The following is a 115,343-nucleotide window of genomic DNA, read 5'->3' on the forward strand; positions in this document are numbered from 1 at the left end:
GAAGCCATAAGAAAGTAGCGAGGCTTCCTTGGTCGGAAGCACATACAAGTTTGGCTTGATCACTTTCTGCTCGTGGGTAGGCTTTGCTTGTTCTCTAGCCAGTCTTTTTTGATAGGCCGCAAGTTGCACCTGATTGATTTGCTCGATGTTCTCATGCAGAAGATCGAGAACTTCTTTTTGCAAAGGTTGAAGCTCACCCGTCTGTTGCATCGCCGTGAACACTTGACGAATAAAGAAATTCGTTGTGTTATGGAGGTTTTTCGCTTGTAGACAAGCATGCTGGAAATACGGAAACAAGCGATGTCCAGGCTTGATCCAAATTTGAAAGGTTTGGTACGCTTTTTCCTCTGTTGACAATTCATTCACCTCCTTTTATAAGCGACCACAAAGAACGTATGTTCCCTGCTATTTTATACAATAAAGAAGAAAAATACCAAGAAAAAAGCAGCGATTCACCTCTCCACTTATAGAAGTGGGAGTCCTCTCGCTAAAAATGATAGATAGAAAGTCACGAGATGCACAACCAGTCCTTTTCAATTCAACGAATATTTGGAAAAACCTGCTTGCTGCTTTTCTCCTCCATCCCCCGTTTTTGTCCCGATGATTTATTTTTCCGTCTCCTATCGCCGGTGTACGATATAATAGTGGAATAATAATTGACAGGAGACAGCAAATCCATGATGGTTTTCATCTTGTTTACCATATGGGCATTAGGTCTGTTCGTGCTGTTCACAGACCCGAAGAGAACGTCGATCCGCTGGGCTTGTGCGACTGCCTTTGTTGGGGCGGGGGGCTTTATCTCAGGAGTGATTGACGAAACGATCATGCCCTATTTTGCAGATTACCTGGCCGCAAAGCCCGGGGCCACGAACACCCTGATATTGATAAGCCGCATCTCTTCTTTTATTTGCCAAGCGGGCCTGCCCTACACGTTTCTTATGTTTGCCGTCCACTCGGCTGAATTTTTTTCTCGCAGAGTAAAGCTGACGATCCAATATGCCGCTCTCATCCTGCCTCTTGGGATGATTTGGATAACACCCATTTATCCCGAGCTACTCTTCAATTACTGGATTATGGTGGCATGGGTGATTCCGTTTTTTCTGTTCTCCTGTACGCTGCTTGTCGTGCAGTACATGCGAGAGAAAGATCCACTCGTGAAAAAGAACAGCTTCTTCACGAACGTACTCATCATCGTTCCGTTATTTTTCGTCTTTATTTTCATCTACATCATGCGTACCCAGAACGATTACGAAGCCTGGCGCTACAACATGCTCGTGGTCACGATCCAATTTATCCTGATCGTTGCCATCAGTTTGAAATACGGCTTCCTTGGTGTCCGTCTTCGTGTAGAAAAAAGACGTCTGGACAGTACCTTGCGTGCCTTGACTTCCGGTGCGCAAATCATTAACCACACGATCAAAAATGAAGTGGGCAAAATCTCGCTGTATGCCGACCGCATCGAAACATACGCAGATGAAACCAACCAGCCGTCGCTAAAAGAAGACGCGCTTGTCCTGATGCAATCCTCGCAGCATATGCTGGACATGATGAATCGGATTCAAAACCAGCTGCGGGACGTCGAGCTGCGCGAAGAAATATGTGACCCCGGTCAAATCATCGGGCAAGTCACACAAAATCTGACGCCCTATATCCTGAAACAACAGGTAGAAGTCGTGAGTGAATTGGACGAAACACTTCGCTTGTATGGCGATGGCGTACAACTGCGCGAAGTCATCACCAACTTGTGCATGAATGCGCTAGAAGCCATGAAATCGGGCGGCAAGCTCCATCTTCAGCTATTTTTGTCCCACAAGCATCTCATCATCACTGTCGCGGACACAGGCACAGGCATTACAAAAGAGAACCTGCCTCACGTGCTCGATCCTTTTTTCTCGACAAAAAGAACGGGACAAAACTTTGGTCTTGGGCTCTCCTACTGCTACAATGTCATGCAAAAGCATCAAGGACAGCTGGAAATCTACAGTGAGCAAGGCAAAGGAACCACCGTCTTCCTGTTTTTCCCGAAAAAGCGTGTAATGATAAACGACTCTGAATAGCGAAAGGACGCTTACACATGAATGCAATCAGGGTGTTTTTAGTAGAGGATGACCCCGTCTGGCGAAAAGGTCTCATTGATTTCTTGAACAAGGAACCCGATCTCACAGTAGTGGGTGAAGCCGGGTCCAAAGCAGAAGCGATCGAGCGATTCCTGCCTGCTCAAGCGGATGTCGTCCTGATGGATATTAACTTGACCGAGAACAATCTTGACGGGATCGAGACCGCAATCGAATTCATGGCACTCCAAGCCGACAGCAAAATCATCATGCTCACCTCTCTCACAGACGAGGCCGTGATTGTGGAGTCCTTTTCAGCGGGTGCCGTCAATTACATCAGCAAATCGAGCTTCAAGGAAATTCCCGACGCCATCCGTGCTGCTCACAACCGTCAGTCGGCCATTCACCCTACAGCAGCTGCGGCACTGCGCAACGAATTTTTACGTTTGAAAAACGATGAAAATCAAAAGCTGTTATCTCCCGCAGAAAGGGACATCCTACAATTAATCCACCAAGGTCATACGCAGACGCAGATCGAACAATCTCTCCACATCACGAAGCGTACGATCAAAAATCACATCAACCGAATCCTCAAAAAAATGGGCGTCAAAACAAGTAAGGAAGCGGCCGCAAAAGCCAGCCAAAAAAAGCTATTCTAGGTCTTATTACCAGGTACCAATGAATGTTGGTACTTTTTTTACATGCTCCACTCCTTACAATAAAAGCTATAGAGCAACAAAATTATCCTTTGTAAAGGTGTGGTCCACATGGCCCTTATTTATTCTTTCTTGAAAACGATACTGATGCTGTGGTTTCGTCCCCGTGTTCTCGGACTTTCAAAACTCGACTTGTCGATGCCATCGCTAATAACTCCCAATCATGTTTCCTTGCTAGATGCAGTACTCTTATCCTTTTGCTTGCCAAAAGAAGCAACATTTGTCGTAAACACAGATATCGCCAAGCGGTTTGCGTTTTTCCTACGCTTCCGCAAGCATATCGCAATCGATCCACTCAACCCGTACTCCATCCGTCACATGCTCCGCGTCCTTCGAAACGGACAAACGCTGGTGATTTTTCCAGAAGGTCGGATCACAACGACGGGCGGCATCATGAAAATCTACAGCGGTGTTGGGTATCTCGCTCTTCGAACTGGCGTAACGGTTTACCCAATCATCATTAATGGTCTGGAACGTTCGATCTTCTCGTACTTGAAAGGAAAGCTGAAGCTCTCCTGGTTCCCGGATGTAACCATGACCGTCGGAAATCCCTTCACCATCGAGCGTGATCAGAACCTGTCGATGCGCGAACAAAAAGCGGCAGCCAATGATCGTATCCTGCGAATCTTCCAGGAAGGCTTGTTCGAGAGCCGAATGAAGCAAAACGTGAATTTGTTTGATGAAGTACTAGAAGCAGCTCGCCTGAACGGTGCGAAAATGGAAATCGCCAAGGACCTCTCGTCCACGATCGACTACAAGACCTTGTTAATCGGCAGCTACTTACTCGGCAACAAATTGCAGCCTATGCTTTTGGGAAAACCGGTTGTCGGTGTATTCCTCCCCAATTCGGTGGGCCATCTCGTAACGTTACTGTCTTTGTTCCGCATCGGAACCACTCCAGCCATCCTGAACTTTTCGCTCGGTATTCGTTCCCTTCTGGATTGCTGCGAGACCGCACATATTGATACGATCCTGACTTCACGCGTATTCATCGAAAAAGGAAAGCTGGAGCACATCATCGCAGGTCTTTCTCCCAGCATGAAGATCATTTATCTCGAGGATTTGAAAGCATCGGCTACGGCTTTTGACAAAGTGTCTGCACTCTTCTCTTATTTGCGGAAGAAAAAAGCTTCTGCAACTAATAACGAGCTGATTCTATTCACTTCCGGTAGTGAGAGCAAGCCAAAAGGTGTTGTACTGACGCACACGAATCTGTACGCGAATATCCAACAGGTGACCAGCGCAATCGACATTACGAGCCGAGACAAATTTTTCAATGCTCTTCCGATGTTCCACAGCTTCGGACTAACCGTAGGAACACTCGTGCCCGTCGTAAAAGGGATTCCGGTTTATCTGTATCCAAGTCCGTTGCATTACAAGGCGATTTCGGAATTGGTTTATGATCAAAACGCAACGATCCTTTTCGGAACCTCGACCTTTATGGCTGGTTATGGCCGAATGGCTCACCCTTACAACTTCTACTCCTTGCGCTACGTGTTTGCAGGAGCAGAAAAGCTGAAGGACGATGTACGCAAGCTGTGGATGGAAAAGTTCGGTGTGCGGATCTTCGAAGGCTATGGGGCAACCGAAACAGCTCCAATCCTGTCACTCAACACGCCACTCGCTAACAAGCCAGGAACCGTCGGTCGTTTGATGCCAGGAATGTCCGCCAAGCTGGAAGCCGTAGCAGGGATTGATACAGGCGGAGAGCTTTTGGTGAAGGGTCCAAACGTCATGAAGGGTTATATGATTCACGGAAAAGGCTTTGTTCCCGCTGAGGAGTGGTACCACACAGGTGATTTGGTCACAGCTGACAAGGACGGCTTTCTCAGCATCCAATCCCGACTGAAGCGCTTCGCCAAAATCGGCGGCGAGATGGTTTCGCTCAATCTGGTTGAAGAACTGGCAATGCAATGCTTCGGACACTCCGGTTTTGCTGCGATCACAGTGAATGATCCGCGAAAAGGTGAGCGTGTCCTGCTCTATACAACAGATGAAACCGTGCAGCTAAGCCAGCTACGTGCGTACTTGACTGAAAAGCAATATTCACCACTACTCATTCCAGGTGCTATGCAAGTGATCAAGGCTCTGCCACTGCTCGGTAGCGGCAAAACGGATTACGTCAGCTTGAAACAACTGGCGGAGACTGGAGGAAAATGATGTGAACATACGATTAAAACCATTACAAGCACTGTACTTCACTCAATTTCTATCGGCCTTTGCCGACAACATGATTTTGTTCGTGATCGCGAATCTGCTGCGGGAGAACGGTTTTTCTCCCGCCATGCTTGCACTTGTATCCATTTCATTCTTTCTCCCTTACATTTTTCTTGCGCCATTGGTTGGACCTTTTGCCGACAAGCACGCCAAATCAATTGTGCTGGTGATTGGCAACCTGATTAAAGCCCTCGGTGTCGTCCTGCTGTTTTTCATTGACCAGTCCAGCATCATCATGCTGATGCTGTGTTACTTCACCGTAGGAGTCGGAGCAGTCGTCTACTCTCCGGCCAAGTACGGAATTTTGCCAGAGCTGACCCGCAATGAAGATGAACTGTTTCATGCCAATGCTCGCATCGAAGCCTATACGATCTTTGCGATTTTGACGGGGATCGGCGGAGGTGGAGCGATCGCGAACATGACAGCGCCGCTTATCTCGTCAGGAATTTGTCTGCTGATCTATCTACTGTCGCTTGGTATGACTTTCTTCATTCCGCGTATGAGAGGGAACTCATCGATTCGCTATGGAGCAGAAGCACGACGCTTTTTCATCGACTTCCAGCACTTGATGAATCGCCCGGAAACGAGCTTTGCCCTGATTGGAACGGGAGCGTTCTGGATGTCCTCTGCTGTACTTCGAGTGGCCGTTCTGGCGTGGATTCCACTCGCGCTAGGGATTAACCCGGAGAGCTTCTCTGTATCGCTGATTCTCGCTACGACTTCTATCGGAATTATTGCTGGAGCTTTTCTCGCTCCAAAGCTCATTCCTTTGTCTCATTTCACGCGATCGCTGACATACGGATTCGGAATGTTTCTGATCATCGTGCTATTTCCTTGGATCAACATTACTTTTATTGCCATCTGTTTATTGCTTCTCGTCGGATTCATGGGTGGGGTGTTCATTATCCCGATGAATACCGTCTTGCAGGACGAAGGAAAGCGGATGGTCGGTTCCGGGAAAACGATTGCGATTCAAAACTTCGTGGAGAATCTGCTGATGGCAATAGGCTCCGGCATTTACTACCTGATTACCTATATCGGAATCTCCATTTCTGGTGCGATCGTTGGTCAAGGGCTGTTGCTTCTCGGCTTCCTGTTGTACTTGCTGAAATATCGCAGACGTATCATTCGTTGACAGATTACCGTCAAAGAAAGCCGTGACTACTAGCGTCACGGCTTTCTTGCTTTTATCTATGCTATTTCTTTTGCTGTGTATTGGTTGTCGGTGTACCCGATTTCTCCGCAGCCTTTCTCGCTTCGTTCAGTTGATGATAAAATTCACCTTTTGTTTTGACCGTCGCGAACTTCGCTGCATCGACTATTACTTTTGCAGACAGCTCGTTGATTTCTTCTTTGGTTACTGCATCCTTGATGTTGATGGAAGCGATATTGGTGTATTTGCCATCTGCCGTTATCGGAACGCTCAAGATGCCTGCATTGATCAGCTCTACTACATCTTTGCGTTCAGGTGCAGTGGTATCGACACCCGTAATCTTCCAGTTGTTTTGTACTTTTGGCTCGTAAACGCCTTTTTTCACTTCTTTCAGGTACGCAATAGCGCGATTGCGGATCGTTCCACCTGTTTCACCAAACGCCGCATTGTCTTTGGAAGACCATAGTTGTTCGAATTTGCGTCCTTCCAACGCGCCACCTTTTGCCTGCAAAGCTTCCATTCGGTATGCGTTCATTCCGAGCTTCAAGGGTATCTTCAGCCTTGATCGGTGTCTCATCGAGCTTGCGCAGGTTTGTTATGCGGCTGCCGTACGGCTTGGTCAGGTCGATTTCGTACTTCACGCCACCGAAGAAATCGTTGGTGCTGTATTTGGAAGCGCGGCGTTTAGGATCAAAGCTCACAGTCACATCACCAGGACGCGTGGAATTGAAATAGCCCACTGCCCATTCCATGTAGTCCTTCAAGTCTTTTCCGGTCACTTTGTAAACGGTGATCTCGCCACCTGCGTATTGGTAGTTGTAGGCGATATCCTTTTTCTTGATCGGCCCTACATCCAGCTTGGCTTTGTCGTTGTCGATCTGGTGAGCTACCACATCTGCCTTGCTGTAGTAGAGCATCACTTCATGGAAAAAGTCGGATAGCGGCGTCTCCTGAATTTGTACCGTCGGGATGCCCTCGATCTCGTTTTTCGGTACCAGGTTCATACCTTTAAGCTCTGCTACGACGATGTTGGCATCTGCACGTGCGAATTCATGGAAAGGCTTGAGCTTGGTCTCCAGCTCAGCATCGGATACTGCTGGTGTGCCATCTGCGCCTTTTACAGGGAGCGCAGTCGCTTCCTTGTCAGTCAGAACGAGCTTGCCATCTTTCTTTTCGAAGGTCAGGTCAATGCGGGAGATATGCGTACCGTACTTGTCCGGCTCAGTGATCAGGACACCGTTGATCTCTTCCTTTTTCACGAGCTTGTGCATGTGCCCGGCAAAAATCGCGGTTAGCTCTGGAACGGCGTTCGCGATATCTGCTACGCCCGTACCTGGAATGCCGTTTTCATTCTCGATGCCCATGTGCATGAGGCCGATCATGACGTCTACTTTGCCTTCCAGCTCTTTTACAGCTTTCTTGGTTTCTTCTACCGGATTTTTGATCACGAGGCCATCCAGATGATCGGTTCCTTTTTCGAAATCGGTAATCATCGGCGTGTTCATCCCAATGACGCCGATTTTTACACCTGCGCGTTCAATGATCGTGTATGCAGGCAAGAAACGCTCGCCATTTTCCTTGTAGATATTCCCTGCCAGAACAGCGCCTTTGTATTGGCTGCTGACCTTGTCCAAAACATCGAGTCCAAAATTAAATTCATGATTGCCAAAAGCCCATGCATCATAGTTCATTTCGTTCATCGCGACCATAATCGGAGACTGCGGTTGGTCGTTGAACAGCTCTGCCGAGTTGTCTTGGATCGAATCGCCTGCGTCCAGCAGCACGGTGTTCGGGTTTTCTTTTCGAATCTCTTTAATCATCGTGAACAGCTGCGTCATGCTGCCATTTGGATTCGGGCCATCCAAGGCATAATCCCATGGCATGAATCGTCCGTGAATGTCAGATGTGCCAAGCAACGTGATTTTGGTAGGTGTTTCTGCGGCCTTTGCTGGTGCGGCGATCCCCAACATTCCACTGCCTAGTAGCATAGATGTGAGTGCAACACTTAATAAGCCCTTCGCTAGTTTTTTCATGTTTTCCCCTCTGTCTCTCTTAATCTGTCAGTGCCCTTCGATGGTGTTGCTCTTATTGTCCTCCTATTCATTTATGTATGAAAATTCTGGTTTGCTATCTTACTATAGCAGGCACGTGAAAAGAAAAATAGAAAAAAAGCCATGACATGACTGTCACGACTTAATCGCTGTATAGTTTTGCAAGCATTCGAGGAAAAGCTCCCCGTACTTCTCGAATTTCGCCTCGCCGACTCCTTTGATCTTGAGCATGGCTTGTTTGTCGGTCGGGCAGAGGCTGCTCATTTCTTTTAACGTACTGTCCGGGAAAATCACGTATGGGGGTACCTTTTGTCGCGTCGAGATTTCCTTGCGCAACGCACGTAGCTGCTCGAACAGCTCATCATCCTCTGTCAGTTGAACTGGGCGAATCGAGATTTTTTGGACGACGCGCTCCTCACCACGCAGAACTGGTAAAGCCCGCTCCCCTAGCTTTACGATTGGATATTGACTCTCCGTCACTTGCAAATACCCTTCGGCAATGAGGAGCTGGATCAAGTCTGCGATCTCTTTTTCCTTGTATTCCTTCATCAGACCGTACGTAGGCAACTGATCGAAGGAAAACTGGGTGACCTTCTTGTTTTTGGAGCCTTTGAGTACCTGCGCGACGAGTGCGGCACCGAAGCGCTCTCTCATACGTTTGACGCAGGAGAAAATCTTCTGCGCTTCGAGTGTAATATCGGACAGCTCGGTCTCATCCGTGCAGTTCCCGCAACGGCCACATACGGCTGCATCTGTTTCACCGAAGTATTGCACGATGTTTTGCTGTAAGCAGCGCGGTGTCCGGCAATAGTCGATCATCGCGTACAGCTTTTTGTACTCGTGCTCCTTGCGCTCATCCAGCAGTTGATTCTGCTCGATGAAAAACGTTTGCGTCTGGATATCCTGTGGCTGAAACAATAGGATACACTCGCTAGGCTCCCCATCGCGTCCGGCACGACCTGCTTCCTGATAATACGCCTCCAAATTTTTCGGCATGTTGTAATGAATGACGTAGCGTACGTTAGACTTGTCGATGCCCATTCCAAATGCATTGGTCGCGACCATCGTACGGACGTCATCGAACAGGAATGCTTCCTGATTGGCTGCTCGCTCTTCCTCCGTCAGTCCTGCATGGTATTTGGTCACCGCGAAGCCGCGCTTGTCCAAATCGGCATGCAAGGCGTCCACATCTTTTCTCGTTGCCGCATAAATAATACCTGCCTGCTGCTTATTCGCCCGCAAGTACGCCTGGATGAATTCTCGACGGTTCTCCCCCTTGCGTACAGACAAGATGAGATTGTCTCTGCCGAATCCCGTGATGAAGAGGCGCTCGTCCTTTAATTCCAGCTGTCGCTTGATGTCCTCCGTTACCTCCGGTGTCGCTGTCGCCGTCAAGGCTGCGACGATCGGTCTCTGTGGCAGCGATTGCAGAAAACGAGCGATCGCCAAATAGCTCGGACGGAAATCGTGCCCCCACTGCGAGACGCAATGCGCTTCGTCCACTGCCACAAACGAGATCGGTACATCCTGAATCAAGTTTTGGAATGCTTCTGATTCCAACCGCTCCGGTGCGATATACAACAGCTTGTACTCTCCACGTGCTGCCATACGCAGTCGATCGCGTACCTCGCTGTAATCCAGTGAGCTGTTAATTTGGGTGGCTGGAATGCCCATGCTGACCAGCACGTCGACCTGATCCTTCATCAGCGAGATGAGTGGGGAGATCACGATGGTTACTCCTTCTTGGAGCATCGCTGGGACTTGATAACAGATCGATTTCCCGCCTCCGGTTGGCATAATGCCTACGGTGTCATGTCCAGCTAACAGGCTCGTGATGATTTTCTTCTGGCCTTCGCGAAATGATTCGTAGCCAAAGTACTTTCGTAAAATCTCTTGCGCTTTATGTAACAAAGAGAATCACCTTCTCTTTCGACAGGAATTTTCGATGGTTTTCTACTAGTGTAAACATAGGTATTGGGACAAAACAAGGGGGATTGGTTTGTTTGGGTCAACATAGTGGAGGAGAAGAAAAAGCACAGTTCTCTTCGACTCTGACACGCCAGCATGGGGGATTCACTGGCCGTCTCCACTAAAAAAGGGGACCGTCGAGCCAAAGCCACCCTACGGGCGGCAGTTTCTCAAGGAAGAAGTGATCGACAAGCGTTGCCCCCTTTTTTAAGTTCCGACTGGGCAGGCGTTGTCAAGGTCTGCGAGCCCTGTGCTTTTTCTTCTCACCGGCTTTTTGTTCATCAATACTTTTTTAATTGTAATAAAAAAAGCACCACAGGGGTGCCTAAAAAGTAGCCTTCGAAGTTACGGTAAAGATGAACCGTTTTTTCTGTAGAAGCCAAATGAACAAGTAGACCACATACCCAATTATACCTCCCGATGTATTCAAGAGCAGGTCATCGACATCAAATGTTCCGACGTTCATTACGAGCTGGGTCAGCTCCACACCGAGGCTCAGCATCAGAGACAGCGTGATTACCCTGAACAGGGAACCGGCTATTTTCGGAAACAGAAGCGGCAACAAAAAGCCTAACGGCATAAAGGCGATCACGTTGCCTACGAAGTTCACTGCACTGTGCCAGCTTTGGTTATCACGAATGCTTTTGACATAGTTTTCGATTTCATGAAATGGTACCAAATTACTCCGGTATCGCAACCGCTCCACAATCACAGACGGATCGCTCCAAATGATTTTCCACTGATCCAATAGCAAGCTACTATCGAAACTGCCGAATTTAAACAGCAATACCTTCACAACGAGAAACAAGTACAGGGCAAACACTGCGTACCCAGCAATGGCAAACAGCGCAACAGGTCTACCCATTTTTTGTACGTTATCCAACGTCCAACCCTCTCTCCAACCAGTCATTTTGCCTTCATGCTGTCAGGATAGACTTTCCGATTAAAATTAACGGAAACGAAAGGTAAAGAAAAAGTAAAGCTTTTCTCAAATGCCAGAGATTGTACGTGGTAGCCACACGGTGAAGGTCGTCCATTCCGGTGTGCTTTCGACAGAAATATTTCCCTGATGCAGGTCGATGATGCTCTTGGCGATAGCCAGTCCGAGTCCGGAGCCTCCTGTCTCTGTTGAACGTGAGCCTTCCACCCGAAAAAAGCGTTCAAACAGGCTCGGCAAAAATTCAGCCGGGATCGGCGCTCCATTATTGGCAACAGAAATGGCGATACCTTCCCCTTGTTGAAAGACGCGTATGATTATCTCTGTTCCATCCCGTCCGTACTTTGCTGCGTTAGAAATGAGGTTTTCCAGGACGCGAACGAGCTTGTCTGTATCCCCTACCATCTCGATTTTTTGATCGGGGGTATCGACGACGAGCCGCAGTCCCGCCTCATTCGCAACGAGTCGAAAGCCCACGGATACTTGTTCAACCAGCTCTACCAAGTCGAACTGTGTTCGTTTCAAATGTGCTCCGCGATTGCGAACCTTCGTGTATTCAAACAGATCGTTGACGAGTACGTTCATCTGCTTCGCTTTTTCATAGGCGATATGTGCGTAGTGCTTGAGCTTCTCTTCATCCTTGTACTTGTTCTGCTCAATCAGTCCGAGGTAGCCAATAATCGAGGTCAGCGGCGTTCGCAGATCATGGGAGACGTTTGTGATGAGCTCATCCTTCGATTGTTCTAGCCTTCGCTCCTCCTCCATCGCATCCAAAGCGCTTTTGACCAAAGCATGGATGCTATCGACCACTTGGCCCAAGCTGCCGTTCGGACGAATAGAAATCTGGTGATGATAATTGCCTTTTGCAATGAAATGCAGCTCGTTTATGATTTGCTCCATCTGCTTTTGTTCCAGGTACTTGCGGATACGAACGACGGACCACGCTACAAACATACCCGTCGCGATCAAGATAATCGGGATTTTAAAGGAATTGATATCAAAATTGACCCGCAGCTTCCAAATGTACTCTTTGACTTGCGGGATATTGTAGAAATAGTTGTTGGCGAGAAAAGCAGCCATTTGAAAAACAGCGTAGATAATCAAGAGGCCAAGCAGCAAATCGAAAAGGATTCGAATAAAATCCTTGGCACTAAGCTTCAATTTTGTAGCCGACCCCCCAGACCGTCTGTATCACCTTTTCGCCATTGGTCGCCTTCTCCAGCTTTTCCCGCAAGTTGCTGATGTGAACCATCACCGTCTTGTAGGAAACGAAATTTTCCATTTTCCAGCAGCGGTCAAAAATTTCCTCTGAGCTGAATACCCGATTCGGATGACTTGCCAATAGATGCAGGACGGAAAATTCCAGTGCCGTTAGCTTGATCGGGATGCCTTCTTTCGTCTGAACGAAGTGACTTTGCTTATGAATAATTAATGGCCCGACTTCAATCACATGCTCCTGCTTGTTTTCCTGCGAGTAGTTTGCCCTTCGTAAGAGTGACTTGACCCGCGCAATCACTTCCAGCGGATTAAAAGGCTTCGCTACGTAATCATCCGCACCGGTCATCAAGCCCATGATTTTATCCATATCATTCGTTTTGGCACTCGCCATCAGGATAGGGACGGTAGAGTTTTTTCGTATTCGCTTGGTGACTTCAAGCCCATCCAGATTGGGCATCATGACATCCAGAATGACAAGATCGATAGACTTCTGCTCCAGCTTCTCCATCGCTTCCAAACCGTCAAAAGCTTTTTCGATCTCATAGCCTTCGTTGCTCAAATAAATCGCCATGAGCTCTACAATCTCTTTGTCGTCATCTACAATCAAAATCCTCACGTACAAACACCTCCGCACTCATCCAAGTAAGATAGAACCACTATAACAAGAATTTTTAAAGAAAAGGTAAAGGAAGAGAGCAATTCTATTCCATTATCGCCATGAGCATGTCCCTGTGAACCTCGAATGAGAGAGCAATATTTCAAACATCACCTTGTGATATAACTAACATGAATTTTCGAATAAGGAGATGAGGGTGTGAGCAAGCTGAACGGTAAAATAGCTTTGGTAACCGGTGCAAGCCGGGGAATCGGTCGTGGCATTGCATTACGTCTGGCACAGGATGGCGCATTAGTGGCTGTACACTATGGGAAAAGGCAGAGCGAAGCAGAAGGAGTGGTACGTGAGATCGAGCAAAGTGGAGGTCAAGCATTCTCGATCGGTGCTGACTTGCGTACCCTTGGCGGCATTCGTGATTTATTTGGGACACTGGATGACGAGCTACAGAAGCGTACCGGAGGCAATCGGTTTGATATTCTCGTGAATAACGCTGGGATCGGGCAAATTTTAACGTTGGAGGAAGCTACAGAAGAGTCTTTTGACGAGGTCATGAACATAAATGTCAAAGCGCCGCTTTTTGTTACCCAACAAGCTTTGCCCCGCTTGAAAGACGGTGGTCGTATCATCAATATCTCATCGTTTGTTACACGTGCGGCCTCCCCAAGTGTTTTCACCTACAGCGTATCAAAGGGCGCTGTAAACACACTTACACAAGCCTTGGCTAAACAACTGGGCAGCCGTCATATTACGGTGAACGCGATCCTGCCCGGCATTATTAACACCGAAATGAATGCGGGCACGTTGCAAAATAATCCGGATGGGCAAAAGTATGCTGCTGGGCTCTCAACCTTTAACAGATGGGGAGAACCTGAAGATGTGGCGGATATTGCCGCTTTTCTTGCCTCACCCGACAGTCGTTGGGTAACTGGTCAATTGATTGATGCAAGCGGCGGATCTCATCTGTAATTTTTCTCAAAAAAATAACCGATGGCCCTACTACGGGACCATCGGTTATTTCTATGAAGATGCTACTCTTTTGGATGAATCATTTGCTCAGGGCGCACAACTTGATCGAATTGCTCTTCGGTCAGCAAATTGCTCTTGATCGCTGCTTCCTTGAGTGTAATGCCTTCTTTGTGAGCCAGCTTCGCTACAGCTGCCGCATTTTCGTACCCGATATGCGGGTTCAGGGCCGTCACCAGCATCAGTGAGTTGTTCAGGTTTTCTTTTATGACTGTCAGATCAGGCTCGATGCCTACTGCGCAATTGTCGTTGAAGGACTTCATCGCATCTGCCAACAGTCTTGCGGATTGCAGGAAATTGTAGATGATGACCGGCTTGAATACGTTCAGTTCAAAATTCCCTTGGCTCGCGGCAAATCCGATCGCTGCATCGTTGCCCATCACTTGGCAAACGACCATGGTCATTGCTTCACTCTGGGTCGGATTCACCTTCCCTGGCATGATGGAGCTGCCTGGTTCGTTGGCAGGAATGATGATTTCACCGATTCCGCAACGCGGGCCGCTCGCCAGCCATCTCACATCATTGGCGATTTTCATCAGGTCTGCTGCGAGTGCTTTCAGGGCACCGTGCACATGAACGAGCTCGTCATGGCTGGTCAGTGCGTGGAACTTGTTTTCCGCCGTCACAAATTGGTGGTTGGTTTCCTTGCTGATTTCGGCCGCGACCATTTCACCGAAGCGTGGATGCGCATTGATGCCCGTTCCGACAGCTGTTCCGCCAATTGCCAGCTCACGCAAGTACTCGTTGCTTTCCTTGATCATCTTTTCGGCCTTTTCCAGCATACGCACCCAGCCGCTGAATTCTTGGCCCAGCGTCAACGGAGTCGCGTCCTGCAAATGGGTACGACCGATTTTGATAATTTCCATGTAGGCTTCGCTTTTTTCTTTCAACGTCGCTTTTAACAGCTGGAGCGCAGGCAATACTTGCTCCTCGACTGCTACCAGACCAGCCATGTGCATTGCTGTCGGGAATGTATCATTGGAGCTCTGTGATTTATTCACATCATCGTTGGCGTGGATTCGAGCTGAACTGCCCTTTTCTTGCAGCAGCTGGTTCGCACGATGGGCAATTACTTCGTTGACGTTCATGTTCGATTGCGTACCGCTACCTGTTTGCCAGACAACCAGCGGGAAATGCTCATCCCATTTTCCTTGGATGACTTCATCTGCAGCCGCCACAATCGCTTCTGCCTTTTCATTGTCGAGCTTGCCCAGCTTTTGATTCGCCAGAGCAGCGCTTTTTTTCAGGATGGCAAACATGCGAATCAGTGGAAGCGGCATTTTTTCTTCGCCGATCTCAAAGTTTTGGAAGCTGCGTTGTGTTTGGGCTCCCCACAGCTTATCCGCAGGAACCTTGATTTCCCCAATCGTGTCCTTTTCAATTCTGAATTCCATCTCGCATCCTCCTCATATCAAACGTTTTTATCATAGTAAAAGGAAATGAAACAGTTTTTCTCTACTAAAATGATAATGATTTTCATTCTTGTTAGCAAGAGATGAAGTGCTTTTTCGGGAAAAATGAAAAATAATGTTGTCCTCTAACGGTTGTGGTCGGGGGAAGACATGTGACAGTGCTTTCGTACAGCTTTTGTGTAGTAGGAGCCTTTACATCGTTTTGTAAGTGAATCAAGTAAGCTTCATGAGTTCACTTTCAAAAATGGAAAGCTACGTAGAAGAAGCGCATTTCCAGTCCAAGCGCCTCTGGAGCCCGACCCAGCGTAGGAAAAAATGGCGGGGAATTTCAGGTTCACTTATGGAAAACTTCTTCGAAACATCTACGTTTGAACCGCTCCCGCCATTTTTTCCGAAGCGAACAGTCTTCACCCTCAGCAGGGCGGAGGCCGAAGCGTAGACTGGAAATGCGCTTCTTCCCTCACGACAGCCACTTGTAATCGAAAATGAAAAAGACGAAAGCCACCTATGGCCTCCGTCTTCTATTATTCCTTTTTATCTACTTTCTACTTCTACGGAAACGACATGATCTACCGCTTTCAGGAGACTGTATATATCCGTTGTATACGTACTTTCCGATGCCGTAATCATCATTTCCAGCTTTTGCAGCTTATTGTCCACGTCTTTTACCTTAACCCGCTTCACTTGAAGATCGAGATGCTTAATCTGCTTGAACACCAGATCAAGATCGCCCCCGCCTTCTACCACAATCTTGATTGACAAATCTCTTTGTCTGAGCGATTCCGGACCAATCAAGCGAAGAATGATCGGGAACAAATTAATCGCCAAAATAATGAGGATCGTCGCGGTCACTGCCTCAAAATAAAATCCTGCTCCTACTGCAATCCCTAGTCCAGAAGCTGCCCAGACCATAGATGCTGTGGTCAAACCCGAAATAACATCATTACTCCGGCGTAAAATAACACCAGCCCCAAGGAAACCGACACCGCTCACAATTTGAGCAGCCAAGCGAAGGGGGTCCATATTGGTGTGTCCAGGCACGGAGAACCGATGGACGGATTCAATAGAGACAATCGTAATGAGACAGCTCGCTACCGAAATGACCATGCTCGTTTTTACACCAAGCGGTTTATGCTTGAGCTGTCGATCCATACCAATCATCAAGCCTAGAAATAGTGCGACTCCTAGTTTTAGCAAAAAATCATACGTCATGAATACCGATAGTGACATGAGTTTCTCCCCCCATCTGCCTTGATGTCAGGTTATCTTCCATTACCTATGATAGAAAGTATATATCGTCTTGCTCTTAGTGTAAACGAGCCCTTGTCTATTCATGCAAAAAGCGGAAAACCCTCTTATCAGGGATTTTCCGCTTATCTGTTTCCTTATGAATGACTGCGAATCATGCGTTTCTGTAACGACAGCAGACGTCCAAAAAGGAAGATAGCACCAGCAGCCAATCCCGTGATCAGACCAATCCAGTATCCCGTCGCTGCAAGCGAAGTGAACTTCGCCAGTATATATCCCAGAGGCAAGCCAATCACCCAATAGGATATCAGCGCAACGATAAAGGTAATGGTCACATCCTTGTACCCGCGCAATACCCCTTGGATAGGGGCCGCGACTGCATCAGAGATCAGGAAGAGGATCGAGTACATCAAGAAATGCTGGGCAAGCTCCAACACCTCTATGTCAGTCGTGTAGAAACCAGCCACTTGCTCGCTAAACATCAGCAAGATGACTCCGAACAAAAGGGCGATGCCAAGGGCAATACCTATGCCCAAATAACTGTACTGCTTGGCGTCCCGGAACCTTTTGGCTCCGACCTCAAAGCCGACGACAATCGTCAATGCCATAGATATGCTCAGTGGCACCATGTACAAGAATGAAGCGAAGTTCATCGCTGCCTGATGCGCGGCAATCGTAATCGTGCTGTATTCACTCATAAACAACGTAACGGCCGCAAAAATGCTAACCTCGCAAAAGATTGAAAAACCGATGGGAAGCCCCAGCTTCAGCAGCTCTTTCCATGCTTTCATCGAGATACGGTGAAACTTGGAAAACAAGCCGAACTCGACAAATGGTTCCACGCGATTCACGACAAACAGCGTAATCAGCAAAATACACCAGTACGTAATGCCAGATGCAAGCCCGGCACCGATTCCACCCAGTCGTGGCAAGCCAAAATGACCAAAGATAAGAGCGTAGTTCAATAATACGTTAATCGGCAACGACAGCAGGGTAATGAACATCGTTACCCGCGTCTGTCCCAATGCGTCGATAAAGCAACGGAGCACCGTATAGAGAAACATAGGAATAATACCGATACCAATCGCATGCAGGAAGCCACGCGCAATCGTACGCACCTGAGGCTCCAGTTGCATCCAGTTCAAAATTGGATCAAGCAGCAAGCCACCGACAATCATGACTCCGCCAGCAATGCCGACACTCAAATACAAGGCTTGCATAACGGTATAAGGCACCTGATCTCTTTTCCCTGCGCCAACCATCTGCGCAACCATCGGCATGACTGCCATTAAAATTCCCGTTAAACCCGCTTGAACAGGTACCCACAGGCTGGACCCAATCGCTACACCGGCCAAATCTGTCGGACTGGCATGCCCAGACATAATGGTATCGGCGAACGTCATGGAAAACAGCGCTAGTTGCGATATCAAAATAGGAAGTAATACAGTTAAAAACTGCCGCCATTTTTCATTTAGCGAATAGGTTTCATTCATTTTCTTTTCCTTCTTACCTTATAAGTTGTGGGTGCATAGTTCAAATTATAAGTATAACAAAACAAGTAGGAATCGGCAAAATATTGGCAGGATATAACGAAACAAAGCCCAGGCAGATTCCCCGGGCTTTGCAACATTATTCAACCAGCTTCCATACATCGGCTTTCCCTGGCACTTCGCCTTTGGTCCACCATTTTGCCTCGTATACCTTGTCTTCGTAGCTTACTTGAGCTCCGCCATCATAGGCTTTGCCTGAATCCCATGACAGCACGACATCGCTCACCAGCTTCCACGCATCGGAACGATCTGGCTGTTCACCAGTCACCCACCATTTGGCTACGTATTCCAATCCATCGTACATGACACGGTTGCCCTGTACGTATACGGCAGAGGAATCCCACTCTGCGATTTCACCTGGTACTTCTGGCTTTTTCTCCTTCGTGCTCACAGTAAATGGTGCGCTCTCTTCGGAGATATTTCCTGCTGCATCGATTGCCTTGATCGTATACGTATAAGAGGTTCCTGCCGTTAATTCTTTATCGACAAAAGAAGGCTGCTCAACTGTCCCCACTCGGGAACCATCACGATACACTTCGTATTTCACCACGCCAACATTGTCTCTGGAAGGACTCCACATGAGATCAATTGCCGTCTCTGTTTGATCGTGAGACATGATTCCTGCTGGTGCCGTCGGTACTTCTGTGTCCACGATATCTTCTGCTTTTGTGCGAACGGTAAGAGCTTTGCTAGCTTTAGACTCTTTCCCTTTGCCATCGACTGCCACAATGGTGTAGCTGTAAGCCGTAGCAGGCGTCAAATCTTTGTCCGTGTAAGCTGTTTCTTTCGTAGATGTGATTAATTTGCCATCTCGATACACATCGTACTGCTTGATTCCATCAGATGCCACCGATTTCGTCCAGCTAAGCTCAATGCTTGTAGCTGTTTGCGATACGGAAGTCACATTGCCCGGAACAGTTGGCTGTTCTACGACGCCTGTTCCATTGTTAATCAAATTCACGTCAATCGCCTGATAAAACGCCATTCCGGTATCTGCGATCTCCCAGACAGCCAAAATGATGTGATAGCCGCTGCGATCTGTTGGTACATTGATCGAATGCGTTACCGTAAATGGCGGCCTTTTCCCTCCGTCCTGGAACGAGGAGAACAGTTCTAGATCAGCGCGGGAAAGTGGCTGGTTTGGATTCCAATCTTTTTTCGTGATGTAATATTTCCACTCCGCTGTACTATGCGGGGCTGTCAGATTCCAAGTAAATGCATTTTGTCCACCCTGCAAGGTAACCTTGGTCCAGCGATCTGCTGTTTGTGCGTAAAGCTCAGGATAGCGGCCTGCACCGGTAAATTCACCATCGGCAGGACCGGATTGCGGGAACGAGCCGATACCCTCCACGCTTTGCGGCTCATACTGAATTTGACCGCAGCCAGTGTTTTGCCCCGTCTTACACAAGTAAGAGCGACTCGCTGGCGATTCGATATACCCGTGAGCTGATGCTTTCTCAGCAAACACGAGAGTAGCTGCGCCCGCTACCAGCATCATTGCCAGCATAAACAAAAGCGACAGCCCTTTACTAAACAGTTTGTTTCTCAACCCTACGTTATCCATTTATTTATCTCCTCTTTTCTGGATTAGGATCGAATACCATGTTACAGAAAATTTTTCCAATATCCCAGATTCTGAATACCTAAACCAAAACCTACCAAATACCCGAATTCCAGTCAGAAAATAGGGAGATGAATCGGGAGTGTATTCCTATGCATGAGAATTCGATCACTTCATTAGGGACTTTTTGATCAAAAAAAATTGCCTGCCGAAGAGTTTCTTCTCAGCAAGCAACTTTTTTTACATCAACAGCAACGGAACTACTTTTCCTGCGTTTACATCAATCAAGCCGAGATCCGTCAGCTTCAAGGCTGGACTGACCGGCAAGGAATGCGTACTGATCGACATGATCGGATTGTAGTGATCATAACCGAGTGACTCCATGGCACGGCGCAGTTGCTCTACTTCCTTTGCCGTTTTATCCAATGGTTCCTCTGTCAAAATACCTCCGACCGGCAAATGCAGGCTCGCGATTACTTTGCCATCCTCGACAACGTAGAATCCGCCTTGGTTGCGAATCACTTCATTGGCCGCGACCATCATATCGTGCGGATTGTGTCCGACGACCAAGAGGTTGTGATTATCATGGGAATAGCTGGTAGCCACCGCACCACGCTTGATCGTATCGCCACTGATCAAACCGTAGCCGCGATTGCCGTTTTTGCCATAGCGTTCGAAAACTGCGATCAAGCCGTACGGGCTTTCCTCCCAGCAGAGCTGCCCTTCCCGCACTTCTGCGATACCGCGATGATCCTCCGTAAAAGTCGAACCGTTCTGCACGAGCATGACCCGACATGGATAGCGATTGTCAGGCACATCTACCGTGACGAGGAAATCTTTTTCCGTAAGCGGCGCCAGCTTGATACTCTCGTAAAAATGCGCAGGGAATTGCTTTTCCTTGACCACTTGTCGATACTCTTCCCTGGCATCAAATGCTTTCTTCCCATTTTTATAGACGTGTTCGATCTTCAGTTCGTGCAGATCGGACAACAGCAGGAAGTCCGCGATCTTCCCTGGCGCAATCGCACCTCGATCTGTCATGTTCATGCGTCTGGCTGGAGTAAATGTACTCGCGTAGATCGCTCGCTCCGGCTTCATGCCCATTTGAATCGCTTTTTTCACGATATGGTTCAAATGTCCGCGATTCACCAAAGAATCGGTCATCACGTCATCCGTCACAAAGCAGAAATGCTCGGAAACATCTTCCTTGATCAAATAATCCATCACTTCATCTGTCATCGATTTCTCTTGAATCTCCAAGAACATGCCTGCTGCGATTCTCGCTTCCATGCCTTCTCGCGTCTGATGGGTATGGTCGGAGTCCACACCGGCATAAATGACGCGGTGCAGGTCCAAATCAAGCAGTTTCGGAACATGCCCTTCAATAACGAGCTTCGGATACGTTTTGCGGATATGCTCCAGAATGCGGTTCGTCTTGCAATCAGGGTCCTTGATGATGTCTACGTAATTCATGATTTCGCCTAAGCAAATGATCTCCTCGGAACGCAAGAGCTCGTCCATATCGGCAATCTCGACAGATCCACCTGTCGTCTCCATCGATGTAGCTGGTACGGAGCTGGGGATCGCGTACAGCATATCAACGACGCAATCGCGGCTTGCGCGAATCATCTCTTTGATACCTTCAATCCCGAACACATTGGCCATCTCATGCGGCTCCGGCACGATCGTCGTCACGCCATTTTGAATCAAGCCATAGGAAAATGTCTCTGGCGTCACCATCGTGCTCTCAATATGCAAATGGATGTCAACGAGACCCGGAATCATGAAGCGGCCTTGTCCGTCCACGATCTCGCCCGCTTCAAATGTTTCGGTATCGCGCTCACCGATATAGAGGAAACGCCCATCCAAGACAGCGACATTTCCTTTGATGAACTTTTTGAAATAGCTGTTGAAAACTTGAACGTCTTGAATCAGCAAATCGACCTTCACGTATATAACCTCCTGTCTTTAGTCCACGAGTACCACTTTGTCTTTTGGAAACAGCAGATTGACGTTTAGGCCCGTTTTGTATGGCGTCTCCATCTCCTGATTGACAGTGAAATCGCCCAACTCTGTTTCCACAACATATTGATAGCTGCGTCCCAAAAACGTGCTGACCTTAACCGTTCCACGCAGACGGTTCATACCCGACTCGATCGACTCTTCGGTGGTAACCAAGAGATCATCTGGACGCATGGCGCATTTTTTGCCCGATGGATTAGCCGTACCCGGGTGCTTGGATGCTGTAAACTGATGATCACCAACACGCAGGGCGATCTCTCCGTTTTGCTCCGTGCGCTCTGCGAAGTCGATGAAGTTGGTAAAGCCGATAAAACGCGCGATGAACTCCGTCTTCGGATATTTGAAAATGGTAGCCGGATCGTCGAGCTGCTCAATAACACCCTTGTTCATGATCGCGACCTGATCCGAGATGGAGAAGCATTCCTCTTGGTCATGTGATACGTACACAGTCGTAATCCCCAGCTCCTGCTGAATGCGACGGATTTCTACGCGCATGTTGATCCGCAGATTGGCATCGAGGTTACTGAGCGGCTCATCGAACAGGAGCAGGTCAGGCTGAATCACCAATGCACGGGCAATTGCCACGCGCTGTCTTTGTCCACCGGACAGCTCCTTGGGGAAACGTTTTTCGAAGCCACCGAGGCTAACCACATCTAAAATCTGATGCACGCGTGTTTTCACTTCTGACTCACTTACCTTGCGCAGACGAAGACCAAACGCCACGTTATCAAATACAGAAAGGTGCGGAAACAACGCATAGCTCTGGAATACAAACCCGAAATTGCGCTTGTTCACCGGAACGCGCGTATAATCCTTTCCTTCAAACATGAACCGACCATCCTTGGCTTCGAGAAAACCGGCAATCAGACGCAGTGTCGTCGTTTTTCCGCATCCACTTGGACCCAGAAGGGAGATCAGCTGTCCCTTTTCGATATTCAAATTGAAGTTTTGCAAAATATATTGATTGTCATAGGCAACCGATACGTTATCAAGCGTGAGCAATGCCATGAGTTGATGCCTCCGTTATCGTTTTGTAAAGTAGGAAAGCCCCATCAATCGTTCAATGATGAACATGAGAATAGCCGTAAGAATCATGAGCAGCACGGAAATCGCGGCGATCGTCGGATCGAAGTTGTTTTCTACGTACGTCAGCATCTGGATCGGCAGCGTGCTCACCCCTGGTCCTGTCATAAAAACAGAGATATCTACGTTGTTGAACGACTCAAGAAAGGCGATCAGGATCGCAGCAATGATTCCGGAGCGAATATTCGGCAAGACGACTTTGAAAAAGGTTTCGAGACGACCTGCCCCAAGGCTCAGCGCCGCTTCTTCAATGGCGAAGTCAAAGTTGGACAGGGATGATGCAATGACGCGAATGATAAATGGAAGCATCAGCACTGTATGACCGACGAGAAGTCCCGCATAAATCGGCAAGTTATACACGACGATGACGTATTTCAGCATGGCAAAACCCATCACGATCCCCGGAATCAGGACAGGCGAGATGAAAATGCCATTCAAGATGCCCTTGCCGCGAAAATCAAAGCGACTGAGCGCATAGGCTGCCGGAATCCCCAACAAGAGCGCCAAGAGATTCCCCAGCAAGGAAACGAACATCGACGTCTTGAACGTCGTCATGAACATTTCTACATTGAAAATGTTTTCATACCATCGTAAGGAAAAGCCCTCCGGCGGAAACTTCAAGACGCTCCCCGGCTCAAAAGACGTAAAAGAAATGATAATGAGCGGCCCTAGCAAAAACAGAAAGACGAGAGAGGTAAACAGGGCCAACCCGCGATTTTTCTCCTGCATAGCTTCTACCCCTTCGGATTTAATTTCGTCGCCAGCTTGTTCATGAAGTAAATGACGACAAATGTAATGACAATCATGATCGTGGCAATGACAGAAGCCAAATGCCAGTCATTGAGCGTAATCGCATTTTGATAAAGGAACGTGGAGATTACCCGTTGTTTTCCGCCTAGTAGAGCAGGCGTGGTATACGCGGTCAAGCTGCCGACAAACACCAGAATGCTACCAATGATGAGTCCAGGCACGCTAAGCGGGACAATAACCTTCCAGAAGGCAGTCAACTTGGAAGCACCCAGGCTTTCTGCCGCCTTCAGCAAATCCGGGTCGATGTTTTCCATTACGCCTACCAGCGTAATAATGATCAACGGCAGGAACAGGTGAATCAAACCAATCATCATCGCAGTCGGCGTATACAATATTTCCAACGGCTTGTCGATGAGCCCGATTGCAAGCAGCGAGCTGTTCAACAAGCCCTTTTTTCCGAGAATAATCATCCAAGAGAACGACCGCACGACAGAGCTCGTCAGCAAAGGAAAGATCGCCAATGCCAGCAAGATGCCCTTTTTGCGAGGCCCAAGCTTGGAAATGTAGTACGCGGCAGGAAAACCGATCAGGACACATGCAATCGTCGTGACCAGACTAACCTGCAGCGTCGTCAGCATAATTTTCAGGAAGTACGCATCGGTAAGAAATTGGAGATAGCCTTGGATCGTAAAGCTACCATCTTGATAAAAGGTGGACGCAATCGTCATCACGATCGGAATGACCATGAACAGCGTCAAAAACAGCACACCCGGCAACAGCAATAAATAAAGACCCGTTTTTCTCATCTGATTAACTCCTGTTCACGGTATCGTCAGGCTTTCAATGCGCCGATAAAACGCGCAAAGAACGCATCTGCATCTACGTCCAGACAGACGTTTATGTTCGGTTCTTTTCTCAGGCGGTTTTGAAAGTCGCAAACCGTTTGCCCATCACACAGCTCACTTCTTGTTTCGATATCCACATACAGCTTTTGCGTTTTCACCAGCTTCGGGTCAAGTGCAACCGCGACTGCCAATGGATCATGCATGGCGCACGCATAGACGCCGTTTCTTTGAAAATAACGATGGAGGTAATCAGACGTACTCTGTCTCACGTACTCGCCCATCGGTGTATCCCCTAGCTCGCGAATGTGCTCCTCGTTCAGCAGCACTCTGCGTGTCACATCCAGTCCAACCAGCGTCAATTGCGGAAAGCCCGCATGAAATACAACCTTGGCTGCTTCGGGATCGACGTACATGTTATACTCCGCAACCGGTGTCACATTGCCGTGCTCGCGGACCACTCCACCCATGAAGATAACTTCCTTAACGTGTTGGACAAGCTCTGGACATTTTTTCACAGCCAGCGCCAAATTGGTCAGCGGCCCTGTCATGATGAGTGTGATCTCTCCGGAATGAGCGAGTACGTTTTCTACGATGAAATCAGGAGCAAAGCCAGCAGTCGGCTTCGTATAAATCGGAACGCCTGCCAGAGCACCGCCCAAGCCATCCTCGCCATGTACGGCATGTTCGAAAAACAACGGTCGCATCAGCGGTTCGGACGCTCCAGGCACGACAGGGATTCGCTCGCCGACTTGTAAGAAATCGAGAATTTTGCACGTGTTTTCTGTGGCTTTTCTCAGAGATACATTGCCATTCACGGTGGTGATCCCAACCAGATCGAATTGTCCGCTTTTCACAGCGAGAATAATGCCAAGCGCATCATCAATGCCCGTATCCACATCAAGAATGATCTTTTGCACGAGTGGTCCTCCTCACGTTCATTCATGAAAACGAGGGTATATCCACAAATGTCTATACCCTCGCCTTTGTTTTTCTATCGTTCGTTATTGCGTGATTTCACGATTCCAACGGTCAATCCATGCTTTGGAGTGCTCGTTTACGAATTTCATGTCCAGCATTTGCAGCTTGCTCACGGTTTCTTCGCCGTACGTTACACCTTTTGCTTCCTCTTCCGTCAATTGCACGGTCTTGTTTACAGGGGAATCAATTTTTGCTTTTGCTGACTTCTCTTGAACTTCCTTGCTCAGCTGGTAGTTGATGAAGTCTTCTGCCAGCGCTTTGTTTTTCGAGCCTTTTACGATGTTAACCGTATTCATGACCGCATATCCGCCACTTGCAGGTTGTACGAAAACGGCTTCTGGAACAGCAGCCTTGATATCTTTGAAGTACATTTCCATAATTGGGCCTACGCCGATTTCTTCTTGCCCGAACATGTTCACGTATTCGGAGGTCTTGTCGTAGAACTTCACGATGCCTTGGTTGACTTCCTTCATTTTGGCGAAGGCTTGATCCTCGTTAAACTCTTTGCTGCCCGCTACTTTAGAAGCACTGTCGAGGACCATCGGGCCTGTCGTAGACGTAATGCTTGGCAGTGTCAGCTTGCCTGCCAGCTCAGGGTTCCACAGGTCTTTCCAATCCTTGATCTCGGTTTGGACGAGCTTTGGATTGTAGGCAATACCGAATTGTCCGATCGTATAAGCTGGACCGTACTCCTCGCCCAGTGGTGCTTTGGCGATATCGTAGATTTGATCCAGATTCGGGATACGGCTGCGATCGATTTTTTCAAACGCGCCACTCTCGATCCCTTGTTGTGCGTAGTAGTCGGAGAGGTAGATCAAGTCTACATCGGAGCTGCCTTGGCGAATTTTGTTCAAGCGCTCGGCGTTGTTCCCGATTTCCAACACAATTTTTACGTTGTGCTCTTTTTCAAATGGCTCATATACTTCTTTGCGGAAAAAGTCTTCAGAGAAGCCCCATGTGGAGATGACCAGCTTTTGTGGCTCGCCCTTGGCTTCGCCACCAGCCCCTCCTGCTTGTTGTTGATCATTGCTGCCACAGCCAGCGAGAGCCAGTGACATCATAGAAAAAGACAGGATTCCAGCAAGTAATTTTTTCATCGTAATTCTCCTCCAGTTGGGTTCAATTGATGACAAAATATGGTGATTACATAAAAAGAAAAGTACCCTTGATTAGAACGTATCATTCTAAACAAGAGCACTTTTCTTCGTAAACAAAGAGAAGTGACACCCGTTATACGCGCTGTCTACGGTCTCCCCTTAAGATAGATCAAAAGAGAAAATCCGAACGATTGCGTCAGGTATTCAGTTCTGATTCAGCTAAAATAACATTCGTAATCGCCCACTGCGTAGGCGCGTCGTAGTCCCGCAGCACAGCTTCCAGCGGCAACCCCATCTCTTCTTCCAGTCGCTCTCTCAGTTTCTTCTTATAAAGAATAGACATCCGAAAATCGACTTCGAGCTTGAGTGCTGGTGCTTCTCCTTCCAACGCTTGTGAGCGCGGAGAGCGGCGATGCTTGGCTTGGAACGTAATCATCTGATTCTCAATCGTGACTCGGAGCAATGTCGTTCCAAATCCGAACAACTCTTTTGCTATCTCATTATAGATGGCAGACAGCTTTTTTCTGGTTTCATTGGAGTCCACTAGAGTCATGTCATCACCTGCGATAGCTGTTATCAGGTTCATTCGCTCTCATTATACATATGATTTTTCAATTCTTCAAGGTAATATTCGTATTTAGATCAATTTCACATTTTTCCACCAAGTCATTCGTTTGCAAAAACAGTTGACACTCAAAAAATCAGCCGTTATAATCCAACTATCCAAATAAGAATTAACAACAATGTTTGGAATGATAATTTCATAGCACATTCTCTTATGAAGAGAGGTTGAGGGACTGGCCCTATGACACCTCGGCAACCTATCGTATACGATTCGGTGCCAAATCCAGCGGATTTATTCCGACAGATAAGAGAGGTATTGTTGCAGTGTGGTTTACATACTCGCAGTTCCAGCCTCTTTCAGTCGGAAGAGGCTTTTTCTATTTCCATCATACATCCAGAGAAAAGGGGTATTTACAATGAAAAAGACAGGTCTATTACTCACTACACTACTGCTCGCTGCATCTCTCGTAACGGCTTGCGGCGGCAAACAAGAAGCCGCACCTGCAAACGGTGCTGCTGCTGAACAAACCTCGCTCAAAGTAGGCGTCACTGGCGGCCCGCATGAAGAGATTCTGAACAAAGTAAAAGAAGTTGCAAAAGGCAAAGGTCTCGAAGTCGAAGTGGTCGTTTTCAACGATTATGTGCAGCCGAACCAAGCTCTCGATAAAGGCAACCTCGATGTGAACAGCTTCCAAACCATTCCGTTCCTGGCGAAGTTCAATCAAGATCACAAAACAAAAATCGTCGAGGTAGGAAAGACCGTAACGTACCCGATGGGCCTGTACTCCACCAAGCATAAAAAAGTGGAAGACATTCCAGCAGGTGGCGTTGTCGGCATTCAAAACGACCCAACCAACCGCGCGCGTGCCCTTCAGCTCTATCAGGCAGCTGGCTTGATTAAGCTCAAGGACGGTGTGGGAGACAACGCAACACCACTGGACATCGTAGAAAACCCGAAAAATTTGCAATTCAAAGAGCTGGAGGCTGCTTTCCTCGCACGCTCGCTGAACAACGTAGAGGTCGCTTCGATCAATACGAACTTTGCGATGGAAGCTGGCTACTCCCCGAAAAAAGATGCGATCTTCGCTGAGACCGCCGACTCACCATACGTGAACATCTTGGCAGTCAATGAAACCAACAAAGACAACCCAGCAGTCAAAAAGCTGGTGGACATCTACCGTTCGGAAGAAGTGAAAAAATTCATCGACGAACGTTTTGAAGGAGCTGTACTGCCGTCCTGGTAAGATCGACACCAGGAACATCAGGAACAACAAGGAGAACTCGTTATGATACAGCTAACCGATATTCATAAGTCGTATCAAGTAGGAAACAAGCAGGTAGAGGCATTGAAAGGCGTATCCCTGCAGGTGGAAAAAGGGCAAATCTACGGAGTTATCGGCTTTAGCGGAGCGGGGAAAAGCACCCTGCTCCGTACCATCAACCTGTTGGAGAAGCCGACCAGCGGTTCTGTAATTGTCAATGGCCAGAACATGCTGACCCTCAAGGAAAAAGAGCTGCGGCAAGCCCGCAAAAAGATCGGGATTATTTTTCAACACTTCAACCTGCTCTCTTCCTATAATGTCTTTGACAATGTGGCGGAAATCTTGCGGATGAATCGCGTCCCCAAAGATGTCATTAAGCGCAAGGTAGAAGACCTTCTCGGCTTGGTTGGCTTGTCTGATAAAGCAAACGCTTATCCTTCTCAGCTATCGGGGGGACAAAAGCAACGGGTGGGCATCGCTCGTGCGCTTGCGACCGATCCGGAAATCCTGCTCTGTGATGAAGCGACTTCTGCTCTCGATCCACAGACGACTGAGTCGATTCTGGAGCTGTTGCTCGACATTAACCAAAAGTTTAACCTGACTATCGTGCTGATTACGCATGAAATGCAGGTCATCAAAAAAATCTGCGACCAGGTAGCCATCATGGAAAACGGTGTCGTCATCGAGCAAGGCTCCGTTCTCGATGTTTTCAGCAATCCGCAAGAGCAAACGACCCGTAATTTTATCAAAACGATTTTTGACGATCAGGTACCACACGAAATTCTGTCCAGAATCAAGGAAACAGGACCCGTCTCCAAAATTGTTCGTGTCGCCTTTCGCGGGGACGCTGCTCTCGATCCTGTACTCGGCACACTGTCTGCGCGATTCCCGCTCAGCACCAACCTGCTGTACGGCTCGATTACGACCATCAAAGGAACGGCACTCGGCATTTTACTTTTGCACATATCCGGTGAAGACCAGGCGATTCAAGACGGCATTCGCTTCTTGCGCGAATCGGTTTATCGCGTCGATATCGTGTCCGGAGAGGAGGTACGCAGCTAATGGAGCGTCTAATTGAAATGATTCCCGTATTCGGGCAATCGCTGCAAGAGACCGTCATCATGGTGGGAATCTCGCTGTTTATTGCGACACTGATCGGTATTCCACTTGGGATTTTGCTCGTCATCACACAGGCGAATCACCTATTTCCGAACAAATTCATTTACCACACGCTTAACACCATCATCAACATCGTGCGCTCGTTGCCTTTTATCATCTTGATGGTCGCTATCATTCCTTTTACGGAGCTGATCGTCGGTACTTCGATCGGGATTGAAGGAGCGATTGTACCGCTCATCGTCTATACGTCGCCTTATATCTCGCGCCTGATGGAAACGGCCCTGCATGACGTAGATCGCGGCGTTATCGAAGCGTACCAGGCGATGGGCGCATCCCGGACGCAAATTATCTTTCGCATCATGCTGCGTGAAGCGCGGCCTGGCATCGTCCTCTGCCTGACAATCGCTACCATCGGTTTGATTGGTGCTACAGCTATGGCGGGCGCAGTCGGTGCCGGCGGCTTGGGCGATCTGGCATTGCGCTACGGCTACCAGCAATGGGATATCGAAGTAATGATCATTACCGTCATTATTCTCGTCGTTTTGGTCCAGCTCATTCAGTCGTTGGGTAACTGGGCAGCTCGAAAACTGAAAAAGAGTGCGTAAATCGAAGAACCCCTGACATGATCGCTTGTCAGGGGCTTTTTTGTAGGTATTTAGACCGATCGTCACTGAAAGTTCGTTGGAATTTCGCCCAATATTCATGTAGACTTATATATACAAGTCATTTAACTGAGAGGGGCTACTCAAATAACATGAAAAAACTCATCATGATGTTGGTTGCCGTAATGCTCGTACTCGCTCCAAGCGCTGGATTCATTGATCACGCTGATGCGAAAGGCTATAAGTCCGGAAAAAAATCTTTCAACTCGAATACGTCTCCTACGAACACGCAAACGCCTAACAAGGCCGATACAAATGTAAATGCAACAACCAATAAAGGTACGACTACTCCAGCTGCTACTGCAAGCAAAAGCGGCGGATTCATGAAAGGTCTCATGATTGGTGGTCTGGCTGGTTTGCTATTCGGTACCCTGTTCGCAGATATGGGTATTCTGGGCTCTATCCTTGGATTCATGATCAACCTGATGGCGATTCTCGCTGTGGTCATCCTGATCCGCAAAGTGATCGTCTACTTCAAAACCAAGCGTGAGAAGGAACAGGAACTGAACGCATGGAAAAGATAAGATTTTCCGAACAAGATATCATTAACGCGATCTGCATTCACGCTGCCTACAAAAAGCAGCTGAAGCCACAAGACATCTCCGTCGAGCTGATGTGGGACGAAGAGTATGGCTTTTCTGCTGAAGTACACTGGATGGAGCGCCAACAAATCTTCATCGAAAGTAATATGGTTGAAGCGATTCGCTACTATCTGGAGACACAGATGCAGCGCAACCCTTATTCCGCCGGTATCGAGCTGGTATTGGACGACGAAGAAGGTATTATCGCTCATATCACCTATTAACGCTTGATTATCGTATATTAACCCAAGGCCAATTTGTTCACGCATGTGAGCAGGTTGGCTTTTTCCTTATTGAATTTGACCTCATTCCGTTATATACTTTACTTTAGTGAAAATGATTATCATTACTACGATTAATAATAATCCGTGTTCAAAAAGTCGTCTTTTCAGCACCGAGAAAGTGGCGAGAACCTGAAGAAGGAGGAGCGGAGTGTAGGGAACCTACATGAGCACCGGACTTCGAAGGTGAACGCCCATTTCGATGTCGAATACGCTCTCAGGACTACTGCGTGATCAAAAGACGACTTTTTGAACAACCTCTTTACAGGTACATACTTTTTAAAAAGGAGTTGGCCCATTGTGGAGCGCTTATACACGCAAAAGCTGGACATCGGTTACGGTGAGCTTTCCATTGTCAAAGACCTGAATATCAGCATTCCTTCCGGCAAAATCACCGCTCTGGTCGGTGCAAACGGTTCTGGTAAATCGACGATCCTCAAAACCCTCGCCCGGATTATGAAACCAACAGGCGGACAAGTATTTTTGGATGGCAAATCGATTCATCAGCAATCGACCAAGGAAGTCGCCAAGCAGTTGGCGATTTTGCCGCAAAACCCAACCGCACCCGATGGCTTGACCGTGTCTGAGCTCGTAACCTATGGCCGCTTCCCCCATCAAAAAGGCTTCGGCTCTATGACCAAAGAAGACAAGGAAATCGTAAACTGGGCCATCTCCATGACCGGTATGGCAGATTTTCATGATCGTCCTGTTGATCAGCTATCCGGCGGTCAGCGCCAACGCGCCTGGATTGCCATGGCTCTTGCGCAAGGAACAGACATCCTGTTCCTGGATGAGCCTACAACCTTCCTGGATATGGCTCACCAGCTAGAGGTTCTCAAGCTTCTGCAAAAGCTGAATGAAGAAGAAAACCGTACGATCGTCATGGTCGTGCACGACTTGAACCACGCTACCCGTTATGCGCAGCACATGGTCGCGATTTCTCGCGGTACCGTTGTCGCTGAGGGAAGCCCTGCTGAAGTCATGACGCCAGATATGCTGCGCAAGGTATTCAACATTGAAGCAGATATCCTGACCGATCCACGTACAGGTGTACCGCTTTGCCTTCCGTATGAACTGACTCATGCTGTGGAGCAAAAGCAATCAAGTGAACACACGACCGAGTCCACACACATCGAAGAGCGCAAGCTGGTTGGAGCAAGGTAATCTTATATGACGGTTAAAGACCATTCCTTTGAGCAATCAATGAGAATGGTCTTTTCGCATCATGCACCCTTCTGCGCCCAGCTCCTTGACTTACATGAGCGGTCATTGCTATACATAATGATAGTAGATAATAGAGCAGGTGAATGACATGAAATCGAATGATAATCAGGACCTGATTCATGGTTGGCGAGCGTTATCCCGTATACATTTGAGCATCATGAGTAGCTTGGAGGGAGTTCTTCAGACAAAGCATCAGCTTTCTGTCAGTGAGTTTACCGTTCTGCTCGCATTAGCAGAAACCCCTGAAAAGAAAATGCGCATCCAACAATTAGCAGATGAAGTCGGTCTAAGTCAGAGTGCAATGTCCAGATTAGTCGCTCGTTTAGAAGCGGACAATTGCGGTGTGCTTCAACGTTATGTATGTGAAGCAGATCGTAGGGGCGTATGGATTCGGATGACCGAAAAAGGATTGCAACGTTATGAAGATGTCAGCTCTACTTTTCAAGAAACGATCATTCAGGCTTTTCGTAAAGAAGAAATTGAAAAAGATCTGGCAATCATGTCGAATACGTTGCAAAAAGATAGCTAATAAACCGAGGCTTACCAATGACAAAAGAGTATCTATGGATTTCCCCAGAGGGATCCACAGGTACTCTTTATATTTATTACACTAAAATATTCTCAATTATATTTAATTCGTTATCTGTTAATACGATATCACAAGCATTAGAGTTTTCACTTACTTGTTCTGGTTTTTTTCCACCAGGGATCACCGTATCAATTCCATTCTGCGCAAGTAGCCACGCTAAAGCTAAATTAGACAGGCTTGTTTTCTTTTCAGCAGCCAGTTGCTTTAACTGTTCCACCTTGAACATAGCGCTATGGAATTCTTCTCCTTGGAACAATGGAATATCTTTGCGCCAATCCTTTTCATGCAGCTTCAATTCTTTTGTATATTTCCCGCCTAACATACCAAATGCAAGCGGACCATACGGAATAAAGGAAATGTCGTTTTGGATACAGTAAGGAAGCAAATCGTTTTCTGCACTTCTATCGAACATATGATAAGGAGATTGAAGAACAGCAATGTCGTTATGTTGGTTCGCTTCTTTTAACTGATCTATATTGACGTTCGAAATACCGATTGCTCGTATTTTACCTTCCTGCTTCAAACGAGTTAATTCGCCGACTGCTTCTACGAGCGGTATGCCTGGGTCTGGAAAGTGTATGTAGTACAAATCAACATAATCCGTCTCGAGGCGCTGCAAGCTTTTTTCCAAGGCACTCCTCAGATAGCCCGGCTCATTATTCATGCGAATTGTTCCGTCACTTCGTTTTTCTATTCCACCCTTTGTAGCGATCACTACTTCTGAACGTTTCTTTTTCAACATCTCACCTACTAACTCTTCTGAACGCCCAAACCCGTATGCATCCGCTGTATCAAAAAATGTAATTCCTTGATGCAATGCTTCCGCGATCATCAGCTTTCCTTGTTCTTCATCAAGATGAGGAAAATTGTTATGGCCACCAACCGCATTTGTTCCTAAACCGATTTTTGATACTTGCATGCCTGCTTTCTTTAGCGATACATATTTCATAACGGAAAACACTCCTTTTCAGTGCGTCGATCTAACATCTAGTCAAATTAAATGCATGCACATGCATTTAATTTATAACATGATTAAATTTATGTCGTCAAGTCTAGCAGCTCCGAAAAATAAAAACGACAGCCGAGGGAATACTGTTCTCCCTTGGGCTGCCGTCGCTATCATTATTTGCTTCTTACCACTTAACTTCTTTCAAAACTTCTTCAGCCATGCCAGCGGTGGAAACCAATCCGCCGCCTGCCAGGTACCAGTTAGCAGAATCGAGGTAAATAATGTTGCCTGTTTTGAATGCTTTCGTATTCTTAATCAGGTCATTTTCTACCGTTTGCTGTGTAGAGGTAGACACTTCTTTATTCTTGGAAATCGCGTTGCCACGATCAATTACGAACAGATAGTCTGGATTTTTCTCTGCGATATATTCAAAGGAAACGCTTTGACCATGGTTTTCTACGGAAATGTTTGTGTCTACAGGCGTAAATCCGAATTCACCGTGCAGGATACCAAAACGGGAACCAGCGCCATAAGCGTTCAGCTTGCCTTCGTTAACCATAACGATCAGCGCATTCTTGCCGCTTGCCGTTGCTTTTGTATTCAATTCCTTGATAGCTGCATCGATTTTGCCCAGCTCTTCTTCTACTTGTGCTTCTTTACCGAAGATGGTACCCAATTTGTTCATGTTCTCTTTGAAGGATTCCATGTACTTCGCATTGTCTACACCCATGAAGATGGTTGGAGCAATTTTGTTCAGTTCTTCATAAGCATCTTGTTGACGACCAGAGATGAAGATCACATCCGGTTTCATTGCATTGATTTTTTCAAAGTCTGGTTCTTTCAAACCACCCACGTTTGTGTACTTCGCATCTTTGAACTTTTCCAGGTACGGAGGAATGTTGGAAGACTGTGCAACACCCGCTACTTCGATACCCAATTTGTCCAAGGAATCCAGTACGCCGTAGTCAAATGCTACAACAGTTTTTGGATTCTTTTTCAGCTTCGCTTCACCCAATTTATGCTTGATCGTAACTTCTTCAGATGTTTGTGCAGCTTCAGGTGCTTTTGTCGCATCTGCTGCAGGTGTTGCAGGAGCGGCGTTATTGGAGCCGCATGCAGCTGTGAATACAGCCAACAGTACTGCCATAAACAGCATGAGTAATTTCTTGTTCACTTCTCTCACCTCTATATAGAATGTAAAAGTATATAAAATTATTGATAGCTTGCTGATGAAACCCCCGGCAGGCCATCAAAATTTTAACGATAGGAAGATGGAGCTTATGCGAAATATACGCAAATTTTATTCTCATCAATGTCTTCGATATGGATATCCATGTCATAGACATCTTTCAAGATCGGTCGTGTGATGATCTCGTCTGTGGTGCCTTCCTTCACGACCTTTCCATCCTTGAGAGCGACGATATAATCCGAATAGACAGAAGCGAAGTTGATGTCGTGAATGACAATGACAACCGTTTTGCCCATTTCGTCTACCAGACGTCGCAGTACTTTCATGATCTGGACGGAATGCTTCATATCCAAATTGTTGAGCGGCTCATCCAAGAGGACGTATTCCGTATTTTGAGCGACAACCATCGCGATGTAAGCGCGTTGACGCTGACCTCCACTCAACTGGTCGAGGTACTTGTGTTGAATGTCCGTAAGCTCCAAATATTGGATCGCTTCGTCTACATACTTCCAATCCTCTTTTGTCAAATTCCCTTGTGAATACGGGAAGCGACCAAAGCTGACCAGCTCGCGAATCGTCAACCGCACCGTAATGTGGTTCGATTGCTTGAGAATCGAGATTTTCTTTGCCAGCTCACTGCTCTTTGACTGCCCAATCTCTTGACCCTCAATGAATACCTCGCCTTGATCCTTGGTCAACAGGCGACTAATCATCGACAGCAGGGTACTCTTTCCTGCCCCATTGGGTCCGATAAAGGACGTGATTTTTCCCTTGGCAATCTTCACAGAGACATTTTCCACGACATTTTTGCTACCATACTGTTTTGTGACATTCCGGACTTCTATCACTCTTTATTCTCCTTTAACAGAAGATAGATGAAGTAAACCCCACCAATAAAGTTGACAATGACACTGAGCGTTGTGGAGAACGCAAGTACACGCTCCACAATCAACAAACCGCCAACCAGTGCAATCACACTGATTAAAGCCGATCCCACCAGCAAGTATTTATGCTGATAGGTTTTCATAAACTGATGGGCGAGATTCGCTACCAGCAGTCCAAGGAAGGTAATCGGCCCAACGAGTGCTGTCGCGATCGATACGAGAATAGCAATAACGACGAGGAAGCGCTTGATGACAAAATCATACGGAATCCCCAAATTGATCGCCTGATCCCGACCGAGTGATAGCACATCCAGATACTTGATGTATCGCCAGAAGTAAATCATGATTCCGATGACCAGAACGAAGCTCGTGATCAATAGGTCTGTTTTGACATTGTTGAAGCTGGCGAACATTCGGTCTAGCACAACCAGAAACTCATTCGGATCAATCAACACCTGCATGAACGTGGACAAACTGCTGAACAATGTGCCCAAGATCAATCCGACAAGGAGCAGGAAGTAAATGTTTTGTCCTTCCCTCTTAAACAGGAATTTGTAGAGCAAGCCCGCGAAAAGCACCATCCCACCTGTCGAGATCAGAAAGTTCACGTTGTTGTTCATCAAGGTGAAATGGGTGGAGCCAAAAACAAAGATCACAAATGTTTGGATGAACATATAGAGCGAATCAAGGCCGATGATGCTAGGTGTCAGGATTCGGTTGTTCGTTATGGTCTGGAAGATCATCGTAGAGAAGGCGATGATGCAACCGGTTAAGATGATGGCAAGAATTTTCTTAGCCCGCCGAGGAAGGACGTAATCCCAGTTGCCACCGGCGTCAATCATCATAAATATGGCTATCAAAGCAATGGCCACAATCGACAGGGCGCCTATCTTCGCTTTCATTGTTCATATGCCTTTCTTCTCATGAGTAAGTACACGAATATCCCGCTGCCTATGACCCCAACCATCAAGCCGATGGAAATCTCGTATGGGAAGATGATGAGGCGTCCCAGGATATCACAAGCAAGTACAAACACCGCGCCAAGCAATGCGGTATGAGATAAGCTTTTTTTCAGGTTATCTCCCAGGTAGATGGTAACCAGGTTAGGAATGATCAGCCCCAAAAACGGGATCGTCCCTACCGTGAGAATAACTACCGAAGTCACACAAGCGACAATGACCAATCCAATGTTGACGACATGCTTGTAGTTCAACCCGAGGTTGATGGCGAACTCTTCACCCATTCCAGCAATAGTGAACTTGTTCGCATACAAGTAAGCGATAATCACCAGCGGAATGCTTATGTACAAAAGCTCGTAGCTGCCTTTCATAATGGTAGAGAAATCTCCATGCAACCAAGCAGACATGTTTTGCATCAGGTCATGCTTATAAGCGAAAAACGTCGTGATAGATCCGACGATGTTTCCAAACATCAGTCCCACTAACGGAATGAAAATGGAGTCTTTAAATTTGATTCTTTCGAGAATCTTCATAAAGACAAAGGTGCCAAGGAGAGCAAACGCAAAAGCAACGAGCAGCCTCACCCAAGAGCTCGCATCCGCGAACACCAAGAGTGACACCAATATCCCGAATCGAACGGAATCCTCTGTCCCTGCTGTCGTCGGAGAAACGAACTTGTTTCGGGTCAGCTGTTGCATGATCAATCCTGCGATACTCATGCTGATCCCTGCGATGATAATGCTGATCAAACGCGGAATCCTGCTAATCCACAGTACTTGCACCTTGTCATCTGTGAGATTGAATAGATCCCACGGAGATATATCTTTCACACCAATAAAAAGTGAAACGAACGATAGCAGAATAAGTGCTACAACCAAATATCTCTTTTTCATCGCGTCCCTACTCTTCTGACGTTTTCCTGAAGTTCCATCCTTCTACGAATGCAATTCATTCTCATTAATAAAGAGATTCATTCTCAATTAGAACTACCTTTGTTATATTAGCACTTCTTTATCGGAAGGGAAAGCTTTTTTTCATTAGTCGGCTAATTTTTTCCTCAACCTGTCAAAATACCGCCACGAATAAGAAAACCGCCAGGGCAAAAACCCTGACGGTCCTGATTTATTTCGATGTGTACGAGCCTTTTATGTTTAGAACGGTTCGCTCTCCGCTCCCGTCATTCTCAATTAATACATTTCCTTCGACGGTATCAATGACCATGTCGCCGCTTTCGTCAGATATCTTCATGTCTCCCTTATGATTTCGAATAACCATATCGCCGGATTGATCGTGAATCTCTACATTTCCACCCGTATTTTCCATGAAGATATCACCCGAGTCATCTTCGATCAGTTTGAGGGCTGACGCGTCCTTGATCCTGATGTCACCGGACTGGTCACGAATCTCTGTCTCTCCGCCCGTATTCGTCAATCGAATGTCACCGGAGTCATCCTCAATCGTGATCTTTCCTGTCAGTTCCGTCATGTCAATATCTCCTGAACCATCGGTAAGGGTTATTGGCAGCTGTGCAGGAACGGTAACCGTTAGCGTCATATCCACATAGTTAAAGCCGATATCCGTGTTCATTTCGGATCGTAGTGTTGCGGTGTTCCCATCCTTCTCGAGAGTAATGAAGATGTCTTCGGGTTTGACATTTTTCGTCTTGATATCGGCATCTACACGAATCGCGGTTGCTTTTTCATCACCTTTGACGATCAAATCGCCTGAATCCGTAACAATATCCAAAGCCTCGATGGACTCCGCCGATAATTCAAGCTGTCTTTTTTCTTCTTCGACCTTGATCACGTTATCGCTGATCGTGCATCCGGCTATGCCGATTCCCACAGCGATTAAACCTACTCCTATCCACTGTTTCATGTGTTTCATCAGTTTCCCCTCGATACTGGTTATTTTTACAAGATAAGTTCTATATGCATCGTAGCAAAACAGCGTAAAAGATAAATCCGGCTATAGCGTTGTTCACTTGTCGGTCTACAGACGGATATTTGTGGAAATCAGGACTTTTTACTACACTAGATTTAACAGTATTTTTCCAATCGTGCAACCACGGAGGGTAAACAATGGATATCAAACGAATCCAGCCGGTAATTGATGCATTCCCGTGCTTTTCCCTTGTTCCAGAAGCCGCATGGCGCCATCCGGACATTACAGTGGAACGCTTTTCACCCCAGCTTACGATGGAGCAGGGCCATTTGTTTTCCCACGCCGCTTTTGTATTGTCAGGTAAGGTCCGCATTTATATCATCAGTGAGTCCGGACGAGAGGTTACGTTGTATCGCGTACAGCGCGGAGGAGTCTGTGTACTCATGATGGCAAGCATCTTAGGCGAAACTGCTTATGAGGCGTCCGCACAGCTGGAGGAGGAAACGGAGCTGCTACTGCTCTCAGTGGACGTTTTCAAAGACTGGATGGATCGCTATCAGGACTTGCGTCAATTTATTTACCGCAACATGATCAACCGAATGGTCTCCGTCACCTCTCTGGTCGAGGAAATCGCATTTAAACCGATCAACGCCAGGATCGCAGATTTATTGCTCCGTCGTACCACGGAATCTCGCAATCACCTGTCCATTACACACGAAGCAATTGCCATTGAGCTCGGGACCGCCAGAGAAGTAATCAGTCGATCGCTCAAGGAGTTTGAGAAAGCCGGATGGCTTCAGCTTGAGCGAGGCCGAATAGCGGCTATTCGCCGTGAAGCCCTCCAGCAAAAGCTATTGCTTAGTGATTGGTGAGTAAGTTACAGAAGCATACCTCTCTCTTCTCTACAATGAAGTCGTAGCGACTACTCATGGAATGGAGAGGATGTCTCATGAGGCGGCACCATGGAGGAAATCATGGAGGCTCTACTCGTTGCCGCAGTCACCCGTTCCGGTGCTATCTTAAGCCATGGAGTCAATGCCTTGCTCGCCTATCGTGATGATCCTGGCAAGCCGGATTGCTTTTGCTAATCCAAAATCCACACGAAAAAACAAACAAATCCAGTTTCTTCCTTACTGGCATTCGTTTGTTTTTTCGTGTGCTCATTGGTAGTTTTTATGATCAAATTATTGCGACATTTTTCCTATCAGTGTTATGGTAAAAGAAGACTACTAACTTACTATGAATAACTAACGTTTTGTAACAGGAGGTTTTATGGCTCGTATACTGATAGCAGACGACTCCCTTGTAGTACGAGAATACATGAAAATCATTTTGGAACGGGCGGGCCATCAAGTCATCGCAGAAGCAACAAATGGATTGGACGCCTACCAAAAATATACGGCCCACCTCCCTGACGTGGTGACGATGGACATCAACATGCCTGGAATGAACGGCATAGAGACCGTCAAAAAAATCATCGACACCTTCCCCGACGCCAACATCATTATGGTCAGCACCAATGGATTAAAGCCACTCGTCTTCGAAGCGATCAACGCCGGAGCACGCCATTATATTTTGAAACCGATCGATGAAGAACGACTTTTGGCTTCCATTACGAATTCTCTCTAGCATAGAAAACAAAACTGAGGCAACTCGTCGCCTCAGTTTTGTTATTTTATCTAGCGAATTTCCTCCAACGGGATTCGGAAGGAAAAACGGGTACCTTCTCCTTTTTGGGTATGGATCTGAAGCGTTCCTCCCAAATGATCAACCTCTTGTTTGACAATCGATAGGCCGATCCCTCTTCCCGACACGAGACTCGCACTTTCTTTTACCGTGACATGCTCCGACAGCTTTAGCTTGTCCATATCTGTGCCTCGCCCATCATCGCTAATCGTGATGCATAGAGAGGCATCCTCTTGCCAAATACGACAACGAACCTTGCCACTGCGTTCTTTCCCACATGCCAGTCGTATATGCTCTTCTTCGATTCCATGATCAATCGCATTGTTGAATACGTGAACCAGGCTCCTCGCGAACTTCTCGAAGCGCTCAGAATCGATCAGAACTTCCTCTGCCTCCCATTCGACTGGATCAACGGTCTTATTCAGACGGATGGCGAGCTCGCAGACATAGTCCTCATAGCGGGACAGCATGTCCTTCATTGGACGATAACGAAGCTGACGTATGCGGTGGAGAAGCTCTTGCTGAGCCTCACCCTCTATCAGGCTGATGATCTCTTGCTCGAAGCTCTCCCATCGATCTTTGCCAATGGTATAAACATGTTCGTTTACATCCAAAAACCCGATTCCGAGCTTGTTCTGCATAATCGACAAATCTTGTTTCATCGCAGCTGGCACCTCTGCGAATGATTGCTGTGCACGCATATCCTCGGCCGATAGGCGTTCTTCTTTTGCCCATTGAATCAACCAGGACTCCAAATCATGCAGCTTTTGTGGTGTATGAATCAAGTGCAATTGGCTGAAGTCGCCTTTAAACTGATGAATCTGCGCGACCAGCTTGAATAGCTTCTCGGAATCCGTGATCTCTTCTCTCAATACCAGCTTCCAGCCATCCTCAAAGAAGGAGTCAAACGCTCGCAGTACCTTTTGGAAAAGCGGGAGACTAATCGCCACGGTTACGACCATATTCAGCCTTTGCCATTCTCGCTCCATTTTGGATTCGAGCGCACGCTGCTCACTCATATCGGTCAAAATCAGCATTAAGCCTTCCGGTGAATCTCTTCGATCCTCGTAAATCGGCTTGCATGCCAGCTTCAAAGGCATTTGATTGATCTGGATTTCTGTGGGAAATAGACTGAGATACAGCTCCTTCTGCCCTTGGTCTTTTGCTTCAAAGTACTTTTCCAATAGCGATTCGATAAACACCCGGTCCTCTGGACGATCTGGGTACAATAGCTCTGCTACCGATACCTCAGCCAGTTCTCTGCCAAAGATTCGCAAGCATTCTCGACTGTATTCAGAATGGACAAGCAGGTTTTTGGAAAAAGAAAGGAAGCCTTGTCCCGCATTGTTTAATAGATTTTTATTGGCCTGCAGAAGCGACTGGATCTCATTCGTACGCTCTGTTACGTTCTTTTCCAAGGATTGATTCCATTGCTCCAGCTGATGATACAATCTCGCATTTTCAATAAAGATCGCGATTTGCGAGAAGATCAGTCGAAGCGGCTCTGAGCGCTTTTCGTTGAACACATGCGTCGTCTCGTTGTTCTCCAAGTAGATGACACCGATCATTTTTCCTTGCTGCCACAGTGGGGAGCATAAAATCGATTTTGGCTTGTGCTTCGTAATATACGTATCGCGGAAAAAGACGCCTTCAACGGAAGCGTTGTGGAGCACCAGCATCTCTTCTGTACGAATCGTATAATTTACGACAGCTACAGAGAGCATCCCGCTATGCTCATACGGGACAGACTGCATGATCTCTACGTCCAAATCGACAGAGCCTGCTGCTTCGATCAGCCAGTCACTATCCTTTTTCAGCAGGAGGATTCCTTTCTCCGCACCTGCATTGCTCATCACCGTGCGCAGCATCGTCGCCAACAGCATATCCAAGCGGAGCTCGCTTGCGATTGTTTGCGATGCCTTGATGACGCTCATCAAATCGACGAGGTCTGCTGTCTGGTCAGTCGCGGCAATCTCGGCAGACGCCCCCAAGCTTCTTACCCGTTGCAAAAGATACGGGTACCGTTCCCCGATCTCACGTGCCTTGGCAACCGCCCCCCAAAGCATGTAAACCTCGTGCGCTTCAGTCATGTATACCTTCGCAATGGTTTCGAGTCCGAGCGCCATGTAATGCTGGGCTGCCAATTCGTTTGCCAGAGCCTCGTTTTGCAAAAACACGTCTTTTTTGGCGAGCTGAACCGCCTGCTCATAAAAAGGCCCTGCTTCTTGCTTTTTGTCTGTGACACGCAGCCACTCTGCATGCATCAGTAGCCATTTATGCTGAAAATTTTCCGGGCATTCCTTTGCCCACGTCTTCATCTTTTTTATGTTCGCTTTGATTTTTTTCCCATATTGCGATCGATGCTGCCGATTCGCGCTCTCATAGAGCCCTGTCAGCGCCAGTGTTTGCATAAAAACATGCTGGCTGACAAGAACTTGACCACTGACTGATTCCATCCATTGCTCGGCTTCAGCCAGCAGCTCGGCAGCCTCGCGATGATTTCCGTACATGAGATGAACCATCGATTTATAGTAGTGATACATATACCGCTTGTAGCTGTTTCCTTCTTTTTGCAGGTTGCTCACATAAACCGCTTCATCAAATCCGTCATGGCAAAACGCCGTTCGCTCATTGTCCGTCCATCGGGTAAAGGTATGAAGCGCTTGACTCAATAACAGGAGCCGGTCATCGTGATCTACGACCTTGAGTTGTTTAATAATATCGCTGTATTCCTCGATTTGATGCTCCAATTCTTCGACCTGTATACCGCAATAGAGCATGGCCTCCAAGAGCCCGTGAGCATTATAGGCCGCATAAATGTTGCCACCACCGTCCAAACCGAGTTGAATCGCTTTTTTCAGTAGCGGAATATTCGTTCGCGCATGCTCGCACCAATGATTGATAAGCAGGGCAAAAGCGCCATACGCCTTGGTCATGGCGATCGGGTCGGCAAAGCTGTCTGCTACACGACAAGCCAGCTGACCAAATTCGTAAGCCTCCCGATAATTTCCGAATTGAGTTGCTTGCACGATCCCGTAACCGGTATAACCGTTTGCAGAAGCTACCGCGTTTCCATGCACAAGTGACAGATGAAGCGCACGCAGAATCGTCAGGGCAAACCAATTGAGGTTCACATAGTAAGCAGATGATCCTGCATAGCTGATAATGCTCATCGCCATTTGGTAATTTTCTTCGGGAACATCCGGCAAGTACAGCAGCTCATCTATTTTTCGTCCTTTGAGGCGTCTCTTGATATGCCACATTTCCTTGATGATATCGAGCTTGCCAGGCTTTTTCGGAATCGGTACGCCTAATAGACCCAGCGCAACGCTTGCGATCTCCATGACACGCGGGAACTCAGCCAGTCGGGTATACATGCGAATTTCCATTTCCAAAATTCGTACCCGTTCTTGATCTGTTTTGGCATGCTGCATACCGAGTTGGAACAATCGTTTTGCTTCATCCAATTGATTGCAAAGATAGGCCGTCTCCGCAGACAACGCACATAGCTCCATCGTCAGATCATGCTTGTGCTGCCAGCCCTCTTCCCCTACCAGCTCTACCCCTCGTTGGAAGTACTGCAAAGCTGACTCAAACGCAGCAGACATTTTCGCTTTTTGACCTGCGAGCAAATGACACTGCGCTACATGAATACGCTCTGCCTGATCTTCGAGTATGTCTTTGCCCCGATACATATGATCACAAATCTCGAACAAGAAGTTGGGTTCACTCCCTTGGGACATTTCCCACATCATCCTGCCCAGCTTGACGTGAATATGTTGGCGCTCTGTCTCGGATAACAATGAATAGGCTGCCTGTTGAATCCGATCATGCACAAAGCGGAAGCGAATCTTCATTTGGGACGCTGTTTCTTCTTCAACCAGCGTAGCGTATGTCAAATATTCCGCTCCCTCAACCGGGTAGATCAGCCCCTCCTCGATCGCAGGCCATATTTGCTGGATAGCCACTGATTCAGTTTGACTTCGTGCCTTGGCTATCAAATAAAGCAAGAACGAATTACCCAGACAGGCTGCATAGGCAAGCAGCTGCTGCGTAGACTCAGGCAATCTTCTCACTTTTTCCACGAGAAAATCTGCCACATTTTCCGTCGTACCAAGCTTCTCGATTTCTGCCAAATCCCATTGCCAAATACGCTCTTCTCTCACATACCTCAACAGGTGGCGATCATATAGAGTCTTGATGAATTCTCTCAAATAAAACGGATTCCCCGCTGTTTTCTGCATGATAATCATAGCCAGCGGCTTCGTGATGACTGGATCACTATGTAGCGTATCAGCCAGCAACGCATTGAATTCAGGTACTCTCAATGGCAATAGTGTAACTTGACGCAGAATGCGACTCTTGATGCCTGTCTCTGTCAAAATCGCAATCAACGGATTCATCGTGCTGCCATCATGCTCACGATACGCGCCAATTAATAGAAAATGACTGAGCTGCATATCCGCGATCAATTCGCGAATGAGGAACAGCGAAGAAGAATCCGCCCACTGCAAATCATCCAGGAATAAGACGAGCGGATGGTCTGGCCGCGCCCAAATCCGAATGAAGCGTTGCATAACCAATTGAAACCGATTTTTTGCTTCTGCTGCGGGCAGCTCGGGTACGGCGGGCTGTTTGCCGACCACCGCCTCAAGCTGCGGAATAACATCCACGATCACTTGACCGAGTCCTTGCACGGCTTCGAGGATCGTCTCTTTCCATACGAGCAGTTCCCGTTCATGACCGACTAAAAGCTGCTTAATCAAATCTTGAAAGATTTGAATGATCGCCGAATATGGCACAGCCTGATTATACTGATCGAACTTTCCTGAAACAAAACGTCCCCTGCCTTTCAAAAACGCTTTTTGCGCTTCTAGCACGAGAGCAGATTTCCCCACGCCTGCACTGCCACTGAGGAGAACCATCCTCGTCGCACCATTCGTCACTTGATCGAACGCATCCATGAGCATCTGGATTTCCTGCTCACGTCCATAGAGCCTTTCAGGAATTCGCAAGCGATCCGCACGGTCTTCTAAAGCAAGTGGAAATGGGGTAATCAAACCGTTTTGTTGAAGCTGATCGTAGCAGCGCTGCAAATCTGCACGTAAGCCAGCCATGCTAAAGTAGCGATCCTCTGTATTTTTGGATAGGCACTTCATGACGATGTCCGATAAAATCTCTGGAACAGATGGTTTTACACTGGAGGGAGCGAGTGGTTTTCTTGCCATATGGGCATGTATGAGTTCAAGCATGTCCGAAGTCAAAAAGGGTAGCTTTCCCGTCAACAACTCGTAGATCGTGACACCAAAAGAATAAATATCAGAGCGGTAATCAACTGTACGATTCATCCTCCCGGTCTGTTCCGGCGATACGTAGCGCAGATCCCCTTTCCATTCTTTTGGATTCATCACACTTTGGTACTCTTGGTGACATGTAGATGCCAGGCCAAAGCTAACAAGCTTTACCTCATACGTATCCGGGTGAACCAGGATGTGAGCGGGATTAATATCCTTATGAATAATTCCGTGCTGATGGATTTCGTCCAGACAAGCAGCAATGCGGATCGAGATGAAGATCATCTCTTTCAGCGACAGTCCTTTCATCTTCATCAGCAAAGAGAGCGGCACTCCCCCGAAATCTTCCGTGATCATCACCGTCTCACGATTGTGATTGACGAGCTCTATGATCGTTTCGACTGCACTCGATTCCAAAGATTGAAGAATGCGATATTCATGCTTCAGTTTCCACAGGGATTCCTTTTGGGAAGGTCCTTCCATTGGTACCTTGAATAAGACAGGGAGATTGTCGTTATTTCTGTAACCACGATAAATTCCCAATTTTGAATGAGTGGAAAGAAACTCTGCCACCCTATAGCCTGGAACCACGATCATGCCGCTCATACTATCCACTCCATCTGTAGGTAGAACATCCTATCTTTTTAATTGTTGCCCCGGAACAAATAATCTATATTTAATATATATTCTGTCACAACGTAATCTATTTTTACTATTTTTCAAGGAGGTATAGTCTTGTCAAACTTAAGTCGAAGTGTAAGTAACCCACATAATAATGAAGTGGTCACCTTTCTAAAGACAACAGAAGAAACGAATGGGGAATATTTGTTATTCCGTACCGATCTTCCACCGAACAACGGGATTTTCCTACACTATCATACCGAACTTGTCGAAACCTTTGAAGGTGTAATTGGAAATTTAGAGGTAACGATTGATGGAAAAAAAGTAATCCTGAAACCGGGAGAGCAGTTAACCATTCCCACAGACAAGGTTCACGGGTTTCACAACCCTTCCAACGAATTCGTCAGCTTTGATGTCGAAATTCGCCCGGCAGGTACCTTTGAAGCATTTGTCCGCTGCGGATATGGACTCGATACAGACGGACGCAGCTTTTATTTGCCGATTATAAAGCAATTTATCCCAAAAAACATTCTTCTCTTGGGAACAATTTTTCAGATGGGGCAGTTTTACCTGCCGATCATTCCACGCTTCCTGCAAAAAGGCATGTTCGCTGTGCTCGCTACACTCGCCCGTTGGACAGGCTCGGATAAATCCCTGGAAAAATACTACAAACCTTCTCCTTCGGCACCCGTTCCCCATCACGAGATTGAACAACCATCGCAAAGGACGATGCAAGGGTGAAACGAAAAAGACACCATAGGGATTTCTCCAGCTTGGTGTCCTCCACGTATCATATATCAACACATTCCAATCTGGATTCGTTTTAGATCAGCGCGTGAAGCTGCTCTTGCGCGTTGATTTGGCACATGCCTCCATGATAACAAATTATTGCATTAATTTCCAAGTCGACAAATTTTTGCAATGACCGTTCTGCCATTTCCATATCCAAAGTCGTTTGCGGGATCGGTCCTCGCAGCATTTCGTTCATGTACACCAGAGCGTCACCAGCTATCAATGTCTTGCTCTCCTGTACATAAAGGCTGAGATGCCCCGGCGTATGTCCAGGCGTATGAATGACGCGAATTCCTCCACAATAGGGCAGATTCTCGCCGTCAGCCAGTGTCTTGTGTACCATTGCCTTTGGTGGATTTTCGCAGAGCCATTGCAGATGCTCCCGTTCCTTTTCAGGCAACATGGCTAACAATGGTGCCATGCTTTGCGGGTTTGCTTTGATAAGAGGGCGTGTGCCTTCGATGTACGGCTGATCCAGTTCATGCGCGTATACTTCAACCTGTCCGCCAAGCTCGCGAACAATTTCTGGAAGACTTCCAATATGATCAAGATCCTGATGTGTCAAAATGATTGCTTGTAAACGTTCCGGTGGTACGCCAACACGGCTCATCTCCTGACGAATGGCCGCCCAAGACCCAGGCATGCCTGTATCTACCAGCACCGCTCGATCATCATCCCAAAGCAAGGTGGGATAGATCACCATTGGCTTACCGAATGCCTCTCCTTGTAACGGAATCATTTTCACACCAGCGTCAACTTTCATTGCCTAGTCCTCCTCACACCGTTTCATTCTACCACTACATTTTTATCACGGAGCAAGGAATCATTCAATAATAAAATATTTAATAATACCATAAATAAAAATTTTTGTCAAGGTAAAATCAGGGTATCTTGTCCAACAAAGATACCCTGATCAAAGCGGTCACCCTCCGTGAATAGCCTCGTTTGAGGTTTCTTACGGTGTGGTTGTATGTACCGGCTCGGCAGTAGAAACATCTTGGCTTTGCGTTCCATGACCGCCACGGACAGGCTGGATATCAGGCTCGTCTAGCATCAACCGATACACCGGCACGAACACTGCTGGGGGACGGATTGGCTCTGGCTGCGTATCTGGTGGCTGTACCTGTGCACTCGTGTCCGCTTCAGGCTGTGGACCCCAAACCACGTACCCGCCCCACGCTCCGGCACCTAGCAAGACGACCAAGCTGGATATCACCGTAGCCTTGTGCCGAAACAGCTTCACGAGCGGGTTCGCTGTTTCGCTGCGTACCTCCTCCAGGAGCTTGCGGAAATCCGCATTTCGAATCGCATACCACCGTTTTCTCCATTCTTTATCACGCAGCCGCTTGCCTTTCTCTTCGAGGAAAAGGGCTTTCAATGCTTGTCTGTAGGCAGGCAGCAAATACTTTCCTTCAAAAAACATCCGTTGGCTCATCGTCCACTGGATAAAGGAGAGCGTCACTGCCTCGCCGCCATTTTGCTGAACATACTCCAGTATTTCTGCAAAATGGAAGCCTTCCTGACCAAAATGATCTTCCCTGTAAAAGACCAGCGGGATCTGCGGGAACTCGTCAGCCTGGAGCGGTTTCTCCAACATATGCTGAATCATTCTTTGTTGCAGCGAAATCGCTTCCCGGTCCCATTTTCGGAAGAACTCAGCCGGATGTGGCGTGCTTCTTTCCTCATGCAGCTTCGCCAGATTCAAGAGCATTTCTTGCTTGTGGCGACTTTCCATATCCAGCGTTCCGAAAAAGCTCTGTGGCTTCTCCTCCAAGAGAGCGATGAGAACTTGGAAATCATCTTTGGATAGCGTGTCTAAGGCAACGAGCTTCATCAAGGACTTGTCCAGCTCATCCAGCAGCTCATCAGCATAGCTGCGCCCCCCATCGATGTTTTCGAAGAACTGGTGGATCGTAATGGCGGCAGCGAGCTTTTGACGTTCACGTGCAAATAGACGCAGAACTTTTTCCGTCGTGGTAGAAATAAAGATGGCATTGCGCATGGCTTGTGGTTCTGTTTCTGTCCAAAACCGTATTTCCTTCAGCATCTGGTCCAGATTGGTCACAGCTGCTACCCGCTCGGTCATGTAATCCTCAAAGAGCGGCTTCACCAATTGAGGGTAGCCAAAAATCGTCCGCATCATGAAGCCAAACAGCTCACGATTGCTGGACAAATGCTTGTACACCTCTGCCACGTAGCTGCTCTGTCGCGATGTCTTGGCCTTCATCAACACGTCCATCAGGAAGCGGATCAAATCCATCTGCAGGCGTTCCTGCTTCGTGACGCGGTACGATTCAATTATTTGTTTGATCGTCTCGCCATCAGGGAGCTGCTTGGACGAAAGCGCCTCTACCTCGATTCGCATCAGCATTTCCTGAAGCTCGATCAGTCGTTTCTTGCTGGTCAAGCTGTTGTGCCCCAAGTAGCTGTTCAACGCCTGCCAAACTCCCGCCCGCTTGCTCTCATAGATGGGCAGTCGACCTTTTTCAATCAAATACAGCGCACACAGCTCGTAATACGTGCGAATGTTCAAAGCCACTGCATTGTCTGCTCCAGCCAGTACTTCCTCACAAAACTCGTGGAAGGCATCCAGAATCCGCGGTTCATTCACATACTCCCACGCAAAGTCGAGGTATTCATGCGATCCGTCCTGCAGCTCGACGTTTTGAACGCGGCCAAGGGCGAAATCGAACAAAAAGTCCTTGTCACTGTGCCCCCCACCTGGTCGGATGCTACCTTTTTCTACAAACGTGACATGGATGTGCTTTTTGCTCTGCGGCTCGTTGCTAAACGTGAGAAATCCAAAATGTCTGCGCATCTCAAAAGGCAGACAACTGTACAAAATCGCAAGCAGCTGAGCAGCACTCCTGGATGCAGAACTGATGTCCACATCCAGACTAATGAAAACCTTCTTTTTCGCTGCGAGCGAAGACATCACCGCAAAGAGGAGCTGTTTGAACAGACGTTCATCGACGCCCAATTGCCCAAGCAGCTGCTTTCGGTCTTGTGATAAGCCATTTTCTGAAGGAAGGTCATCAACCGACGGCAATTCCTTGCCTGCTGTATCATCGTGGCGATCTGCAAAAGTACGCACACCGAAGATTTTGCCCGGATTCTTGATGAACTCGTCCCGGCGTTCTACCGGGATGACATAGTTGTGGCTGAAAAACGTATTGCGCTGCCCGGTAAAGTCCGCTCCCACAAATACACTTCTGCCGAGAACCATCTCTCCTGATTCGGCCTGGAAGCTGAGAAGCGACTCCGGATAGAGCGCCAGATTGCTTTCCGCCCGTTCCTGAAGCTGTCTAGGTGCATCGTACACACAAAACGGATGGAGCGTCTTCTTAATGAATTGGTTATCCAGCCCTGGCGTTTTGGCGACAGTATCGTATCCTTCGTTCGAACGGAAAACCCCTTGTCGCCCGCGGGTGTAGTACTGCTGCAAAATGGGCTGACGGTTGTTCACTACCGCTCCCTCCCCTCGATGTAATCAAGCTGGTGCATCAACCAAATAAACGGCTCATCAACACGAATCGGCGTCACGACACCGCTGACTTTTTGATTGATCGGGTTGCTTCCCAGCGCAGATACAGCGAAATAGGCCGTATTCGTAAAGTAAACATCCAACGCGTCCTTAAACGGTCGGTCGACTTTTTCGATGAAGCGGCGGATTTCCCCATCGATGTTCTCGAATTCAGTCGTATTTAAATATTGTTCATGGACGAAATTGCGGAAAACATTGCTGTTGGACTTGATGTATTCGCCGTCGTCTTCCTTGATCACATTCAGCATGTCGCTCTTCGTCAACACGACAGCAGTCGGGATATGCGTCTTGCTCTGCTCCTGATAGCCGATGAAGTTCTCAAACAGCGTAATGACGACCTCACGCGGCTCGTCGTATCTCGCAGTAAATTCCCCTGGCTCATCCCCCGCTTGCAGCATGACCCGATCGCGAATCGTCTTGATTTGCAGTGGATCGACCAGGAACAGGATACCCGATGAGTTTTTCACATGCGCCGCATACAGCTCCAGGTACTCGCGGTCGACCATTCCCTCACCTGCTACATCGAAAAACACAAGGATCAACGGTGCCTTGTCGCTATCCTTGAAAATGAACTGGAAGATGAACGGCTCCTGACGCTTTTCCTTTTGCGTGGAATCGAGCAGCTGCCCACGCTCAAACAAAGGCGCCTCGTAGTTCTCACGGAATTTGCGGCTAATCTGCGCATTGAGCGGCATACACGCTGCATTGAAGTGATTCGCTGTCGTGTTCTGCAGCGTATGGATCAGTGAGGTCATGTAAACGGACTTGCCGACCTGCGACGCCCCGACAATCGAAATGATGTTGCTCGGCGCCTTCCCAGCCGTAATCGGCAGCTCGTTGTGGCATTTCGGGCACAGTCTGCGCTTCGAAACCATTCCATATCGGTCTGTCACCCCTGCGAGGACATTATCGACGTACAAATGGTTTTCCGGTGGAATGGATTCCGGATCAATCACCGCTTCCAGCTCGTCGATAGCATCCAGTCCGAACTTGTCCCGGTACGCATTGAGAATCTCATCCTCCTGCAACGCGTAATCTTCGTCATCCTGACGGTGATGTGTGGCACGGAAGACAACTTGGTCCGGTCCGTATTTGGCGAAGCAGTATGGGCAGACAATATCGTAAAAAGGAAGCCGTTCTTTGACCTGCGGCTTCTTTTCAAACATGTTTTTCAAAAACGACAGCATGGCGCATCCCTCCTATTCAGGAATCAGTTCGTACATTTCTCCGTATGTTTTCCCGTCCGTAAAAAACAGGCGGACGATGTCTTTTTTCCTGACCTCGATTTCCGGCATCAGATTGACACCGGGCTCGAGATCGCGAATGAAATTGTATCGGGTACCATCATCCTTGTGGGCGGGAGGAGAGCCTTCTTTTTTTACGTAGCAGAGTACGTCCCGCGCGATCGGAATCTCTGAAAAAATGCGAATCTGCAACGATTGATGCTTGCTAAACCAGCTTCCGCCCCGTTTGAACGAGTAGTAGATCTTGGCTTTTCCTGTGCTGACATGGATCACGTGAGCGTCCCCATCTGGAATAAGTAGAATCGGCTTGCCATTTTCCAATCGGCACGGAAAGATGCGGTACGTGTATCTGCCGATGCCCTCCGTCTTTTCCCGTAATCCTTTGTGTACCTTGTACTCCTCACGAGTGTACAGCTTGAACTGACGATCATCGACCTCGTTCACGTCAAAAGGGGCGCCAAGCTGCGACTTGTGCACGTACACGCACGGAATATCCTGCGCCCAATGCCAGTTGAGCACGTATTCGCCCCCTTGATGCTGGCAGGTGACGTCCTTGATGAAGGTTTCTGTTGTTTCCTCCCGATTAATCATGGTTCATCATGCTCCCTTTACAGATCAAACCGTTTGCTGCTCTGGTTCCCGGCATCCAAGGCACGGGGGCTTTGTCTGTTGTTCAGTCTGCGCTTCGCAAAAGACGATCCGCCACTCGTAGAAGCTGGCACAAAGAGAGTGAACAGTGTCAGAATGACGGCGAGCAAGGAGCACGCCAGCAAACGTACAACCATATCGACCAAATCGATCGACGATAGACCCATTTCCAAAACAAGTCCAGCTAACAGTCCTGATACCGCTCCACCAATCGTAAAGCTTCTGGCCAGATGGCGATTGTCAAAAATCAGCCCCAGAGCCAAGCCGAGCAAAGCACCGATGATCAGAACACTGACCACACGGGTAATCGCATAAAACGTACTTTCTTCTGTCGCTCCTGTCCGCTCAGAAACGATATTGCGATCTATTCGGCTCATATCGTAAATCTGACCAAAGATTCCTGTCATTTGGTCTGCGTGTTCGACATTGAAGTAGCTGCCTCCGGTTTCAGCAGCAATTTGCTGGAGCAGCGCCGTGCCATCTGCATCGATTTTGCTCATGCCCACCGTATGGACAATCACCTGGTTTTGCTTGTACGGTGCGAGTGCAGCAGGGATATCCAGATCGCTATAACCGTCTGACATTAGTACCACCGTACTGTTCGTCATTTGGTTCGCCTGGAGCTGATCCAGGCCCGCTTGCAACGCCAGATCGATCCGGGTGCCTCCATCTGTTCTTGGATACTGAAGCAGCTTGTTCGCGATGTCATCCTTTACGGACTGGCTGCCGAGCTCCGTGAGTGGTTGCAGGACGTTCGTTTGATCATGGAAGGTGACAATCGCAATATTCATGTCACTATCCATTCGCTGCACCATGTCCGCCGCTGCTTTGAACAATTGGTTATCCGGGTCAGACTGCTGCATGCTGCCTGACGTATCCAGCACCATCACAATATTGTTGGCTCCACTGGCTTGTTGAAATGATGACCCGTACAGCAGCTGAAGCAGCATCGCCACTACGCCCACCATTAAAAATGTGCTGGGCACGAGCATTTTCCAGGAAAAGCCCAGATAACGCTGCTTCCACCCGATTCCATTTAGTCGTGGCGAGATCATTTCCGCAATGAGACACATCAATCCTACGAAAAAGGCATATTGACCAAAATAAAGTCCCATTAACAGCCATTGCGGTATTTCTCCGGACAATTTGCCGAGTATCACTTCCCCGACCAAAAATCCGATCACGCCACCTACCAGACTACACAATAGCATGAGTAAGCTAACCCTTCTCTGACTCATGACGACTCATCTCCTCCCACGCGGTGAAAGACAAACCCGCTCTCCTCATAGGAAGCATGGTATTTCTTGTTGTTGCGGTAAAACATCAAATCCTCCATGCCGAATCCACCCATCAGGTTCATTTTTTCTATGCCGCTTTTTTGTTCCTCGTGGATGCAGCCCAGCTTGTAGGTCCGCGTGCTCTCATCCTTGCGCAGCGCATACTGGACGAAGTCGTTGTGAATATCTGCAAACAAATACTTCTCCTCATAGCGATGCTTTTGCAGAAAATGAAACACTTCGATGTGAACCGCTGCCCGCTCTTCCAGCACCAATGCCAGATCAAGGAACAAATCCTCCTTGGTCAGCACCGTCCTGTTATCGTAAGCAACCCCGACATTCGCACGCGCAAGCAGCTCTGCTTCAAAAGACAAAGCAAATGGCGCTCGGGTGAGAATCTCGTTCCGGCAAAACTGGCATAGACGCTCCACAAGTCCGGCGAGACGATTCCCACTGAGCAGAGCGCCGCTGCCAATGTACCGTTGTTCCATGTAAAAATCACTGCCGCGCGAAGCTTCCAATGACCGTATCGTTTCATGAACGACGGACTCATAATATTCGTCGACATTTTTGCCCAAGTAGTCCGTGGCTTCTCGCACGCTCTTCTGGGCGATTTCTCGCAGTTGCTTATGCAAGGCTTCCAGCTGCTCGGCTTGTTCACCTAATTGCCGGTGAATCTGCTCCGTCTGTTTCTCGAAGCTGACCAAGATCGCAAGCATAAGCTCCCAATCCAGCAGCTCCAGCTTTTTGCCATAAACCGTATCCAGCAAATGGCGGATAAACGTCCGCACACGCTCTTTATCCCGTGTGAAAAACCCGCCTACCCGAATGTCCTGCCGATCCACTCGCTCTTGGTAGATGTCGACCAGCTCAGCCTTGATCTGTTCGACCTGTCGAGATGTCTCGCGAATTCCTGTGCGCAGCTCATCTAAAAGGTTTGCACCATTGGCGTGTTCGGCTGTGAGATAGTACGCGGCGTACAGACCAAGCCGTTCATCCTCGATGATCGCTTCCTGAATCAAATCAGCCAAGGATTCCTGAGACAGCATGTGCTCCAAACGCTTTCTGGCATCGGATACGACATTCGCCTCAAAGAAGGCTTGGCTGCTGCCGTCAAACAATGCCAGCTCCGCTTCACGCATGTTCATGCTGCAAAGCTCGCTATAGCTGATGCCAGAGGTCATTAGCCCGGTCATTTCCTCCACAATGCGATCCTCGGGAAGAATTCCAGCCAATTTTCGCTGCAAATCATGCGCAGTCAAGCCGAGCTTCTCACGCGCTTTTGTTTTCGGCAAGACCTCGCCTTCCTTGAGCCGCTCCCAATAGCGGTCAAATACAGCGGATAGCACCGTCAACGCAATCGCATGAGTCGGTCGCTTCACTTTGGATAGTCCGGCCGACGCGAATCTGGTCTGCCCGTGATCGACCGTAATACTACGCATAAATTGCAGCTTGTTATAGCCCTCATTGCTTTCGTGGAATTCGGACTCTGCCTTTTTGTTATTCAAAAGTACCAGCTTGCTGATCAGCTCGTAATTCTCCTGCATGCCGCCTTCGATAAACAAGCCATGTTCTGTCTTGTCACTCAATAGGTACGCCAGTGAAAATAACGGGGCGTTCACATGCTCCACAGGCAGTTTCACGAGATCCTCCGTTACCAAGAGATTCGCTCGATAGCTGTAGTCGCTCCGCTGATAGCGATTGACCTCTTCCAAAAAGCTGACCGAGAGCGCTGTCGAGAACCCGAATGCTTCCCCGTTGTTCTTTTCCTGAAGCAGGACGTACAGATCGACGGATACGTTTTTAAACAGCTCGTTGAGGTAGCCCTTGAGAAGCAGCGTCAGCTCTGGCAAAAGAATCGTGGCAGGGTCATCTGCCCTTGCCACGACAGCAATATTGACTTGCTGAAAAGCAGTGAACAACTTGCCCATTTCCGCTACCCGCACGCTTGCCAGTTTCATCACCTTGTTCAGTTCCATGGTGACAGCTTCATCGAGTAAAAAACGCTCGTGGATCGACGTACGCATCTTTTTCTTTTCGGAATCTGCCTGCGGCAAGCGGCAGCCGATTACTTGCGGATGCTCCCACGTTTTGTCCTGATACGCATGGACATAAAGAACACCGTGACTATTTTGCCAATTGCGCTCGTTATGGGCTCGAACAGCTTGCAGTGCCTCTACGCTCTTATCCCCGAGAAAAAGGAAGAGCACGGGGTTTTGAATGCTTCGCTGTCCGTTTCCGCTATCCAGTTGTCTTTCCAATTCCGTAACGTATTGGGTCGCGAACTCTCCAATCAAATCCCTCATGCATCCTCCTCGGTTATCAAACGATCCCCTCTCTTCGGGGGATCGAAACATCGTGATTGTTTATTGCAGCGTCTTGCGCATATCGTTTACTTTGGACCAAACCTTTTTGTAGAACTGGTACAGCTCTTCACCATTTACGTATTCGTCGCGGTCGTATTCCAGATCGTTCTTCGTTTCCAGGAAAGCCGCAGTGATCTCATCGAGCTTTGCCACCAGTTGCTGCGTATCCTCCGCTGAAGTCATCGCGTCGCTGCGTTTTGCAGCCTTGCGCTGGATTGTGGCCATGCTCTTGTGATCCAGTGCGCGGTATTTTTCATAGATGGCGAATTCTACATGCTTGTTGACCTTCATCAGGTTGATGAATGGCTCCCACGCCTCTTCTTCCTCATCCTTGTCGTAGACGTACAGCGCGCCACGCTTGCAAATCGTACCGGTGTATAGAGCTTCGATGAATCGGGTCATCAGCTCTTCTTCGTCCTTGATGGCACCTACGATCTGCTCCAGCTCCTGGATTTTGGCTTCGATTTCCTCGTATTTCCGCACCTCTTGTTCGATCAGGCGAATCTGCTCTGGATAACGAATCAGGTTTTCTTTTGCCATCTCTTCATTGACACTGCCGAAAACATCACGCGTAGATTCTTGCTCCAGACCATCTCTCATGAAGCCTTTGAGCTCTACCAATGCACGCTTGATCTCGCCTGGGCTCAGCTTGGTTGCGTCGCCTTGAGCTTGGTGCTTGGCTAAGAAAGCAGCCACGGAGAAAGGCTTCGTCACGATGGATTCATAGCGGTTGCTCGTCTGGCTGTCGCTGCCTTTTTCGCGGATGACACCGTAGCGCACTGCACGTTCAAACAGCTCGCGTACTTTGGCGTTGTACGATTTGATGCGGCTGTTTTGGTACGTATCTCCCCACGATTTTTCCGGAATCGGTGATGGGAGGTAAGCCCAGTTGTTCTTTTCGGTTTGTACGAGATGGCGACCAATACCCTCTCTATCCAAAATCGTACGCTCGTAGCTTTCTTCGTATACTTTCAACGGTGTGTAAGCGAACAGCGGAACACCGTTTTTCGTATTCAGCCAGAAAATGCGGTTTTTCACTTCACTTTCCTTAACCGTGAAGCGCGAGCCGCTAATGGCGGTATTCTGGTAGTTCTTAATCCCCTTCAGGATCGATGGTGCTTTCAGCGGCACGGATACAAAGCCCCAGGAAGGGAAGTGCATATTGCCGAGATTGTTGCTCAAATGGAAGACCGGAATCGCCTCTTCATCCAGCTTGCTCGCGATCTTGCGCTCTACGATGCGATCCAGTGTCTCGTCTTGACCGTATTTGATCACGAGAAACTCTTCCATTGACTTGGTGATCAGCTCACCGAACTTATCCGAGAGGAATTCGGAAATCGAGCTGACGATATCCAGCTCTTGCTCTTTCGCCCACTGATCGGAATGTCGCAGAAGCTCGCTGGTGAAATCACGGATCAGGTCATCTGCGTCTTTTTGCTCCAGAATGTTCCCGACTACCTTCGAGATATCCGGCACGCTGACAATGTTCCAGTAGTACGTCTTGTTGCCAGTGCGGTCGCTCTCTTCTCCACCGTTGATCAGGATGTCGCCGTTTTGCTCGAAAATTTGGTTGAGTGCGTTCAGAATCTCCGTAAATACGTTATAAATGCGGTTGTTTTCTGCATTCAACAAACGGTGCAGCTCTTCATAGAACTCGATCATTTGCTCCAGCTTTTCCTGATCAGCCAGGAGCTGGTATTCGTTGATCTTCGCTTCGATGTAGCTGTTTTTCTTCTTCTCCTTGGAGATGAAGGCACTGCGGGCATCGCCCAGCTTTTCATCCGCATTTTCACGCGCGCCCTCGATCTCACGCGGGTAGCTCTCCAGATTCGCCTTGAGGCTCTCTATGTAGGAGAGGATCATTTTCATCAGGCAATAGCCTTTGTCCGAATGAATCAGACGGGACGCATAGAACGGTCCTTGCTGCGGGTGCAGAAACACGCGCGTAATCATTTCGCCAAAAACAGAGATCATGTCGCCTGGGGTTTGCTTCTTGCATTTGATGTACGCTTCACGTGCTTTGGCGAGATAGCCTTGCTCCAGCTCGTGGTCGATGCTCACGACTTGCTGGGTAATCACGTTGCTGTAGTTCAGACGCTCACTGTTTTCATAGCCTGGCAACGGTTCAGGAACGCGCTCCTCGAACTTGCGTGAAATCGAGTCGATGTCGATCCCGAGCTTGCGGGCGAATTTCTCCGCATCCTCTTGCGTTGGTGCTACCGTGAACATTTTTTCCATCTTTTTAAACAAGCGATAGGCCAAGTATGTCGTCATCTCTTCGATCGGCAAGACAGCAGAGGAAGCACCGATGACGTTGTATTGATAGTTGGCTGCGTACGTTTTTGGCATCTGGTTGATGTTCGTACGGATGTTGCTGATATAGTCGTGGATCGCAAACTCTTCGCCCGAGCGCTTTTCTTCACTCGCCATGAAGTTCGTAATGTTCTCCGCGGTTACGTTCATGCAGTAATCGTAGGCATTTTCCAATGCTTTGCCTTCGAGATTGGTCGCCGAGATCAAATGGCACAGGTTGAATGGTGGCATTGGCGATTGTACGGTGAGCACGTTGCCGTATTGCTGGCGGAAACGCTCATTACGCTCATCCGCATTCATCCAGTAGTCCAGCTCTTTCAACGCCGCATAACCGTTTTTCATAATGTAGTCGCGCGTGTGGGAGCTGAGGCTCTTGTTCGACAGGTTGACGTCAGGCGTGAACAGGTAGCCCAGCGTATTCACCTTGTCTACCCCGGCACTGCCGAAGTCGCGCTCCAAAATTCCGCGTACGATATAGGCAATGTCAAGGAAGCAACCGCTCCCCGTTCCCCCGGACAAACCGCTCAAGAGGAATACGGTCAGCTTTTTGTTCGTGCCCTCGCACAGCATCTTCACCTTTTTCTCAATCGTTTGTACGACCTGCGTAATTTTCGTAAAGAGAAGAAGTCGACCTGCCTGCCGTACACCAGATGCACCACTGATTCCGTCGGTAATCGTCAGCTCCGGCGAAAGCCAATCGGTAATGTACGGCTCCAGAATGCTGCGGTTCTGCAATACGCCGCCGATCTCAGGATTGGACAACAGAACGAACTCTGTCACTGGATCGAGCCCAATGCCCTTGTACTTCTTGTTGCGGTCATGCTCGTTCGTTTCAAACGCGATGAATTCGATATTGTCCGGCTTTTCCTTGCGCTTCTTGGACAGCGGGTCTACCGGCAGCTTGAAGCGTCTGTTCACTTGATATTTCAGGCGCAACAGCGCATCAATACCTGTACCGCCAAGACCGATGACGAGCATCGGGTTGTCAATTGTATCTACGCGAATCTTGTCACTGACGATTCCTCCGCCGAGGGATACGTCCAATTGTTGAATGTGTTCTCTCACAACTGCTTTCATAATCGACTCACTCCTAGACGATGTAATCAATAAAGACCGATTTGTTCACATTCGTTAATGAAACTTTGATGCGATCGTTTTTCTTCAGCTCTTTACCTTTGCTTGCATCGAGTACACGCCCCGCCTTTTCAATTCGGCAGGTCGAACGGTTTTCGATGATCAGCGTGTCGTTTTTCCCTGGCAAAAGGATGACTTTCTCTGTCTCCGCAAACTCAGGGGCGAGCTGCAAGAGCTGGTGCAGCTTTACTTTTCCTTTGAACGCATTCAGCTTCTTGTACTGCGGATTGGACTTCTCTCCTGTATCCTCATCCACGATCTCGATGGCGATCTGGCCCGAGAAGCCCTTGTTCGCCTTGCGATAGATCGACAGTGCGTACAAGCCTGCACCGATCAACAGGATGAGAACCACGGTACCTCCTACTACGGTCAACCATGGAAATGGTTTCGATTCGGCGGCAGGGTCCGTAGTTGTCGCAGGCTTGTTCGCTCCAGAACCTGCCGTTTTCGCAGCATCTACAAGGAGTGGCTTCGTTTCCCGGTAAAAGCTGGTGTCTTCTGCCTTGATTTTGATCTCGTACGTATGGTCAGCCGGGATGGTGAAGCTGCCTTCGAACCCGCTGCCCGTGTTGTTCAGGACGACCTCATTCGTCTTCTTGTCTGTCTTGTCATGGACGATCAGTGTCGCCTTCATCTGCTGGTACAGATCAGGACTCGCTACCTTTTGTCCGTTTGAAACAAGCGCAGCCTTGATCGGTACGACATCGCCAGCCTTGAAGCTCTTCGCTGTGACTGGCTCCATCTCCAATTGCAGATCGTAGTTGAAGATGAGATTAATATCGATTTTTTCCTTCGGGGCACCTTTTACCTGTAGCTTCCAATCGCCTTGCTGTGGCTTGACCAGCTTGATCATCGTGTACGCATTGGACTTCGACAGTCTGACCTGATTCGAAGGGACTTGTACTTCCTTACCTGCTGGATCGAACAGCTTCACTTCCACCGGTTTTTGCGACATGATCGAGATGTTGGCTTCCATGACGCTGCCGTTCGGGATTGGGATTGCAATCTCCTGAGCTTGACCGTTTGCGACGAAGCTCTTAACAGGGACAACCTTCAGCTTCAGATGATTCGCAAAGATTTCGCTCAAGATTTGCGGGAGCTTGTCCGCCGTGCTTGTTTCAAAAAATTTACCATTTGTCTCTGTAGCAATCTGTTGCAGGGTCGTGCGGTTAAGCTGACCGTCTGCATTCAACCCAATTGTGTAAATGGGATAGCCTTTGTCTTTGGCCTCTTTCACTGCTTGCTTCAGCTCTTGATCAGACTGTGCTTGTGTACGGCTTGATGCTTTGTTCAAATAGTTGTTACCGTCTGCCAACAGCACGATGATTGGTGCATTGTTTGGATTGCGTCCTGCATCGAGGATTTTTACTGCTTCGGTTACCCCGACGGCGATATCGGTGTAGGCTCCTTTTTGCAGGCTGTCGATGAATGCCTTGATATCGTTCTTGTCTTCTTCGGAATTGATCTCAAGCAGTGCTTTTTCCCGCTCGATCTTGTCGGTATACGCGACTACCCCGATCTTGTTCGCTTGGATCGACGTCATGTCGACGAACATTTTCATCGCTTCGTTGCTGACTTTGTTCTTGTCGCTTTGGGTCATGGAGTTGCTGACGTCCACGACCAGTACCGCGTCCATATTGTTTCCACTCGTTTGCGCATAGCCCGGGTGAGTGACAGAGAGGACACTGACCAAGAGCAGTGCGAGACATACTACGTATCGACATAACATTCGGAATCGTATTATTTTCATAAGTGCTCCTTTTCGTATTCGGGTTCAAAAAATGACATCTGTGAACAGTTGCAAAGAAAGTAAGACTATGACACTATTACCACTAGATTCAAGAAGTAGAAGACAGATGATAAAAAAGTACTAGAATGATTGCCCCTTACTCGTAATACGATACGACATGATTCTTTGTTACAGATTTCGACAACTTCGTTAGGAGAATTTTTATGTTAACTTACTTTCTGTTGTTTGCGGCTTTTTTGCTGCTAGCGGTCCGATTCCTCAAGCTGCTGCGACTAAAACGGCGCAATCTCTCCAACGCCGAAATCGATCAGCATCTTCATGCCTTACTGAATGAGAAGAGGGATTCACCATGAGAAAACGAATCGGCGTTCAATTTCGAAAAACCCGCAAAACGGCTCATACGTACGAAAGAATTCAAGCGTGCACGCGTTGCCATACATACCATGTCCTGTGGGAGTCGCATTGTGAGACCTGCGGCAGAGCCTACACTCCGATCCGTCAGGTTGCCCATACCGTGACGCGCCGCTATGTTCAGACGCGCTTTTTGCTATTGGGCTTGTTCGTCTGTCTTGCCGTTCTCTCAGCGGAGACGCTCATGCAACTGGCACTCGCTGGAGGTATTGGCTGTGTGCTGTTTGTCCTGTTTTTCGTTATGCAGAGAAAATACGGCTCCTATGAAAGAGACGAACAATTTCAACGTTTTCTCAAGAAGGAACAGGAGACGTTCAAGAAGTCTCTCCTCCGTCATTTGGAGGAAGTCGGCCATGACGTCAAAGAAGGACATCTCAAGGAAGCTTACGAAAAAACGAGAGAAATCGGGCATTTCATCGATTCCGATACGATCAAGATTCGCAAGATCATGTTCCTCAATCATTACGTCCTGCGCAAAGACATGGAGCTGGAGCTCGAAACGCTCATCCCGTCCATGTACGACAAGGACTTTATGGAATATGTGCGCGAGGTAGTCAAGGTCCAGCCTTCGCTCGTCAAGAAATCTGTGCTTCAATATGTCAGACGCTATAAAACTCAAATATTGTTGCTAGAAAACGGGGATCAGCTCATCGGCCAAGTGGCAGGTGCAGCGCTCCGCATGAAGTCTTATGTGGACGAGTATCAGGATCTGATTATCGAATTTATCGATTTTTTGCCGCGGGAGCGCCTTCTGCGATTGGCAAAAATGGTACAAACCCATAAGAATGAAGATTGGGAACAACTATATTATTTTACCAAAAACAGGGTGGATACGCATTACGCGTTTGACCCCGATTTTAAAGGCTTACTGTAAGGAAAGGAGCCTTTGATGATGCCTATTTCTCCCTATTACAGGTCCCTCTGGGTTCGCAATATTTTTCTCGGACTCTTTGTCTTGGGTTTGATCGCTGTTCTGTTCAAGTTAGGATTCGGGTACAAGCAGATTACGCTGTATAAACAGGCAAAGGCGTATTATGAACAGAAGAACCTGCTACAAGCCGAGGAAACCTTTTCTCGTGCGCATGATATGGCTGTCCTTACCTACGGAGATGACGAGTGGAATACGACCATGTTCCAGCTGACTTCTGTCCGAACTGAACTGGAAGGGCTTCACCAGCAATCACGCTCTGCCATCTCTGAGAAAAAGGTTGCGGAAATTGGTGCAGTCTATGAGCAATACCAAGCGCTCAAACAGAAATACCAGAATCAAAAGGACGTACCTGCGATGTTTTTCCAGCAATTGACCGCGCATTTAGGCATGGACAAGAGCTTTTCCGATTATTACCTGAATGCCTTGCAAACAGCCAAAGCCAAGGCACAATCGAATCTCGAAAAGGAAAACTATCAGGACGAATCTTTCATCGAAACACTCCTTGCCATACCAGATGAATACTACGGCGGAAAAGAGAAGAAACAGGCTGAGCTCACGGCCTTGTTCCAAGACTATGAAAAAACGAAGCTGCGGGCGCTGATCGCTTCGGCTCCTTTTGAAGAAGTCATCACCAAAACGGCTACCAGCTTGCGCCATTACGAAAAATTGGGTATCGAGACAGATTGGTTAGTTAAGCAGCTGGAGAAGTATGCGCTAGCTGAAATCAAGGAAGTCATCCGTTCGAAAGATTTGAGTGCCTTCGTTGACATGGCAGCCGCCTATCGCAAAATCCAGGATGTGCTGTCTACTGATTCGCCTGTACTCGATTCGATCACCCGCTATCTGGAGGGCAAGCTCAAGCAGGCAGAACAATACATCAAGTCGTTCGAGTTCACCAAAGCGCGTGAATTGTACGAACAGCTGAACCCGCTCCAGGATACGGCTACACTCCTGTCCGATCTGGAAAAGCTCTGGTTGGAGTACGATCCAGCACGCTTATTGCAATTGAGATATCCAGACAGAACATTCACCGAAATGCTCTCCGGCACAGATCGCTGGGGAGCAAAGCTTTACGCATTTGGACTCTCCGAGGCGGACCAACGTCTTTACTTCGCAGCCAAAATGCCAAATGATTCGCTCTACTATCTGGATCAATCGCTGGATATGGACATGAAATCCGCCAAGACTAAGATCGATGATACACTCGGAAGTAAAGAGGAGCCTGTGATTATCGTGAGTGCTTCAGGTAAAGAGCGCGCCAGCTCCTACACCGCTCTCTCTCCGAATTTGACAAAAGAGTCCCTCGATAAGCGATTTGCGGTCGAGGCGGATGAACTCAGCGTAGAAGACTCCGAGCATGTGATCATGAAAAATGCGGTAGGCAAAGGGGAAAATGAAATCGCTTTGTTCAAGCTAGCGGACAATGGCTTGGATTACATAGAAAAGCTGGCGGACTTGGAAGAGGGCTCCGAAGAAACGACCGAGGGCAACGAGTCAGGAGAAGGTACTTCCCCCGCTGAAGGGTCGACAGATGAAACTGATCAGACCACCCCTTCCGCTCAAAAAATCGATGTTTTTGCGGGGCCCGGTGAAGAGCATGAGAAGCTCGGTCAGATAGCAGCAGACGGTTCCTTCCAAGTCATCGCAGATCTGAATGGCTGGTACCAAATTGTTTATGATGGAAAAGAAGGGTGGATACGCGCTACCCAATCAACGCCGTAATGAGTCAACTGAATACAATCAGCTCCCCTCGCGATCATGACAACACGAATGAATCCTCTTCGATCCGCGTCTGGAGCTTTTTCTCATTTTTTTCGCATTGCGCCTCGTGTCAGACTATTCTATAATTTGTTTTTTATAGATAGAAAAGGAGTGAGAAGAGATGTTTGGAGTCGTTCATTATGAAGCATTTCTAATGACCGCGATCATGTTGAACCTGATACCCGGCTCAGACACGATGTACATCATTACACGCAGCATCTCGCAAGGAAAACAGGCTGGTATTCTTTCGGTTCTCGGTATTTTGACAGGCTCTCTCATTCACACACTCTTGGCTGCTTTCGGCTTGTCACTCATTTTGGCTCAATCCATCGTGCTTTTTAACATCGTCAAAATATTGGGGGTCGCCTACCTCGTCTATTTGGGCATCCGCATGATTATGACGAAGGAGTCCCCGGCGTTCGACACGGCTGATTCCATGAAGGTGAAGGGTGAAAAGGTTTATCTGCAGGCCATCCTGACGAGTGTCACGAACCCAAAGGTCGCCCTGTTTTTCATCGCATTCCTCCCGCAATTTGTTAGCGCGACAGATGCTGGTCCGCTTCCGTTCATGATTCTTGGCCTTACTTTTACCGTAACTGGCGGCATTTGGTGTAGTCTTCTTGCTTTGTTTGCTTCATTTGCTACCAAAAAGCTGCGTAATAATCCGAGGTTCTCTGTCATTCTCAACAAGCTGACGGGGATTGTTTTTATCGGGATGGGGTTGAATTTGTTACGGGCGAAAGCGAATCCTTGATAGCTGAACAGAACCCATATTCCTGCAGAGATAGAAGGTGATCTCTTGCTCTCTATTGATTGAACGTATAAATGAAAATATGTTATATTGGACGTAACAGCATCGTATAATAAAAAGGGACAAGGATGTTACCGCATCCCTGCCCCTGTACAAATAGCCAACCCGCTAGGGCTATTGGCTCAGAATTGTAAGAGTCAAAGAATGACTACCTAACCTCCTCAACGGTCAAAGGTAGTCATTTCTTTTTGTTGATGAAAGTAAGTAACGCAAGCAAGAACATGCCAAACATGAGCATGAGATTGATTGCTTGGTACACTTCCATAATCCCACCCCCTTTCTCAAGGGAATGAGCCAACAACTACCTTTGACGAGCCATGCTATATGTACTCTATCATTTTACGTCGAAATATGGAAAAAGAGAAGGAAATTCCCTCTCTTCTTCATCAGTATTTTCAGCTTGATAAGATAAGACTTGAACCAATAATCGGACACTAAGCAGACTGACTCAAAGAGCCAAGAAGGGCATTTAGCCACTTGGCTTTTTTCGTGTTCAGAAATTGTTTAGGTCGAAAGAGTAAGATACCTCTAGGCATATTTTCACAATTGGAACAGTGGGTGAATCTGTTGTTCTCTACTAGCAGGATTTGTAAAACCTGATCGAACCAGCCAAGGAATTCGGCGTGAACAATGTTGGTTTGGCAGGTCATCGCGGAAGCACTCATAGCGTCTAACACTTCCTACCGAAAAGACGGAATGGACAGCTTTTTATTCACTACAGGAGGAGCATATGCAAAGGAAATCTTGGATCGTTATGGTGGCACTTTTGTTCATCACCAAAAACTTTTTCGGTTTCACGACAACCTCGTATGCCCAAACGCAAGGTGAGGTTGTCGTTGACAGTGGCGGGGAACCAGGTAAGGGAAATCCTGCTGATCCGCCGGATACGAGCAAACCGAACGATTCGGGAGCTACCAACAACTCCAACGTGTTAGACCAAACCGGCAACGAATCTCCGTCTACGGGTAAAGTATTGCCGCAGACAGGAGAGCAGACTAATCCTATCCCGCTCGTTGCAGGCATCATTTCGATCATGATTGGTATTTCGATCATGTACCGCAAAAACAAAAAAGCGTAGTTCTTTTAGAGGACCGACTAGGTAAGCCTAGCTAGGTCCTCTTTTTTCACTACTCCAGCAGCTGCCTTAATAACGGTTCACTTTTATATAAAATATCCAGATGAGTCGCTTCGACGTAATAACGTGTACCTTCCAGGGCAAATACACTGTTGGCCATGACATTCCCATCGCCAGCGTCGCTATTGATCGAACCTACTACTCTACCATCCACCCATTTATCGGGAGACAGCGAGGGAACCGTTCGCAGGTATTGGATTGTTTCATGCCCAATCCCAGCCACCAGTGTAACGCGAATCTTTCGTGCTGCGATCACCCCCATCGTGCTGTTCAAGTAGTCCATGTAACGATTTTTCACGACCATCTTGTTGTAGGGCACAAAGGCTTCTACTCCCTGTTTCTTCTCCAGCAAATAATCGCCATAAGCAGCAGACGGGGTTAGATCTAGGAGGCTGGGAAAGTGTCGGTGAATAGCTTGTATACGATTAAAAGGGATGCTTTGCTCCAAGTATGCCAGATACACATTCATGTATAGCTCCACTACATTTCTTTTGGCAGAAACAGAACGCGGCAGCTTCCCTCCCGCCCAATAGCTGTAGGCAACAGGCGATCCTGCATTGGGAGTCGCAAAAATGAGCAGTTGATCGACATCGTTTTGATAAAACTCGCCCTGGACATACGCTCTCGCCACAAGGCCACCCATGCTATGGCATATAAGGTTGACATAAGGTGAGCCCGTCGTTTGTTTCGCGCGCTCAATGACAGGCAGCAAAAAGCGCTCAGCCGAAATATCAATTGGCCTGCGCCAATCATAAAAGGCCACAAACAATTGTTCATGTAGCGGGTACCCCATTTTTCCAAGCAAACGGATAAACGGCTCATAAGCAGTTCGGGCAAACCCGAAGCCCCAATCACCTGTACCCGGTATAATTTGATCACTCATCGACCCGAACAGCCCCGGAACAAAAACAATCGGTACCTTTTGCACAAGAAAAGAACTCATTCTTGCATTCCTCTCCCTCAGCTTCGTCCCCTGACCAGCGGGGAAAACAACTTATGCTTCTGCCTATTCCCGAGAAGCTTGGGTGGTTCCCTTCCTGAGATGAGTCTCGTCATTTTTTGCCGAAATGGAGCGAATCGTTACAATTATCTTCCCACTTGACCGTAACAAAGCGATATAATAGAGCGTCTAACGTTTTAAGGAAGTTCAAAAAGTCGTCTTTTTGAACACGCATAATATGCTGAAGTTTTACAGCAAATCTATACTTGTCGGAGGATTGGCAAAAATGAAGGTACGCAAGTGGTTTATGCTTTTGCTAATGTTCGTACTATGTATTCCAACGATGGGGATATCCGTGCAGGCCGCACAGACAACCTCTGGTATCAGCATCTATTTGGACGGGCAACCAATCAAAAGTGACGTCGCTCCGTACATAATCCCAAAAGCTAACGTTACCATGGTCCCTATGCGTGTGATCGGCGAAAACCTGGGAGCCGAAGTGAATTGGGAGCCGAAGTCCCAAACAGCGACGATTCGTAAACAAGATACCTTGTTGTCCATGACGGTTAATCAGAAGAACGCACAAGTGAACGACAACCGCGTCCCACTCGATGCTTCCGTTCAGAACAAGCAAGGAAGAGTCATGGTTCCGCTTCGTTTTGTGTCCGAGCAGCTAGGCCTTGCGGTAAACTGGGAAGACAAAACAAAAACGATTCGCTTGCAAAGCGGCAACGTGGCTACGATGACTCCACCACCTCAGGATGTATTGAGTGAAACTGGCGGAATGGAGCCAGGCACACCTGTCGTGACAAATGGAGAATTGCGCGGGGTTTGGGTATCGACAGTCTACAACTTGGACTGGCCATCTTCCGGTTCATACGGAAACCAAGCGAAGCAGCAACAAGAATACATACAGCTACTCGATGAACTGCAAGCCATGGGAATGAACGCTATTTTCGTGCAAGTGCGTCCATCTGGAGATGCTCTGTATCCTTCTACACTCGTTCCATGGTCCAGATTTTTGACGGGTACGCCAGGGAAAGATCCGGGCTACGACCCGCTTGCCTTTATGGTAGAAGAAACGCATAGACGCGGGATGCAATTCCATGCTTGGTTCAACCCGTTCCGTGCGACTACGGACGCCAAAACAGACCAGTTGCCAGCGAATCACGTGATCAAGCAGCATGCTGACTGGATTGTGAACGCAAACAAAAAGCTGTACATCAATCCAGGTATCCCACAGGCTCGTCAGCAAATTATCAATGAAGTGATGGAAGTCGTGCAGCGCTACGACATCGATGGTGTCCATCTGGATGACTATTTCTATCCTTCCAATGTCAACTTCGCGGACGATGCAGCATTCAAGGCTTACAACAGCAAAAAAATCGTGTCCAAAGCAGACTGGCGTCGCGATAATATCAATCAGTTTGTTCAGCAATTGAATCAATCCATCAAGAGCGTCAAGCCTCACGTTCAGTTCGGGATCAGTCCATTCGGTGTATGGCGCAATAGCAACGTTGATCCGACTGGCTCCGATACAAAAGCTGGCGTCACTGCCTATGACCACATGTATGCCGATGTGCGCACATGGATTCAACAAGGGTGGATCGATTATGTGACCCCGCAAATTTACTGGAGCTTTTCCTTCGCCCCTGCTCAATACGACAAGCTCGTCACTTGGTGGGCAAACGAAGTACAAGGGACAAACGTCAAGCTCTACATCGGTCATTCGCCTTACAAGCTGGGAACAGCTGAAGCTGGCTGGCAGAGTGCCCAGGAGATCATCAACCAGTTGAATTACAACGCGATGGTTCCCGAAGTTCAAGGCAGCATTTTCTTCAGCGCCAAGGACTTGCGGAAAAATCCGCTGGGTCTGCTCCCAGCGCTTAGCAGTTATTACAACCGCTAGATAAATAGAAATAACCCCCGAATACTAGTTAGAGTGCACCCCTTAGAATAGACATTGGAAAAACCCCCTGGTTTAACCGATGCAAACTAAGGGGTGTATTTTTATGGCAATGAAAGGGAAAAAGTTCAAGTCCTATTCAGAAGAATCGAAGTAAGAGGCAATCCGCCTGCATATGAGGAGAAATGGACATATCGACTAAGAGAACTATGTCCAAAAGTTGGAAAGAGCCATTTTCTTTGCACCAAAGATTAAATAACCAGAAATTTATTTAAATTTAAATTACATTTAATTCTATTGAATTTAAAGGAAAATTTTAGTATTGTTGTCTAATCTTAAAAATAAAGGGAGATAGATCAATGAAAAAGAAAATCATCCTATTTTTACTAATGTTTTCTCTTGTTTTCAGTGGAGGTACATCCATTCCTAATTTCAACAACGATGCTTCTGCTAGTAGTAACTGGGAAAATATAGACCATATCAGTAAGGGATTTAGAATTCGACTAGACCCACCTGTAGGTAATGGTAAATACCACGTCCATGTATACAATAAAGATGTTGAGATTGCGGTAGAGAATGTGGATGGCACTGCAAGTCACGGTCAAACTTTTGATGATTGCATGAGTTCTAAAACAGCCAAAAAGATAAGAGCAACTAGGCTGTACAAAAAAGGAGCAGACCTGCAAGAAGAGAAGGATAAACTTAACGAACCAAAAAAGCCTAAGAAAAAAAGGAAGTAATTTGTTACAATAAGAAGATCAAATAACCCTAAAAAGGTCGATTAAATGAAAAACTTTTACTTAGAGCGGATTTTCAATTTAGAAACAGTAGAAGCATATTTTTTAAGAGATAAGTACTTAGCTAAGCCGCGTTACTGCATGATCCTTATTGATTATCGACGTGCTAGCACGTTAGATGACTTTCCTGAATTAAAAGGGATAGAAAAAGAAGATGATTTCGGCAGAGCAAACTTTATAAAGGCTGTTATTCTCTCTAGAGAAGAGCTAGATGAAACATCAGAAGAAGTGTTAGAGGTTCCTTCTGGCTTTTTAGAGAATAAGCCAGATTGTCACTGGAGAGCAGAGTTCGAAATCGTGCCTAACTTCCCAGAAGAAAGAGGGAAGTTACTCAATTTGATTCACGCTCTTTTACAAAAACATGATTATTTCATCGATGTTACAAACATCCCTGAGTACAAATTAAACTATTTGTCTCAAAAATAGAGTAACTCGTTCAAAGGAATCTCTGTGCAGTAGCACGCGGCTACGCAAAACTAGGAGATTCGAGGGGTCGGGCCTAACGCTCGACTCCTCTTTTTTTGTTTCCGAATGTCACAATTTTGGTTACTTTGCAACATGGCATCTAGAACATAAATGACCCGCACCGGTGTCACTTTTTAAAAGTGTCCACTTCACGGGTCACAGATCACATGTGTTTCGGGGGTTTTTTCTTCTACGTTAATTTTTCTACAATAAACGTGAGTTGCGCTTCTAAGGAGATTGGGTCATTAAAAAAGGCACCCTTCTGATCAATCTGAAAAACCTTGTTATTTTTTACTGCAGGCAGGCCCTTCCAAACACTTGTCCCGTAAACAGTCTCCGGATCAACATCTTCTGTCCATGCACTGGTAAAAATGTAGTCTCCCGCAAAGTCTGGCAATGTTTCAAGCGAAACTTCCGCATATCCGGTATTGCTATCAATGGCTTCTTTTTTTACGGCATTCGGAGCCTTCAACTGGAATTCGCCGTATAGGATATCTCCGCCTCTTCCGAAGTTGTGCCCAAACGCATAAATCCCCTTGGCGTACGGCTGCAAAATCGAAACGGTTTGATCTCCTACCGCTGCTTGCACCTTGGGTTTTGCCTCAGCAATTTTCTTGTCCCATTCGGCAATCCACTCATTTGCCTTGTCTTCTTTTCCTGTCATTTTGCCAAACTCGCGCAGTTCTTCGCGGATTGGCTTCTTTCCGAATGGGATCACGACGGTTGGAGCTATTTTGGTGAACTGTTCGATATTCTTATCCCCTTCAAACACAATAAGTAAATCAGGGTTCATCGCCAGTACTTTTTCTAGCGATGTTCCGTCGCCCACGCTCTCGATACCATCCAGCTTCCCTTTAAAATACGGGTTTCCCATAGCATGGTCCGTGATTCCAATTGGCTTGATTCCCAGTGTCAGAAAATGTCCGACATAGCTGTCCGCAATTATTACGGCTCGTTTTGGGTCCTTAGGAATTTTCACTTCGCCATTAAATGCCTGGTAAGTGATAAATTCACTCTTATCAGCTGCCCCTTCTTGCGCAGGTTGAGCAGTCTGATTGGCTGGTACCTGTCCGCAAGCTGATAGCATAGTGATCATGACCATAATAAGGGCTGCCATTATGATCTTATGTAAGCCTGATTTTCTCATTCTCAAAAGACCTCTCTTTCAATCACTTTTGACATTGATAATCATTCTCGTGAATTTTAGCATAAAGAGCCTGCTCTGCCCATTACTATCCGTCAAAAAAATGCCGCGAAGCATGCTCGCGACATTGGTAGGATTATTTTTTCGGCATCATGGCATTTACAAACTCGCTAATGTTTCCTTTGGTCAATTCATCCCCAGTCGCGACTACTTCATACTGCATCTTCTTGCCAGCGTATTCCATCACCCAGACGATGTTCTTGTCAACCCGGTCTTTTCTGGCTTCTTCTGTATACAGCACTTCGATTTGCCCTACTTTGATTACCTCTTTCTTCTGATCATCCTGATTGATTACATAGGTTGTGCTGTCTTCTACATCTTCATAATTGGAGATATTCAAATTTATATAGCTTTTCCCAGACTTATATGTCGCATATAGCGTGTCCAGCTCATTTGTCCATTCCAATGGCTGAATAACATATTCTTTCTTCTCTTGCTCTGCCTTTTTGTACAAAGCTTCCTTATCATACTCTCTCTTGATGTCAAATGTGAGGTTGGCATCTTCAAAGGAATAACCCCCTGGCAATGTCTCCGGCACCAATATCTGATCCCCCACTTTCTTGCGTAGATCGGCTACATTAGCAAATTCAAATGGTTTAAAGAGCGTTGCAACCACTTTTTTCGGATTGTGGACGGCGATATAAACGGCGGCGGCAGTTCCAGGCTCCATGTTACTGTTAATTTCCGAACGTTTATCGTGATATTTCTGTGTCTCAGGATCTAACTCCTTGACAACTTTTGGTTTTCCCGGTGTTTGGGAGATATCTTTCTGCTGATAAATAACTTCGCCTTTTTCATCCTTCAATTGATAGTACTGAACAGCAGCATACCCCGATGAAATGCTTGCAATTAAACCGATCGCGACCAAAATACTGACCTTGTATTTCACAAAAAATCTCTCCTTGTCTCGTTTGATTTTTTCCATGACTTGCCGACTAATGTCAATCTCCTGCGGGATACGCGGGTCATTGAACAGGTCCTTAATACTCTCGTGCGATTTGTTTGGACTCATCGTGTGCTGACCCTCCCTTCCCTGGCGGAGAATAAGCGGATCGGAACTTCGCTGCTGTACGCTCGAATTTTTTGCGCAAGCTCGCTGCGTTCTTGTTCATAATTAAGGAAATTTCCTCGTACGTCTTTTCTTCCACGCTGCGCAGCAAAAGGAGCGTTCTTTCCTCCACAGATAGTGTCTGCATAGCAAGAAATACATCCTCACTGAAATAAACATTTTCAATATGCTGCTCGATATCCGATTGAGGTTCTTTGGTAGGCACCAAGAACGGCAGCATTCTTGTCCATTTCCTTTTCCTGATGAGATCGATGCAATGATGGTAGGCTATTTTATAAAGCCAGGCTGCGAACGGCATGGATGGGCTGTATTTTTGCAGGTTGCGATAAGCCTTGATGAAGACCTCCTGTGTCGCGTCCTCCGCTTCGTATCTATTCCCCAAGATGTGATAGCAGTAGTGAAATATAGGGGTCTGATAGCTTTTCATGATGTCAGTGTAGCGGTCATCCGCTCCCTGAACAATCTCCTTCAGGAGCTCTTCGACTTGTTTCGTTTCCACTCTCTCCCTCCTTTCAACTGGTATAACGTACCATGTCGCCCTGTATGTGACATCACGTGCAAAAAAAAATGTCGCGAAGTATGTTCGCGACGTTAGAAAGCCTTATTTTTTGCCGAGCTCCGGCTTGTCCTGGTAAAAGAAATTCGGCGTATGGATTGTGTTGTCGTACAGACTGTGGAAAATGTGTGTAGCTGTTCCGGAGATCGGCGGAACCAGCCACGTCCAGTCGCCAGTAACCTCGCGACCACATTTTTCTTCTCTTTCTTCAAACCGTTTAAATTGCTGGCTCGCTGTGTGATGATCGACAATCGACACTCCTTTTTCTTTGAAGGAATGCAACACCGCCACATTCAGCTCAATTAATGCTTTATCTCTCCAGAGAGTCGCTTCCCTGCTAGTGTCTAACCCCATGACCTCTGCGACCTTTGGCAGCATGTTATAACGCTCTTGATCTGCGAAATTACGCGCACCGATTTCGGTTCCCATGTACCAGCCGTTAAAAGGCGCCGCCAAGTATTCGATGCCACCGATCTCCATGCGCATGTTCGAAACAATCGGAACCCCGTACCATTGCAATGCCAAATCGGCAAACTCCGGCAATTCTGGATGTACGATCGGCACCTCCAAGACCAGCTCCTGCGGAATCTCAAAAAACTTCGGCGTCCGATCGCCAATCTGCACGACAAGCGGCAAAACGTCGTAGTTCGTGCCTTTCCCTTGCCAGCCCAAGCTCTCGCATAGCTTCGTCAACGAAAGCGAGACCGGATCACCCAACACGCCGTACTCCGTTTCATACCCGGCGTAACGAATCAATTGGTCGTTCCAGATTCGCATGGGAGCTCTTCCCGCTACAGCAGGTGCAAAAACAGTAATGGTCGGGCGAATTTTACCCCCATTGGTCGCAAACTCGATGTGACGAAGCATAGCCTGTGCCATCTCTTCTTCTGTCTCTGCCTGCCGTTCATCTAACACAATCAACGATTCCCAAAAGAATCGGCCAATACATCGATTGCTATTGCGCCAGGCGATTTTTGCGCCATGACGAAGCTCATCGGCTGTATGCTCATAGAATCCTTGCTGTTCGATCATCTGCCGGACTTCTTGTAGCCGTCGCTCTGTTTCGTCAGGTGTCTTGTCCAGCTCACTGTAGCATGTCCGGATAAATTGCTCTGCCGCTTCCATCAGTTGAATTGGTTCCATATTACCCTCTTTCCCGCTGAACGGCGGTTCATGGTCCTCGAAAAATATGTACCCTCATTATAAATTTACCGGAACACTATTACCAATCCCTGTAGGCACTTGGACACATTTCTGTAAGAAACATGGAGGGATGACTGCTAGGCATGATGAGTATGCCGCTCAGGTAAAGAACTGGTACTTTTTTTGTTGATTAACTCTAAACACCTACATTGATACAGGTATATTTGCGACTTTATATCTATTGTCAATGACCGTTCCACACCCGATACCTCAATGCATGGTTATCATTTCCTTTTTATATATAGATTGGATATTCGACAACACGATCAACAAGAGCATCTTCCGTCTATATGGAACCTTTACAGAGAAGAGGAGACTGTATGCCCAATATTGAAGGTATCACCGTCCAGAAGTCGAATGTGGAACGCAAGAGCTATGTGGTTGTTGGTGCCATTTTATCATGCAGCAGCGGAAGTAAGTTAAGTCGGCTAAAAATGCCGTTCAGTCATGGTGTTTTTGTAAAAGGGAAGCCCCAAATGAACATCATGGACTTCGTTCCCAACATCAATATCATGCCATTTGGAAAATGCAGCAGCTTGAAAAATCCCGCGGTCTCCTCTGCCACAGCAGCCAATAACGGTATACTCACGCCGATGCCGTGCACACCTCTAACGACAATGCCATGGATAGATGGGAAAGCGGACAAAATGGTCGATGGTCATCCGGCATTGCTGAACAAATCCACAAATATGTGCTTTTATTGCGGGCTGATCAAGATTGAAGATGACGGGCAGGATTTGGGTGGGGTGACGATAGGAAATCAGTCGCCAGCAAATAGCGGTTCGTCCAATGCCAATTTTGGACAAGGACCAGCTTGTGAGAAGCCACAGGAAAAGCCAAGCATGTGGGATCACTTCGTCAAAGGAATCTCGAAGCTCGGAGACGTTCCTGCTGCTATGCAAAAAGCGGCAAGTGAGCTGCCTGGGGCTTTGGAGAAAGCTGCAAATGATTTGCCAAAAGGTTTGCAGAAGGCGGCAGAGGATTTGCCAAAGGGTATTGGCATGTTTGTGAGGGAAGGCTATATCGAGCCAATGCAAGAAGACTTGGATACGTTGCGGGATGATAAAATCAATCTTACGGATGGAATTGCAATCGGTGGAATTGCCTTGAATGCACTCACGCTGGGAAGAAGTAAAAACATTAATGATTTAGTTGATGCGGCAAGAAAAGGAAAGAAGAGGTCAAGTGAATGGAGACTAAATACTTACGGTGATGCACTTCGAAAAAATCTTGGTTCAGCGGCAGATACACATGCTGACGAATATAAGAATATATTAAGACATGCAAAGGAATCGGGAGTCCAAGTTGATTTTCGTAAAAATGCACTTGCCTACGAACCTACATTCGGAAGCCCAGGACGATTGATTCTTGACCCCGATGCTTCGATCGGTGCAGTTCGACATGAATACAGACATATGCTAGACGATTTTGATTTAGGTCATCCTGGGTTGAGGGTGATTGCAGATAGTGATTTATTTTGGCGTCTTGAATACAGAGGATATATGGAGGAGATAAAAGTAGCTAGGGAAATTCGTGATTATGATGCGGGAAGATTTATCTTGAAAGAAATGAGAGCTAGAAGAAAAGAAATTCTGGGGAGGTAAACTATGAATGACGTACAACACGCAATTAACAGCATAAAAAAGAACGACATTGCTAAAGAGGACTTAATTCAATATCTCGATAGTTCAAATATTTTAATTAAGGCAAATGCTATATTTCAAATTGTACGGTTGAAGTTCCATGATGATATTACTATTGAAAAATTAGTTTGCCTAGCTAAAAAGTTGGACGAAGAACCTAAGGTTATAGGCTCATACAATAATGCCCTTTTTGCTTTAGCCGCATTAAGTTGGCTAGAAACTGAACAATCATTAAAAAGATTTGAGGAAATAGTTAAGAGTATTGATCCTGAGAAACGTATCCTATTGAGTAAACTTATTGAAGAAAAACCTTATTTATATCTATAAAATAAGCCAAGCTTGAATACTCTTAAAGGGTTGACTGTTAGAGCGACCGTACAATGCTCAGAAATTGACGGTGGCTGTTTTCCTTTAATTAGGGAATGTAATTTTATTGTGTAAATGGGTTTTTTACAGGTGGATGGTTCCATCAACGGCTTTACATGGAGAGGCGTTTCATTCTTATCTTTATTCACATAATCCAGTGCCAATTTTTCTGCTACTACAAATTGGTGCTAGTTAGTGTTGAGATCTCTAAAATCCCCCTCAAATATTGGGCAAACGCTCATCTTCGAGTTGACCACCTATGATGCCTCTTTCACACAAAATAGCATTTTATTTCCTGCTCCGAGAATCTTCAAGGTTAAAGGGTAAACCCCATGCTACGCAAGTCCTTGACGATCCTCGGAGTAGGGAAAAACATCAGCTAATAGGTGTGAAAATGATGATGTGTGCTCACTCTGCCAAGTGGGTAACTTTATGTTGAGCAAAGTGGTCAACACTTTGGCGAGCGTTCACAGGCGGCTGCACACTTAGCTAATCGTGATAAATATAGATTTCCTTAGTATTGGGGAGATTAAAATCGTGTGGAGACTGTCCAGTAACGAATAAACCTCTATAGTTAATCATCACCAACATAATCGGAGATTTAGGAAGTGAAGAAATATGTTTTCTATTGAGGTTAAAACAGCTTTCTTTATCAAGGTTGCAAATATAGTTGCTATCGAAGGAAAGCCGAATGGCAATCTTCAGGATAAAGTTCTACATGATAAAACCGATAATTCTAAATCATATTATGTTAAAGGAGTGGCATTGGTTAATAGGAAGGATTACATTAGTCTGACAAAATCCATTACTATTCAATTAGAGTCAGGGGACTATACGGCAGTGGATTAAATAGGAAAAAGATTGAAGTTACGATTAATAACCGATTTACTCCGTTTGGGTTATACCTTACGGGGCTTTTTCTTTCGAGCCGAGTAGTACCCGTATATAGATCTCGCCATTTTGTTTTGTACGCACATCACTGCTTGCTAGTCGCTTATTTGAATTGGTAGGAAGATGGATAGTTTTATAAATAGCATCAGAATTTATAAAAAATTGTTCACAAAAATAAATTTTAGTTATAAAATTGTATAAATGGAAATTTTTATATGTTACTAGAAAGTAGCGGGTGATTCGGAATGGAGGTCACAGAAGGAATATCGTATACAACTTTGGGAGAACTGATAAATAAGCACAGAGAGCAGGCAGGATTGACGCAATCAGAGTTAGCCAGGAATGCTGGACTTAGTAAAACAGCCATTTCAATGATTGAACGAGGGGAGATAAAACTCCCGGAATTCATGACAATAAAAAAGATTGCTGACGTCTTGGGCATCGAGAAAGCCGAGCTGATTGAACACTACGTAGAATTCGAAAAGCGACCTGATATCCTGCAAGAAATGCTGCTAGAAGCAGCTGAATTGTCCAATCTGCAATTAGTCACGAAAATCGCTGAAAAATTCCTTGAATCTCCTCGCCAAGATACTGAAACAGCGTTGAAGCGGCTAAATGATCTATCTTCTACCATCGCAGACACCACGATTAAACTGTCACTTTACAAGACTATCGTTACATACTCCAGACAACGAGGAGTCCAGCGATACTTGGCAAAAGGTTTATTGCAGCAATATCTAATTGAACGAATGGATTTAAAGACTTTGGAAGAATCGTTTAAAGTAGGAGAGGAAATTCTTCACTACACGCTTTTCCTGAATCATGACGAAAAGCTAACTTTTTATTACCGAATGGCGCTTCATGCACATAATACAAAAAAATACAAGCAATGTATAGAATTGTGTGAAGCAGGGCTTGCAATAGACACCTCTGAAACAGAGTTAAAAGCTAGGGCACATTTAGCATTGATAATATCACTGTCAAATTTAAATGAATACGACAAGGTAGAAAAGAACCTAGAATTGTTTAAGAATTATAGCTATGAATTTGTTTGGGAAGCTGCCATGCTGGAAAGTGCTATCGTTAAGTCAAAGCAAAAAGATTATGATAATGCTATTCCTATGTTGAATAAATGTCTGGAGGAAATTAGCGCACATTCTCGTATCCACGTGGTAAATGAGCTTATAGAGATATACTTAATGAAAGGTGATACGGAGGCTATTGCGGAACTGATAAATAGGGAAGAAGAAATATTGCCAGCTAATCCAACAACACCTTATAAACACCTGTCAATTGGAAGGTACTTTCAGTATAAAGGTGCATTTCAATTGAAAGTAGGCTTCATCGATGATGGGATTGATAGCTTTACAAGAAGTTTACTTGTATATGGAAAGATTAATGCGTATGAAGAAATTACTAAGTGCATGAAGGAATTTTTATCGAATTGTTCAGTTTACCCAAATTATTCCTCTGTAATAAATAGATTAAAGCAGGTATTTAATAGTATAGATGTTGAGAACTATTAGACTAAGGAAGAGAGGTACATGGGATGAAAAAATCAGTAATTTTTACACTATCACTGTCCTTGATTTTAGCTGTAAACATTCAATTAAGTAATATGAGCATTGGTAAAAACTCACAAAACGACAATGGAATTAAAAAATATAGCTATGATCCAGGCCATTAATGAACAACTTTACCTTACTCAATAGAACGCTTAAAAGGCGTTCTATTTTTTTGTTCTATATTTTGTTGAAGAAACAAACGAACAGGAAAAAAATAAATTTCTGTTAAAGACTTAACAAAAGATAGACTAGACCTACCAATATCTAAAATATAACAATCTTGGTAGGTAAATTACATGACAAAAAAAGACTCGTCGAATTTCAGGTGCCAGTCTATCAAGCAAAAAATAGAGGAATTAAGAGCGCAGCTGCATACTTTAGCCAAGGAAAAAGGATTTAACGACTATTCTGTTGTTAAGCTAAGTCAGGAATTAGATGGTTACATCGTAGAATGGCAACAGTTGATACAATCAAATGTTAGAGAAAAGAAAAAGACAAAGTCATGCCAAAAAAGAAAAGACAGGTGCTTGCACACCCGCCCTTTCCCCTAAAAAACCATATGATTCCACATCTCGGACTTACTCAAGGAAACAGCATCCGCGCCGCCCTCTAACGCTTCCTGGACTTGTTGCTTATTCCAGATCAACCCGCCCAAAATAATCGGCTGCGGCAGATGCTCTTTGATATAAGAAATGATGGACGGAGCAATACCCGGCATGATTTCAATCGCATCCGGCTGGTTTTCCAGGACGTTTTTGATAGTCGTCGTCAAGGAGGTCGAATCGATCAAAAAGACGCGCTGGATCGTCAGCATTCCTTCCTTTTTGGCTGCGCGAATCATCGGTCCTTTTGTCGTGACAATGCCCGTTGGCTGGATGTAGGTGGACAAGAAACGAAATGCCTCCTTGTCATTGGACAGGCCATTCATGAGGTCTGTGTGCAAAAAAATCGGCTTGCTCGACTGACGGATTGTTTCGGCTTCTTCCATCAGTCGGGTCAGCTTCCCGTACATCAAAAGAATCGCGCAGGCTCGGGATGCCATCGCCTCTCCCAATCGATCCTGTTCAGTCGCCGCGATAATCCGACTCGTCTTCAAAATCATTTGCATGTCCATGTTACTGCCCTCCTGCTCTCAGCAGCCGCTCCACACTTGCCTCAGCGCAGCCAAGCTGCTTAGTCTCCACGACCCAATGACCCGCGAATCCGTTGTCTGCCAGAAGGGACAGGATCGGAGCAAACGGGATCGTCCCATCCCCTATCGCCAAATGATCGTCCAGCTTGCCGTAATTGTCACTCAGGTGAAGAGCAGACAAATAAGGAAGCACCTCCTGCAATGCATCGAATGCGTAACCAGCGCGAATCAAATGAGCATGACCCACATCGTAGACGATCCTCACCTGAGCGGAATTGACATCATGGCATATACGCACGAGATCCTCGACGTTCCACCCCAGCACCTTGGGATAAGGCGGAACATTCTCTACGGTAAGGATGGTCCTGCCCTCCGCTGAAAGCTCGGAGGTCAACATTTGGAGTGCCTGACTCACATTTTCCACACCCCGGGCACGCTCTGATTCAGCGAGTCGATCTTCTACTTCCCCCGCATGCATCACGACGTGGGTGCAGTCTAGAAAGCTGGCGATCTCTAGGCAGCGCTTCATCGTGTCCATCGTTTGATCCCGGCTTGACCCGGCGTCCGCCGCAAGGTTACAACCGCTGATCGGCGCATGAATCGACCAGGTAATCCCTCGCTCGCATCCTTGCTGCTTCAACTCTTTCAGCTGCTCCCAGGACCAGTCCAAGAGGTCGGCATGATTCTCTTCACACATAATCTCAATACCCTTCCAATCACTATGAAAAAGCTCGGTAATGGCATCACGCAGGGCTAGATCGAATAACGCATAGGTGGATACGGCAAACGAGCTCTTGTCTCTCATCATTCATGGCCCTCCCTCTTATTTCACGCCGGAGTGGATGAAGCTGTTGATAAACTGCCGCTGGAACAACAAAAATGCCAGCAACAACGGAAAAATCACCATCACCGTCGCTGCACTTACCTCGGCCCACTGCGCCCCCGTCTCAAACGATTGGGCAAAAATCGCCAGACCGACCGTCAACGGGCGATTTTCCACGGAATTCGTAATAATCAGCGGCCACATGAAGTTGTTCCAATGGTAGCTGACCGAGACCAAACCAAAAGCGATGTAGGTCGGCTTCGCTAACGGAACGTACACCCGCCACAAAATCTGGAACCAGGAGCAGCCTTCCATCCGTGCCGCCTCCTCCAGCTCATGCGGGATTGTCTTGAAGGTTTGGCGCAACAGAAAGACCCCGAAGGCTGAAGCGAAGTACGGCAGCATAATGCCGATTTTGGTATCCAGCAAGGATAAGTCACGCAAGACGTTATAGTTGGGGAAAATCAAGATATCTGCCGGTACCATGAGCTGGACCAGGAACAGGACAAACAGCACATCCTTGCCCCAAAATTGCAGCTTCGCAAAGGCGTAGGCTGCCAGCGTAGCCGTGATGATTTGCGCCACCAAAATACCGGTCACGATCAAAAAGGTGTTGATATAGTACTGGTCAAAGGGCGCTGCGTCCCACACCTTCGCAAAGTTATCGAGTGTAAAATCTGTGCTAAACGCCCAAGAAGTAGCCAGTTCTCTCGGGCGAAAAGATGTCCAGACCGCCCAAAGCAGAGGAAACAACCAGAGCACGGCCAAGCCGTACATCCCAGCCGTTGTGATTTTGCGTAGCATCTGCCATTCCCCCCTTAGTTGTAATGAATCTTTTTATCCATACCAAAAAACTGAAAAGCAGCGACTACCAGCAGCAGCACGACCATGACAATCGTCAATGCGGAAGCCATTCCTTGATCCCAGAAAGAAAACGCGGTCTCGTATATGTAGTACAGCAAGAGATTGCTGGCATTATCCGGTCCGCCTTTGGTCATGATCACCAAATGGTCTACCAGCTTGAAGGAGTTCGTGAAGGCGATAATACTGACAAACATCGTGGTAGGCATGAGCAGCGGAAAAGTGATGCGGCGAAACACCGTCCACGACGATGCCCCTTCCATGGAGGCGGATTCGTATAGCTCCTGTGAAATGTTTTGCAGCCCCGCCAAATAAAAGATCATGAAATAGCCCGCTTCCTTCCAAATGACCATGAAGATCATCGCCCACATCACATATCTCTGATCGCCGAGCCAGTTCATGTCGCCTTTTCCGAACCACTCCATTACATGACTAAGCGCTCCGTACTCCGGTGTGTAAATAAACAGCCAGATGTTCGCCACTGCAATCATCGGAACAACTGTCGGGTAAAAATAAGCCGTGCGGATAAAGCCCTTTCCTCGTAATGCCTTGTTGGCGAACAGAGCCATACCAAGTGCAAGAGCCACACTCGTCGGCACCGTTCCGATGGCAAACCAGATATTATTGGTCAGCACCTTCCAAAACACTTCATCTTCCACCATTTGTTTATAATTATCTATCCCGTTAAAAAACGGCTCTGGTGAACCCAGATCCGCTTGATGAAAACTGAGTATGAACGTTTGTATCACCGGATAGAAGGTAAACAGCAGCAGGAAGATGAGGGAGGGAAGGAGCAAGAGCCAGGCGTACATGTTCACTTTCCATTTTGCGCGTAGTTCCCCCATTGTCGCTCCCCCATAACCTTGCTTGATTTATTTGTTGAACGGCGCCAGCATCTTGTCGGCTTCTTCCTGCGCTTTTTTCAGTGCTTCTGCCGGCTCGGATTGACCAGTAATCACGGATTGAAGGGTGTCGTTCAAGAGCTTGGTCACTTTGCCGTTATTGTGTGTAGACATCTCCGCATGACCGTATTCCAGCTGGTCGCGAGCCACTGCCGCAGCCGGGAAATCCTTCACGTATTGCTTCATGACCTCTTCTTCGTATGCCGATTTACGAGTGGCAACATAACCCGTATCGACGCTCCACTGAGCAGCGCGATTAGGCTCGGTCATAAAGCGGATGAACTTCCAAGCCGCTTCCTGTTTCTTTTCATCCGTTCCCTTGAACATGTAGAAGTTGCCGCCGCCTGTCGGACTGCCGTAGTTCTTTTTCGCTGGCAAAAACGCTACGCCAAAATCAAACTTCGCGCTGTTCTTCACGTTCGTCAGATTCCCTGTCGTATGGAACATCATCGCCGTTTTGCCTTCCAAGAAATCGGAAGGTACAGTCGCCCACTCGTTGACGCCTTCAGGCATGACTTGATGCTTTTTGGACAAATCTACCCAAAATTGCAGGGCTTCTACATTTTCTGGCGTATCAAAAAACACTTTTTTACCATCTTCGGACATCAGGTTCTTGCCGTTTTGCAGGGCCAGCGCTTGGAACATCCAATACGTGAAGCTCGAGGAAGGAATCTCGATGCCATAGCGCCCGTCCTTTTTCAGCTTGGTAGCGTACTGTACCAGCTCATCCCAAGACGTCGGCGGTTTTTCCGGATCAAGACCGACTTCCTTGAACGCATCCTTGTTGTAATAAAGTACGATCGTACTGCGTTGGAACGGGATGCTGTATGTCTTTCCATCCACTTGGGAATTCGCCATAAAGCCCGGGAAGAAATCATTTACGTATTCGCTGCCGCCATCCTTGGCAATGAAGTCATCCAAAGGAAGGATCGCATCCATGTCCATCATCGTATGTAGCTCAGTCGAGAGCATGACCGCTACGTCTGGAGGAGTCTTGCCCTGTACAGCTGCTTGTACTTTTGTCGTTGTATCCTGATAGCTGCCTGTGTAGACAGGCTTGACTGTGATATCTGGATTTTGTTTGTTAAATTCCTCTGCCATTCCATCCACGATCTTGGTCAAGGGACCGCCAACCGCAACCGGATAATAGAAGGACAGCTCTGTTTTGCCTGATGAATTGGCTCCTTGCGCCGCGTTGTTCGTGGACGAAGAATTCCCACTGGAGCAACCCGTGATCAGACTCATACTCATAACGACCGCAAACAAGCTTTTGACAACTTTACGCATCGCAGTTCCTCTCCCTTTTCTTTTCTCAATTAGTCGTAACCGCTAGATTTTTTCCGGTTTCTCCATCAAACACGTTCACCTGAGCAGCATCAAAACGAACATGCATGGTTTCACCAGGTTTGCATGGCCATTGACCGTTCCACTTGGCCTTCCACAGCTTGTCGCCCATTGTGAATTCAACAATTGTCTCGGAGCCGAGAATCTCTACTCCCTTCACGGTGACAGGAAGCGTGTAGGGATCATCGACAGATTGCCCTTCCTGAACAGGCTGTAGCGATTCAGGACGCAGACCGAGAACGACCGGGGTCTTGTCCTTGATGCCTTGAAACATAGGGAGCGACAAAAAATGCTGACCTGCCAGCTCTATCCCTGATTGATCGCCCTCTGCCCGCCAGATAGCAGGTACCGTATTCATTGGGGGTGCCCCCGTAAACTCTGCCACGAATAAATTCGCTGGATGGTTGTAGACGTCGAGCGGTCTGCCAATTTGCTGGACCTCGCCGTCGCGCAGGACCATCATGCGGTCTCCCATCGTCATCGCTTCCACCTGATCGTGCGTGACGTAAATCATCGTGATACCCAGCTCTTGCTGCAAGCGACGAATTTCTGTGCGCATGTGCCCGCGCAGCTTGGCATCCAGATTGGACAACGGCTCGTCCATCAAGCAGATGGGATGCTGACTGACGATGGCCCTCCCGAGTGCTACACGCTGTCGTTGTCCCCCGGATAATTCCTTCGGTTTACGCTGCAAAAGATGTGCGATCCCCAGCATCTCTGCTACACGCTCCAACCGCTTGCCCTGCTCCGCTTTGTCCACTTTTCGAACCTGCAATCCAAACAAAATATTATCTTTTACCGTCAAATGCGGATAAAGTGCGTAATTTTGAAAGACCATGGAGATGTTTCGCCCGCTCGGCGGGACTTGATTCATCGGCTTGCCGCCAATCAGCAGCTCTCCCGTGCTGATCTCCTCCAGCCCGGCAATCATGCGCAGTGTGGTTGATTTCCCACAACCAGAAGGCCCTACCAGTACGAAAAACTCCCCTGGCAGAATACGAGCACTCACCTCATTGACGACATTCTGGCTCCCATACATTTTGGAAATGCGCCGCAATTCCACTTCAGCCACGACTTTCCCCCCTGAACCTCTCGCTGTTTTTACGTATCACTCGACTATAACAATTGCTTGCTAAGGTAATATTTGGGTTTTGTAAAGTTTTTGCGCATAGTCCGTAATAATTCCACCGACTCCTGCCTCCGTAACGCGCTTCATATCGGCTTCCTCGTTGACGGTATAAACGGTCAAAATAATTCCCCGATGCTTGGCGAACTGGATCAGCTCTGGTGTGACAATCTCGTGGTTGATATAGTATTGGGCGTTCAATTGAACCGCGTCTGTGACCAGCTTTTCGGCGTACTGTTCGAGCTGTTCTTTCGGCTTGGTCCCGCTCAAGGTAAAGCCCAGTCCCAATTCCGGATTGATCTTGGCGAAACGCTCCAACACCTCGGAGCTAAAGCTGCTGACAATTACATCCTCCACCATGTCATGATCCTTGATGGCCTTCGCTATTTCTTTTTCGTAGCCAATGCCCTTCGCTTCCAGAATGAGCACCGCTTTTCCCTTAGCCGCTTCCAGCAATTCATCCAAGGTAGGGATGACGGCATCGGTAATGTCAGGCTGGTACCAGGAAGGATTTTTCGGGTCGAGCTTGTTTGCGTTCAATTCGCGCAGTTCTTCGAGCGTGAAATCTTTTACTTTGCCTGTACCGTTGGTCGTACGCTCCAGATCAAAATCGTGGATGAGGACCAGTTTGCCATCCTTTGTTTTGTGGATGTCTGTCTCGATGATTTCTACGCCCAGCTCCATGGCTTCTTCAAAGGCGTACATCGTGTTTTCCGGCTTCAAGGATGGGATGCCTCGATGCGCCATGACCATCGGGGGTTGCGTGATGCTTTTGTCCGGGTACGCTGCGAGCAGCTCATGCACCTCTTTGGGAGCGTGCGAGACAACCCCCGCCACACCCAGCTCGATCATTTCACTCGCTTGGCTCTTGTTCGCCCGATCGATTCCCCACACGGACAACCCGCGATTGCGGAAGTAGCGAATGACATCCTCTGTCATCGCAGTATGCGAGAGAACGACTACATTGGAACGACTGCTTCTGGCTTGGCGTACGAGTTCCTTTTGCTTCTTTTCGTTCAGCTTGCCGTCGATATACACGAGGGCACCACGGTATTCATTGTTTTTCTCCCGCATCGCTTGGACGATTTCCGGGCGGGAGGACACAATGTGCACATCAGTGAGGTTCTCTTTCTGGAGCAGGCGATCGACCTCCGCCACCAATTTCTTGTCTTCCATATGAATCACCGGGATCGCCTTGTCCTTGATCTGATTCAGCACCTCATCCAGAGGTGTGCCGTCCTGGGTGACGACTCCGTTTTTTCCGGATTTTTTTACCGTGATAAAAATGGATGACGCTTCAGCATCCAGAATCGCATCGATATCCGTCTTCTTGTCGTACATGGCAATGACTGTCGGCGGAAGTACGATCCCTGTCTTTGGCTCAGGAACGATAAGTACGTCGTCTTTCAAATCCGAGACCGGAATCTTGTCCTTTTGTGCATTTGGCCCGAACAACAGCTCGCCGGGGGTCGGCTTCGGCTGATCGACAAAATCGGCGGAAGCATCATTCGTATCCTTTTCCGTCAGGCGTTCCATCGAGTGCCCGCCAGCCACTCCCGGATGAGAGGTCACTCCTGGAACCTTCGCATCCATGTAAGCCATCGAATCGACAACATTGTTATCGCGATCCATCAGAATGACATGGTCACCGCCATTGGCCAAATAAATGCTGCCAGTCGCCCAATCTGTCGGCAATAGCTCAGGGACGTCCTCCATGGAATCGAACAATTCAAAATCAGGCGTGACTCCATGGCGTTCCACGATTCCGTCGGCATAGCGGGAAATGACAATCGTCTGGTAAGGCTCGATCATGGTGCCTTCCGGAAACGCATGCATCCCTTCGTTCCCACCACGCTTTTCCTCGTCGCCGATCATGTAGCCACTCAAGTCAATCGGATCGTTGGAGATATTGGTGATTTCGATAAACTCACCTGTGCTTTCATCAAAAAGTGGATCATTGACTACTTCTGTAATGAGCAAGGCTTTGCTCGCCGTGCTTTGCGCCATCACCATCACAGGCATACTGCTCGTTACCAGACTGGCCGCCATCAGTGACCACAACCACTTTTTGCTGCTCTTCCCCAACTCCATCTCCCTTGCCTCCTCGTCTTCCCTACCCGACCTGGTCCATGGCTTCCATCGTCGGAAGGATGTAATCTGGCTTCATTTCCGTGTTCGCAAGCTCGCGACTGGTCGTCACACCCGTCATGACGAGCGCCGTTTTCATGCCGCTGTTTATCCCGAGTAAAATGTCTGTCTCCAAACGGTCGCCAACCATGACGCATCGCTCTGGAAGCACCTTGAGCTGTTGGAAAACCTGATCGGCGTAGTACCTGGAGGGCTTGCCAGTCATCACCCAGACAGAAGAGCCACCAGCCGTTTCTATCGCTCTCGCCAACGCCCATGTATCAGGAATGGCTCCCCCTGGAACCGGACATACCGGATCGGGATTCGCTACGATCAGTCGGGCTCCATTCCTCACAGCGTCGGCAGCCTGCTGCAATTTTTCATACGTAAAGGCCCGGTCCATTCCGACCAATACATGCGTAGCTTCGTGGGCATCATTTACCTGCTTTATATGAAAGCTCGCAATCTCTTCCTCCATGGCAGGCTCACCAACGATCAGGACACGGGCCTGCTCCGTATGCTCTTGGAGATACAAGCCCGCCGCATAGGCAGCCGTCATGATTTCTTCCCTCCGTGCAGCCAATCCGAGCTTCTGGAGGCGAGTCTGGCAAGCTGTTCTTGTCTGTACCGTCGTATTGGTCAAAAACATGATCTTCTTCTGCTTCTCCCGCAGTGCGGCAAGTGTCTTTTCCACTCCCGGAAGCAGCTCATCCCCGAGAAAAATCGTTCCATCCAAATCAAAAAAATACGCATCATACCTATCTGTATCTAGCAAACCTCATGCTCGCTCCTTTCATTGGGTAACACAAAAAGCCCTCATACACGGCAATAGCATAATGAAACAAACCGAATGAAACGGTCTTTTTCAGATCTATTGCTGTATGAGGGCTTTCTCCACGTCTCGACCCACTTACAGACGTTATTGATTTCGTTGATAGCTCGATCATAACAAGTAATTGTTAAGGGAGTGTTGAGCCAGTTTTGGTTTTGTGTGAACCCCTCCAAAACTAACCTGTGATCGGTAGACAAAAAAAGATTGCAAACTTTCTAAGAAAGATTTAAATTCTTTATGAATGATAATGATATTCATTATCATTATATAATTATGTAATTATGCACTTATATCACCTCGAAGGGATGTCTTTTCATGATTCAAAAATGGAGTTATCCACTTGCCGCAGTGATTATCGGTTCCTCCTTGCTCGTCGCTTGTGGAAGCACACAAACACAAACCGAAGAGAAAAAACCAGAAGCTGCTCAGCCTGACAAGCCTGCCGCTGCTGATCAGTCTGCGACAGCCAGCTCTGCTTCTGCTCCTTCTCCTGAGCTGCAAGCTTCGATTGATCAATACCGCAAATGGGTCGTTGACCAAACCGATCAATTCGTAAAAGCAACAGAGAGCTTCACCACCGCCGTCAAAGCAGGCGATATGGAGAAAGCGAAAAAGGAATATGCCCCTGCCCGTGCGTACTTTGAGAGAATTGAACCGATTGCGGAATCTCTCGGCGATTTTGACCCGTGGATTGATGCCCGCGAAGGCGATGTGCCTGATAGCGAATGGCGCGGCTATCACAAATTGGAGAAAGCACTCTGGGAAACCAAATCGGTCGCTGACCAGGGAAAAGTGGCAGATCAGCTGCTGCAAGACGTCAAGCAGCTCCGCGTGAAGGTAGAGAGCGTCGAGATCGATGTGCCTATGCTGGTAACGGGTGCAGTCGAGCTCTTGAACGAGGTATCGACGAGCAAGGTGACGGGTGAGGAAGAACGTTATTCCCATACCGATTTGTACGATTTCGCTGCGAACGTGGAAGGCGCTCACGAAATTTATAAAGTATTGAAGCCTGCTGTTACGGCAAAAGACCCTGCTCTTGCCACAGAGATTGAAGCTCGCTTTGCTGATTTGGACAAAGCACTCGCACCTTATCGTAAGGGCGACGGCTATGTGCTGTACACCGAATTGAAAGAAGACCAGGTGAAAAAGCTGAGTCAATCCCTCGATGCATTGGCTGAACCATTGTCCAAAATGGGTACGATCGTAGGAGGCTAACTAGATGAATGACAAGCATCTCGCAAACACCTCAGCGAACAAAATCACGCGTCGAGAAGCTCTGAAAATGGCTGGTGTCGGGGGGATTGGCCTTTTGTTGGGGGCGACCGGGGTCAATACTCTTTTGCCCTCTACTCCTAAAAATGAGCAGACGAGTGCCACTCCGACCCGTGCAGATGAGGTCATTCCCTTCTATGGCAAGCATCAGTCCGGGATCATTACACCTATGCAAGATTTTATCTGCATGGGTGCTTTTGATTTGACGACGACCTCGCTCGGGGATGTCCGCAAGCTGTTCCAAAGCTGGACGCAGGCGGCAGCACACATGACCGCTGGTAAAAACGTCGATGCGGAAAGCGATAACGCCCTTCTTCCTCCTGTCGACACGGGAGAAGCCATGGGTCTTAGACCAATGCAATTGACGATTACATTTGGACTCGGCGCTTCCTTCTTTGACGAGCGCTTTGGTCTGGCTGCCAAACGACCAGCTCCCTTGGTTGATCTGCCTCGCTTCAACAGCGATGAAATGCGAAAAGAATGGTCAGATGGCGATATTGTGGTGCAAGTCTGTGCCAATGATCCTCAAGTTGCCTTCCACGCCCTGCGGAATTTGGCCCGGATCGCACGAGGCAAGGCTGTCCTTCACTGGCTGCAAGAAGGCTTCCAGCGTACCAGCGCATCTGACCCAACTGGCTCCACACCACGAAATCTGATGGGCTTCAAGGATGGCACGAACAATCCACAGATGAACGATCCCGCTGCCGCAAATGAAATCGTCTGGGCTCACACTGCTGAAAGTCCCGCGTGGATGGCAGGTGGCAGCTACATGGTCATGCGCAGAATCCGTATGCGAATCGAGGTATGGGACCGCTCCTCCCTCGCTGACCAGGAGAATACGTTTGGTCGTCACCGTATGACGGGAGCTCCTCTAGGCAAAGCAAATGAGTTCGACGAGCTGGAGCCAGATCGCAAGGACTCGAAGGGAAATCCCGTTATCCCTGTCGATTCCCACGTCGCCTTGGCCCATATGGAAGGCAAGGTAAAAATTTTGCGGCGCGGATACTCCTATTCGAGTGGCATGGATCTCAAGACGGGTCAGCTCGATGCGGGGCTTTTGTTCATTTGCTTTAACCGCGATCCACGCAAGCAATTCATTCCGATGCAACAAAAGCTCGCATCCGTCGATTTGCTCAATGAATATATCACCCATGTCGGCAGTGGGTTGTACGCCTGTCTTCCTGGTGCAAGCGAAGGCGGATACATCGGGGACACGCTGTTTTAACCAACTACCCGGGATGGAGTGAACAACTTGAAACGCTATCTGTTTATCATTTGTACGTGTATGCTGCTATGGACATCTGCTCTGTCTACCGCTGTAGCCGCGCCGCTTTTGCCAGAGCAACTCAAGCAAATGATCGCTCTCTCCAGTGATGCCCTGATTAGCAGTGGAGATAACAACTGGGAAGAAGCAGCAAATGCGATCAGCAGTATGAAGACCATCTGGGAGGCTCATTCGGAAGAGACCTCCGCAGATGCACAGACATTGACGCAAGCACTCGCTGAAGCAGAGCAAGCCCTTGCCCAAGCAAAGGCGAATCCTGACGCTGCAAAAGCAGCCGTATCGAATCTGGCAAAAGCTGCTGACCGTTACGTCTCGGCAAAAGAAGAAGGTGGTCAGCCAAAAGAAAGAGCACACAAGCAAATTGCCGCGTTGCTGCCGCTCTTGCAAAACAGCATGACGGCCATCAAAGAAGGCGATCTGGCAAAAGCCAAGCAGTCGTACAACAGCTTCGTCACCGGCTGGTACAAGGCAGAGGGTCTTGTTCGAGCCGAAAATACCGCAGTCTACGGGGATATGGAAATCAAAATCAGCAGTGCCCGCATTGCCTTGAACACAGAACCACCCGATCCTGCAAAGAGCGCAGAGAAAGTACAGGCACTCCTGACAGCAGTCGAGAACTATTTGGCTGGAAAAACAGTCCAGACGATTGCGAATTCCTCTTCGGAGCAGTCCCCGATCTCGTCTCTACTCGCACTCCTGACGTCGGTAGAAGCAGATATCGCTAATCAGGACGCAACTACTGCTTCGAGCAAAATGGACACCTTTATCGCCACCTGGCCCTCTGTAGAAGGCGTAGTCATGACCAAATCACCGGCTACCTACAGCAGCATTGAAGCCAAAATGGTCACCGTCCCGACACTCATCCTGTCCAATCCCCCTCAATGGGATAAAGCGACCGCACATCTTGCGGAAATGAAGGCAGAGCTTGCGCCATTCTCGACAGCTTCCTCGTACACCGCCTTGGATGCCGGGCTCATATTGTTTCGCGAAGGGCTGGAGGCCATCTTGATCATCGTCTCCCTGCTCACTGTCCTGAACAAGTCAGGCAATGCAGACAAGCGCAAATGGATCTGGTCGGGGGCAGCAGTTGGGCTCGTAGCCTCTGCGATTCTTGCTATCATTCTGAGTATGGTTTTTTCCACTCTCTCCACCGGCAGCTCGCGCGAAACGATTGAAGGCGTAACCGGATTGATTGCTGTCTTCTTTATGCTGACAATTGGTGCCTGGTTGCACAAGAAGTCCAATTTGCAAGCATGGAATCAGTTTGTCGAGAAGTCTATTGGCTCTTCTTTGGCAAAAGGAGCACTGTGGTCGCTCTCATTCACCGCCTTTCTCGCTGTCGCCCGCGAAGGGGCAGAAACGATTATCTTTTATATGGGAATGGCCGCTACGATTTCTATGACAGACCTGTTGATCGGCATTATGGGCGCGCTTGTCGTTTTGGCCGTGATTGGCATTGCGATCCTCAAGCTCAGTGCACGTATTCCGGTTCGTCCGTTCTTCTTCGTCGCGAGTCTCTTGCTCTACTATATGGCGTTTAAATTCGTAGGCGTCAGCATCCACGCTTTGCAGGTAACGGGTAGCCTATCTGCTCACAGCAGCGATTACTTGCTATATGCACCGTCTCTGGGCATTTACGCGAGCTGGGAGACGACGATTCCGCAATTGATCATACTCGTGATTGTATTGATTAATTTGGCTCTCTATTCGCGGAAAAGAACGACCAATCATATTCCGCGGGTAAATTAGAAGTGAATAACCCAAAACGCAGCTTCTTCATAGGGAGCTGCGTTTTCTTGTTTACACCTGATATTATTTTTGGCAATCATTCTTTATCGCCAGTTCACATTTTTTCTGTTATCGTAAAAATTTATGGGAGAAGTTATGTTACCATAATACAGGTGTAACCTTCTTTTTACATTTTTCGTCATTACAGAGTACAAGATTCGATACATGGATAGGAGTTAGATATGGGGGCAACATCAAATTCTGTTAAAGTTGACGTCAAAACAACGCCACGCGTTCGACAAAATATGGTCTATTTGCTAGTGAAGCAGCTTCGTCCACATCAATGGACCAAAAACCTGCTAGTCTTTGCTGCCTTGCTATTTTCCTTGCACAAGGTAAGTCCGGATGTCATTGGAAAATCAGTGCTGGCATTCCTGCTGTTTTGTTTCGTATCCGGCTGTGTCTACATCCTCAATGATTTTGTCGATATCAAAAATGACCGAAATCACCCGGAAAAACAATTCCGGCCCATGGCTTCGGGTGCATTGCCGCCAGCGCTCGCACTTGCATTTGGTGCGTTTTTGTTAGTAGGCTCCCTGGTTTGTGCTTACTATTTTGACCGCTTATTCGCGCTCGTGCTGCTGGTTTACTTTGTGCTCAATGTTGCTTACTCCCTGAAGCTCAAGCATGTGGTTATTCTGGATGTCATGATTATTTCCGCTGGTTTTGTTTTGCGTGCCATCGGTGGAAGTCTGATGATCCAAACACCGTTTACGCCGTGGTTTTTGCTCTGTACGATGCTGCTCGCGCTGTTTTTGGCCATCAGCAAGCGTCGTCACGAGCTGATTTTGTTGCAGCAGGATAAAGGAACACACCGCAAAGTACTCGACAGCTATTCGTCCGAATTGTTGAATCAGTTGAATACGATTGTGACGACCATGACGATCATCAGCTATTCCTTGTTCACCTTTACATCAGGCCGCACGATTCACTTGATGTGGACGATCCCGCTCGTGATCTTTGGTATTTTCCGTTACCTGTATTTGATCACCGTCACGAATCAAGGCGGCAGTCCTGAAAAGGTGCTCTTGCAGGACAAGCCCATTCTCATCACCGTGCTGCTGTATGTCTTGATGGTAGCCGGGATTATTTATGCTTTCGAATTTAAATTGCCGACTGTTTGAAACTAATTGCACAGATAGGTTGTGGATCAGACTATGCCATCAATCGTTCTTATCATCGTCTCCGTGATCCTCAGTGCATGTGGTCAAGTTGCGATGAAAATGGGCGCATCCTCGCTCAACAGTAATCAAGACATGCTGCTACTGAAGTTCCTGAGCTATTTCACCAACCTACCGATTATGGTGGGACTTACCCTGTACGGACTTTCCGCGTTTATCTGGATCGCTGCACTGGAAAAGGTGCAGCTTTCCTTTGCCTATCCCATGGCAGCACTCGGGTACGTATTGGTCGCAGTCATGTCCTTCTTCATTTTTAACGAACCGATGTCACTGACTCGCATCGTTGGGCTAGCGATCATCGTCGTGGGCGTCGTTGTCATCTCTCAGTCGTAATTCATCACGTAGAGGAGTTTTATCATGTTATATGCGGTAGCGCCGTTTATTGGCTGGCTTGTGTCCGGAATAACCAAATTTTTGATTAATTACCTCCGTTTTGGTTCCCGGGCCAAGGAAATGGTGGGGAACGGCGGGTTTCCCAGCACGCACACAACAGTTATGGTCACGACTGTATTTTTGATTGGTTTGCAGGAGGGCTTTGCTCACCCTGCATTTGGGCTAGGTGTGGCAGTGACGTTTATTGTGATCATCGATGCGACCGGACTGCGTAGAGCGGTTGGAAAGCATGCAGAGGCACTCAACAAGCTCGCAACAGAACATCCAGATGTTTTACCGACTAAGCCGTTGCGTGAAAGTATGGGACATACAAAGTGGGAAATTGCCGGGGGACTGGTGCTGGGGGTACTGCTTGCGACCGTATTACATTGGCTAGCAGCGAACCTCCCTGGCCTCATTGGCTAATAGTGCGTGTTCAAAAAGTCGGCTTTTCAGCACCGAGAAAGTAGCGAGAACCTGAAGAAGGAGGAGCGGAGTGTAGGACACCTACATGAGCACCGGACTTCGAAGGTGAACGCCACTTTCGATGTCGAATCAGCTTTCCGTACTTCTTCGTGATCAAAAGACGACTTTTTGAGCAACCTCTAGTAGATTCGTAGACAGGAGATCATATTCATGAATAACCGTACAGCTACGTACTCGTTCCTGCTCGGGACGGCTTTACTATTGTTTATGACTACGATTGTGCTTAGCACATCGGTTTTATTTTTGTTCGGCGTATCCGTGACTGCCGCTAGCTTTTGGATTGGCTTGGTCGCCGCTTTGGCTTCATTGGGTGGGATGGTGGCAGTCTTCGTAAGCTCGCGTCGCCGGGCCTGGTTTTTCTCCCTTTTGGCTGGACTAGCTATCGTGGCAGGCATTAGCTACTACATCAGTGCCAATACGTTTGATCTCTCTTTTGACGGACAAACGTATCATCAGGAAGCCATCGTGAAGCTAACTGATGGCTGGAATCCGGTTCAAGACCAGCCCATCCTCAAGCCTTCTGATTCAAAAGAAGTGGAGGAAATGGATAATAAAGAGGTACTATCGGCCTTTCACCTATGGATCAATCATTACGCCAAAGGGCCGTGGATGCTCGATGCTGTCATGTATAAACTGACCGGTCAGATCGAGATAAGCAAAATTTTCAACCTGTTGTTGATCGCATCGTCCTTCTTCCTGACAGTCGCTGCCATCCGTACTGCTTTCCCTGAGAAAAAAGGGGCTGCGATTGCCTTCGCGCTGCTCGCGGCGTTCAATCCCGCGGTCATCATGCAATCGACGTCTTTCTATATTGACGGACAGCTTGGCTCACTCGTCCTCATCATCTGCACTCTCGGCTATCTGCTGTACAAGCGCTACCATGTCTGGACGCTGTTGGCGCTATGCTCAGCACTCATGCTGCTGGCTCAAATCAAATTCACGGCATTGGGGTACGCCGGATTGCTCGGCTTGGCTATTCTCGTACTCTTCTTTTTCTACGATCGCCGTCAGCACATCAAAAGCATGCTCGTGTGGCTTTCGATCAGTCTCGTTATCACAGTAGGCGTTGTCGGGTACAATCCGTATGTCACCAATACGCTCTCAAAGGGGCATCCTTTTTATCCGCTGGCGGGTGAAGGTGCCGTTGATATCATGACCTCGAACAGCCCGCATGGCTTCATGGACAATACGAGCATTGAAAATTTGGCTATATCCTTATTCTCCAAATCGGAGAACATTGCAACACCCAATAGCCCTACATGGAAAGTGCCATTTACAGTCACCTTAAAAGAGCTCGCGGTGTTCTACTCTCCTGACGTACGGATAGCTGGATTCGGACCGCTTTTCGGAGGGGCTGTGATTATCACATGCCTGATTCTCGTGGCCTTGCTTGTTGGGACCCATCGAAAAAAAGCGGCACCTTTTTTATGGATCAGTCTGGCGCTCTTCGTGACAGTGCTCATTAATCCGGAAAGCTGGTGGGCGCGCTATGTTCCACAGCTTTGGTTGATTCCGCTCTTGCTTGCACTGGCAGTCTGGGATGTCCAGAAAGGCTTTTTACGCCATGCGGGCAGAGCCTTAGTCGTCATTTTACTCGTCAATATGATGCTGGTAAATGCTTCTCATATCATTGGACAGTCAGGCGCCAATGCTTTCGTCAAAAAGCAGCTGCAAGAGATCAAGGCAAGCAACAAAACGCTGGTCGTAGACTTCCATCATTTCAATGCGGTGAAAGTACGTTTGCAAGAAGCGGGCATTCCGTTCGTTGAGCAAAAGCTGGACCCAAGCGAAGAAGTAAAAGGATTTATCACCACGCGAGCCGTTTATCTCTTGAAATAAAAGAATCGCGTGTCCAAATAGCGTAAATTTTCAACACTCAAAAATCAAAAACATATCATTTATAAGGGGCGTCTCTAAGTCGGGAATCGACTTTTGAGACAGCCCCTTTTTCAATTGGAAAACTATGGTAAAGTTTACTTGTATTGATTATTCAGAGGGGAGTGTGCATCATGCCTGTTGAAACATTCAAAGCAACTGCACATCTACAGAAGGGAATGGTTGTGAAGGCCAGTTCCAGAAATTTCGAGATAACCATCGATGAACCGAAAAGCTTGGGAGGAACGGATACTGGGATGAACCCGGTTGAACTGGTGCTCTCCGCATTAGGTGCTTGCCAATCTATTGTTGCTAGAGTATATGCCAGGAAGTTTAACGTTCAACTCGACGATTTTTGGGTGGAAGTCGAAGGCGATCTCGATACAGATGGCTTCATGAACAAATCAGATGTTCGACGCGGGTATTCTGAAATCCGATACACCTTTCATATCAAATCCGATTCTCCTAGAGAGCAAGTTGAGTCTTTTGTGCATTTTTTGGAACAGACATGCCCTGTTGGAGATACGATTGCGAATCCTGTCACTCTTACATTAAACGGAATTATTATTGAAAAACCGAGCGAGCAAAGAGCGAGTGATTAACATGAGTTTCTGGACTTCCGAAGCTGTGTTGCCTATATAAAAATTCGTAGGAGGGAATGGTCATATGAAGAAAAGAAGGGCATTTATTCTCGTCCTTGTTTTAGCTGGCGCTGTTTTCGCTGGCAGCAATCTATATGCAAATGAAGATATAGATCAATATATAAAAGGGAATCACCTAAAGGTACTCCATTCATTGGGAATCGAAGCAGAAGCGAAAGATTTAGAAAATATGAAAACTGTTACGGATAAGACAGGCAAGAAATGGCTTTTTAATGAATTTACAAATAGCACGCCACTGATAGAAAAAATGGACAAAGAATTTGTGGAGGACGTAGGCGGTTCATTCATTGAAATTCAGGACGAAATCATGCAGAAATATGCCAAAGTAGGGGATACCATTCCTGCTATTCTTTTGGATGAAACTTTAAAAGAAGGCTCTTTCTCGTTTATTCGAGAAGATGGCGAGATGCTCATTTTCAAGCTCAAATATGACAATGGATCGTGGAAATACGAAAAGCAAAAATAACCTTTCATTTGCTTAAAAAAGCCGGTTCACGCTATAAAGCGAAACCGGCTACTTTTTTGTGTCCTACTCATATGGATTTTACATAAACACAAAGTAAATAACTGCTGCCAGCACCAAACGATAAATCGCAAAAGGTGTCAGCTTGATGCGATTAATCAGCTTCAGGAAGAAACGGATCGACAGGAGTGCGAACACAAAAGCACTAATAAAACCGACGACGAAAAATGGAATCGTATCCATCGTAATGGCATCCCAACGCTTCACGAGCGACAAAAAGCTCGCGCCCGCCATGATCGGCACAGCCATAATAAACGTGAAATCTGCCGCCGCCCGATGGCTCATGCCCAACAGCACGCCCCCAGAGATCGTGGAACCCGAACGGGAAAAGCCTGGCCACAAGGAGAAGCATTGAATGAGCCCGACCAGCAACGCATGCTTGTACGTAATTTGGTCAACCGATTCGATCTTGGCACGCTTTGGTCGGAACCAATCCGCAGCCAGCATGAGCAGAGCGCCCAGCACCAGACCGATTACCACGGTCTTTGTAGAGAACAAATACTCATCAATGTAGTCGTCAAATAGAACACCCAGAATCCCCGCTGGAATCAGACCGACAATGACCGTAACCAAATTCAGTCGTGGTCCTGCCGGAATCTCACTCTTCTTGCCAGACAGCTTATGTAGGCCTAGCAAGCTCATGAAGCGATCCCACATCAAAACGACAACAGCCAAAATCGAGCCGAGCTGGATGACAATCTTGAAGGTGTTCGCCACTTCTGGTGAAAACATCTCTTTCGTTTGGAACAAAAAATCATCCACAATGATCATGTGACCCGTAGAGGAAACTGGGGCAAACTCAGTCAATCCCTCGACCAGCCCCAGCATAATCGCGACAAAAGCTTCCCAGAGACTCAAAAATTCCACGCTCCTATGAATAATGTCCAAAATCAATATGTAACAGCCGCCCTGTATATGGGCAGACTACCGCTTCTAGCATTATAACGTTCATCTCTGGTACAAAGTTACATCATTATCGAAAAACATTCTAGCAAATCCCGGATGAATTGTCCCCACAGTGATAACCATCATGCTTTTCCATATTCATTTTTACCTTGAAGCAAATTTCCAGTCCAAGTGCCTCTGGGAACCGCCCCAGCTTCGGAATAAATAGCGGGTGACTAAAAAAGACGAGCCACATCGGACTCGTCTTACACCTGCTATAGCTTGATCGCGATTAGTTTCAGTTCGGTCAGTTCCTCGACGGCATACTTGATGCCTTCACGGCCAAAGCCGCTGTCTTTTACTCCGCCATACGGCATGTTGTCCACGCGGAAAGTCGGAATGTCGTTGATCATCACGCCACCGACTTCCAGCTCTTCAGCTGCACGCATTGCCGCGTGAATGTCACTCGTATAAATGCCTGCCTGCAATCCGAAGCGGGAGTCATTTACAGCCTCAATCGCTTCATCCATCGTCTCAAACGGCGTGACGACCACAATTGGGCCGAATACCTCCTGGCAAGAGACGGCGACATGCGCGCCTACATTTGTCAGGATCGTAGGAGCAAAGAGGTTCTCACTGACAGGCTTCCCTCCAGTGACCACATGCGCCCCCGCTTCTACTGCTTCCTGTACCCATGCACCCATCCGCTCATGATCCTTGGCTGAGATCAGGGAGGACATATCTGTCTCCTCCTTCAACGGATCACCCAGCACGAGCTTTTCTGTGCCTGCTTTGAACTTCTCCAGGAACTCTTCATACTTGCTCTGGTGAATATAGACACGCTGCAGAGAGATGCACACTTGACCACTAAAGGAGAAAGCACCTGTCACGCAGCGATCAATCAGCGCTTGCGTGATTTCTACGTTGTGGTCGATGATCACCGCAGAGTTAGAGCCGAGCTCCAAGGTGACGCGCTTGAGTCCCGCTTTGTTTTTCATCGCAATACCAACCGCAGGGCTACCTGTAAAGGTAATCGCAGCAATTCGGCTGTCACTCACCAGCTTTTCGCCTACGACTGCACCTTTTCCAGGCAAAATATTGAGCGCTCCAGCTGGCAAGCCTGCCTCCGCGAAAATATCGGCAAGAATGAGAGAGCTAAGCGGGGTCTGACTGGCTGGCTTCAGCACGACCGTATTCCCTGCTGCAATCGCCGGACCTACCTTGTGTGCCACGAGATTGAACGGAAAGTTAAAAGGAGTGATCGCACCGACTACGCCGATTGGCTTGCGCACCGTAAAAGCAAGACGTCCTTCACCACCCGGTGCTGCATCGAGTGGTACAGTCTCCCCATGGATACGCTTCGCTTCTTCTGCTGCGAACTTGTAAGTCTGGATCGTCCGGGCAATTTCTACACGACCTGTGCGCAATGGCTTGGCGGCTTCCTGTGCGAGGATGACCGCCAGCTCCTCCTTGCGTGCTTCCATAATCGCGACTGCACGCTCCAGAATCAAGGCACGCTGACTGGCTGGCATTTTCGCCATGCCTTTTGCCGCTGCTTTTGCCGCCTTGATTGCCTCGTCGACGTCCTGATCGTCTGCCTGCGCGATTTCGCCCAGCAGCTCGCCAGAATACGGGGAGTAGAGTGGTACGTATTCTTTTGCTTCTTTCCATTGTCCGTTGATGTAGAGATGCTTCTTCATAAGTGATAAGTACCTCCCTCGGTCGTTTTAGTTCGTCACGTATTGGCTCTTCAGAACATCCGTCATAATATCCAGCGCTTCTTCCAGCTGCTCATCTGTAATGACCAGTGGAGACAGGAAGCGCAGCACATTGCTGTGGACGCCCGCAGAAAGCATGATGACACCGGACTCGTAGCAGCCTTTGGTCAAGCCGGCAACGAGCTCCTTCGCTGGCTGTTTTGTTGTTGGATCGATAAATTCTACAGCGCACATCGCACCCAGCCCGCGCACCTCTGCGATCACTGGGAAATCTTTTTGCAACGCGTGGAAATGCGCCTTGATCTTGTCCCCGATTACCTGTGCACGGCCAGACAGGTCTTCCCGCTCCATTTTCTCAATGACCGCCAATGCCGCTACGCATCCAAGAGGGCTTCCTCCATAGGTACCGCCGATCTCCCCCGGGTTTGGTGCGTCCATGATTTCTGCGCGGCCCGTAACAGCAGAGATTGGCAAGCCTGCTGCAATTGATTTTGACATGGTAATGAGATCTGGCTCGATACCGAATTGGGTAGAGGCAAACATGGTGCCTGTACGTCCGAAGCCTGTTTGAATCTCATCGGAAATGAATAGGATTTGGTGCTTTTTACAAATGTTGTAGACACCTTGGACGAAGGATACAGGTGGAACGATAAAGCCGCCTTCACCCTGGATCGGCTCCATAATAACGGCAGCCACTTCTTCCGGTGCGACCTCAGTCAAGAGGAAGTCCTCGAACTGACGCACGCAAAATTGCGCGTACTCATCATCTGTCATGGATTCTGGCTTGTTCAGCGGGTATGGGAACTGTGCTTTATACGTAGCTGGAGCGAATGGACCCATCTGGAATTTGTACGGCTTCACTTTCGAAGTCAGCGACATGCCGAGAAGCGTACGACCATGGAAGCCGCGGCTAAAGGAAATGATCCCTGGGCGTCCTGTGTATTTGCGGGCGATTTTTACCGCGTTCTCTACTGCTTCTGCCCCGCTGTTCGCGAGCATCGTCTTCTTCTCAAAGCTGCCTGGTGTGATTTGCGTCAGCTTCTCAGCCAAAGCCACATATGGCTCATACATGCCTACATGGAAGCAAGGATGGATATATTTGTCCAGCTGCGCTTTTAGTGCCTCAACTACTTCTGGCGGGCAATGTCCTGCATTCAATGTGCCGATGGCTCCGGCAAAATCGATGTACGTATTGCCATCTACGTCCGTAACCAAAGCCCCAGATGCTGACTCTACAAAAACAGGGGTGTTGTTGCCGACACCTTTTGGAACAAACTGCTTTCTTTTTTCAATCAGAGCCGCTCCCTTTGGACCTGGTACACCAGCAGCTACATTGACAAATTGACGTTGTTTGGACATATCGTTTCCTCTCCTTGTTCGAGATGGTATTGGTTTGGTTGCTTTGTGAACTCAACCACGATATGTAGCAATACCTATGCCAAACTTCGGAGCTTGATGAATTCGCGCTTTTAAGCGTTTGCGCCACTCTTAATTATTCAAAAATGAATCAAAGCCACCGGAACGTTTGATTCATTTTTGAATAAACTATTCATTTTTGAATTACTTCGAACGTATGCGATATTTTTGCAGCTTCCGCACGACAGAAGGCTGGCTAATGCCGAGAAACTCCGCGATTTCCCCCGTGGTCCGATAATGCTCGGATGCATAGCGCAGCCATTTTTCCTCTACCTGCTCCAAAGCATCCCGAAGCGACATTTGGGATATGGCTATGCTGGGCACCATCGCTGCCTGCTCTTCACCTGCTATTCTGATTTCTGAGGGCAGATACTGCGGCGTGATCATATCCTCGTCCGCTGTGACGACCATTCTCTCCAAGACGTTCTCCAGCTCGCGCACATTGCCGGGCCACTCGTACTGCATCAAGGCATGAGTCACGGCCGCGTCCAGACGCTTGTCCATTCCGTAGCGTTCATTGAGCGAGCGCACGACGCGCTTCAGGAGAGCCGCTATATCCTCAGGCCGATTTCGTAACGGCGGGACGTGGATCGGGACAACATTGAGGCGAAAATACAAATCCTGCCGGAACTTTCCTTCCTTCACCATCTTCTCCAAATCACGATTGGTGGCCGCGATCAGGCGAAAATCAACGTCCCGGTAATGTGTGCTTCCGACGCGCTGCAGGCGTTTTTCCTGAATGACCTTCAACAGCTTGGCCTGCAAGGTCAGCGGCAGCTCCCCGAGCTCGTCCAACAGGAGTGTCCCCTGATCCGCCATCTCGATAATCCCTTGCTTGCCGTGCTTCGCTGCTCCTGTAAACGATCCAGCCTCATAGCCAAACAGCTCGGACTCGAGCAAGCCCTCCGGAATCGAGCCACAGTTGATCTCCACGAATTGTCCGCCCGAACGGCGGCTATTGCGGTGAATTTCTTTGGCGATCACGTTCTTCCCTACACCGGATTCCCCGAGAATCAAGACAGTCGAATCGACGACAGCGACTTTTTTGATGAGGCGATCAATCGCTTGCATCGGTTGGCTGACTGCCACGAAGCCCTCCTGATTCTTTTCGCGCAGCTCCTCAATCTCAGATTCAAACTGCTTGAGCTGTTCTGTCAGACCTTCGTAGCGTCGTTTCAATTCCATAATCTCTGTCAGGTCATGTGAATAGCTGATGATCGAATGCATGCTGCCATCCTCGTTCCAGACGGGAAACGCCGTCACCATCAGCTTTCGGCCGCCGGGTATTTCCTGCATGATTGTCTGCGGCGTCTTGGCATCCATGACTTTTCGCGTGACAGATGGAGAAAAGACCTTCCTTTTTTCCAGCTCGATGACGTTTTTGCCCAAGAGCTCTTCCTTCCCGATGCCGTACATTTCATAGGACGAATCGCCGACCAGCCGGATGTAGCCCTCAGGGTCCGTGATTAATAAATGATCGCGCGATGTTTCTATAATGGCCTCTAATACGCGGCTCATCCACTTTTCCGTGCTCTCTTCTCTCTTCATCTCTTCGCCGCCTCTCACACGCCGTGGTGTCCGATCTTTTCTCTTTTTTCATTATAGAAAACAGCAAGAACAACGACAACACAGACGGAGACATCTACTGTGTTTTTGTCGACTGCGGGTGTGAAAGTAGATGTGGGCGTGATTTTTGAGTGAGAAAAAAGACGCCGCCTCTCCTACAGGAAGGCGGCCTTTTATGCTTAGGCATTCTTTTTGATTACCCACGTACTCATGCAACGCTGCCCGGCTACATTCACCGTTTTGATTGGCTCCAGGAACACGCCTTGCAGTTTATCCGTCATGCCCATCATCGTCCGTTCATTTACGAGAAAACGGGTGCTTCCGTCCGGCAACAAATATCGCTCATTCCCCAGTGGCTGTACAGCACCCTCCATCCCAATCGAGGAAGCAAGACGCATGAAGAGGATACCGCCCGGCTTCAGTACCCGCCACAGCTCTTCCAGCATCTGATGAAAATGCTCTTCGTTTTCGGCAAAATGCAAAACGGCATTACTGATGATGAAGTCAAAGCTCTCGTTTTCAAAGCTCAGATTCTCAATCGGTTCTACGCGAGCACGCTCAGTTGACCAGTCCGCCGCCAGTTCTTGCGCCACCCTCTGGACGGTTTCGATGGCCTTTTCCGATTGGTCGACCGCATACACCGTGTAGCCATTGCGCAAAAAGTAAACCAGATTCCGCCCCGATCCACAGCCCGCATCAAGAATCTGCATGTCTGGCGTAACCCGTCCCTTTAACAGTTGATCAAACAAGTAAATATCCATATTGCCAAATTGCTCGGTCAAATTCATGGTTTTTCTCAGCCTCCTTCGGTTATGACCGCATCCTATGCTCATTCTATCATCTCTCACCAGCAGACCTAGATTATAGCTGTGCTATACTAATGGCACTTAGTTGAAATCGGGAGGGGTATCCGCATGTTTGCGCCAGAGGGTCTGGACAGTTTCTTGGAGCTGTTCTTCGACGGAGTCATCATCACAGACCGTGACGGAATCATCGTAAAGGCAAATTCCGCCTACCAGCGTATGACCGGAAAAACGGCCGAAGAGCTCGTCGGAAATGACATACGCACTACCGTCGGGATTAAACTCCATTCAAATGAATCAAGTACAATCCGGGTATTGGAAGAGAAGCGCCCTGTGACGATCATCCAACGAGCACCTATGGACAATGGGCACAAGGAATACATGACGACCGGAATGCCCATGTTTAACGAGCAAAATGAAATCGAGTATGTAGTGAACTGCGTGCGTGATATGACGGAGTTGAATGAGCTAAAGCAGCATCTGAGCCGTGCCAGGCAAATGAATCAGAATTATCTGGAACAAATCGAAACTCTCAGACAGCAGGTTCACAAGAACGAATTCGTTGCGCACAGCAAAGTGATGCTTGCTGTCAGGGATGCCGCCGACAAAGTAGCTTCTGTTGATTCTCCGGTCATGCTTCGCGGTGAATCCGGCGTAGGCAAGGAAGTGATCGCCAAATACATTCACAGCAAGAGCAAACGGTCAAAAGGGGCGTTTATCAAAGTAAACTGTGGAGCCATCCCTGCTTCCTTGATGGAAAGTGAGTTCTTTGGATATGAATCAGGTGCATTCACGGGAGCGAGCAAAGAAGGAAAGCCCGGCTATTTTGAAATGGCCGACAGGGGAACCCTGTTTTTGGACGAGATCGGCGACATGCCTCTTGATCTGCAGGTAAAATTGTTACGGGCTCTCGAAGAACAGGAATTCCGTCGCGTCGGTGGAGTCAAGACCATTCGTTCGGATGTACGGATTATCGCTGCTACGAATCAAGACCTGGAAGAGATGCTGGCGCAGAAAGAATTTCGCAAAGATTTGTACTATCGCCTTCAAGTGTATCCCATCCTCATTCCTCCCCTACGAGAGCGAAAAGAAGAAATTCCTTTTTTTATCGAACACTTTTTACAGCGTTACCAAGAAAAGAATGCGATCCAAATTCAAATCACCCGGGAAGCCACCCAATTGCTGTATCAGTATGATTGGCCTGGCAACATCAGAGAGCTGATCAACGTCATGGAACGCATGGCGATCTCCTGTGCCAACGGTGAAATCCGACCTGACCATATGCCAAGAGAGATGTTTGGAAATCTGGGAAAAATCATTCCCAAAACCTTTCAAGAAGAAGTCGAACTGTTTGAATTTCAAGGGATGAAACGCGCGCTGGCCTTGCATAAATCTACACGCAAAGCAGCCAAAGCCCTGCAAATGAGCCAGCCCACATTTGTACGAAAAATGAAACAGTATGACGAAAAATACAAAAGTGATCCAAAAATGGATCAACGATGATACATAGTGATTTATTTATGAATCGCTTTTGATCGATGCCAACGTGGATGGTGCCATTTCAGCGCCATTTTTGACGTTGGCATTGTTTTTGCTTTTAACAGGTAGCAGAGAAAGGAGCGTTGATCATGAAATGGATTCATGTATGGGGGATGATTCCCTTTATCGGGATGCTTGGAGGACTTCCTTTTGCTAACAAGGTGACTCCCTATGTGCTGGGAATGCCTTTTCTGCTTTTTTGGATCGTCCTGTGGGTCGTTCTGACTTCCGTAGTGATGGCAATCATTAATGCTATCGATCCTGCCAATCGAGAGGGGGAGCATCCATGAACATCTCCGTCCTGATTACCTTCGCCTTTTTGCTGGCGGCTATTCTGCTTGCCATTCGCTCCAGCCGGGGGAAAAAGATGAGTCTGGAACAGTGGTCAGTTGGCGGACGCGGTTTTGGAACCGTTTTCGTTTTCCTGTTGCTCGCGGGTGAATTCTTTACGACCTTCACCTTTTTAGGCGGAAGCGGAATGATTTATCAGGTCGGCTCACCGGCCTACTACGTTCTGGCGTACATGACACTGGCCTATGTTTTTTCTTATTATCTCTTACCTCCTGTATGGCGGTATGCCAAAGAGCATGGAATCGTCTCCATCTCTGATTTTTTTCGCAGTAAATATCAGAGCCCGACTCTCGGCGTGCTGGTTTCAGTCGTCGGGATTATCGCTTCTGTGCCGGTAGTCGTCCTGCAATTGAAAGGACTTGGGATCATCGTATCGGAAACCTCCTATGGGATGATATCGCCCACGCTCGCTGTGTGGATCGGGACAATCGCCGTGACTGTGTATGTCATGATCTCGGGAATTCACGGAGCGGCATGGACTGCGGCAATCAAAGATATTTCCATCGTGCTGGTCGTGGTGTTTCTTGGCTTGTACTTGCCCTATCATTACTTCGGCGGATTACAGCCGATGTTTGATGCTGTACAAGCAGCCAAACCGGATCACTTGACCCTCCCTGAACAGGGACAAAGCGTCAGCTGGGTCATTTCCACTGTGTTGTTGACAGCATTCGGCTTTTACATGCAGCCAGGTTTGTTTGCAGCGGCTTTGTCAGCAAAAAGCGAGAAGGTTTTCCGCCGCAATACGATTTTCATGCCGCTTTATACCTTGTTGCTGCTATTCGTCTTCTTTGTCGGCTATACAGCCATTTTACAGGTTCCCGGATTGAAGGGAGCCGACGGAGACTTGGCCTTGTTACGCCTTTCCCTCCAGACTTTTGACCCTTGGTTCATTGGAATTATTGGCGGGGTAGGGGTATTGACCGCGCTGGTACCCACGTCCGTCATTTTGCTTACCATCGGGACATTGTTCGCGACAAACATCTACAAGCCTTTGACCAAAACCAAAGACGAAGGGCATGTAGCCAAAGTTGCCAAAGTAACCGTTCCTGTCATCGCGTTCATTTCGCTCTACTTTGTCATGAATGGCGGAAATGCATTGTACGCTTTACTATTGATGTCTTTTAGTCTGATAACGCAGCTGTTCCCGTCGCTCTTACTGAGCCTTATGCCGAATAATCGGATCAACAAATACGGAGCGAGCTGGGGAATTCTCGTCGGAGTCATTACCGTTGCCTATTTAACTCTCTCCAAGACGACAATTGGTACGCTGTTTCCCGATTTACCGCAAGTCGTTAAGGACTTTAACACCGGGTTTATCGCCCTCTTCGTAAACGTGTTGGTCGCTTTCCTTGTCAGCATGCTGACAGCTAAAAGTGCGGATCAAAAAGCCAAAGTCCCAACTCAGCAGGCTTAAACCATTTTGAACAATTTGGAGGTTTTCAACATGTCATTTCCTTATTTTTATGTAAGCGGATCTGCATTTGAGCGCGGTAAACAAGTAGGCGAATTGGCCAAACAGCAGATCGTGCACAACATCGAAACCTACAAAACCTTATTTTGGGAAATGGCCCAAGTAAAATGGGCTTCGGCCAGGGCACACGCTGTCCAGTACATTTCCTGGATCGAGCGCTATGATGCCGAGATTTTGGAGGAAATCAAAGGCATGAGTGAAGGCTCAGGACAAGATCTACTCGACTTGATCGTCTTGAATGCTCGCAGCGAAATCATCACCAACCTCGCGGGTAGCCACGTTCCATCAGACGGTTGCACCACGATGGCGGCTGTCCCTGAAATTACGAAAAATCAGGAGATGCTGCTCGGCCAAAACTGGGACTGGAACAATAAGGTCAAGCCGGGACTGATCATTTTGGAAATCAATCAAGCTCCTCGACCCACCATTCTGATGGTCACAGAGGCCGGAATTGTGGGAAAAATCGGCATGAACAGCGAAGGGATAGGCGTCTGCCTGAACTTCCTCGGAACATCGGAGCGCGGCATGGGCGTACCGATTCACGTCGTCCTGCGCGGAATCCTCAACAGCCGCACACTTCCACAGGCAGTAGGTCAGGTAGCTCGATTACCACGCGGCACCTCCGCCAATTACTTGATCGCCCATAAGGAGGGGGAAGCGCTCAACGTCGAGACGACCCCGACCAACTACGATGTTATCTATCCGACAGATGGCTGGGTGGCGCATTCTAACCATTTCATCAGTCCACGCATGCTCATGATTGAGGATACAGCACGTATTATGTCTCCTGACACTCATCTGAGATTGGGAAGAGCCAGCAAACAGCTCGCTCAGTATGGGGAGAACATTGATGCCGATGCAATCAAACAAATTATGCAGGACCACTGCGGCAGTCCAGACGGCATATGCAGGCATGGTGAGCTCCTTCCACCCGATCTGGGCCGTCCGATGATCTCAAGCACTGTGTTTTCTATCATCATGAACTTGTCGCAGGGAACGTTTGAACTCGCTTGTGGTCAGCCTTGCTCTCTGCCCTATCAAGCATACCGATTTACCAGCCAGTAACCGATCCGCCCTCTCTTCTTTCTATGTACAGGAGAGAGGTTTTTCTATTTGTTGACAATCAACGACTACAAGTGTAATCTTTATATCAGAACCAACGACTACAAATGTAATCGAAGGAGGGATCATGCTTGGACGAGCAACCGCGAATCTCGGATGCCGAGTGGGAGATCATGAAGGTCATCTGGGCCAAGTCACCCGCTACAGCAGCCGATGTCATCCACGCCCTGCGAGACAACAAGACTTGGAAAGACAAAACAATCAAAACCTTGCTCAGCCGCCTCTTGCAAAAGGGTATTCTCACCTATGAACAAGTCAATCGCGTCTACTATTATTCTCCTTTGCTCACTGAGGAAGAATGCAAGCGCCAAGAGCGCCAATCGTTTTTACAGCGCGTGTACGGCGGGGCCTTAAAGCCCATGCTGGTTCACTTTTTAAAAGAAGAAAAGCTCTCCTCCCAAGAAATTGACGAGCTAAAAAAAATCCTTTCCGAAAAGGAGAAATAAGCTGGTGGATTGGCAATGGCTAGCACTCACCTTCAATCAAGCGTTTACGTGGACACTGTATAACTCCATCGAGGCCAGTCTTCTCGTGATCCTGATCCTGCTCTGCCAGCAGCTCGGCAAAAAGCATTTCTCCATCCGCTGGCACTATGCCGTATGGTTCCTGCTTTTCTGGAAGCTCGCAGTTCCTTGGTCGATAGACAGCTCAATCAGTTTGTATAACTGGCTGCCTACTACGTCCTGGACAACCATGCCAGAAGCACATCCGCCTACGGAAACGATTGGTCTCGCTACAGATTCTTTGAATCCGCACAATGCTGTCCTCCCCCCAGATGGCTCTCTAGCAAATGAAGCGAGCTTTTCATGGATCAGGATGCTTTCCCTCGTCTGGATCGGCGGTGTCGTAATTCTAGCTGTCACCATGATTCGCAGTACATACCAATCGCTCTCTCAGGTAAAAGACGATGCGACTGTACAGGATGAGGCCATTTTGCGCGTCTTTTCTCAGTGCCAAAAACAGATGGGCATCACCAAATCCATTCCCCTGCGCATGAGTCATCAGATGACAAGCCCTGCCTTGATGGGAATCTGGCGACCGCAAATCTGGCTTCCGGCGAATCTCTTGGACAAGCTCAATGAGCACGAGCTGCGCCACATCTTTTTGCATGAATTAGCGCATTGGAAAAGGCGAGATATTCCTGTAAACAGCGTCATGAGCGTGCTTCTGATCCTCAACTGGTTCAACCCGCTGTTATGGTACGCCGCTTCCCGCATGCGTCAGGATCAGGAAATGGCTTGTGATGCCTTGGCTTTGACTTATTTGCAGGAGACAGAGGTACCCCGCTACGGATACACCATGATCAAAATGCTCGAGTTATATGCCCGGCCCCAACAGATGCGCTTCACAGCCGGGTTCTCCAGCTCCAAAAAACAGGTGAAGAGGAGAATTGAAATGATTCGTCACTTTAAAAAACGGGCGTATACGTGGACAGTATCTGGTAGCGTGGTGGTGTTAGCTTTAGGCGTCTTCACGTTGACAGATGCACAAAAAGTGCTGGGGAACGAGGTCACCTTCGCCGTACCAGCGGAAGGGGAAATGAGGAGCGCAACTGATCAAATCAGCCTCTCCATAATCAACAGCCTGAACACTCCGGTAAAAGCAGCTGCAGGTGGTACGGTGCTCAAGGCTGAATACGATACAAAAACGGGGAAAGGCAACCAGGTCATTCTAGAGCATGAAGGCGGGTATCAAACGGTTTATTCCCACTTGGAAAAGCTGGAGGTCGCCGCTGGCGCTACTGTGACACAAGGCCAGCTTATTGGTCTGTTGGGAAGTACAGGGCGCAGCACGGGGCCGCATCTTGCTTTTCAGGTTCTCGAAAATGGCATTCCTGTTGATCCGATGAAGCTTTTGGAGAATGGGGAAACACAAGAGTAGCCTCATGATAAACCCATCAGGACAAAAACGCCTGATGGGTTTTGATAGGAAATGTAGAATTCGGAGGTACGCTATGTTGTATATTTTTACGTTTCTACTAGAATTGGTGCGAGTGGTCATCATCTTGTTTGCGGGATTAGCGTTGCTGTTTTTTGTTGAGTCCAGATTGTTCATGATCACACTTGAAGGAGCACCGTTCTTCCTTTTATTGTTTGCCAATACAATTCTTATCCTTGTTTTCTATCGAAACAAATTTCAGTTTAGCGGCTGGTACAAAGGGAAAGAAGCAAAGAGTTTGCCTCCTCGAGCAAGCAAAGTCCTTATTTTCACAGCTTTTCTCGCAATCGTTACCGCTTTTTTCTTATAACCCAAAATACTGCTTCGCCAGCTTTTTAAACCGTTCGCCGTCAATCTCCTCTTTCGACATGACGCCATCCATCCACTGTGTAAAAGAACTGTTCGTCAAAGTAACATTGCCTCTCTCCGTAAGCTTCGTGAGCAAAGGGCTCTTGTTGAAGGGGGACAGCTCATGCCGAGCAATAATCGTCTGAATCTCGTTTAACTCCACTACATCTGTCACCAGCTTCCTCGAATCAAACGTATAGCCGATCCGCCAATCCGTATCCTTGTGCTTCAGCTTCATTTCAAGAACATAATCGCCATATTCTGTCTGCTCTTTTTTAATCCGAAACTCACCATTGCGCGAAGAGACGGCCTCCCCTGTTAACGGAACAGGCTTCAATGGCAGGTTCGAACCAAAGCCCGTATCGAGCAAATACGTTTGCCCCTCGTGTGTAAGCAAAATCGTGGCATGGGTTCTGCCAATGGTGTAATACCCGCCGGCGTCATGCTTGTAAACAACTCCGCGAATCAGGTTGGCGTCAAAGCCATTTTCGAGTAAGAAGAAATAAAGCATGGAATTGAGTTCATAGCAAAGACCTCCTTCGTTTCTGAACAGTATCTTCTCCACGACAGACTGTCTTGTGATTTCGCTGGTTCGCTCTTCTATGATGCAAAAGTTTTCAAAAGGAATCGCCAATGCTGTCAGATCAAGGAGGCGATCCAATGTATCGAAGGTAATCGTTTCATTTTCCGGCATGCCGATTCTTTTCCGAAATAAGTCATTCAGCTCACTCATGCTTCTTCCCCCCACATAGGTTCTCCCACAAGTATACGTCAGGCTCCAGCCCGAATTCCTTATATACCGAGCAGCTTCAGCTTCCGATACAAGGTGCGGAGCCCGATACCGAGTTCTTCCGCTACCCGCTGCTTTCCTTTCAAATCGCTGCCGTGCTTTTGCAGAGAAGCGCGAATGGCATCCGCTTGTACATCTGCTACTCTCGTTTTGATATCTGAGCTTGCATGCGTATGTACGACTGGAGAAAGTGCACGACCACGAAGGCGCGGAGGCAAGCTGTCGGCAGTTAGTACCGTGTCTTGCTCCATGTTCATGGCATACTCGATGGCGTTTTCCAGCTCCCGCACATTACCCGGCCAGTGATAGTGCGTGAGCAGATTGATCGCCTCCCGTGCTATCCCGAAGAAGGTGCGCCCTGCTTGCTCCCCGTACTTTTCCATGAAAGAAACGGCCAAGAGCTCGATGTCCTCCTTTCGCTCTGCGAGTGATGGAACGTGAATCGGGATGACATTCAAGCGATAATACAGGTCGGCACGAAATGCTTTTTGCTCCACGAGCTCCTCCAGGTTCTGGTTGGTTGCTGCTATGATTCGTACATTGATGGGAAACGACTGCGTGCTGCCGATGCGTTCCACGACCTTTTCCTGCAAGACGCGCAGTAGCTTTGCTTGCAAGGACAGCGGCATATCGCCGATTTCGTCCAGAAAAAGCGTACCTCCCTCGGCCATTTCGAACCTACCTGGCTTGCCTCCCTTTTTGGCTCCGGTAAAAGCGCCGTCCTCGTAACCGAACAATTCGCTTTCGAACAGATTTTCCGGAATGCTGGCACAATTGATTGCGACAAACGGATAGTAGGCGCGCGTGCTTGCCTCGTGAATCGCTTTTGCCAGATGCCCCTTGCCCGTCCCTGTTTCGCCGGTAATCAGAACGGTGGAGCTGCTGTTGCCGATTCTCATCGCCATTTCTTTGACCTGCTTAATTGCAGGGCTATTCCCTACAATTTGTGCGAGACTATCCCCTTTGTCTGACGAACGGCTCGCTTGATTGTCGATCAACCGCGGAACCGTTAACGATCCCCTCTGCACGCGAAGCACACCGCCGATGAGCTGATTGTTGACGATAATCGGGGTTGCCTCCGTCGGAGCATCCAGCTTGTCAACGAGACAGTTCGCGATCGGTAAGGAATGGGTAGCCATACCGGACAAGGAAGGCATTAACATCCGCGAAACTTCCGCTGGCAGCAGCTCGTGCTGGGATAGCAATCGGCGGGCGCTGGCGTTCGTATGAATGACATGGCCACCTCGGTCAAAGGTGAAATACGCATCCGCTACGGTATCCAGCGCTCCCTCTAACAGCAGCAGCGAATCATCTGACGATTGGCGCTGTCTCGTCGCATGGGACTGCACAATCGCTGTAATCATCTCGCTTACTTCTGTCAGGATGTGCTTGTATTTCTCGGTATGCTTGGACAGGCGGTTTTGTCCTTCCTTCGTGAATGATGTGAGGGAAACGACCCCGATCGCATGATTCGCCACCTTAATCGACGAGAGCAGCTCTACTTTGGCGGGGCAGCTGTCGAGAAACCGGCATCCTATGCACATCTCCATCGAGCCTGGTTTGTCTACCACATACTGTCCCTTTGCCAACACGAATTCGATGGAGGGCACATGCACATTTTCGCCTTTTTGTTTCAGGTAACGCTCCGTACTCACGACCAATAGGCCGCGCTCGTCAATCACTGCAGCATCCACGTTCAATATGTCTGAAATGCCTGTAATGACCTTTTCGATGGCTGGTTTGCACAGATCCAACGAAACCATGAGTATCCTCCCTACTTATTGTCCTTGTTTTCTATTTTATTAAATATTTTGACATTGAACAAATGGTTTGCCATCGATTTTTGCCAAAAATGACAACATCTTGCCAGTCTTGTCATTCGGTTATTGACTTTGCCCACCATCGGAACGTCACTCAAACCGCTTTCCCTGTACAAAAGAAGGGCGTACGCTATTTGTAAAATGCCATTCTCCACTTGGCACAGTGATTGCAATGTAAACTTTTCATCTAGGGGGAGTGATCAACCATGGTAAACACGAACGAAGTATTCCATTTGCAAGGAAAGGTAGCCTTGGTGACAGGTGCTGCTTCCGGTATCGGACTTGCGACAGCGAAACGACTGGCTCAATTCGGTGTAAATGTCATGCTGCTTGATATCAACGAAGAGCTCGGAGAAAAGGCAGCACAAGAAATTGTAGCAGAGGGCGGATCGGCCCGTTATTTTACATGCAATGTAGTTTCCCAACAGAATTGTCGTGAAGTAACCCAAGCGATCGAGGAGGCCTACGGTCGCATCGATATTTTGTTCAACAACGCAGGCGTGATCAGAAGAAAGACGGTCGTCGAGCTGGAAGAGGACGACTGGGACCTGGTTGTCGATGTCTCCTTGAAGGGTGCTTACAACCTCTCCAAATTCGTCATTCCTGTCATGGCGAAAACAGGTGGAGGCAGCATCATTAACACAGGCTCTGGCTGGGGCATCAAGGGTGGCGACAAGGCTGCTGCCTACTGCGCGGCAAAAGCAGGCGTCGTCAATCTGACGCGTGCGATGGCGATTGACCACGGTCCGGAGAACATCCGTGTGAATTGCGTGTCTCCCGGCGATACTGACACACCACTCTTGCGTGAAGAAGCGCGCCAGCTGGAAAAAGAAGAAGGAGCATTCCTCGTCTCCTCTGCCCAAGGGCGCCCACTGGAGCGTCTCGGTTCTCCGCAAGATATTGCCAATGCTGTCCTGTTCTTTGCCAGCGACCTGTCATCATGGGTGACTGGTTCCGTACTGGTCGTCGACGGCGGCGGTCTGGCTTAATTTTTCCGGCATACCTGACTGAATATTCCTACGAAGAGATGGAGGAGCAAAAAGATGAGCGTACAGCGTTATGCCCACCCGTACATTCCGAATTCCGCACCTGAAGTCAAAGAGAAAATGCTCGCCGAAATCGGCTTTGCCAGCATTGAGGATATCTATGCGGATATTCCCGGGGAGCTGCGTCTAAAAGACAAAATGAACATCCCGAAAGCATTGACCGAATACGAGCTGGAGCGCCACGTCAACAAGCTGATGAATAAAAACCAAACCACGAAAGAGAATATCAGCTTCCTCGGCGCAGGCTGCTGGCCGCATTTCATTCCGGCTGTCTGTGATGAGATCAACTCTCGCGCGGAGTTTGTGACAGCGTACGCTGGAGAGCCGTACGAAGACAAGGGGCGCTTTCAGGCGTTGTTCGAGTACCAAAGCCTCGTCGCTGAGCTGGTCGATATGGATGTCGTGAACGTCCCGACCTTTGACTGGGCACAAGCGGCCTCTACTGCTCTGCGCATGGCTGCCCGTATTACGAACCGCACGGAGCTCTTGGTATCAAAAAATATCCATCCCGACAGGCTCTTGATCATCAAAAACTATACGTCTCCTGATCTTACCGTCACCTTGATCGATTTTGAGAACGAAACAGGCGGGCTTGACCTCCATGATTTAAAAGCAAAGCTCGGTGTAGATACAGCAGCTGTTTATTTCGAAAACCCGACCTTCCTCGGCTCCGTAGAAGTAAATGGACAGATGATCGCGGACTTGGCCCATGCTGCCGGTGCCATTTGCGTAGTCGGTGTCGATCCCATCTCTCTCGGCGTCATGGAATCCCCGGCGAATTACGGCGCGGACATCGTTTGCGGAGATTTGCAGCCGCTTGGTGTGCACATGCATTACGGCGGGGGGCAATCCGGCTTTATCGCGACCCATGACGATCCAACCTACGTCATGGAATATCCGTCTCGCCTGTTCGGGATCGCACCGACAGAAGTCGAAGGCGAATACGGCTTCGGAGACGTGGCTTATGACC

97 protein-coding genes, 3 pseudogenes and 1 riboswitch (1 of these 101 running past the window's edge) are annotated in these 115,343 nt (G+C 47.9%); of the genes and pseudogenes, 47 read left to right on the top strand and 53 right to left on the bottom strand.

The annotated features are described in order from the left end of the window. A pseudogene (locus AB1L17_RS19855) lies at positions 1 to 357 on the bottom strand (RNA-guided endonuclease InsQ/TnpB family protein); the annotation flags it as partial. Between the two features lie 320 nt (positions 358 to 677). Between AB1L17_RS19855 and AB1L17_RS19860 the strand changes: the two are divergent. The 4 genes from AB1L17_RS19860 to lplT all read left to right on the top strand — a co-directional run bounded on the left by AB1L17_RS19860 (position 678) and on the right by lplT (position 6,122). Continuing rightward, the gene (locus tag AB1L17_RS19860) at positions 678 to 2,057 is read left to right on the top strand and encodes a sensor histidine kinase (protein ID WP_412846830.1); all 1,380 of its coding nucleotides are present in this window, start codon (positions 678 to 680) and stop codon (positions 2,055 to 2,057) included. 17 nt (positions 2,058 to 2,074) lie between these two features. Then, a complete protein-coding gene (locus AB1L17_RS19865; protein WP_412846831.1) occupies positions 2,075 to 2,713 on the top strand; it encodes a response regulator in 639 nt (212 codons plus the stop codon). A 108-nt stretch (positions 2,714 to 2,821) separates the two neighbouring features. Continuing rightward, complete coding sequence (locus AB1L17_RS19870) at positions 2,822 to 4,930, top strand: AMP-binding protein (RefSeq protein ID WP_412846832.1); 2,109 nt, start codon at positions 2,822 to 2,824, stop codon at positions 4,928 to 4,930. A gap of 1 nt (position 4,931) precedes the next feature. Continuing rightward, positions 4,932 to 6,122 carry a lysophospholipid transporter LplT gene (lplT, locus tag AB1L17_RS19875; RefSeq protein ID WP_412846833.1) on the top strand — a complete coding sequence of 397 codons (1,191 nt, stop codon included), beginning with the start codon at positions 4,932 to 4,934 and terminating at the stop codon, positions 6,120 to 6,122. 61 nt (positions 6,123 to 6,183) lie between these two features. Here lplT and AB1L17_RS19880 read toward each other — a convergent pair. The 5 genes and pseudogenes from AB1L17_RS19880 to AB1L17_RS19900 form a co-directional block, all read right to left on the bottom strand. After that, a pseudogene (locus AB1L17_RS19880) lies at positions 6,184 to 8,173 on the bottom strand (bifunctional metallophosphatase/5'-nucleotidase). Positions 8,174 to 8,326: 153 nt separating this feature from the next. Then, positions 8,327 to 10,102 (bottom strand): DNA helicase RecQ, encoded by a 1,776-nt coding sequence (recQ, locus tag AB1L17_RS19885; RefSeq protein ID WP_412846835.1) that lies wholly within the window; start codon positions 10,100 to 10,102, stop codon positions 8,327 to 8,329. Between the two features lie 382 nt (positions 10,103 to 10,484). Continuing rightward, positions 10,485 to 11,042, bottom strand: a complete 558-nt coding sequence (locus tag AB1L17_RS19890) for a VanZ family protein (RefSeq protein ID WP_412846837.1) — start codon at positions 11,040 to 11,042, stop codon at positions 10,485 to 10,487. 105 nt (positions 11,043 to 11,147) lie between these two features. After that, entirely contained in the window at positions 11,148 to 12,257 is a 1,110-nt protein-coding gene (locus AB1L17_RS19895; protein ID WP_412846838.1) for a sensor histidine kinase, read from the bottom strand. After that, entirely contained in the window at positions 12,247 to 12,930 is a 684-nt protein-coding gene (locus AB1L17_RS19900) for a response regulator transcription factor (RefSeq protein ID WP_412846839.1), read from the bottom strand. The genes AB1L17_RS19895 and AB1L17_RS19900 overlap by 11 nt, the downstream gene beginning before the upstream one ends. A gap of 198 nt (positions 12,931 to 13,128) precedes the next feature. Here AB1L17_RS19900 and AB1L17_RS19905 point away from each other — a divergent pair, with 198 nt between their 5' ends. Next, positions 13,129 to 13,896: an SDR family oxidoreductase gene (locus AB1L17_RS19905; protein ID WP_412846840.1), complete on the top strand. Its 768-nt coding sequence runs from the start codon at positions 13,129 to 13,131 to the stop codon at positions 13,894 to 13,896. Positions 13,897 to 13,958: 62 nt separating this feature from the next. On the opposite strand, the gene fumC is transcribed toward AB1L17_RS19905, so the two are convergent. The 11 genes from fumC to AB1L17_RS19960 form a co-directional block, all read right to left on the bottom strand. Then, the gene (gene fumC / locus AB1L17_RS19910) at positions 13,959 to 15,347 is read right to left on the bottom strand and encodes a class II fumarate hydratase (protein ID WP_412846842.1); all 1,389 of its coding nucleotides are present in this window, start codon (positions 15,345 to 15,347) and stop codon (positions 13,959 to 13,961) included. 552 nt (positions 15,348 to 15,899) lie between these two features. After that, positions 15,900 to 16,577, bottom strand: a complete 678-nt coding sequence (locus AB1L17_RS19915; RefSeq protein WP_412846939.1) for an MgtC/SapB family protein — start codon at positions 16,575 to 16,577, stop codon at positions 15,900 to 15,902. A gap of 173 nt (positions 16,578 to 16,750) precedes the next feature. After that, on the bottom strand, positions 16,751 to 18,106 hold the full coding sequence (locus AB1L17_RS19920) for an MATE family efflux transporter (RefSeq protein WP_412846843.1): 1,356 nt from the start codon (positions 18,104 to 18,106) through the stop codon (positions 16,751 to 16,753). Between the two features lie 136 nt (positions 18,107 to 18,242). Then, the gene (locus AB1L17_RS19925) at positions 18,243 to 19,727 is read right to left on the bottom strand and encodes a lytic polysaccharide monooxygenase (RefSeq protein WP_412846844.1); all 1,485 of its coding nucleotides are present in this window, start codon (positions 19,725 to 19,727) and stop codon (positions 18,243 to 18,245) included. A 237-nt stretch (positions 19,728 to 19,964) separates the two neighbouring features. Further along, on the bottom strand, positions 19,965 to 21,674 hold the full coding sequence (locus AB1L17_RS19930) for an adenine deaminase (RefSeq protein ID WP_412846845.1): 1,710 nt from the start codon (positions 21,672 to 21,674) through the stop codon (positions 19,965 to 19,967). A gap of 18 nt (positions 21,675 to 21,692) precedes the next feature. After that, the gene (locus AB1L17_RS19935) at positions 21,693 to 22,754 is read right to left on the bottom strand and encodes an ABC transporter ATP-binding protein (protein ID WP_412846846.1); all 1,062 of its coding nucleotides are present in this window, start codon (positions 22,752 to 22,754) and stop codon (positions 21,693 to 21,695) included. Positions 22,755 to 22,769: 15 nt separating this feature from the next. Beyond that, a complete protein-coding gene (locus AB1L17_RS19940; protein ID WP_412846847.1) occupies positions 22,770 to 23,558 on the bottom strand; it encodes an ABC transporter permease in 789 nt (262 codons plus the stop codon). 5 nt (positions 23,559 to 23,563) lie between these two features. After that, positions 23,564 to 24,385: an ABC transporter permease gene (locus AB1L17_RS19945; RefSeq protein WP_007724617.1), complete on the bottom strand. Its 822-nt coding sequence runs from the start codon at positions 24,383 to 24,385 to the stop codon at positions 23,564 to 23,566. Between the two features lie 26 nt (positions 24,386 to 24,411). Then, positions 24,412 to 25,341, bottom strand: a complete 930-nt coding sequence (locus tag AB1L17_RS19950) for a nucleoside hydrolase (protein ID WP_412846848.1) — start codon at positions 25,339 to 25,341, stop codon at positions 24,412 to 24,414. Positions 25,342 to 25,425: 84 nt separating this feature from the next. Continuing rightward, a complete protein-coding gene (locus tag AB1L17_RS19955; RefSeq protein ID WP_412846849.1) occupies positions 25,426 to 26,499 on the bottom strand; it encodes an ABC transporter substrate-binding protein in 1,074 nt (357 codons plus the stop codon). A gap of 196 nt (positions 26,500 to 26,695) precedes the next feature. Next, positions 26,696 to 27,052, bottom strand: a complete 357-nt coding sequence (locus AB1L17_RS19960) for a DUF2294 domain-containing protein (protein ID WP_412846940.1) — start codon at positions 27,050 to 27,052, stop codon at positions 26,696 to 26,698. A 220-nt stretch (positions 27,053 to 27,272) separates the two neighbouring features. After that, positions 27,273 to 27,374, top strand: a riboswitch (SAM riboswitch). 105 nt (positions 27,375 to 27,479) lie between these two features. Here AB1L17_RS19960 and AB1L17_RS19965 point away from each other — a divergent pair. The 7 genes from AB1L17_RS19965 to AB1L17_RS19995 all read left to right on the top strand — a co-directional run bounded on the left by AB1L17_RS19965 (position 27,480) and on the right by AB1L17_RS19995 (position 32,721). Then, positions 27,480 to 28,307 (top strand): MetQ/NlpA family ABC transporter substrate-binding protein, encoded by an 828-nt coding sequence (locus AB1L17_RS19965; RefSeq protein WP_412846850.1) that lies wholly within the window; start codon positions 27,480 to 27,482, stop codon positions 28,305 to 28,307. A gap of 42 nt (positions 28,308 to 28,349) precedes the next feature. Then, a complete protein-coding gene (locus AB1L17_RS19970; protein WP_412846851.1) occupies positions 28,350 to 29,387 on the top strand; it encodes a methionine ABC transporter ATP-binding protein in 1,038 nt (345 codons plus the stop codon). After that, positions 29,387 to 30,049 (top strand): methionine ABC transporter permease, encoded by a 663-nt coding sequence (locus AB1L17_RS19975; RefSeq protein ID WP_412846852.1) that lies wholly within the window; start codon positions 29,387 to 29,389, stop codon positions 30,047 to 30,049. The genes AB1L17_RS19970 and AB1L17_RS19975 overlap by 1 nt, the downstream gene beginning before the upstream one ends. Positions 30,050 to 30,198: 149 nt before the next feature. Next, a complete protein-coding gene (locus AB1L17_RS19980) occupies positions 30,199 to 30,630 on the top strand; it encodes a hypothetical protein (RefSeq protein WP_412846853.1) in 432 nt (143 codons plus the stop codon). Next, positions 30,618 to 30,911, top strand: a complete 294-nt coding sequence (locus AB1L17_RS19985) for a YxcD family protein (protein WP_412846854.1) — start codon at positions 30,618 to 30,620, stop codon at positions 30,909 to 30,911. The genes AB1L17_RS19980 and AB1L17_RS19985 overlap by 13 nt, the downstream gene beginning before the upstream one ends. A gap of 357 nt (positions 30,912 to 31,268) precedes the next feature. After that, positions 31,269 to 32,132, top strand: coding sequence for an ABC transporter ATP-binding protein (locus AB1L17_RS19990; RefSeq protein WP_412846855.1), 864 nt, complete (start codon positions 31,269 to 31,271; stop codon positions 32,130 to 32,132). 148 nt (positions 32,133 to 32,280) lie between these two features. Continuing rightward, on the top strand, positions 32,281 to 32,721 hold the full coding sequence (locus AB1L17_RS19995; protein ID WP_412846856.1) for a MarR family winged helix-turn-helix transcriptional regulator: 441 nt from the start codon (positions 32,281 to 32,283) through the stop codon (positions 32,719 to 32,721). A 76-nt stretch (positions 32,722 to 32,797) separates the two neighbouring features. Here AB1L17_RS19995 and AB1L17_RS20000 read toward each other — a convergent pair whose 3' ends face one another. The 6 genes from AB1L17_RS20000 to AB1L17_RS20025 all read right to left on the bottom strand — a co-directional run bounded on the left by AB1L17_RS20000 (position 32,798) and on the right by AB1L17_RS20025 (position 38,649). Continuing rightward, positions 32,798 to 33,730 carry an aldo/keto reductase gene (locus AB1L17_RS20000; protein ID WP_412846857.1) on the bottom strand — a complete coding sequence of 311 codons (933 nt, stop codon included), beginning with the start codon at positions 33,728 to 33,730 and terminating at the stop codon, positions 32,798 to 32,800. 184 nt (positions 33,731 to 33,914) lie between these two features. Continuing rightward, positions 33,915 to 34,904 (bottom strand): siderophore ABC transporter substrate-binding protein, encoded by a 990-nt coding sequence (locus AB1L17_RS20005; protein WP_412846858.1) that lies wholly within the window; start codon positions 34,902 to 34,904, stop codon positions 33,915 to 33,917. 104 nt (positions 34,905 to 35,008) lie between these two features. Beyond that, a complete protein-coding gene (locus tag AB1L17_RS20010) occupies positions 35,009 to 35,767 on the bottom strand; it encodes an iron ABC transporter ATP-binding protein (RefSeq protein ID WP_412846860.1) in 759 nt (252 codons plus the stop codon). After that, positions 35,764 to 36,705, bottom strand: coding sequence for an iron chelate uptake ABC transporter family permease subunit (locus AB1L17_RS20015; RefSeq protein WP_412846861.1), 942 nt, complete (start codon positions 36,703 to 36,705; stop codon positions 35,764 to 35,766). The genes AB1L17_RS20010 and AB1L17_RS20015 overlap by 4 nt, the downstream gene beginning before the upstream one ends. Continuing rightward, the gene (locus tag AB1L17_RS20020; RefSeq protein WP_412846862.1) at positions 36,702 to 37,655 is read right to left on the bottom strand and encodes an ABC transporter permease; all 954 of its coding nucleotides are present in this window, start codon (positions 37,653 to 37,655) and stop codon (positions 36,702 to 36,704) included. The genes AB1L17_RS20015 and AB1L17_RS20020 overlap by 4 nt, the downstream gene beginning before the upstream one ends. 229 nt (positions 37,656 to 37,884) lie before the next feature. Continuing rightward, a complete protein-coding gene (locus tag AB1L17_RS20025) occupies positions 37,885 to 38,649 on the bottom strand; it encodes a DUF4097 family beta strand repeat-containing protein (protein WP_412846863.1) in 765 nt (254 codons plus the stop codon). A gap of 194 nt (positions 38,650 to 38,843) precedes the next feature. Here AB1L17_RS20025 and AB1L17_RS20030 point away from each other — a divergent pair, with 194 nt between their 5' ends. The 3 genes from AB1L17_RS20030 to AB1L17_RS20040 all read left to right on the top strand — a co-directional run bounded on the left by AB1L17_RS20030 (position 38,844) and on the right by AB1L17_RS20040 (position 40,275). Further along, positions 38,844 to 39,518, top strand: coding sequence for a Crp/Fnr family transcriptional regulator (locus AB1L17_RS20030; RefSeq protein WP_412846864.1), 675 nt, complete (start codon positions 38,844 to 38,846; stop codon positions 39,516 to 39,518). Between the two features lie 90 nt (positions 39,519 to 39,608). After that, positions 39,609 to 39,734, top strand: a complete 126-nt coding sequence (locus AB1L17_RS20035) for a carboxymuconolactone decarboxylase family protein (RefSeq protein ID WP_412846865.1) — start codon at positions 39,609 to 39,611, stop codon at positions 39,732 to 39,734. A 184-nt stretch (positions 39,735 to 39,918) separates the two neighbouring features. Next, the gene (locus tag AB1L17_RS20040; protein ID WP_412846866.1) at positions 39,919 to 40,275 is read left to right on the top strand and encodes a response regulator; all 357 of its coding nucleotides are present in this window, start codon (positions 39,919 to 39,921) and stop codon (positions 40,273 to 40,275) included. Between the two features lie 50 nt (positions 40,276 to 40,325). Here AB1L17_RS20040 and AB1L17_RS20045 read toward each other — a convergent pair whose 3' ends face one another. Beyond that, on the bottom strand, positions 40,326 to 46,232 hold the full coding sequence (locus AB1L17_RS20045; RefSeq protein ID WP_412848881.1) for an AAA family ATPase: 5,907 nt from the start codon (positions 46,230 to 46,232) through the stop codon (positions 40,326 to 40,328). Between the two features lie 129 nt (positions 46,233 to 46,361). Here AB1L17_RS20045 and AB1L17_RS20050 point away from each other — a divergent pair, with 129 nt between their 5' ends. Beyond that, positions 46,362 to 46,988, top strand: a complete 627-nt coding sequence (locus AB1L17_RS20050; protein WP_412846868.1) for a cupin domain-containing protein — start codon at positions 46,362 to 46,364, stop codon at positions 46,986 to 46,988. An 82-nt stretch (positions 46,989 to 47,070) separates the two neighbouring features. Here the strand turns inward: AB1L17_RS20050 and AB1L17_RS20055 are convergent, their stop codons facing one another. From AB1L17_RS20055 to AB1L17_RS20090, 8 genes are all read right to left on the bottom strand, one after another. Continuing rightward, on the bottom strand, positions 47,071 to 47,802 hold the full coding sequence (locus tag AB1L17_RS20055) for an MBL fold metallo-hydrolase (protein ID WP_412846869.1): 732 nt from the start codon (positions 47,800 to 47,802) through the stop codon (positions 47,071 to 47,073). A gap of 192 nt (positions 47,803 to 47,994) precedes the next feature. Beyond that, positions 47,995 to 50,505 carry a GAP1-N2 domain-containing protein gene (locus AB1L17_RS20060; RefSeq protein ID WP_412846870.1) on the bottom strand — a complete coding sequence of 837 codons (2,511 nt, stop codon included), beginning with the start codon at positions 50,503 to 50,505 and terminating at the stop codon, positions 47,995 to 47,997. After that, positions 50,505 to 51,770 carry a TRAFAC clade GTPase domain-containing protein gene (locus AB1L17_RS20065; RefSeq protein ID WP_412846871.1) on the bottom strand — a complete coding sequence of 422 codons (1,266 nt, stop codon included), beginning with the start codon at positions 51,768 to 51,770 and terminating at the stop codon, positions 50,505 to 50,507. The genes AB1L17_RS20060 and AB1L17_RS20065 overlap by 1 nt, the downstream gene beginning before the upstream one ends. Before the next feature lie 12 nt (positions 51,771 to 51,782). Then, a complete protein-coding gene (locus AB1L17_RS20070; RefSeq protein ID WP_412846872.1) occupies positions 51,783 to 52,418 on the bottom strand; it encodes a beta-mannanase in 636 nt (211 codons plus the stop codon). 17 nt (positions 52,419 to 52,435) lie between these two features. Then, positions 52,436 to 53,713 carry a vWA domain-containing protein gene (locus AB1L17_RS20075; RefSeq protein WP_412846873.1) on the bottom strand — a complete coding sequence of 426 codons (1,278 nt, stop codon included), beginning with the start codon at positions 53,711 to 53,713 and terminating at the stop codon, positions 52,436 to 52,438. Then, positions 53,710 to 56,058, bottom strand: coding sequence for a hypothetical protein (locus AB1L17_RS20080; protein ID WP_412846874.1), 2,349 nt, complete (start codon positions 56,056 to 56,058; stop codon positions 53,710 to 53,712). The genes AB1L17_RS20075 and AB1L17_RS20080 overlap by 4 nt, the downstream gene beginning before the upstream one ends. 60 nt (positions 56,059 to 56,118) lie before the next feature. Continuing rightward, on the bottom strand, positions 56,119 to 59,508 hold the full coding sequence (locus AB1L17_RS20085; protein WP_412846875.1) for a tubulin-like doman-containing protein: 3,390 nt from the start codon (positions 59,506 to 59,508) through the stop codon (positions 56,119 to 56,121). 13 nt (positions 59,509 to 59,521) lie between these two features. Further along, a complete protein-coding gene (locus AB1L17_RS20090) occupies positions 59,522 to 61,315 on the bottom strand; it encodes a vWA domain-containing protein (protein ID WP_412846876.1) in 1,794 nt (597 codons plus the stop codon). Positions 61,316 to 61,518: 203 nt separating this feature from the next. Between AB1L17_RS20090 and AB1L17_RS20095 the strand changes: the two genes are divergently transcribed. The 4 genes from AB1L17_RS20095 (at position 61,519) to AB1L17_RS20110 (ending at position 65,172) form a co-directional block, all read left to right on the top strand. Continuing rightward, entirely contained in the window at positions 61,519 to 61,668 is a 150-nt protein-coding gene (locus AB1L17_RS20095; protein WP_007724683.1) for a hypothetical protein, read from the top strand. Beyond that, positions 61,665 to 62,600 (top strand): hypothetical protein, encoded by a 936-nt coding sequence (locus tag AB1L17_RS20100; protein ID WP_412846877.1) that lies wholly within the window; start codon positions 61,665 to 61,667, stop codon positions 62,598 to 62,600. Before AB1L17_RS20095 ends, AB1L17_RS20100 begins: the two co-directional genes overlap by 4 nt. Before the next feature lie 15 nt (positions 62,601 to 62,615). Beyond that, a complete protein-coding gene (locus AB1L17_RS20105; protein ID WP_412846878.1) occupies positions 62,616 to 64,379 on the top strand; it encodes an SH3 domain-containing protein in 1,764 nt (587 codons plus the stop codon). A gap of 160 nt (positions 64,380 to 64,539) precedes the next feature. Then, entirely contained in the window at positions 64,540 to 65,172 is a 633-nt protein-coding gene (locus tag AB1L17_RS20110; protein WP_412846879.1) for a LysE family translocator, read from the top strand. A gap of 235 nt (positions 65,173 to 65,407) precedes the next feature. Here the strand turns inward: AB1L17_RS20110 and AB1L17_RS20115 are convergent, their stop codons facing one another. Then, complete coding sequence (locus AB1L17_RS20115; protein ID WP_082517202.1) at positions 65,408 to 65,494, bottom strand: putative holin-like toxin; 87 nt, start codon at positions 65,492 to 65,494, stop codon at positions 65,408 to 65,410. A gap of 465 nt (positions 65,495 to 65,959) precedes the next feature. On the opposite strand from AB1L17_RS20115, the gene AB1L17_RS20120 reads away from it, so the two are divergent. Continuing rightward, positions 65,960 to 66,307, top strand: a complete 348-nt coding sequence (locus AB1L17_RS20120) for an EF2685/EF0750 family sortase-dependent surface protein (protein WP_412846880.1) — start codon at positions 65,960 to 65,962, stop codon at positions 66,305 to 66,307. 49 nt (positions 66,308 to 66,356) lie between these two features. Here AB1L17_RS20120 and AB1L17_RS20125 read toward each other — a convergent pair whose 3' ends face one another. Beyond that, positions 66,357 to 67,307 (bottom strand): PGAP1-like alpha/beta domain-containing protein, encoded by a 951-nt coding sequence (locus AB1L17_RS20125; RefSeq protein WP_412846881.1) that lies wholly within the window; start codon positions 67,305 to 67,307, stop codon positions 66,357 to 66,359. 283 nt (positions 67,308 to 67,590) lie between these two features. Between AB1L17_RS20125 and AB1L17_RS20130 the strand changes: the two genes are divergently transcribed. From AB1L17_RS20130 to AB1L17_RS20140, 3 genes are all read left to right on the top strand, one after another. After that, a complete protein-coding gene (locus AB1L17_RS20130; protein ID WP_412846882.1) occupies positions 67,591 to 69,213 on the top strand; it encodes a family 10 glycosylhydrolase in 1,623 nt (540 codons plus the stop codon). A 356-nt stretch (positions 69,214 to 69,569) separates the two neighbouring features. Next, positions 69,570 to 69,950: a hypothetical protein gene (locus tag AB1L17_RS20135; protein WP_412846884.1), complete on the top strand. Its 381-nt coding sequence runs from the start codon at positions 69,570 to 69,572 to the stop codon at positions 69,948 to 69,950. 45 nt (positions 69,951 to 69,995) lie between these two features. After that, positions 69,996 to 70,433 carry a hypothetical protein gene (locus AB1L17_RS20140; RefSeq protein WP_412846885.1) on the top strand — a complete coding sequence of 146 codons (438 nt, stop codon included), beginning with the start codon at positions 69,996 to 69,998 and terminating at the stop codon, positions 70,431 to 70,433. Positions 70,434 to 70,662: 229 nt separating this feature from the next. Here the strand turns inward: AB1L17_RS20140 and AB1L17_RS20145 are convergent, their stop codons facing one another. From AB1L17_RS20145 to AB1L17_RS20160, 4 genes are all read right to left on the bottom strand, one after another. After that, complete coding sequence (locus tag AB1L17_RS20145) at positions 70,663 to 71,619, bottom strand: iron-hydroxamate ABC transporter substrate-binding protein (protein ID WP_412846887.1); 957 nt, start codon at positions 71,617 to 71,619, stop codon at positions 70,663 to 70,665. 133 nt (positions 71,620 to 71,752) lie between these two features. Then, positions 71,753 to 72,688, bottom strand: coding sequence for a hypothetical protein (locus AB1L17_RS20150; RefSeq protein WP_412846888.1), 936 nt, complete (start codon positions 72,686 to 72,688; stop codon positions 71,753 to 71,755). Beyond that, positions 72,657 to 73,244 carry an RNA polymerase sigma factor gene (locus AB1L17_RS20155; RefSeq protein WP_412846890.1) on the bottom strand — a complete coding sequence of 196 codons (588 nt, stop codon included), beginning with the start codon at positions 73,242 to 73,244 and terminating at the stop codon, positions 72,657 to 72,659. Before AB1L17_RS20155 ends, AB1L17_RS20150 begins: the two co-directional genes overlap by 32 nt. Before the next feature lie 102 nt (positions 73,245 to 73,346). Further along, complete coding sequence (locus AB1L17_RS20160) at positions 73,347 to 74,444, bottom strand: nitric oxide synthase oxygenase (RefSeq protein ID WP_412846891.1); 1,098 nt, start codon at positions 74,442 to 74,444, stop codon at positions 73,347 to 73,349. Positions 74,445 to 74,824: 380 nt separating this feature from the next. Here AB1L17_RS20160 and AB1L17_RS20165 point away from each other — a divergent pair. The 5 genes and pseudogenes from AB1L17_RS20165 to AB1L17_RS20185 all read left to right on the top strand — a co-directional run. After that, a pseudogene (locus AB1L17_RS20165) lies at positions 74,825 to 75,244 on the top strand (DUF4280 domain-containing protein); the annotation flags it as partial. Between the two features lie 867 nt (positions 75,245 to 76,111). Continuing rightward, complete coding sequence (locus tag AB1L17_RS20170; RefSeq protein ID WP_412846893.1) at positions 76,112 to 76,474, top strand: hypothetical protein; 363 nt, start codon at positions 76,112 to 76,114, stop codon at positions 76,472 to 76,474. Positions 76,475 to 77,131: 657 nt separating this feature from the next. Then, the gene (locus AB1L17_RS20175) at positions 77,132 to 77,362 is read left to right on the top strand and encodes a hypothetical protein (protein ID WP_412846894.1); all 231 of its coding nucleotides are present in this window, start codon (positions 77,132 to 77,134) and stop codon (positions 77,360 to 77,362) included. Positions 77,363 to 77,649: 287 nt separating this feature from the next. After that, positions 77,650 to 78,930 (top strand): type II toxin-antitoxin system RelB family anti-toxin, encoded by a 1,281-nt coding sequence (locus AB1L17_RS20180; protein WP_412846895.1) that lies wholly within the window; start codon positions 77,650 to 77,652, stop codon positions 78,928 to 78,930. A gap of 335 nt (positions 78,931 to 79,265) precedes the next feature. Next, positions 79,266 to 79,520 carry a Spo0E family sporulation regulatory protein-aspartic acid phosphatase gene (locus AB1L17_RS20185; RefSeq protein WP_412846896.1) on the top strand — a complete coding sequence of 85 codons (255 nt, stop codon included), beginning with the start codon at positions 79,266 to 79,268 and terminating at the stop codon, positions 79,518 to 79,520. On the opposite strand, the gene AB1L17_RS20190 is transcribed toward AB1L17_RS20185, so the two are convergent. From AB1L17_RS20190 to AB1L17_RS20225, 8 genes are read right to left on the bottom strand one after another with little or no spacing between them, the layout of a single operon-like run. Further along, positions 79,517 to 80,083, bottom strand: a complete 567-nt coding sequence (locus AB1L17_RS20190) for a glycerol-3-phosphate responsive antiterminator (protein ID WP_412846897.1) — start codon at positions 80,081 to 80,083, stop codon at positions 79,517 to 79,519. The two genes, AB1L17_RS20185 and AB1L17_RS20190, sit on opposite strands and share 4 nt — an antisense overlap. Position 80,084: 1 nt before the next feature. Further along, positions 80,085 to 80,906 (bottom strand): sugar phosphate isomerase/epimerase family protein, encoded by an 822-nt coding sequence (locus AB1L17_RS20195; RefSeq protein ID WP_412846942.1) that lies wholly within the window; start codon positions 80,904 to 80,906, stop codon positions 80,085 to 80,087. Positions 80,907 to 80,924: 18 nt separating this feature from the next. Beyond that, positions 80,925 to 81,728 (bottom strand): carbohydrate ABC transporter permease, encoded by an 804-nt coding sequence (locus AB1L17_RS20200; RefSeq protein ID WP_412846898.1) that lies wholly within the window; start codon positions 81,726 to 81,728, stop codon positions 80,925 to 80,927. A gap of 14 nt (positions 81,729 to 81,742) precedes the next feature. Next, complete coding sequence (locus tag AB1L17_RS20205) at positions 81,743 to 82,630, bottom strand: carbohydrate ABC transporter permease (RefSeq protein ID WP_412846899.1); 888 nt, start codon at positions 82,628 to 82,630, stop codon at positions 81,743 to 81,745. Between the two features lie 27 nt (positions 82,631 to 82,657). Then, a complete protein-coding gene (locus tag AB1L17_RS20210) occupies positions 82,658 to 83,974 on the bottom strand; it encodes an ABC transporter substrate-binding protein (RefSeq protein WP_412846900.1) in 1,317 nt (438 codons plus the stop codon). Positions 83,975 to 83,999: 25 nt separating this feature from the next. Continuing rightward, positions 84,000 to 85,103, bottom strand: a complete 1,104-nt coding sequence (locus tag AB1L17_RS20215) for an ABC transporter ATP-binding protein (protein WP_412846901.1) — start codon at positions 85,101 to 85,103, stop codon at positions 84,000 to 84,002. A gap of 60 nt (positions 85,104 to 85,163) precedes the next feature. Beyond that, on the bottom strand, positions 85,164 to 87,248 hold the full coding sequence (locus tag AB1L17_RS20220; protein WP_412846902.1) for a glycerophosphodiester phosphodiesterase family protein: 2,085 nt from the start codon (positions 87,246 to 87,248) through the stop codon (positions 85,164 to 85,166). Between the two features lie 22 nt (positions 87,249 to 87,270). Continuing rightward, complete coding sequence (locus tag AB1L17_RS20225; protein WP_412846904.1) at positions 87,271 to 88,059, bottom strand: HAD-IIA family hydrolase; 789 nt, start codon at positions 88,057 to 88,059, stop codon at positions 87,271 to 87,273. Between the two features lie 372 nt (positions 88,060 to 88,431). Here AB1L17_RS20225 and efeO point away from each other — a divergent pair, with 372 nt between their 5' ends. The 9 genes from efeO to AB1L17_RS20270 all read left to right on the top strand — a co-directional run bounded on the left by efeO (position 88,432) and on the right by AB1L17_RS20270 (position 97,503). After that, positions 88,432 to 89,331: an iron uptake system protein EfeO gene (gene efeO, locus AB1L17_RS20230; RefSeq protein WP_412846905.1), complete on the top strand. Its 900-nt coding sequence runs from the start codon at positions 88,432 to 88,434 to the stop codon at positions 89,329 to 89,331. 4 nt (positions 89,332 to 89,335) lie between these two features. After that, the gene (efeB, locus tag AB1L17_RS20235; RefSeq protein WP_412846906.1) at positions 89,336 to 90,613 is read left to right on the top strand and encodes an iron uptake transporter deferrochelatase/peroxidase subunit; all 1,278 of its coding nucleotides are present in this window, start codon (positions 89,336 to 89,338) and stop codon (positions 90,611 to 90,613) included. Positions 90,614 to 90,640: 27 nt separating this feature from the next. Then, complete coding sequence (locus AB1L17_RS20240; RefSeq protein WP_412846907.1) at positions 90,641 to 92,422, top strand: FTR1 family iron permease; 1,782 nt, start codon at positions 90,641 to 90,643, stop codon at positions 92,420 to 92,422. A gap of 221 nt (positions 92,423 to 92,643) precedes the next feature. Then, entirely contained in the window at positions 92,644 to 93,585 is a 942-nt protein-coding gene (locus AB1L17_RS20245; RefSeq protein WP_412846908.1) for a decaprenyl-phosphate phosphoribosyltransferase, read from the top strand. Positions 93,586 to 93,618: 33 nt separating this feature from the next. Beyond that, positions 93,619 to 93,975: an SMR family transporter gene (locus tag AB1L17_RS20250; RefSeq protein ID WP_412846909.1), complete on the top strand. Its 357-nt coding sequence runs from the start codon at positions 93,619 to 93,621 to the stop codon at positions 93,973 to 93,975. Between the two features lie 24 nt (positions 93,976 to 93,999). Further along, positions 94,000 to 94,440, top strand: coding sequence for a divergent PAP2 family protein (locus AB1L17_RS20255; protein WP_412846910.1), 441 nt, complete (start codon positions 94,000 to 94,002; stop codon positions 94,438 to 94,440). A 210-nt stretch (positions 94,441 to 94,650) separates the two neighbouring features. Beyond that, positions 94,651 to 96,339, top strand: a complete 1,689-nt coding sequence (locus tag AB1L17_RS20260) for a hypothetical protein (protein WP_412846911.1) — start codon at positions 94,651 to 94,653, stop codon at positions 96,337 to 96,339. A gap of 170 nt (positions 96,340 to 96,509) precedes the next feature. Beyond that, entirely contained in the window at positions 96,510 to 96,977 is a 468-nt protein-coding gene (locus AB1L17_RS20265; RefSeq protein WP_412846912.1) for an OsmC family protein, read from the top strand. A 64-nt stretch (positions 96,978 to 97,041) separates the two neighbouring features. Further along, on the top strand, positions 97,042 to 97,503 hold the full coding sequence (locus AB1L17_RS20270) for a hypothetical protein (RefSeq protein WP_412846913.1): 462 nt from the start codon (positions 97,042 to 97,044) through the stop codon (positions 97,501 to 97,503). A 78-nt stretch (positions 97,504 to 97,581) separates the two neighbouring features. Here the strand turns inward: AB1L17_RS20270 and AB1L17_RS20275 are convergent, their stop codons facing one another. The 5 genes from AB1L17_RS20275 to AB1L17_RS20295 all read right to left on the bottom strand — a co-directional run bounded on the left by AB1L17_RS20275 (position 97,582) and on the right by AB1L17_RS20295 (position 103,933). Further along, on the bottom strand, positions 97,582 to 98,418 hold the full coding sequence (locus AB1L17_RS20275) for an undecaprenyl-diphosphate phosphatase (protein WP_412846915.1): 837 nt from the start codon (positions 98,416 to 98,418) through the stop codon (positions 97,582 to 97,584). A gap of 302 nt (positions 98,419 to 98,720) precedes the next feature. Then, positions 98,721 to 100,145, bottom strand: a complete 1,425-nt coding sequence (locus AB1L17_RS20280) for an aldehyde dehydrogenase family protein (protein WP_412846916.1) — start codon at positions 100,143 to 100,145, stop codon at positions 98,721 to 98,723. Between the two features lie 27 nt (positions 100,146 to 100,172). Continuing rightward, entirely contained in the window at positions 100,173 to 101,522 is a 1,350-nt protein-coding gene (gene gabT, locus AB1L17_RS20285) for a 4-aminobutyrate--2-oxoglutarate transaminase (RefSeq protein WP_412846917.1), read from the bottom strand. 201 nt (positions 101,523 to 101,723) lie between these two features. Continuing rightward, the gene (locus tag AB1L17_RS20290) at positions 101,724 to 103,127 is read right to left on the bottom strand and encodes a sigma-54 interaction domain-containing protein (protein WP_412846918.1); all 1,404 of its coding nucleotides are present in this window, start codon (positions 103,125 to 103,127) and stop codon (positions 101,724 to 101,726) included. Positions 103,128 to 103,324: 197 nt separating this feature from the next. Continuing rightward, on the bottom strand, positions 103,325 to 103,933 hold the full coding sequence (locus AB1L17_RS20295) for a class I SAM-dependent methyltransferase (protein WP_412846919.1): 609 nt from the start codon (positions 103,931 to 103,933) through the stop codon (positions 103,325 to 103,327). Positions 103,934 to 104,059: 126 nt separating this feature from the next. Between AB1L17_RS20295 and AB1L17_RS20300 the strand changes: the two genes are divergently transcribed. From AB1L17_RS20300 to AB1L17_RS20330, 7 genes are all read left to right on the top strand, one after another. Beyond that, positions 104,060 to 105,451, top strand: a complete 1,392-nt coding sequence (locus AB1L17_RS20300) for a sigma-54 interaction domain-containing protein (RefSeq protein ID WP_412846920.1) — start codon at positions 104,060 to 104,062, stop codon at positions 105,449 to 105,451. Positions 105,452 to 105,576: 125 nt separating this feature from the next. Beyond that, positions 105,577 to 105,777, top strand: a complete 201-nt coding sequence (locus AB1L17_RS20305; protein ID WP_412846921.1) for a DUF3311 domain-containing protein — start codon at positions 105,577 to 105,579, stop codon at positions 105,775 to 105,777. Then, positions 105,774 to 107,252 carry a sodium:solute symporter family protein gene (locus AB1L17_RS20310; RefSeq protein WP_412846922.1) on the top strand — a complete coding sequence of 493 codons (1,479 nt, stop codon included), beginning with the start codon at positions 105,774 to 105,776 and terminating at the stop codon, positions 107,250 to 107,252. The genes AB1L17_RS20305 and AB1L17_RS20310 overlap by 4 nt, the downstream gene beginning before the upstream one ends. Before the next feature lie 30 nt (positions 107,253 to 107,282). After that, positions 107,283 to 108,374, top strand: a complete 1,092-nt coding sequence (locus tag AB1L17_RS20315) for a C45 family autoproteolytic acyltransferase/hydrolase (protein WP_412846923.1) — start codon at positions 107,283 to 107,285, stop codon at positions 108,372 to 108,374. 128 nt (positions 108,375 to 108,502) lie between these two features. After that, entirely contained in the window at positions 108,503 to 108,877 is a 375-nt protein-coding gene (locus tag AB1L17_RS20320; protein WP_412846924.1) for a BlaI/MecI/CopY family transcriptional regulator, read from the top strand. A 4-nt stretch (positions 108,878 to 108,881) separates the two neighbouring features. After that, complete coding sequence (locus AB1L17_RS20325; RefSeq protein WP_412846925.1) at positions 108,882 to 110,312, top strand: M56 family metallopeptidase; 1,431 nt, start codon at positions 108,882 to 108,884, stop codon at positions 110,310 to 110,312. Between the two features lie 73 nt (positions 110,313 to 110,385). Beyond that, complete coding sequence (locus AB1L17_RS20330; protein ID WP_412846926.1) at positions 110,386 to 110,679, top strand: hypothetical protein; 294 nt, start codon at positions 110,386 to 110,388, stop codon at positions 110,677 to 110,679. On the opposite strand, the gene AB1L17_RS20335 is transcribed toward AB1L17_RS20330, so the two are convergent. After that, positions 110,674 to 111,450, bottom strand: coding sequence for an arylamine N-acetyltransferase family protein (locus tag AB1L17_RS20335; protein ID WP_412846927.1), 777 nt, complete (start codon positions 111,448 to 111,450; stop codon positions 110,674 to 110,676). The genes AB1L17_RS20330 and AB1L17_RS20335 overlap by 6 nt on opposite strands. A gap of 59 nt (positions 111,451 to 111,509) precedes the next feature. Then, entirely contained in the window at positions 111,510 to 113,270 is a 1,761-nt protein-coding gene (locus AB1L17_RS20340) for a sigma-54 interaction domain-containing protein (protein ID WP_412846928.1), read from the bottom strand. A gap of 263 nt (positions 113,271 to 113,533) precedes the next feature. On the opposite strand from AB1L17_RS20340, the gene AB1L17_RS20345 reads away from it, so the two are divergent. Both AB1L17_RS20345 and gcvPA read left to right on the top strand, forming a co-directional pair. Next, positions 113,534 to 114,316, top strand: coding sequence for an SDR family NAD(P)-dependent oxidoreductase (locus AB1L17_RS20345; RefSeq protein ID WP_412846929.1), 783 nt, complete (start codon positions 113,534 to 113,536; stop codon positions 114,314 to 114,316). 54 nt (positions 114,317 to 114,370) lie between these two features. Beyond that, on the top strand, positions 114,371 to 115,343 hold the 5' portion of the coding sequence (gene gcvPA / locus AB1L17_RS20350; protein WP_412846930.1) for an aminomethyl-transferring glycine dehydrogenase subunit GcvPA. The gene runs 413 nt beyond the window's last position; 973 of the gene's 1,386 nt are visible here — the first part of the coding sequence; the start codon lies at positions 114,371 to 114,373; its stop codon lies beyond the right edge, outside the window.

It is taken from the genome of Brevibacillus jepli, from assembly GCF_047229145.1.
In the GTDB taxonomy this organism is placed as follows: Bacteria; Bacillota; Bacilli; order Brevibacillales; family Brevibacillaceae; genus Brevibacillus.

What these genes read in the sequence shown, in the direction of transcription:
- AB1L17_RS20030 (WP_412846864.1), top strand. Translation starts at nt 38,844, where the DNA reads ATGGATATCAAACGAATCCAGCCGGTAATTGATGCATTCCCGTGCTTT.
- AB1L17_RS20245 (WP_412846908.1), top strand. Translation starts at nt 92,644, where the DNA reads ATGGGGGCAACATCAAATTCTGTTAAAGTTGACGTCAAAACAACGCCA.
- AB1L17_RS20065 (WP_412846871.1), bottom strand. Translation starts at nt 51,770, where the DNA reads ATGCTGTCGTTTTTGAAAAACATGTTTGAAAAGAAGCCGCAGGTCAAA.
- AB1L17_RS20305 (WP_412846921.1), top strand. Translation starts at nt 105,577, where the DNA reads ATGAAATGGATTCATGTATGGGGGATGATTCCCTTTATCGGGATGCTT.
- AB1L17_RS19955 (WP_412846849.1), bottom strand. Translation starts at nt 26,499, where the DNA reads ATGAAAAAATTACTTGCTGGAATCCTGTCTTTTTCTATGATGTCACTG.
- AB1L17_RS20315 (WP_412846923.1), top strand. Translation starts at nt 107,283, where the DNA reads ATGTCATTTCCTTATTTTTATGTAAGCGGATCTGCATTTGAGCGCGGT.
- AB1L17_RS20160 (WP_412846891.1), bottom strand. Translation starts at nt 74,444, where the DNA reads ATGGAACCAATTCAACTGATGGAAGCGGCAGAGCAATTTATCCGGACA.
- AB1L17_RS20135 (WP_412846884.1), top strand. Translation starts at nt 69,570, where the DNA reads ATGAAAAAGAAAATCATCCTATTTTTACTAATGTTTTCTCTTGTTTTC.
- AB1L17_RS20175 (WP_412846894.1), top strand. Translation starts at nt 77,132, where the DNA reads ATGTTTTCTATTGAGGTTAAAACAGCTTTCTTTATCAAGGTTGCAAAT.
- AB1L17_RS19975 (WP_412846852.1), top strand. Translation starts at nt 29,387, where the DNA reads ATGGAGCGTCTAATTGAAATGATTCCCGTATTCGGGCAATCGCTGCAA.
- efeO (WP_412846905.1), top strand. Translation starts at nt 88,432, where the DNA reads ATGATTCAAAAATGGAGTTATCCACTTGCCGCAGTGATTATCGGTTCC.
- AB1L17_RS20095 (WP_007724683.1), top strand. Translation starts at nt 61,519, where the DNA reads ATGTTAACTTACTTTCTGTTGTTTGCGGCTTTTTTGCTGCTAGCGGTC.
- AB1L17_RS20145 (WP_412846887.1), bottom strand. Translation starts at nt 71,619, where the DNA reads ATGAGAAAATCAGGCTTACATAAGATCATAATGGCAGCCCTTATTATG.
- AB1L17_RS19960 (WP_412846940.1), bottom strand. Translation starts at nt 27,052, where the DNA reads ATGACTCTAGTGGACTCCAATGAAACCAGAAAAAAGCTGTCTGCCATC.
- AB1L17_RS19940 (WP_412846847.1), bottom strand. Translation starts at nt 23,558, where the DNA reads ATGCAGGAGAAAAATCGCGGGTTGGCCCTGTTTACCTCTCTCGTCTTT.
- AB1L17_RS19970 (WP_412846851.1), top strand. Translation starts at nt 28,350, where the DNA reads ATGATACAGCTAACCGATATTCATAAGTCGTATCAAGTAGGAAACAAG.
- AB1L17_RS19870 (WP_412846832.1), top strand. Translation starts at nt 2,822, where the DNA reads ATGGCCCTTATTTATTCTTTCTTGAAAACGATACTGATGCTGTGGTTT.
- AB1L17_RS20300 (WP_412846920.1), top strand. Translation starts at nt 104,060, where the DNA reads ATGTTTGCGCCAGAGGGTCTGGACAGTTTCTTGGAGCTGTTCTTCGAC.
- AB1L17_RS20290 (WP_412846918.1), bottom strand. Translation starts at nt 103,127, where the DNA reads ATGAAGAGAGAAGAGAGCACGGAAAAGTGGATGAGCCGCGTATTAGAG.
- AB1L17_RS19925 (WP_412846844.1), bottom strand. Translation starts at nt 19,727, where the DNA reads ATGGATAACGTAGGGTTGAGAAACAAACTGTTTAGTAAAGGGCTGTCG.
- AB1L17_RS20295 (WP_412846919.1), bottom strand. Translation starts at nt 103,933, where the DNA reads ATGAATTTGACCGAGCAATTTGGCAATATGGATATTTACTTGTTTGAT.
- AB1L17_RS19860 (WP_412846830.1), top strand. Translation starts at nt 678, where the DNA reads ATGATGGTTTTCATCTTGTTTACCATATGGGCATTAGGTCTGTTCGTG.
- AB1L17_RS20250 (WP_412846909.1), top strand. Translation starts at nt 93,619, where the DNA reads ATGCCATCAATCGTTCTTATCATCGTCTCCGTGATCCTCAGTGCATGT.
- AB1L17_RS20170 (WP_412846893.1), top strand. Translation starts at nt 76,112, where the DNA reads ATGAATGACGTACAACACGCAATTAACAGCATAAAAAAGAACGACATT.
- AB1L17_RS20110 (WP_412846879.1), top strand. Translation starts at nt 64,540, where the DNA reads ATGTTTGGAGTCGTTCATTATGAAGCATTTCTAATGACCGCGATCATG.
- fumC (WP_412846842.1), bottom strand. Translation starts at nt 15,347, where the DNA reads ATGGAATTCAGAATTGAAAAGGACACGATTGGGGAAATCAAGGTTCCT.
- AB1L17_RS20045 (WP_412848881.1), bottom strand. Translation starts at nt 46,232, where the DNA reads ATGAGCGGCATGATCGTGGTTCCAGGCTATAGGGTGGCAGAGTTTCTT.
- AB1L17_RS19920 (WP_412846843.1), bottom strand. Translation starts at nt 18,106, where the DNA reads ATGAATGAAACCTATTCGCTAAATGAAAAATGGCGGCAGTTTTTAACT.
- AB1L17_RS20085 (WP_412846875.1), bottom strand. Translation starts at nt 59,508, where the DNA reads ATGAAAGCAGTTGTGAGAGAACACATTCAACAATTGGACGTATCCCTC.
- AB1L17_RS19945 (WP_007724617.1), bottom strand. Translation starts at nt 24,385, where the DNA reads ATGAGAAAAACGGGTCTTTATTTATTGCTGTTGCCGGGTGTGCTGTTT.
- AB1L17_RS20210 (WP_412846900.1), bottom strand. Translation starts at nt 83,974, where the DNA reads ATGCGTAAAGTTGTCAAAAGCTTGTTTGCGGTCGTTATGAGTATGAGT.
- AB1L17_RS20190 (WP_412846897.1), bottom strand. Translation starts at nt 80,083, where the DNA reads ATGGACATGCAAATGATTTTGAAGACGAGTCGGATTATCGCGGCGACT.
- AB1L17_RS20025 (WP_412846863.1), bottom strand. Translation starts at nt 38,649, where the DNA reads ATGAAACACATGAAACAGTGGATAGGAGTAGGTTTAATCGCTGTGGGA.
- AB1L17_RS20330 (WP_412846926.1), top strand. Translation starts at nt 110,386, where the DNA reads ATGTTGTATATTTTTACGTTTCTACTAGAATTGGTGCGAGTGGTCATC.
- AB1L17_RS20255 (WP_412846910.1), top strand. Translation starts at nt 94,000, where the DNA reads ATGTTATATGCGGTAGCGCCGTTTATTGGCTGGCTTGTGTCCGGAATA.
- AB1L17_RS20055 (WP_412846869.1), bottom strand. Translation starts at nt 47,802, where the DNA reads ATGAAAGTTGACGCTGGTGTGAAAATGATTCCGTTACAAGGAGAGGCA.
- AB1L17_RS20205 (WP_412846899.1), bottom strand. Translation starts at nt 82,630, where the DNA reads ATGGGGGAACTACGCGCAAAATGGAAAGTGAACATGTACGCCTGGCTC.
- AB1L17_RS20120 (WP_412846880.1), top strand. Translation starts at nt 65,960, where the DNA reads ATGCAAAGGAAATCTTGGATCGTTATGGTGGCACTTTTGTTCATCACC.
- AB1L17_RS20345 (WP_412846929.1), top strand. Translation starts at nt 113,534, where the DNA reads ATGGTAAACACGAACGAAGTATTCCATTTGCAAGGAAAGGTAGCCTTG.
- AB1L17_RS20335 (WP_412846927.1), bottom strand. Translation starts at nt 111,450, where the DNA reads ATGAGTGAGCTGAATGACTTATTTCGGAAAAGAATCGGCATGCCGGAA.
- AB1L17_RS20090 (WP_412846876.1), bottom strand. Translation starts at nt 61,315, where the DNA reads ATGAAAATAATACGATTCCGAATGTTATGTCGATACGTAGTATGTCTC.
- AB1L17_RS20265 (WP_412846912.1), top strand. Translation starts at nt 96,510, where the DNA reads ATGCCTGTTGAAACATTCAAAGCAACTGCACATCTACAGAAGGGAATG.
- AB1L17_RS20195 (WP_412846942.1), bottom strand. Translation starts at nt 80,906, where the DNA reads ATGAGAGACAAGAGCTCGTTTGCCGTATCCACCTATGCGTTATTCGAT.
- AB1L17_RS20125 (WP_412846881.1), bottom strand. Translation starts at nt 67,307, where the DNA reads ATGAGTTCTTTTCTTGTGCAAAAGGTACCGATTGTTTTTGTTCCGGGG.
- AB1L17_RS19980 (WP_412846853.1), top strand. Translation starts at nt 30,199, where the DNA reads ATGAAAAAACTCATCATGATGTTGGTTGCCGTAATGCTCGTACTCGCT.
- AB1L17_RS20340 (WP_412846928.1), bottom strand. Translation starts at nt 113,270, where the DNA reads ATGGTTTCGTTGGATCTGTGCAAACCAGCCATCGAAAAGGTCATTACA.
- AB1L17_RS20115 (WP_082517202.1), bottom strand. Translation starts at nt 65,494, where the DNA reads ATGGAAGTGTACCAAGCAATCAATCTCATGCTCATGTTTGGCATGTTC.
- AB1L17_RS19985 (WP_412846854.1), top strand. Translation starts at nt 30,618, where the DNA reads ATGGAAAAGATAAGATTTTCCGAACAAGATATCATTAACGCGATCTGC.
- AB1L17_RS20000 (WP_412846857.1), bottom strand. Translation starts at nt 33,730, where the DNA reads ATGAAATATGTATCGCTAAAGAAAGCAGGCATGCAAGTATCAAAAATC.
- AB1L17_RS19995 (WP_412846856.1), top strand. Translation starts at nt 32,281, where the DNA reads ATGAAATCGAATGATAATCAGGACCTGATTCATGGTTGGCGAGCGTTA.
- AB1L17_RS20220 (WP_412846902.1), bottom strand. Translation starts at nt 87,248, where the DNA reads ATGGAGTTGGGGAAGAGCAGCAAAAAGTGGTTGTGGTCACTGATGGCG.
- AB1L17_RS20200 (WP_412846898.1), bottom strand. Translation starts at nt 81,728, where the DNA reads ATGCTACGCAAAATCACAACGGCTGGGATGTACGGCTTGGCCGTGCTC.
- AB1L17_RS20270 (WP_412846913.1), top strand. Translation starts at nt 97,042, where the DNA reads ATGAAGAAAAGAAGGGCATTTATTCTCGTCCTTGTTTTAGCTGGCGCT.
- AB1L17_RS19965 (WP_412846850.1), top strand. Translation starts at nt 27,480, where the DNA reads ATGAAAAAGACAGGTCTATTACTCACTACACTACTGCTCGCTGCATCT.
- AB1L17_RS20310 (WP_412846922.1), top strand. Translation starts at nt 105,774, where the DNA reads ATGAACATCTCCGTCCTGATTACCTTCGCCTTTTTGCTGGCGGCTATT.
- AB1L17_RS19865 (WP_412846831.1), top strand. Translation starts at nt 2,075, where the DNA reads ATGAATGCAATCAGGGTGTTTTTAGTAGAGGATGACCCCGTCTGGCGA.
- AB1L17_RS19935 (WP_412846846.1), bottom strand. Translation starts at nt 22,754, where the DNA reads ATGGCATTGCTCACGCTTGATAACGTATCGGTTGCCTATGACAATCAA.
- AB1L17_RS20070 (WP_412846872.1), bottom strand. Translation starts at nt 52,418, where the DNA reads ATGATTAATCGGGAGGAAACAACAGAAACCTTCATCAAGGACGTCACC.
- AB1L17_RS20035 (WP_412846865.1), top strand. Translation starts at nt 39,609, where the DNA reads ATGGAGGAAATCATGGAGGCTCTACTCGTTGCCGCAGTCACCCGTTCC.
- AB1L17_RS20180 (WP_412846895.1), top strand. Translation starts at nt 77,650, where the DNA reads ATGGAGGTCACAGAAGGAATATCGTATACAACTTTGGGAGAACTGATA.
- AB1L17_RS20015 (WP_412846861.1), bottom strand. Translation starts at nt 36,705, where the DNA reads ATGAAAGCGAAGATAGGCGCCCTGTCGATTGTGGCCATTGCTTTGATA.
- AB1L17_RS20130 (WP_412846882.1), top strand. Translation starts at nt 67,591, where the DNA reads ATGAAGGTACGCAAGTGGTTTATGCTTTTGCTAATGTTCGTACTATGT.
- AB1L17_RS20020 (WP_412846862.1), bottom strand. Translation starts at nt 37,655, where the DNA reads ATGAAAAAGAGATATTTGGTTGTAGCACTTATTCTGCTATCGTTCGTT.
- AB1L17_RS20280 (WP_412846916.1), bottom strand. Translation starts at nt 100,145, where the DNA reads ATGAAGAAGCATCTCTACATCAACGGACAATGGAAAGAAGCAAAAGAA.
- AB1L17_RS20150 (WP_412846888.1), bottom strand. Translation starts at nt 72,688, where the DNA reads ATGAGTCCAAACAAATCGCACGAGAGTATTAAGGACCTGTTCAATGAC.
- gabT (WP_412846917.1), bottom strand. Translation starts at nt 101,522, where the DNA reads ATGTCCAAACAACGTCAATTTGTCAATGTAGCTGCTGGTGTACCAGGT.
- AB1L17_RS20080 (WP_412846874.1), bottom strand. Translation starts at nt 56,058, where the DNA reads ATGAGGGATTTGATTGGAGAGTTCGCGACCCAATACGTTACGGAATTG.
- AB1L17_RS19915 (WP_412846939.1), bottom strand. Translation starts at nt 16,577, where the DNA reads ATGACGTATGATTTTTTGCTAAAACTAGGAGTCGCACTATTTCTAGGC.
- AB1L17_RS20140 (WP_412846885.1), top strand. Translation starts at nt 69,996, where the DNA reads ATGAAAAACTTTTACTTAGAGCGGATTTTCAATTTAGAAACAGTAGAA.
- AB1L17_RS20075 (WP_412846873.1), bottom strand. Translation starts at nt 53,713, where the DNA reads ATGAGTCAGAGAAGGGTTAGCTTACTCATGCTATTGTGTAGTCTGGTA.
- AB1L17_RS20260 (WP_412846911.1), top strand. Translation starts at nt 94,651, where the DNA reads ATGAATAACCGTACAGCTACGTACTCGTTCCTGCTCGGGACGGCTTTA.
- AB1L17_RS20040 (WP_412846866.1), top strand. Translation starts at nt 39,919, where the DNA reads ATGGCTCGTATACTGATAGCAGACGACTCCCTTGTAGTACGAGAATAC.
- AB1L17_RS20105 (WP_412846878.1), top strand. Translation starts at nt 62,616, where the DNA reads ATGATGCCTATTTCTCCCTATTACAGGTCCCTCTGGGTTCGCAATATT.
- AB1L17_RS20185 (WP_412846896.1), top strand. Translation starts at nt 79,266, where the DNA reads ATGACAAAAAAAGACTCGTCGAATTTCAGGTGCCAGTCTATCAAGCAA.
- AB1L17_RS20100 (WP_412846877.1), top strand. Translation starts at nt 61,665, where the DNA reads ATGAGAAAACGAATCGGCGTTCAATTTCGAAAAACCCGCAAAACGGCT.
- efeB (WP_412846906.1), top strand. Translation starts at nt 89,336, where the DNA reads ATGAATGACAAGCATCTCGCAAACACCTCAGCGAACAAAATCACGCGT.